The 103,618-nt window shown below is 65.9% G+C and carries 99 protein-coding genes and 1 pseudogene; 43 read left to right on the top strand and 57 right to left on the bottom strand.

The annotated features are described in order from the left end of the window. Window positions 1–534: 534 nt before the first annotated feature. Both QX126_RS29830 and QX126_RS29825 read right to left on the bottom strand, forming a co-directional pair. Complete coding sequence (locus QX126_RS29830) at window positions 535–765, bottom strand: hypothetical protein (RefSeq protein WP_315757037.1); 231 nt, start codon at window positions 763–765, stop codon at window positions 535–537. A gap of 176 nt (window positions 766–941) precedes the next feature. Further along, window positions 942–1,514 (bottom strand): TetR/AcrR family transcriptional regulator, encoded by a 573-nt coding sequence (locus tag QX126_RS29825; RefSeq protein WP_315785720.1) that lies wholly within the window; start codon window positions 1,512–1,514, stop codon window positions 942–944. A 133-nt stretch (window positions 1,515–1,647) separates the two neighbouring features. Between QX126_RS29825 and QX126_RS29820 the strand changes: the two genes are divergently transcribed. After that, a complete protein-coding gene (locus QX126_RS29820) occupies window positions 1,648–2,064 on the top strand; it encodes a 4-oxalocrotonate tautomerase (RefSeq protein WP_315785717.1) in 417 nt (138 codons plus the stop codon). A 76-nt stretch (window positions 2,065–2,140) separates the two neighbouring features. Here the strand turns inward: QX126_RS29820 and QX126_RS29815 are convergent, their stop codons facing one another. Then, window positions 2,141–3,193: a hypothetical protein gene (locus QX126_RS29815; protein WP_315785714.1), complete on the bottom strand. Its 1,053-nt coding sequence runs from the start codon at window positions 3,191–3,193 to the stop codon at window positions 2,141–2,143. A gap of 377 nt (window positions 3,194–3,570) precedes the next feature. Here QX126_RS29815 and QX126_RS29810 point away from each other — a divergent pair, with 377 nt between their 5' ends. After that, on the top strand, window positions 3,571–3,789 hold the full coding sequence (locus tag QX126_RS29810) for a hypothetical protein (RefSeq protein WP_315738343.1): 219 nt from the start codon (window positions 3,571–3,573) through the stop codon (window positions 3,787–3,789). Window positions 3,790–3,833: 44 nt separating this feature from the next. Here QX126_RS29810 and QX126_RS29805 read toward each other — a convergent pair whose 3' ends face one another. The 4 genes from QX126_RS29805 to petA form a co-directional block, all read right to left on the bottom strand. Beyond that, complete coding sequence (locus QX126_RS29805) at window positions 3,834–4,508, bottom strand: dienelactone hydrolase family protein (protein ID WP_315785711.1); 675 nt, start codon at window positions 4,506–4,508, stop codon at window positions 3,834–3,836. A 193-nt stretch (window positions 4,509–4,701) separates the two neighbouring features. Continuing rightward, entirely contained in the window at window positions 4,702–5,034 is a 333-nt protein-coding gene (locus QX126_RS29800; protein WP_315757032.1) for a YnfA family protein, read from the bottom strand. Window positions 5,035–5,162: 128 nt separating this feature from the next. Next, entirely contained in the window at window positions 5,163–7,235 is a 2,073-nt protein-coding gene (locus tag QX126_RS29795) for a cytochrome c1 (protein ID WP_315776147.1), read from the bottom strand. Between the two features lie 60 nt (window positions 7,236–7,295). Further along, the gene (petA, locus tag QX126_RS29790) at window positions 7,296–7,826 is read right to left on the bottom strand and encodes a ubiquinol-cytochrome c reductase iron-sulfur subunit (protein ID WP_315738712.1); all 531 of its coding nucleotides are present in this window, start codon (window positions 7,824–7,826) and stop codon (window positions 7,296–7,298) included. A 279-nt stretch (window positions 7,827–8,105) separates the two neighbouring features. Here petA and QX126_RS29785 point away from each other — a divergent pair, with 279 nt between their 5' ends. From QX126_RS29785 to QX126_RS29765, 5 genes are all read left to right on the top strand, one after another. Then, window positions 8,106–8,591: a tRNA (cytidine(34)-2'-O)-methyltransferase gene (locus QX126_RS29785; protein ID WP_315738345.1), complete on the top strand. Its 486-nt coding sequence runs from the start codon at window positions 8,106–8,108 to the stop codon at window positions 8,589–8,591. Then, window positions 8,588–9,217: a 7-carboxy-7-deazaguanine synthase gene (queE, locus tag QX126_RS29780; RefSeq protein WP_315738346.1), complete on the top strand. Its 630-nt coding sequence runs from the start codon at window positions 8,588–8,590 to the stop codon at window positions 9,215–9,217. The genes QX126_RS29785 and queE overlap by 4 nt, the downstream gene beginning before the upstream one ends. A 17-nt stretch (window positions 9,218–9,234) precedes the next feature. Next, window positions 9,235–9,603, top strand: a complete 369-nt coding sequence (locus QX126_RS29775; RefSeq protein ID WP_315738713.1) for a 6-carboxytetrahydropterin synthase — start codon at window positions 9,235–9,237, stop codon at window positions 9,601–9,603. A gap of 93 nt (window positions 9,604–9,696) precedes the next feature. After that, window positions 9,697–10,584 (top strand): oxygen-dependent coproporphyrinogen oxidase, encoded by an 888-nt coding sequence (gene hemF / locus QX126_RS29770; RefSeq protein WP_315738347.1) that lies wholly within the window; start codon window positions 9,697–9,699, stop codon window positions 10,582–10,584. 32 nt (window positions 10,585–10,616) lie between these two features. Next, on the top strand, window positions 10,617–11,342 hold the full coding sequence (locus QX126_RS29765) for an HAD family hydrolase (RefSeq protein ID WP_315738714.1): 726 nt from the start codon (window positions 10,617–10,619) through the stop codon (window positions 11,340–11,342). A gap of 60 nt (window positions 11,343–11,402) precedes the next feature. Here QX126_RS29765 and QX126_RS29760 read toward each other — a convergent pair whose 3' ends face one another. From QX126_RS29760 to QX126_RS29745, 4 genes are read right to left on the bottom strand one after another with little or no spacing between them, the layout of a single operon-like run. Continuing rightward, complete coding sequence (locus QX126_RS29760; RefSeq protein ID WP_315738348.1) at window positions 11,403–12,176, bottom strand: ABC transporter permease; 774 nt, start codon at window positions 12,174–12,176, stop codon at window positions 11,403–11,405. Then, complete coding sequence (locus QX126_RS29755) at window positions 12,160–12,990, bottom strand: ABC transporter ATP-binding protein (RefSeq protein WP_315785708.1); 831 nt, start codon at window positions 12,988–12,990, stop codon at window positions 12,160–12,162. Before QX126_RS29755 ends, QX126_RS29760 begins: the two co-directional genes overlap by 17 nt. A 14-nt stretch (window positions 12,991–13,004) precedes the next feature. Further along, window positions 13,005–14,003, bottom strand: a complete 999-nt coding sequence (locus tag QX126_RS29750) for an ABC transporter substrate-binding protein (protein ID WP_315785705.1) — start codon at window positions 14,001–14,003, stop codon at window positions 13,005–13,007. A 52-nt stretch (window positions 14,004–14,055) separates the two neighbouring features. Beyond that, window positions 14,056–15,135, bottom strand: coding sequence for a 4-oxalomesaconate tautomerase (locus QX126_RS29745; RefSeq protein ID WP_315785702.1), 1,080 nt, complete (start codon window positions 15,133–15,135; stop codon window positions 14,056–14,058). A 103-nt stretch (window positions 15,136–15,238) separates the two neighbouring features. Here QX126_RS29745 and QX126_RS29740 point away from each other — a divergent pair, with 103 nt between their 5' ends. After that, window positions 15,239–16,138 (top strand): LysR family transcriptional regulator, encoded by a 900-nt coding sequence (locus QX126_RS29740; protein WP_315738715.1) that lies wholly within the window; start codon window positions 15,239–15,241, stop codon window positions 16,136–16,138. Window positions 16,139–16,176: 38 nt separating this feature from the next. Here QX126_RS29740 and QX126_RS29735 read toward each other — a convergent pair whose 3' ends face one another. The 5 genes from QX126_RS29735 to QX126_RS29715 are packed head-to-tail and all read right to left on the bottom strand — an operon-like array spanning window position 16,177 to window position 19,727. Next, window positions 16,177–16,953 carry a TSUP family transporter gene (locus QX126_RS29735; protein WP_315776142.1) on the bottom strand — a complete coding sequence of 259 codons (777 nt, stop codon included), beginning with the start codon at window positions 16,951–16,953 and terminating at the stop codon, window positions 16,177–16,179. Next, window positions 16,950–18,200, bottom strand: a complete 1,251-nt coding sequence (locus tag QX126_RS29730; protein WP_315785701.1) for a CCA tRNA nucleotidyltransferase — start codon at window positions 18,198–18,200, stop codon at window positions 16,950–16,952. The genes QX126_RS29735 and QX126_RS29730 overlap by 4 nt, the downstream gene beginning before the upstream one ends. After that, window positions 18,197–18,460 (bottom strand): DUF6111 family protein, encoded by a 264-nt coding sequence (locus QX126_RS29725; protein ID WP_315776140.1) that lies wholly within the window; start codon window positions 18,458–18,460, stop codon window positions 18,197–18,199. Before QX126_RS29725 ends, QX126_RS29730 begins: the two co-directional genes overlap by 4 nt. Further along, the gene (locus QX126_RS29720; RefSeq protein WP_409997670.1) at window positions 18,457–19,116 is read right to left on the bottom strand and encodes a CoA pyrophosphatase; all 660 of its coding nucleotides are present in this window, start codon (window positions 19,114–19,116) and stop codon (window positions 18,457–18,459) included. Before QX126_RS29720 ends, QX126_RS29725 begins: the two co-directional genes overlap by 4 nt. 8 nt (window positions 19,117–19,124) lie before the next feature. Next, window positions 19,125–19,727 carry a DUF1285 domain-containing protein gene (locus tag QX126_RS29715; protein WP_315785698.1) on the bottom strand — a complete coding sequence of 201 codons (603 nt, stop codon included), beginning with the start codon at window positions 19,725–19,727 and terminating at the stop codon, window positions 19,125–19,127. Window positions 19,728–19,991: 264 nt separating this feature from the next. On the opposite strand from QX126_RS29715, the gene QX126_RS29710 reads away from it, so the two are divergent. From QX126_RS29710 to QX126_RS29685, 6 genes are all read left to right on the top strand, one after another. Beyond that, window positions 19,992–20,990 (top strand): MoxR family ATPase, encoded by a 999-nt coding sequence (locus QX126_RS29710; protein ID WP_315738357.1) that lies wholly within the window; start codon window positions 19,992–19,994, stop codon window positions 20,988–20,990. After that, a complete protein-coding gene (locus QX126_RS29705) occupies window positions 20,990–21,946 on the top strand; it encodes a DUF58 domain-containing protein (RefSeq protein WP_315776137.1) in 957 nt (318 codons plus the stop codon). The genes QX126_RS29710 and QX126_RS29705 overlap by 1 nt, the downstream gene beginning before the upstream one ends. Then, window positions 21,943–24,765 carry a DUF4159 domain-containing protein gene (locus tag QX126_RS29700; RefSeq protein WP_315776136.1) on the top strand — a complete coding sequence of 941 codons (2,823 nt, stop codon included), beginning with the start codon at window positions 21,943–21,945 and terminating at the stop codon, window positions 24,763–24,765. The genes QX126_RS29705 and QX126_RS29700 overlap by 4 nt, the downstream gene beginning before the upstream one ends. A gap of 142 nt (window positions 24,766–24,907) precedes the next feature. Continuing rightward, window positions 24,908–26,971, top strand: coding sequence for a hypothetical protein (locus QX126_RS29695; protein ID WP_315738360.1), 2,064 nt, complete (start codon window positions 24,908–24,910; stop codon window positions 26,969–26,971). A gap of 199 nt (window positions 26,972–27,170) precedes the next feature. Continuing rightward, on the top strand, window positions 27,171–27,542 hold the full coding sequence (locus QX126_RS29690) for a DUF2946 family protein (RefSeq protein WP_315738361.1): 372 nt from the start codon (window positions 27,171–27,173) through the stop codon (window positions 27,540–27,542). 162 nt (window positions 27,543–27,704) lie between these two features. Further along, the gene (locus tag QX126_RS29685; protein ID WP_315785732.1) at window positions 27,705–30,026 is read left to right on the top strand and encodes a TonB-dependent receptor; all 2,322 of its coding nucleotides are present in this window, start codon (window positions 27,705–27,707) and stop codon (window positions 30,024–30,026) included. A 134-nt stretch (window positions 30,027–30,160) separates the two neighbouring features. Here the strand turns inward: QX126_RS29685 and QX126_RS29680 are convergent, their stop codons facing one another. Further along, window positions 30,161–30,673: an N-acetyltransferase gene (locus QX126_RS29680; RefSeq protein WP_315757014.1), complete on the bottom strand. Its 513-nt coding sequence runs from the start codon at window positions 30,671–30,673 to the stop codon at window positions 30,161–30,163. Window positions 30,674–30,925: 252 nt separating this feature from the next. On the opposite strand from QX126_RS29680, the gene QX126_RS29675 reads away from it, so the two are divergent. From QX126_RS29675 to QX126_RS29660, 4 genes are all read left to right on the top strand, one after another. Then, entirely contained in the window at window positions 30,926–32,326 is a 1,401-nt protein-coding gene (locus QX126_RS29675) for an ethanolamine ammonia-lyase subunit EutB (protein WP_315785695.1), read from the top strand. After that, window positions 32,323–33,105 carry an ethanolamine ammonia-lyase subunit EutC gene (gene eutC / locus QX126_RS29670; RefSeq protein ID WP_315785693.1) on the top strand — a complete coding sequence of 261 codons (783 nt, stop codon included), beginning with the start codon at window positions 32,323–32,325 and terminating at the stop codon, window positions 33,103–33,105. The genes QX126_RS29675 and eutC overlap by 4 nt, the downstream gene beginning before the upstream one ends. Further along, on the top strand, window positions 33,098–34,504 hold the full coding sequence (gene eat / locus QX126_RS29665; protein WP_315773435.1) for an ethanolamine permease: 1,407 nt from the start codon (window positions 33,098–33,100) through the stop codon (window positions 34,502–34,504). Before eutC ends, eat begins: the two co-directional genes overlap by 8 nt. A 149-nt stretch (window positions 34,505–34,653) precedes the next feature. After that, entirely contained in the window at window positions 34,654–35,715 is a 1,062-nt protein-coding gene (locus tag QX126_RS29660; RefSeq protein WP_315785691.1) for an AraC family transcriptional regulator, read from the top strand. 16 nt (window positions 35,716–35,731) lie between these two features. Here the strand turns inward: QX126_RS29660 and QX126_RS29655 are convergent, their stop codons facing one another. From QX126_RS29655 to QX126_RS29645, 3 genes are all read right to left on the bottom strand, one after another. Then, window positions 35,732–36,904: a M20 aminoacylase family protein gene (locus QX126_RS29655; protein WP_315738366.1), complete on the bottom strand. Its 1,173-nt coding sequence runs from the start codon at window positions 36,902–36,904 to the stop codon at window positions 35,732–35,734. 78 nt (window positions 36,905–36,982) lie between these two features. Next, on the bottom strand, window positions 36,983–37,915 hold the full coding sequence (locus QX126_RS29650; RefSeq protein ID WP_315738367.1) for a glycosyltransferase family 2 protein: 933 nt from the start codon (window positions 37,913–37,915) through the stop codon (window positions 36,983–36,985). Window positions 37,916–37,963: 48 nt separating this feature from the next. Next, entirely contained in the window at window positions 37,964–38,485 is a 522-nt protein-coding gene (locus QX126_RS29645) for an NUDIX domain-containing protein (RefSeq protein ID WP_315785688.1), read from the bottom strand. A 127-nt stretch (window positions 38,486–38,612) separates the two neighbouring features. On the opposite strand from QX126_RS29645, the gene QX126_RS29640 reads away from it, so the two are divergent. Further along, on the top strand, window positions 38,613–39,497 hold the full coding sequence (locus QX126_RS29640) for a metallophosphoesterase (RefSeq protein ID WP_315785685.1): 885 nt from the start codon (window positions 38,613–38,615) through the stop codon (window positions 39,495–39,497). A 15-nt stretch (window positions 39,498–39,512) separates the two neighbouring features. Here the strand turns inward: QX126_RS29640 and QX126_RS29635 are convergent, their stop codons facing one another. Then, window positions 39,513–40,061, bottom strand: a complete 549-nt coding sequence (locus QX126_RS29635) for a hypothetical protein (protein WP_315785682.1) — start codon at window positions 40,059–40,061, stop codon at window positions 39,513–39,515. A gap of 238 nt (window positions 40,062–40,299) precedes the next feature. Further along, window positions 40,300–40,506 (bottom strand): hypothetical protein, encoded by a 207-nt coding sequence (locus tag QX126_RS29630; protein WP_315717315.1) that lies wholly within the window; start codon window positions 40,504–40,506, stop codon window positions 40,300–40,302. Between the two features lie 195 nt (window positions 40,507–40,701). On the opposite strand from QX126_RS29630, the gene QX126_RS29625 reads away from it, so the two are divergent. Then, window positions 40,702–42,147 (top strand): short-chain fatty acyl-CoA regulator family protein, encoded by a 1,446-nt coding sequence (locus QX126_RS29625; RefSeq protein ID WP_315785679.1) that lies wholly within the window; start codon window positions 40,702–40,704, stop codon window positions 42,145–42,147. 654 nt (window positions 42,148–42,801) lie between these two features. Here the strand turns inward: QX126_RS29625 and QX126_RS29620 are convergent. Together QX126_RS29620 and QX126_RS29615 are read right to left on the bottom strand one after the other, a co-directional pair. Then, on the bottom strand, window positions 42,802–43,059 hold the full coding sequence (locus QX126_RS29620) for a hypothetical protein (RefSeq protein WP_315785677.1): 258 nt from the start codon (window positions 43,057–43,059) through the stop codon (window positions 42,802–42,804). 85 nt (window positions 43,060–43,144) lie between these two features. After that, window positions 43,145–43,831, bottom strand: coding sequence for an L-2-amino-thiazoline-4-carboxylic acid hydrolase (locus QX126_RS29615; RefSeq protein WP_315785674.1), 687 nt, complete (start codon window positions 43,829–43,831; stop codon window positions 43,145–43,147). Between the two features lie 153 nt (window positions 43,832–43,984). On the opposite strand from QX126_RS29615, the gene QX126_RS29610 reads away from it, so the two are divergent. From QX126_RS29610 to mdoH, 3 genes are all read left to right on the top strand, one after another. Then, window positions 43,985–44,611 carry a LysR family transcriptional regulator gene (locus tag QX126_RS29610; protein WP_315785671.1) on the top strand — a complete coding sequence of 209 codons (627 nt, stop codon included), beginning with the start codon at window positions 43,985–43,987 and terminating at the stop codon, window positions 44,609–44,611. A 190-nt stretch (window positions 44,612–44,801) separates the two neighbouring features. Then, the gene (locus QX126_RS29605) at window positions 44,802–46,298 is read left to right on the top strand and encodes a glucan biosynthesis protein G (RefSeq protein ID WP_315785668.1); all 1,497 of its coding nucleotides are present in this window, start codon (window positions 44,802–44,804) and stop codon (window positions 46,296–46,298) included. Then, entirely contained in the window at window positions 46,286–48,415 is a 2,130-nt protein-coding gene (gene mdoH / locus QX126_RS29600; RefSeq protein WP_315785665.1) for a glucans biosynthesis glucosyltransferase MdoH, read from the top strand. Before QX126_RS29605 ends, mdoH begins: the two co-directional genes overlap by 13 nt. Window positions 48,416–48,433: 18 nt before the next feature. Here mdoH and QX126_RS29595 read toward each other — a convergent pair whose 3' ends face one another. Continuing rightward, the gene (locus QX126_RS29595) at window positions 48,434–49,732 is read right to left on the bottom strand and encodes a TadE/TadG family type IV pilus assembly protein (protein ID WP_315738376.1); all 1,299 of its coding nucleotides are present in this window, start codon (window positions 49,730–49,732) and stop codon (window positions 48,434–48,436) included. 347 nt (window positions 49,733–50,079) lie between these two features. Between QX126_RS29595 and QX126_RS29590 the strand changes: the two genes are divergently transcribed. The 3 genes from QX126_RS29590 (at window position 50,080) to QX126_RS29580 (ending at window position 52,311) form a co-directional block, all read left to right on the top strand. Next, complete coding sequence (locus QX126_RS29590) at window positions 50,080–50,475, top strand: hypothetical protein (protein ID WP_315785662.1); 396 nt, start codon at window positions 50,080–50,082, stop codon at window positions 50,473–50,475. 107 nt (window positions 50,476–50,582) lie between these two features. Further along, window positions 50,583–51,758 carry a zinc-dependent alcohol dehydrogenase gene (locus QX126_RS29585; protein ID WP_315785659.1) on the top strand — a complete coding sequence of 392 codons (1,176 nt, stop codon included), beginning with the start codon at window positions 50,583–50,585 and terminating at the stop codon, window positions 51,756–51,758. Window positions 51,759–51,771: 13 nt separating this feature from the next. Next, window positions 51,772–52,311, top strand: a complete 540-nt coding sequence (locus QX126_RS29580; protein WP_315785656.1) for a hypothetical protein — start codon at window positions 51,772–51,774, stop codon at window positions 52,309–52,311. Between the two features lie 26 nt (window positions 52,312–52,337). Here the strand turns inward: QX126_RS29580 and QX126_RS29575 are convergent, their stop codons facing one another. Continuing rightward, a complete protein-coding gene (locus tag QX126_RS29575) occupies window positions 52,338–53,126 on the bottom strand; it encodes a hypothetical protein (protein WP_315785653.1) in 789 nt (262 codons plus the stop codon). Between the two features lie 409 nt (window positions 53,127–53,535). Between QX126_RS29575 and pgm the strand changes: the two genes are divergently transcribed. The 4 genes from pgm (at window position 53,536) to QX126_RS29555 (ending at window position 58,830) form a co-directional block, all read left to right on the top strand. Next, complete coding sequence (pgm, locus tag QX126_RS29570) at window positions 53,536–55,176, top strand: phosphoglucomutase (alpha-D-glucose-1,6-bisphosphate-dependent) (protein ID WP_315785650.1); 1,641 nt, start codon at window positions 53,536–53,538, stop codon at window positions 55,174–55,176. Window positions 55,177–55,394: 218 nt separating this feature from the next. Beyond that, a complete protein-coding gene (locus tag QX126_RS29565; RefSeq protein WP_315776260.1) occupies window positions 55,395–56,630 on the top strand; it encodes a lytic murein transglycosylase in 1,236 nt (411 codons plus the stop codon). A gap of 439 nt (window positions 56,631–57,069) precedes the next feature. Continuing rightward, on the top strand, window positions 57,070–57,573 hold the full coding sequence (locus QX126_RS29560; protein ID WP_315785729.1) for a DUF1993 domain-containing protein: 504 nt from the start codon (window positions 57,070–57,072) through the stop codon (window positions 57,571–57,573). A gap of 159 nt (window positions 57,574–57,732) precedes the next feature. Then, the gene (locus QX126_RS29555) at window positions 57,733–58,830 is read left to right on the top strand and encodes an alkene reductase (protein WP_315785646.1); all 1,098 of its coding nucleotides are present in this window, start codon (window positions 57,733–57,735) and stop codon (window positions 58,828–58,830) included. A 177-nt stretch (window positions 58,831–59,007) separates the two neighbouring features. On the opposite strand, the gene QX126_RS29550 is transcribed toward QX126_RS29555, so the two are convergent. Beyond that, window positions 59,008–59,424 carry a hypothetical protein gene (locus QX126_RS29550; protein ID WP_409999132.1) on the bottom strand — a complete coding sequence of 139 codons (417 nt, stop codon included), beginning with the start codon at window positions 59,422–59,424 and terminating at the stop codon, window positions 59,008–59,010. On the opposite strand from QX126_RS29550, the gene QX126_RS29545 reads away from it, so the two are divergent. Further along, on the top strand, window positions 59,414–59,641 hold the full coding sequence (locus QX126_RS29545) for a hypothetical protein (protein WP_315785643.1): 228 nt from the start codon (window positions 59,414–59,416) through the stop codon (window positions 59,639–59,641). The two genes, QX126_RS29550 and QX126_RS29545, sit on opposite strands and share 11 nt — an antisense overlap. Before the next feature lie 274 nt (window positions 59,642–59,915). Here the strand turns inward: QX126_RS29545 and QX126_RS29540 are convergent, their stop codons facing one another. Further along, window positions 59,916–62,846 carry an autotransporter domain-containing protein gene (locus QX126_RS29540; protein WP_315785640.1) on the bottom strand — a complete coding sequence of 977 codons (2,931 nt, stop codon included), beginning with the start codon at window positions 62,844–62,846 and terminating at the stop codon, window positions 59,916–59,918. Window position 62,847: 1 nt separating this feature from the next. Between QX126_RS29540 and QX126_RS29535 the strand changes: the two genes are divergently transcribed. After that, window positions 62,848–63,000, top strand: coding sequence for a hypothetical protein (locus QX126_RS29535; RefSeq protein ID WP_315738385.1), 153 nt, complete (start codon window positions 62,848–62,850; stop codon window positions 62,998–63,000). A gap of 393 nt (window positions 63,001–63,393) precedes the next feature. Here the strand turns inward: QX126_RS29535 and QX126_RS29530 are convergent, their stop codons facing one another. Continuing rightward, window positions 63,394–65,769, bottom strand: a complete 2,376-nt coding sequence (locus tag QX126_RS29530; protein ID WP_315785637.1) for a TonB-dependent receptor — start codon at window positions 65,767–65,769, stop codon at window positions 63,394–63,396. Between the two features lie 312 nt (window positions 65,770–66,081). Between QX126_RS29530 and QX126_RS29525 the strand changes: the two genes are divergently transcribed. Further along, window positions 66,082–66,717 (top strand): response regulator transcription factor, encoded by a 636-nt coding sequence (locus QX126_RS29525; protein ID WP_315776117.1) that lies wholly within the window; start codon window positions 66,082–66,084, stop codon window positions 66,715–66,717. A gap of 127 nt (window positions 66,718–66,844) precedes the next feature. Here QX126_RS29525 and QX126_RS29520 read toward each other — a convergent pair whose 3' ends face one another. Further along, window positions 66,845–67,201 (bottom strand): EF-hand domain-containing protein, encoded by a 357-nt coding sequence (locus QX126_RS29520; RefSeq protein ID WP_315738719.1) that lies wholly within the window; start codon window positions 67,199–67,201, stop codon window positions 66,845–66,847. A gap of 987 nt (window positions 67,202–68,188) precedes the next feature. Between QX126_RS29520 and QX126_RS29515 the strand changes: the two genes are divergently transcribed. Then, complete coding sequence (locus tag QX126_RS29515) at window positions 68,189–69,031, top strand: hypothetical protein (RefSeq protein WP_315776116.1); 843 nt, start codon at window positions 68,189–68,191, stop codon at window positions 69,029–69,031. Window positions 69,032–69,080: 49 nt separating this feature from the next. Beyond that, complete coding sequence (locus QX126_RS29510; protein WP_315717331.1) at window positions 69,081–69,422, top strand: hypothetical protein; 342 nt, start codon at window positions 69,081–69,083, stop codon at window positions 69,420–69,422. A 43-nt stretch (window positions 69,423–69,465) separates the two neighbouring features. Here the strand turns inward: QX126_RS29510 and QX126_RS29505 are convergent, their stop codons facing one another. From QX126_RS29505 to QX126_RS29415, 19 genes are all read right to left on the bottom strand, one after another. Continuing rightward, window positions 69,466–70,407: a TonB family protein gene (locus QX126_RS29505; protein WP_315785634.1), complete on the bottom strand. Its 942-nt coding sequence runs from the start codon at window positions 70,405–70,407 to the stop codon at window positions 69,466–69,468. Beyond that, complete coding sequence (exbD, locus tag QX126_RS29500; RefSeq protein ID WP_315776114.1) at window positions 70,404–70,829, bottom strand: TonB system transport protein ExbD; 426 nt, start codon at window positions 70,827–70,829, stop codon at window positions 70,404–70,406. Before exbD ends, QX126_RS29505 begins: the two co-directional genes overlap by 4 nt. A 3-nt stretch (window positions 70,830–70,832) precedes the next feature. Continuing rightward, entirely contained in the window at window positions 70,833–71,609 is a 777-nt protein-coding gene (gene exbB / locus QX126_RS29495) for a tonB-system energizer ExbB (protein WP_315773416.1), read from the bottom strand. Between the two features lie 334 nt (window positions 71,610–71,943). Beyond that, entirely contained in the window at window positions 71,944–73,686 is a 1,743-nt protein-coding gene (locus tag QX126_RS29490) for an ABC transporter substrate-binding protein (protein WP_315785726.1), read from the bottom strand. A gap of 123 nt (window positions 73,687–73,809) precedes the next feature. Next, entirely contained in the window at window positions 73,810–74,139 is a 330-nt protein-coding gene (locus tag QX126_RS29485; protein WP_315785632.1) for a DUF2160 domain-containing protein, read from the bottom strand. Window positions 74,140–74,326: 187 nt separating this feature from the next. Next, window positions 74,327–75,133, bottom strand: a complete 807-nt coding sequence (locus QX126_RS29480) for a carbohydrate ABC transporter permease (RefSeq protein WP_315785631.1) — start codon at window positions 75,131–75,133, stop codon at window positions 74,327–74,329. Next, window positions 75,133–76,035 carry a sugar ABC transporter permease gene (locus tag QX126_RS29475; RefSeq protein ID WP_315785630.1) on the bottom strand — a complete coding sequence of 301 codons (903 nt, stop codon included), beginning with the start codon at window positions 76,033–76,035 and terminating at the stop codon, window positions 75,133–75,135. Before QX126_RS29475 ends, QX126_RS29480 begins: the two co-directional genes overlap by 1 nt. A 3-nt stretch (window positions 76,036–76,038) precedes the next feature. Continuing rightward, window positions 76,039–77,121: an ABC transporter ATP-binding protein gene (locus QX126_RS29470; protein ID WP_315785629.1), complete on the bottom strand. Its 1,083-nt coding sequence runs from the start codon at window positions 77,119–77,121 to the stop codon at window positions 76,039–76,041. A gap of 12 nt (window positions 77,122–77,133) precedes the next feature. Then, complete coding sequence (locus QX126_RS29465) at window positions 77,134–78,216, bottom strand: ABC transporter ATP-binding protein (protein ID WP_315738396.1); 1,083 nt, start codon at window positions 78,214–78,216, stop codon at window positions 77,134–77,136. Further along, entirely contained in the window at window positions 78,213–79,766 is a 1,554-nt protein-coding gene (gene glpD, locus QX126_RS29460) for a glycerol-3-phosphate dehydrogenase (RefSeq protein ID WP_315738397.1), read from the bottom strand. Before glpD ends, QX126_RS29465 begins: the two co-directional genes overlap by 4 nt. Before the next feature lie 154 nt (window positions 79,767–79,920). After that, the gene (locus tag QX126_RS29455) at window positions 79,921–80,754 is read right to left on the bottom strand and encodes a DeoR/GlpR family DNA-binding transcription regulator (RefSeq protein WP_315773407.1); all 834 of its coding nucleotides are present in this window, start codon (window positions 80,752–80,754) and stop codon (window positions 79,921–79,923) included. 158 nt (window positions 80,755–80,912) lie between these two features. Further along, complete coding sequence (locus QX126_RS29450; protein WP_315738399.1) at window positions 80,913–81,104, bottom strand: hypothetical protein; 192 nt, start codon at window positions 81,102–81,104, stop codon at window positions 80,913–80,915. 159 nt (window positions 81,105–81,263) lie between these two features. After that, the gene (locus tag QX126_RS29445) at window positions 81,264–81,506 is read right to left on the bottom strand and encodes a hypothetical protein (RefSeq protein ID WP_315738400.1); all 243 of its coding nucleotides are present in this window, start codon (window positions 81,504–81,506) and stop codon (window positions 81,264–81,266) included. Window positions 81,507–81,875: 369 nt separating this feature from the next. Continuing rightward, window positions 81,876–82,304, bottom strand: a complete 429-nt coding sequence (locus tag QX126_RS29440) for an acyl-CoA thioesterase (protein ID WP_315756980.1) — start codon at window positions 82,302–82,304, stop codon at window positions 81,876–81,878. A gap of 51 nt (window positions 82,305–82,355) precedes the next feature. Next, window positions 82,356–82,979: a flavin reductase family protein gene (locus tag QX126_RS29435; RefSeq protein WP_315776111.1), complete on the bottom strand. Its 624-nt coding sequence runs from the start codon at window positions 82,977–82,979 to the stop codon at window positions 82,356–82,358. A gap of 65 nt (window positions 82,980–83,044) precedes the next feature. Then, on the bottom strand, window positions 83,045–83,653 hold the full coding sequence (locus QX126_RS29430; RefSeq protein ID WP_315785723.1) for a TetR/AcrR family transcriptional regulator: 609 nt from the start codon (window positions 83,651–83,653) through the stop codon (window positions 83,045–83,047). A gap of 24 nt (window positions 83,654–83,677) precedes the next feature. Next, the gene (locus QX126_RS29425; RefSeq protein WP_315785627.1) at window positions 83,678–86,818 is read right to left on the bottom strand and encodes an efflux RND transporter permease subunit; all 3,141 of its coding nucleotides are present in this window, start codon (window positions 86,816–86,818) and stop codon (window positions 83,678–83,680) included. A 271-nt stretch (window positions 86,819–87,089) separates the two neighbouring features. After that, complete coding sequence (locus tag QX126_RS29420) at window positions 87,090–88,196, bottom strand: efflux RND transporter periplasmic adaptor subunit (RefSeq protein ID WP_315756977.1); 1,107 nt, start codon at window positions 88,194–88,196, stop codon at window positions 87,090–87,092. 227 nt (window positions 88,197–88,423) lie between these two features. Then, on the bottom strand, window positions 88,424–89,755 hold the full coding sequence (locus tag QX126_RS29415) for an MFS transporter (RefSeq protein ID WP_315738405.1): 1,332 nt from the start codon (window positions 89,753–89,755) through the stop codon (window positions 88,424–88,426). A gap of 35 nt (window positions 89,756–89,790) precedes the next feature. Between QX126_RS29415 and QX126_RS29410 the strand changes: the two genes are divergently transcribed. Then, window positions 89,791–89,979 carry a hypothetical protein gene (locus QX126_RS29410; RefSeq protein WP_315776109.1) on the top strand — a complete coding sequence of 63 codons (189 nt, stop codon included), beginning with the start codon at window positions 89,791–89,793 and terminating at the stop codon, window positions 89,977–89,979. 36 nt (window positions 89,980–90,015) lie between these two features. On the opposite strand, the gene QX126_RS29405 is transcribed toward QX126_RS29410, so the two are convergent. The 5 genes from QX126_RS29405 to QX126_RS29385 form a co-directional block, all read right to left on the bottom strand. After that, entirely contained in the window at window positions 90,016–90,978 is a 963-nt protein-coding gene (locus tag QX126_RS29405) for an alpha/beta hydrolase (protein WP_315785626.1), read from the bottom strand. Window positions 90,979–91,027: 49 nt separating this feature from the next. After that, window positions 91,028–91,585 carry a TetR/AcrR family transcriptional regulator gene (locus QX126_RS29400; RefSeq protein WP_315738407.1) on the bottom strand — a complete coding sequence of 186 codons (558 nt, stop codon included), beginning with the start codon at window positions 91,583–91,585 and terminating at the stop codon, window positions 91,028–91,030. A 126-nt stretch (window positions 91,586–91,711) separates the two neighbouring features. Further along, complete coding sequence (locus QX126_RS29395) at window positions 91,712–92,884, bottom strand: winged helix-turn-helix domain-containing protein (RefSeq protein WP_315785624.1); 1,173 nt, start codon at window positions 92,882–92,884, stop codon at window positions 91,712–91,714. Window positions 92,885–92,958: 74 nt separating this feature from the next. After that, a complete protein-coding gene (locus QX126_RS29390) occupies window positions 92,959–93,189 on the bottom strand; it encodes a hypothetical protein (protein WP_315785622.1) in 231 nt (76 codons plus the stop codon). Between the two features lie 136 nt (window positions 93,190–93,325). Continuing rightward, window positions 93,326–93,499, bottom strand: a complete 174-nt coding sequence (locus QX126_RS29385; protein WP_315785620.1) for a hypothetical protein — start codon at window positions 93,497–93,499, stop codon at window positions 93,326–93,328. Between the two features lie 75 nt (window positions 93,500–93,574). Here QX126_RS29385 and QX126_RS29380 point away from each other — a divergent pair, with 75 nt between their 5' ends. Continuing rightward, window positions 93,575–94,225, top strand: a complete 651-nt coding sequence (locus QX126_RS29380) for an OmpA family protein (protein WP_315738410.1) — start codon at window positions 93,575–93,577, stop codon at window positions 94,223–94,225. A gap of 68 nt (window positions 94,226–94,293) precedes the next feature. Here QX126_RS29380 and QX126_RS29375 read toward each other — a convergent pair whose 3' ends face one another. Beyond that, window positions 94,294–95,622, bottom strand: a complete 1,329-nt coding sequence (locus QX126_RS29375; protein ID WP_315785618.1) for a phospholipid carrier-dependent glycosyltransferase — start codon at window positions 95,620–95,622, stop codon at window positions 94,294–94,296. 139 nt (window positions 95,623–95,761) lie between these two features. Here QX126_RS29375 and QX126_RS29370 point away from each other — a divergent pair, with 139 nt between their 5' ends. The 5 genes and pseudogenes from QX126_RS29370 to QX126_RS29350 all read left to right on the top strand — a co-directional run. After that, entirely contained in the window at window positions 95,762–96,463 is a 702-nt protein-coding gene (locus QX126_RS29370) for a FecR domain-containing protein (protein ID WP_315785616.1), read from the top strand. 2 nt (window positions 96,464–96,465) lie between these two features. Next, window positions 96,466–97,626, top strand: a complete 1,161-nt coding sequence (locus tag QX126_RS29365) for a hypothetical protein (protein ID WP_315785614.1) — start codon at window positions 96,466–96,468, stop codon at window positions 97,624–97,626. A gap of 152 nt (window positions 97,627–97,778) precedes the next feature. Continuing rightward, window positions 97,779–99,212: an MATE family efflux transporter gene (locus QX126_RS29360; protein WP_315785612.1), complete on the top strand. Its 1,434-nt coding sequence runs from the start codon at window positions 97,779–97,781 to the stop codon at window positions 99,210–99,212. A 283-nt stretch (window positions 99,213–99,495) separates the two neighbouring features. Next, window positions 99,496–100,725 carry a Tad domain-containing protein gene (locus tag QX126_RS29355; RefSeq protein WP_315785610.1) on the top strand — a complete coding sequence of 410 codons (1,230 nt, stop codon included), beginning with the start codon at window positions 99,496–99,498 and terminating at the stop codon, window positions 100,723–100,725. 427 nt (window positions 100,726–101,152) lie between these two features. Beyond that, window positions 101,153–101,254: pseudogene (locus tag QX126_RS29350) on the top strand (GTP-binding protein); the annotation flags it as partial. 176 nt (window positions 101,255–101,430) lie between these two features. Here the strand turns inward: QX126_RS29350 and QX126_RS29345 are convergent. After that, window positions 101,431–101,949, bottom strand: coding sequence for a cupin domain-containing protein (locus QX126_RS29345; RefSeq protein ID WP_315717363.1), 519 nt, complete (start codon window positions 101,947–101,949; stop codon window positions 101,431–101,433). 149 nt (window positions 101,950–102,098) lie between these two features. Between QX126_RS29345 and QX126_RS29340 the strand changes: the two genes are divergently transcribed. Further along, on the top strand, window positions 102,099–102,314 hold the full coding sequence (locus QX126_RS29340) for a CsbD family protein (RefSeq protein WP_315738416.1): 216 nt from the start codon (window positions 102,099–102,101) through the stop codon (window positions 102,312–102,314). 360 nt (window positions 102,315–102,674) lie between these two features. On the opposite strand, the gene QX126_RS29335 is transcribed toward QX126_RS29340, so the two are convergent. Next, window positions 102,675–103,133 carry an FKBP-type peptidyl-prolyl cis-trans isomerase gene (locus QX126_RS29335; RefSeq protein ID WP_409998083.1) on the bottom strand — a complete coding sequence of 153 codons (459 nt, stop codon included), beginning with the start codon at window positions 103,131–103,133 and terminating at the stop codon, window positions 102,675–102,677. Window positions 103,134–103,618 lie beyond the last annotated feature (485 nt).

The following is a 103,618-nucleotide window of genomic DNA, read 5'->3' as shown; positions in this document are numbered from 1 at the left end:
CATGGATCGCGGCACGCCTCGGCGGCTGGAATTGCTACGGTAAACCACCAGGGCCAAAGACAATGCGAGACGGCTGGAATCGTCTCGCTGCAATGCTTGAAGGCTATCTACTTGCAACCCAAAGCATAAAACCGGGAATCCCGTAGCCTGGAGGGGGAGGGTCGTCTCACGGAGGGCGAAGCGAAACGTGAGGCGGGGTGGGGTGATCTCTCCGCATGGACGGTCACCGGTGGCACACCCCACCCCGCTCGCACGCTTCGCGTGCGAGCGCCCCTCCCCCTCCAGGGGAGGGTGGGCAGCGTACTCGCGTCAATCATCGCGCCTGCATCGGCGAGCCGACAGCGCAATCCGAGACAGGATGACGACTGAACATGGGTCTGCATTCTCGCGACACGATTGCCCGAGTCATGAAGCACACCTTCGTTGCGGCCAGCCTGCCGGAGCGCGGCGCGCAACGTGCCCACGGCGGACATGTTGAAGACGACATGAAGGAGCGAGCCGGCCATCGCGGATCCTCTTGGCGATTTGCGTCCACTAATCCGTGGTCGGCGGAGTCAAGGTGCTGCGCTCACCACCAATCACCGAGCGAGCCTGCTCAAGCGCACCAATAACACGATCGAGCTCCGCGGCCTCCATGAACACCTCGATATCGCCGTCCGTCCTCAACGACAGCAACAATCCAACGCTGCTGCCGACGACGCGAACCAGCACGCATGCGTCGTCGCCGGACGACTTGTCGACGAACGTGATCGGCTCGGTGCTCATGCGGGATCCAGGATCATCTGATGGGCCATGTTAGCAAATATCGAAACGTTGTTGGCTTCGACAGGCCGCCACGATGACGGTGCGCTTCCCTCCCCCTCGCGGGAGGCGAGCCCGGCGTCGTCGGGGCGGGAGGTCGATCCCAGCTTGCGCAGCCGAGTGCTCGCGCGGCAGTTGCTCTACAGAAGCGCCAGCGCGGCTTGCTTGAGGTGGGAGGCGATGGCATCGCGGGCTTCGCGTGAGCCGACGCTGCGCGCCATCGTCACCCCTCCCGAGAGGATCGCCATCAGCGACCAGGCCTTTTGCAGCCGAGCTTCATCGGTGCTCCCCTGCAACCCTTTTGCGATCTGCTGCGCGACCTTTTCGAGCGCGGCGCCATAGGCGGCCTTCGTTTCCTCGCTTGCGCGCGTCACGTCCGGCGTCAGGCTCTGCAGTCCGCAGCTTGAGTCCAGAATGCAATGGAGACGTTCGCCGAGGTAGAACGCGATGAACGCCTCGGCCCAGCGCACTCCCATCTGCTGCTGAAGACTCGCGATCCCCGTCCTGAGCTCGTCCAGCCCGGCCAACGCGGCGGCTTCGAACGCAGCATCCTTCGACTTGAAGTGACCGTAGAAGGCGCCGGACGTGACCCCGGCTTCCTTGGCGAGGCCGTCGACGCCGATCCCGCCATAGCCAAGCCGGCGAAAGCCGCGCCCCGCGGCCTCCAACAACTTCGTCTTTGCTTCCTGCTTGTGCTCGGCGTGGTACCGCATCTGGCGCCTTCCATAGCGATCGTTATTTCATGATTGACTCATAACGACCGTTATTCTATTGATGGATCACGGTCGTGATATAATGGACCGTCGTTCCCCGGACAACCGCCGCAGGGCGAGCATAGGAGAAGTCATGCCGATCAGTCTCACACTCACCGAAGGCGTCATCGCCGCCGACAAGGCGCCGATCGCCGTTGCGCGGATCACGGAATCGTTCCTGAAGCACCATGGTCTCGCGGGCAACAGGATCATGACGGCGAACGTCACCGCCCATCTGAACATCCTGCCGAAAGGCCAAACCTTCGCCGGCGGCAAGCCGGTCGATGGCGCCTGGATCGAGACCAAGACACCATCGTTCGCGCTCGCCAGCCACGAGGTCCAGACGGCGTTCTTCGGCGAAGCCACCGACATTCTGCATGACCTCTCCGGCGGAGCCCTTGCCAGGGACCGGATCTGGTCCAACGGCGTCCACGCCGTCGACGGCACCTGGAATCTGGACGGCAAGCCGATGACCAACGAAGCGCTTGCGGGGGCCATCACCGCGGCCTGACACCAAGGCAGTCGCCAAGCCTGCGCGGCCGCTCCGGCGTCTGTTGCGGTAGCGGCCGCGACTCATGCGGATCGTGTCACGTCCCCGGCTTCACCAGCCCGAGCTCAGCGAACTTCATCTCCGTCGCCACCACGGCATTCTCATACACCTCGCCGCGCTCGACGAAGTAGTTGAAATAGCCGGCCGGCGTTTCCGGCTGGATCTCGACCAGATCGACGGTCTTGTATTTGGGATCGGTGATCACGCCGCCCGCGATCAGATCGTTGATGCGCTTGAGCGCGTCGACCTCGGCCTTGTAGCCGACCGAGAACCACATCTCGGTGGTCCAGTCCTGCACCTCGAACCAGTTGGCGGGCGCCTGGCCCTGCCACCCCTGGGCGAGCGGGCGGACGGCGAAGATGCGGTCGAAGCCGTGCAGCTCGGAGATGATGCTGGCGCGGTGATAGGCGCCGTCCATCTGTCCCTGCGGCAGCTTGGTGAAGCCGTAGAGCGACAGCCACAGCGCAGCCTTGACCGCCTCTGGCGTGATCGGGCGGATGGCGCGCTCGGCCAGCACCTCGGAGGCGTAGCGCAGATCGCGCTTGGCCGCCGATTGCCGCGCCTTGACGGCATGGGCGTTGGGAACCGACTTCTCCGCCGGCAGCAGCGCCCGCGCCGCCTCGTTGCCATAGAGATAGCCCGTGCCCGCCTCGGGATCATAGGTGTTGAACACAACGCCGATCGGCGTGGCATTGAGCGTCTCCGCCGCGTGCGCGAAGTCAGCCTCGCTGCGCACCGGGACATATTGCTGCGCCGGCCACAGCCGGTCCGCGAGGGCGTTGAACGGGCCGTCGCGCCAATCCGGCCAGGAGACGAATCGCGCCAGCGCCTCGGCATAGGCGGGACGAAACACGCCGGGATAGCCGAACAGCACTGTGCGCAGCTGCGACGCCGGATCTCTGAGGCGGTCGGAGGACATCAGCTCGTTGCGCAGATCGAGACCCTGAAGCCACGCCGACAGCACCAGGATCTGGCCGGACGTCGCGGTGACGAGATCCGGCGTGACGCCCCAGGCGCGGGCGGTGTCGAGGAAGCCGGCGCCATGGGCGTTCAAGCCGCCCAGCCCAGCCAGCGCAAAGGCCACACGCACGGCTTTCTCCATCAGAAGAGAGAGACCGGAGAACGCTACCTCAGATTGTTTCGGCGACGCAACCGACGGCGAGACACGGCGAATTCGACCATCGAACGAAGCGACGCGCTGCGAACATGATCAATGCTCAGATCCCCACAAAATCCCGGTGATTCGCGGAAGCGTACGGCGGCAAGCGGCGAAAAGCTGCAGCCGGCGGCTGTGAGCCCCCTCCACAACCTCATGTTGCGCGCGTGCAGAATGCTTCACTTATCGACCAATGATTGTCGCAACCCCAAAAAAGTTACATAACTTGGCTGTGCGCGAGGGCAACACTGTTGTCTAGCTGCAATAGTGTGGCAATGATTGGTTAACCATATTGAATTACCTTGGTTAACATGGCCCGCGGCAAACAGCCTTCAGTGTCGCATGCGCTCCCGAAGCAGCCGACGCTGCTCGATTGCTTCCTCGAAGCGCAGGCGAAGCGGACGAAGCGTCGGCGACGCCCCGCCGACGCGGTGACCAGCGCCGATCCCTTGGATCCTGCAAACGACGCTTCGGCTCTCGATGAGGCCGAACAGCCGTCGGCCGAGACCAAGACCGCCCGCGCGGTTTGAGTCCGCGCGGCACGGTTGAGGACCGACACACCGGCCCTCTCGGCTCAGCCGAGGTGCTTGTGGAAGAACGCCGTGGCGCGGCCCCAGGCGAGCTCGGCGGCTCTGCGATCGTGCACGGTCATGCGCTGCTCGTTCACGAAGGCATGCTCGGCATCGTAGCGATAGAGCTCGAGCGACTTGCCGGCGGCCTTCATCGCCTTCTCGAAGCCGTCCACCAGCGCCGGCGTGCACCAATCATCCTTGTTGGCAAAGTGGGCCTGCAGCGGGATCCTGACGTCGGCCGGCTTCGCCGCCTGCTCCGGCGGAATGCCGTAGAACACGACGCCGGCGGCGAGCTCGTCTATCTTGGTCGCGCCGATAATCGTCACCGCGCCACCGAGGCAGAAGCCGGTGAGGCCGACCTTGGCGCCGTTGCGCGCCAGATATTGCGCGGCCCCGCGCACGGTCTGCGTGGTCGCGTCCATGAAGTCGAGCGAGTTCATCTCCCGGCCCGCCGCATCCGTGTCGTGATAGGGCACCACCGTGCCCTTGTAGAGATCGGGCGCCAACGCGTTGAAGCCGGCGAGCGCGAAACGATCGCACATCCCCTTGATCTGGTCCTGCAGGCCCCACCATTCCTGGATGACGACGACGCCCGGCGCATCGGCCTGCGCGGCCTTGGCGAGATAGCCCTTGGCCTCCTGGCCGTCGGGGCGCTTGAAGCTGATGAGTGTGCCCATGTGTTCCTCCGCATTTTCTGATTGGGATGCTCAGGAGCGCGGTTTACCGCAAATCCGTGTCCGGCGCGACGGGAGCAATCGGGTTCGCTTCAACGTGAGAGGATTCGTAGCCGGATGAGCGCAGCGACATCCGGGGTCCTCGCCGGCACTGTTGCGATCCAGGATGTCGCTGCGCTCATCCGGGCTGCGGGCGCTAAACCGGCATCGCGCGCGGCGCGAACAGGATCACGGCCATGCCGGCGAGGCAGATCAGGGCGCCGGCGGCGTCCCACGGATCGGGACGATGGCCCTCGACCAGCCAGCCCCATAGCAGCGCCGCAGTGATATAGATGCCGCCATAGGCGGCGTAGGCGCGGCCAGCGAGCGGGCTGTCGGCCACGGTGAGAAGTGTCGCGAAGCCGGCGAGCGCGGCCATGCCGGGCAACAGCCATAGCGACGACTGCCCGAGCCGCAGCCAAGCCCAGAACGCGAAGCAGCCGCCGATCTCCAGCACGGCGGCGCCGGCGAAGGCGAGAAGTGACGGCATAGGCGAACTCCGTTTTCCCGGCTGCGCTGCGGAAAAGGCCTCCCCTGGCCCGAGCCCAACTAACACAGGGACAACAAAAAAGCCCCCGGAGGGGCTTTTCGTTTTCATCAGAGGTTTCCGATCACCGCTCAATGCGCGGCGGCCCAGACCCGCTTCTTGGTGAAGTACATCAGCCCGGCGAAGATGATCAGGAAGATGAACACCTGGTAGCCGAGGCGCTTGCGCGCTTCCATGTGCGGCTCGGCGGTCCACATCAGGAAGGTCGCGACGTCGTGGGCATACTGCTTCACGGTGGCCGGCGAGCCGTCGTCGAACGTCACCTGGCCGTCGGACAGCGGCGGCGGCATCTTGATCGCATGCCCGGGGAAGTACTTGTTGTAGTACGATCCCTCCGGGATGGTGACGCCGTGCGGCGGGGTTTCTTCATAGCCCTGCAGCAGCGCGTTGATGTAGTTCGGGCCCTGCTCCTGGAACTGGGTGAAGAAGTCGATCAGGAACCAGGGGAAGCCGCGCTTGTATGAGCGCGCCTTGGCCATCAGCGACAGGTCCGGCGGGGCCGCACCGCCATTGGCGGCCCGTGCGGCCTGTTCGTTCGGGAACGGCGACGGGAAGTAGTCGGCCGGCCGGCCCGGACGCTCGAACATGTCGCCAGCGTCGTTGGGACCGTCCTTGATCTTGTACTCGGCCGCGAAGGCGGCGGCCTGCGCCGCCGAGTAGCCGGGGCCACCGGGCTCGGCGAGGTTGCGGAACGCCACGTATTGCAGCGAATGGCAGTTCGAGCAGACTTCCTTGTAGACCTTGAGGCCGCGCTGCACGGCGCCGCGATCGAAGGTACCGAACGGACCGGCGAACGACCAGCTCGCCGACGGCGGGTTCTCCTGGCCTTCGCTGGCACGGGCGTCGCCCATGCTGCCGGCGAGCAGCGACACCGCGGCGGCCAGCGCGATCACGGTCGAGACCATCGGCGCCGCCTTGCGGCCGGACTTGGCCAGCACGTCGTCAGCGATCGAGTTCGGCAGCGGGCGCGGCCGCTCGATGCGCGCGAGCAGCGGCAGCACGATCAGGAAGTAGGCGAAATACAGCACCGTCAGGATGCGGCCGAGCACGACATAGACGCCCTCCGGCGGCTGCGCGCCGAGATAGCCAAGGCCGATGCAGACGACGACGAAGATCCAGAAGAACTGCTTGCCGAGCGGACGGTACTTGTTGGAGCGGGTCTTGGCCGAGTCGAGCCAGGGCAGGAACACCAGCACGATGATCGCCGCGAACATCGCCACGACGCCGGCGAGCTTGTTCGGGATCGAGCGCAGGATGGCGTAGAACGGCAGGTAGTACCATTCGGGCACGATGTGCGCCGGCGTCACCGCCGGGTTGGCCGGGATGTAGTTGTCGGCCTCGCCGAGATAGTTCGGCATGTAGAAGATGAACCAGGAATAGAAGATCAGGAAGCAGGTGGCGCCGAAGAAGTCCTTGATGGTGGCGTAGGGCGTGAACGGCACCATGTCCTTCTCGGTCTTCGGCTCGACGCCGGCCGGGTTGTTCTGGCCGGCGACGTGCAGCGCCCAGACGTGCAGCACGACCACGCCGGCGATCAGGAACGGCAGCAGGTAGTGAAGCGCGAAGAAGCGGTTCAGGGTCGGGTTGCCGACCGAATAGCCGCCCCACAGCAGGGTCACGATGCTCTCGCCGAAATACGGCACGGCCGAGAACAAATTGGTGATGACGGTGGCGCCCCAGAAGCTCATCTGGCCCCACGGCAGCACGTAGCCCATGAAGCCCGTCGCCATCATCAAGAGATAGATGATGACCCCGAGGATCCAGAGCACCTCGCGCGGCGCCTTGTATGACCCGTAATAGAGACCGCGGAACATGTGGATGTAGACGGCGAGGAAGAACATCGACGCGCCGCAGGCATGCATGTTGCGCAGCAGCCAGCCGTAGTTCACGTCGCGCACGATCAGTTCGACCGACTTGAAGGCCAGGTCGGCATGCGGCGTGTAGTGCATCGCCAGGATGACGCCGGTGACGATCTGGACACCCAGCATCATCGAGAGGATGGCGCCGAACGTCCACCAATAGTTCAGGTTCCGCGGCGTCGGATAGGCAACGAAGGACGAGTGGACCAGGCCGATGATCGGAAGTCTTTGCTCGAGCCACTTCAAGGCGGGGTGGCTCGGCTGGTAGTCAGAAGGTCCACTCATGATGCGTTCCTGAAGAAATTATCTTGCACGATCGAGCGTGAGCTGAAGACGAACGTCCGCTCAGCCGATCTGGATCTTGGTGTCGGAAACGAACTGATAGGGCGGGACGGGAAGGTTGAGCGGCGCCGGCCCCTGGCGCACGCGGCCGGAAGCATCGTACTGGGAGCCGTGGCACGGGCAGAAGAAGCCGTCGTAGTTGCCTTCATGGGCGATCGGGATGCAGCCGAGATGGGTGCAGATGCCGATCACGACCAGCCACTGCTCGTGGCCGTCCTTGGTGCGGGACTGGTCGGTCGCCGGATCGATCAGGCTCGACACGGGAACCTTACGGACCTCCTCGACCTGCTTCTTGGTGCGGTGGGAGATGTAGATCGGCTTGCCGCGCCAGAACACCTTGATGTCCTGACCTTCGGCGACCGGAGAGAGGTCGACCTCGATCGGCGCGCCGGCCGCGATGGTCGAGGCATCGGGATTCATCTGGGAGATGAAGGGCCACAGGGCGGCCACACCACCGACCGCTGCGGTCGCGCCCGTGGCGACGAAAAGAAAATCCCGGCGTGTCGGATGATCCGCAGTAGACGCTGTCACGATTCCAACCCTTTCTTCGTTGCAGCCGGTGGAACCGCCCCGCTCGACGTCTTGGATCTCGGCGTTGGAGATCACGTGACCGGGAGATCCTGCCGGCGCCCGCGTCCCCCGCGGCGGCAGAAAACGGCTCGCTCCACCGCCCCTGGGGAACAAGCCGTCCAGAATCGTTCTATTGGCACCCTTGCGATACGAGCGCAAGCCCGCTATCGGCCCTGCAGCACGCCATGCACCAATTCCCGCGCAGGAAGCGGACTTTCCGCCTCAGTCTTAAGACCAATTCGCATGCAGATCGCGCTCTATCAACCCGACATTCCGCAGAACACCGGAACGATCCTGCGGCTGTGCGCCTGCCTCGGGCTCGCGGCCCACATCATCGAGCCGGCCGGCTTTCCGGTGTCGGACCGGCAGTTCCGCCGCGCCGGCATGGACTATCTGGACCAGTTGAATTGGCGGCGCCACGACTCATGGCACGCGTTCGAGGCCTGGCGGGCGGCGGCGGGCCATCGCCTGCTGCTGCTGACGACCAAGGCCGCGATCTGCTATCTCGACTTCAGCTACGGCGCGGACGACATCCTGCTGCTCGGGCGCGAGAGCGCCGGCGTGCCGGAGGCCGTGGCGGAGGTCGCCGATGCGCGGCTGCGGATTCCGCTGCAGCCCGGGCTGCGCTCGCTGAACGTGGCGATGGCGGCGGCGATGGCCGCCGGCGAGGCGCTGCGCCAAACCGGACAATTTGTCCAAATGCAATCTGCGCAAGGAGCCGAAGGGTGAGCTACGCGGTGAAGGAAATCTTCATGACCCTGCAGGGCGAAGGCGCCCAGGCGGGCCGCGCCGCGGTGTTCTGCCGCTTCGCCGGCTGCAACCTGTGGAGCGGACGCGAGGCCGACCGCGCAACCGCGACGTGCCGGTTCTGTGACACCGATTTCGTCGGCACCGACGGCACGCTCGGGGGCCGCTATGACAGCGCCGATCTCGCCGAGGCGATTGCCGGGCAATGGACAGGCGGTGCCGCCGACCGCTATACGATCCTCACCGGCGGCGAGCCGCTGCTGCAGGTCGATGCCGACCTGATCACGGCGCTCCACGCCCGCGGCTTCGCGGTCGGGATCGAGACCAACGGCACGCTCATTCCGCCCGACGGCATCGACTGGATCTGCGTCAGCCCGAAAGCGGGCACCGAGCTGAAGCTGCGGCAGGGCCATGAGCTGAAGCTGGTCTATCCGCAGGACGGCGCCGGGCCGGAGCGGTTCGAAGGCCTCGCCTTCGAGCGTTTCTCGCTGCAGCCGATGGACGGGCCCGACGCGGCCGCGAACACGGCGCGCGCGATTCAATACTGCCAGCATCATCCGCAATGGCGGCTCAGCCTGCAGACGCACAAGATGATCGGCATCAGATAGGGATTGTGACTGACACGATGTGGGAATTGACCAAGTCGTTCACCTTCGAGGCCGCGCATACGCTGCCGATTACGACGCTCGGCGAAGCCAGCCAGGAAATCCACGGCCATTCCTTCCGCGCCGAGGTGACGGTGCGCGGCGATGCGACCAATCCCGAGACCGGCATGGTGGTGGATTTCGGCGTGCTGACGCAGCGCTTGAGCGAGATCCAGGCCATGCTCGACCACAAGTTCCTGAACAAGATCGAGGCGATCGGGCTGCCGACGCTCGAGAACCTGTCGCGCTTCATCTATGAGCGCGTCCGCTCCATCGGCCATGTCACCAAGGTCAGCGTCCACCGCGACAGCTGCCGCGAGACCTGCACCTATTTTGGCCCGCAGGGCTGATCGCTTATGGTAGTAGCCAGGTGTAGCGACATGAGCGGTCCCACCCTCCCCTCCAGGGGAGGGTGAAAGAAACGCGCCCCGGGGAAAACTGCCATGACCACTGCCGCCATCGAGGATCGCAAGGCCCGCGCCCGCGCCTGGTTCGAGAGCCTGCGCGACCAGATCTGCGCGGCGTTCGAGCGGCTCGAGGACGAGGCGCCGGCCGCCCTCTATCCACGTCAGGCCAGCCGCTTCGTGCGCACGCCGTGGGAGCGCACCGATCATGCCGGCGGCCCGGGCGGCGGCGGCGTCATGAGCATGATGCACGGCCGGCTGTTCGAGAAAGTCGGCGTGCACTGCTCCACCGTGCATGGCGAGTTCGCGCCCGAATTCCGCAGCCAGATCCCGGGCGCCGCCGAGGATCCGCGGTTCTGGGCCTCGGGCATCTCGCTGATCGCGCATCTGTGGTCGCCGCACGTGCCGGCGGTGCACATGAACACCCGCTTCGTCGTGACCACGAAGGCCTGGTTCGGCGGCGGCGCCGACCTGACGCCGGTGCTCGACCGCCGCCGCACTCAGGAAGACCCGGATACGCTCGCCTTCCACGCCGCGATGAAGAGCGCCTGCGATGCGCATGCGGCGGTCGCGTCGTACGACAAGTACAAGCGCTGGTGCGACGAGTACTTCTATCTGCCCCATCGCAAGGAGCCGCGCGGCATCGGCGGCATCTTCTACGACCATCACGATTCCGGCGACTGGGAGGCCGATCTCGCCTTCACCCAGGATGTTGGCCGCGCCTTCCTGAAGGTCTATCCGGAGTTGGTCCGCCGTAATTTCGGCGCGCCTTGGACCGACGCGGACCGCGAGGAGCAGTTGATCCGGCGCGGCCGCTATGTCGAATTCAACCTGCTTTATGACCGTGGCACCACATTTGGGCTGAAAACCGGCGGCAATGTCGACTCGATCCTGTCCTCGATGCCGCCCGAAGTGAAATGGCCCTGAAACCTTCAGCCCCGCCGCCGCGTACCCAGGAGATGACCGCTCCCCTGCCCCGCGCCATGCTGATCGACATGGACGACACCATCCTGTCGGCCTATGGCCGGCCCGAGATCGCGTGGAACATCGTCGCCACCGAATTTGCCGACGAGCTGGCGCCGCATACCTCGCAGGAGGTGGCGGCCGCGATCCTCTCCTCGGCGCGCAGCTTCTGGTCGGTCGCCGGCGCCGAATGGCGGATGAAGCTGATCCAGGCCCGCCAGGAGGTGGTCAAGGGCGGCTTCGCGGCGTTGATCGCCGCAGGCCCGGCGCTGCCGATCGAGCTTGCGATCCGCATCGCCGACCGCTTCACCGCCTATCGCGACGAGCAGATGTTCATCTTTCCCGGCGCGCATGAGGCGATCGACGCATTCAAGGCGCGCGGCGTCCGGCTGGCGCTCGTGACCAACGGCGAGGCCGGCCAGCAGCGCGCCAAGATCGAGCGCTTCGCGCTGGCGCACCGCTTCGACCACATCCAGATCGAGGGCGAGCACGGCTTCGGCAAACCCGAGGAGCGCGCCTATTGGCACGCGATGGAGCGGCTCGGCGTCGGCCCCGAAGACACCTGGATGATCGGCGACAATCTCGAATGGGAGATCGTGGCGCCACAGCGGCTCGGCATCTATTCGATCTGGATCGACGTCCATGGCGACGGCCTGCCGGAAGGCACCGATGTCAAGCCCGACCGCATCATCCGCTCGCTGACCGAGCTCGTGCCGGCCTGAAGCCTGGTGATCGATGCCAGAGCGCCGGCCCGTCAGGACCGGCGCTCTGTCGTATCCGGATCAGGCCGGACGCTCGGCGACGTTGGGGCGCCATTTGATCAGGCGGCTCTCCACGAGGTCGAGCAGCGCGTCGATGCACAGCACGAAGATCGCCAGGATGAAGATGCCGGCGAACACGCCGACCGCATCGAAATTGCCTTCGGCCTGCGCGATCAGATGGCCGAGCCCGGCGGACGAGCCGAGATATTCGCCGATGATGGCGCCGACCACCGCAAAGCCGACCGAGGTGCGCAGCGACGACAGGATCCAGCTCGCAGCCGCCGGGAAGTAGACGTGACGCAGCAGCTCCGAGCGCCGGGCGCCGAGGATGCGGGCATTCGCCAGCACCACCGGGTTGACCTCGCGCACGCCCTGCAGCGCGTTGAAGAAGGTGACGAAGAACACCAGGGTCACCGCAAGCGCCACCTTCGACCACAGGCCAAGGCCGAGCCATAGCACGAAGATCGGCGCCAGCACCACGCGCGGCACGGCGTTGAGCGCCTTGATGAAGGGATCGAGGATGCGCGCCGCGGAATGGTTGAGGCCGAGCCAGACGCCGGCGGTGACGCCGAGTCCGGTGCCGATGATGTAGCCGAGGATCGTCTCGGTCAGCGTCGTCGAGACATGCGCGTAGAAGCTCTGCGCCGACAGCCAGGCAAACACCTGCTTGAGCACCGCCAGCGGCGCCGGGAAGAAGAACGGATCGATGACGCCATAGGTGACGCCGGCCTGCCAGCCGCCGACGATGACGATCAGCAACGCGAGCTGGATGAGGCGTTCAGTCATGGCGGGCATAGCTCTTCTCCACTTCCCCGCGCAGCGAGGCCCAGATGTTGCGATAGAGATCGGTGAAGCGCGGATCGAGCTTGATCTCGGCCACGTCGCGCGGCCGCTCCAGGTCGACCGGGAAACTGTCGATGACCCGCGAGGCCGGTCCCGAGGCCAGAACGACGACGCGATCCCCCAGCGCGATGGCCTCCTCGAGATCGTGGGTGATCATGACCACCGCGCGCTTCTCCTCCTGCCACAGCCGCAGCAGCTCGTTCTGCATCAGATGGCGGGTGTGGATGTCGAGCGCCGAGAACGGCTCGTCCATCAGGATGACCTTCGGCCCATGGATGAGCGCCTGAGCCATCTGCACGCGCTTGCGCTGGCCGCCGGAGAGCTGGTGCGGATAGCGGTGCTCGAAGCCCTTCAGCCCGACCTTGACGAGCCAGGCCATTGCGCGCTCATGGCGCTCACGGGCCGACACGCCGCGGAACAGCGGGCCGAGCTCGACATTCTCGATCGCGGTCTTCCACGGCAGCAAGGCATCCTGCTGGAACAGATAGCCGATGTTGCCCTGGACACCGCGCACCGGCTGGCCATCGATGGCGATGCTGCCGGCGCTCGGCTTCAAGAGGCCCGCGATCGCGTTGAGGATGGTGCTCTTGCCGCAGCCGGTCGGACCGGCAATGGCGAGAAACTCGCCATCGGCGACCGTGAGGTTCACGTCCCTGACGGCGGTGTAGTTGCCGAAGGACATGGTGACCTGATTGATCTCCACCATGTTCCTGGCGCTGCGGCACTGGACCATCGGGTCCAGGTCCTTGACGACGGCGAGTGCCATTGTTTCCCTCCCGATCAGTTCGAGACGCTCTGCGCCTTCACGGCGAAGGCGTTGGTGTAGGTCTTGGCGAGGTCGATCGACGTCGCATCCACCTTGTCGTTGAAGCTCTTGAGGACGAGCAGCGGCGTCTGCACGTCGGTCTCGTCGAACTGACCATCCCTGGAGAAGATCGCCTTGGCCTTCTCGACCGCTTTCGTATAGGTCTGCTTCTCGCCGGAGATGAAATCGTTCGGCAGCACCGCGACGATCTCCTCGGCGCTGTGCGTGGCGATCCAGCGCAGCGCCTTGACCATGGCGTTGGTGATCTTCTGGACCGTGCCCGGGTTCTTGGCGATGTACTGCTGTGTCGCGTAGAGCACGGAGGTCGGATAGATGCCGCCATAGACCTGCTTGGCGCCCTCGTCGCTTCGCGCATCGATCAGAATCTTGCCGATCCCCTTCTGCTCGACATAGGTCGCGGCCGGATCGTAGTTCACCAGCAGATCGATCTTGCCCTGCTCCAGCGCGGCCACGGCAGCGGCCCCTGATCCGACGCCGATCAGATACACGCTCTCGGCGGGAATCTTGTTCTGCTTGAGATAATAGCGGACGAAGAAGTCCGAGGATGAGCCGGGGGCGGTGATGCCGATCTTGGCGCCCTTGATGGTCTCCGGCCTGGCCGGGTCGAACGTCGCAGCCTTGCCACCGGCCAGCACCAGACCGGAATTGCGCGACAGCAGCACGAAGCCGACGACCGACTTGTTCTGCGACTGCATCTGGATGGTGTGGTCGTAGAAGCCGACGGCGACATCGGTCGATCCGGCGACCAGCGCCTGCAGCGTCTTGGAGCCGCCGGAGGCGAAATTCTCCACGGTGACGTCGAGCCCCTCCTTCTGGAACAGGCCAAGGCCCACCGCGACCGGAAACGGCAGGTTGTTCAGATTGTACGAGCCGACGCTGATGCGCACGGGCTCGGCGGCGGCCGAGCCGCAGATTGCGACAGCCGCAGTGACGGCGAGCATGAGACGACGCATGTGACTTCCTCCCTTGTTATCGATGTCGATTGAGTCCGGACGGCGCGTGCGCTCAGGCGGCGTGTACCATCCGTGTCGTGGGCTTTGCGAACACGCAGCCTTCGAACAGCCTGCGGGCGGTCCGCAAAATCCCAGCCACGATCCGGCCATCGCGCTCCTGCAGCTTGACGTCGATATGGCCCATCGGGTGCTCGATGCCGATGACCGCAGGCGCGACCTGCAGCCCAGCGAGGCGCGCGCTCACCGTGTCCGCCACGATCAGCGAGGTGGCGATGCCGACGGCGCCGGTGGTGGCAAGCGACGGGTGGCAATCGTGCGGCATGAAATAGCGGGCCGACACGTGGCCGCCATGCACCGCGGGGGCGAGCAGCACCGGCTTGGGAATGACACGGTCGCGGACGTCGCCGAGTCCCATGCGCCCGCCGGCCGCCACGCGCAGCCGCTCAAGCCGCTCCAGCAGCGCCGTGTTCGCACTCAACGCGGCGGCGCTCTCATAACCGGTCACTCCGAGATCCTCCGCACGCACGATCATCATCGGCATCGCGCAGTCGATCAGCGTGACGTCGACATCGTCGATCGTCTCATTGGCCTCGCCGGTCGGAAACATCTCGTCCATCCGGTTGGCCGCATCGAGAAAGGTCAGCGCAATCGGCGCCGCTCGCCCTGGGACACCGTCGATCGACGCGTCGCCGAGATACGACACTTTGCCGTTGGGGGTCGGCACCTCGGCCTCGATCAGCTGGCACGTATTGACGTTGTGGATGCGGACCAGCGTCGCCGGACCTTTCGCCGGCACCAGCCCCGCCTCGATGGCGAAAGGTCCGACCGCGGCAAGCATGTTGCCGCAATTGGGCGAGGTATCGACCAGTTGCTGATCGATCCGCACCTGCGCGAACAGATAATCCACGTCGGCGCCGGGCACGCTGGCCGGCCCGACGATGGCGACCTTGCTCGTGACCGGATTGCCGCCGCCGATGCCGTCGATCTGCAGCGGATGACCGGAGCCCATGACCGAGAGCAGAATCTCATCTCGCCGGACCGGATCGCTCGGCAGGTCCGACGCCAGGAAAAAGGGCCCCTTCGACGTTCCGCCTCGCATCAGGACGCACGGTATCGAGATCAGATCGTTCATGCCGGCCTCAGTTATGTCAATTTCGTATCAATCTACGTTACTGTTGCGTATACTGAGCTGAGATCGATCTTTGAAATGCAAAGAATTGCGGTATTGATGCATGATTAACATCAATTGTGAGATCCTAGACCTCCGGGCCTTCCTGAGCGTCTCGGATCTGGAGAGCTTTCATCGGGCCGCCGAGGCCCTGAACCTCTCGCAGCCGGCATTGAGCCGGCGCATCCAGAAGCTGGAGGGCGCGATCGGCGCGCCGCTCCTGGAGCGCACGACGCGTCACGTCGCGCTGACGGCGCTCGGCGCCGAGCTGGTGCCGCTCGTGCGGCGTATGATCGAGGAGTTCGACGGCTCGCTGTTTGCTGTGCGTGACAGCGGCCTCAATCGCGGAGGCCTCGTCACCATCGCCTGCCTGCCGACCGCGGCGTTCTACTTCCTGCCGTCGGTCATCCGCGAGTTCAACGATCAATATCCCAACATCCGCTTTCGCATTCTCGACCTGCCTGCCACCGATGGGCTGCAGGCCGTCGAGCGTGGCGAGGTCGAGTTCGGCATCAACCTGATGGGAGCATCGGACCCCGAGCTGATCTTCGACCGTCTGGTCGAGGATCCCTTCGTGCTCGCCGCGCGCAAGGATCACCCGCTCGCCGCGATGGCGACGGTCGGCTGGGGCGATCTCGAGCCCTACCCTCTGATCACCGTACACCGGTCCAGCGGCAACCGGACCCTGCTCGATGCCGCGCTCGCCAAATCAGCGATCAAGCTGCGCTGGTTCTACGAGGTGACGCATCTCTCCACGTCGCTTGGACTCGTCGAGGCCGGGCTTGGCATCTCGGTTCTTCCGAAGATGGCGACACCGCAGAGCGATCATCCCTTCCTCGTCACGCGCCCCATCCTCAATCCCGAGATCTCACGCACCATCGGCGTCGTGCGCCGCAGAACCGGCACGATGTCGCCTGCGGCGGAGCGTTTCCTGAAGATGCTGATCGGCCGCTGGGGGCGGACGTAGAGGCCGAGCAGCACAGCAGGTAGCCTGACGCCGAAGGGCTATCCCGCCGGCAACAGGTGCCGCAGCGCCGACGCGATCATCACGCCGCCGCCGGTGATCACGGCGGCGTCGAGGATGGCGGCGTGGATGTGCACCGGCATGCGGGCGACGAAGGCCTTGGCGAGGAACGCGCCCGGCACCGCGACCGCGCCGATCAGGAGCGCAAAGGCCAGCACCTGCGCCGTGACCACGCCGGCCAAACCAAACACCGAGATCTTGATGACGCCCGTCGCCACCGAGATCATCGCGTCGGTGGCGATGACCGCGGCGCCTTCCAGGCCCGCCGCCATCAGCAGCGACAGCAGGATCACGCCGGAGCCGGAGGTGCCGCCGACCAGCACGCCATAACCGACTGCTCCGGCGGCAAGCCCGCCATTGCCGATCCTGACCTCGCGCTTGCGCAGGATCCGCCGCAGCGGGACGCTCATGATCAGCATGGTGCCGATCACGAACGCCGCGCCGGCATTGGTCAGTCGCGTGTAGCCGTAGGCACCGAGCGCGGTCGTGAGCGCCGCCGCGGCGATGACGATGCCGGCCCGGGTGCGATCGGCATGCTGGAGGTAGGCGGCGACGCGGCTGAGGTTGGTGAGGATCGCCGAGATCGCGATGATCGGCACGACGGGTTCGGCGCCGACCATCGGCACCAGCACGAGCGGCATGAGAGCGCCGGTGCCGTAGCCGGCAAGACCACCGATGATCGAAGCGAATAGAGCGACGGAAGCGACGAGCAGGAGTTGCAGGAGCGAGATGTCGGCAAAGCCTGCCAGAAAATTCATGAACGTCCGTCGCGGTTGACACGCGCCGCCGCCTGATCGGCGATCGCGTTCAGCGATGCCTCGTCGAGCGGAAAGTCCGCAGCTAACCAGGCATCCTCTGCGAGGGTGAGCACATGACCGAGAAGCGGTCCCTCCGCAACCCCGCGCGCGATGAAATCGGCCGCCTTCAACGGCAATTTCGGCGGCGTGAAGCGCTGCGGCAACAGCGCACGCTCGCGCCAGCTCCGGTCGTCGCGATCGCGCGCCCGCGCCCAGCCGAGCATCAGGCGGTCGCGATAGACGGTCTCGCCGAGACGATACAGCAGACGCCGGACTCGCGCCTCGTCGGCGGATGCGAACCGCCACCAGCGATGGCCCATGCCGTCCAGCGCCTTGGTCTCGGCATTGGAGAGCTTCAGTCTGACGCCGAGACGGCGCGCATCCTCGGTCACGGCGACCGCGAGCGCCGCGAGACGGCGGACCGCGCTCGGCGAAAGCCCCAGTTCGCGCTCGATGCCGATCATCGCGGCGAACGGACCGAGATAGGCGACGCCGCCGAGGATCGCCGTCAGCAACCCGCCATCCGCCATCGCCGTGATCGCGCCGACCGCGCCGTCGGTGACGAGCAGTTTCAGCATCTCCATGCGCACTCGCTCGGCGGACAATGCGGCGAGGCCGGCGCGGCCGGCGATGCAGGCCAGATAGCCCTCGCGGTCGGGGACGCCGTGGCCGAATGCCGAATGGATGCGGAAGAAGCGCAGGATGCGCAGATAATCCTCGGCGATGCGCTGGGCGGGATCGCCGATGAAGCGCACGCGGCGTTGGGCGATGTCGGCGAGACCACCGACGTGATCATGCACCACGCCGTCCGGCCCGACGGACAGCGCATTGATGGTGAAGTCGCGCCGGTGCGCGTCGCCGACCCAGTCGCGGCCGAACTCGACCTTGGCCTTGCGGCCGAAGGTCTCGGTGTCCTCGCGCAGGGTCGTGACCTCGAATGGATGCCCCTCGAGCACGAGGGTCACGGTGCCATGGTCGATGCCGGTCGGCACGCTCTTGATCGACGCCGCCTTGGCGCGCCGGAGCACCTCCGCCGGCAGCGCCGTGGTCGCGATGTCGATGTCGCCGATGGCGATGCCGAGCAGCGCATTGCGCACGGCGCCGCCGACCACCCGCGCCTCCTCGCCGTCGCAATTGAGCAGCGCGAGCACGCGCGCGGCGGGACCGGACGAGAGCCAGGGCGCATGCAGCACCCGCGCGCCGATCATTTCTCGACCCCTGGAACGAGCCTGCCGTTCTCGACATGAGCGGGGATATAGGTCGAACGCGGCGGCGCGCCGGAGAACTCGGCGAGCAGGACCAGACTTGCAATCACCAACACCAGCGCCGCCACCGTCAATTTTGTGATCAGATGAAAGGGCCAGTTGACAGGCACCAACAGCCCCGATTTGGTCGCGAGCAAGAACAACACATAAACCGCAAAAGGAATGAGGAAAATTCCGATTTCCGTCAACACGCCACGGATCATGGCTGACAGACCCGCTCGTACAAAACCCGAAGGATACCCGCTGTAGCGCCCCATATGTAGCGCTCGGCGAACGGCATCGCGTAATACAAACGCTCCATGCCGCGAAACTCCTTGGAATGCAGCTGATGATTGGCGGGGTCCATCAGGAAGGCCAGCGGCACCTCGAAGGCGTCGTCGACCTCGCCCTCGTTGATCTTGAGCGTGAATCCGGGCCGCACCCGCGCCACCGTGGGCAGGATGCGGAAGCCGAAGGCGGTGCCGTAGACGTCGAGATAGCCGATCGGGTCGACGAAGCTGCGGTCGAGCCCGACCTCCTCTTCGGCCTCGCGCAGGGCGGCATCGAGCGGCGAGGCATCGGTGACGTCTATCTTGCCGCCGGGAAAGGCGATCTGCCCGGCATGGCTCGAGAGGTTCGGCGAGCGCTGGGTCAAAAGGACCGTCGGCTCGGGATGGTCGACCACCGGGATCAGCACCGCCGCGGGGCGGATGGGCTGCTCGCGGGAGATGATCTCGAGCATGCGGTCGGTGCCGGAATCTCCGCTGGCCGGAATGACATCCGGATCGAGCAGGGCCTGCGGAACGTCGAAGCGCAACCGCGCGCGGCCCCGCGCGAAGAAATCGGCTGAACTGAGCCCAGCGGTCCCGTTCCTCACCATGGGCTGGTTCAAAGCGCCGCCCTCACCTGTTCTGCATCGGCCATGGGGAAGAACGCGCCGCCCGACCCCACGCCGAACATGACACGCCCATCGATCATCCGCTCCTCACCCATGTCAACAAGCTCGTAGTACAGCGCCCGCGTCACCTTGGCCCAGAGATCGGCTCGCACATGCAGATAGGGCGTCAGGCCGCCGCTCTCGCCAGGCTCGAAGCGCAGCCGGTGCTCGGCATCGCACGCGACCCAGTCGTCGACATTGGTGCGGAAATGCAGCAGCGGCCCGCGCGCATCGCTCTCCGTCCGCATTTCTACGGCCGTGAAGGGGGCATCATCGACGCGGATGCCGACCTTCTCCACCGGCGTGACCAGGAAATAGCGATCACCCTCGCGCTTGAGGATCGTCGAGAACAGCCGGACCAGCGCAGGCCGCCCGATTGGCGTGCCCATGTAGTACCAGCTACCATCACCGGCGATTCGCATGTCGAGATCGCCGCAGAATGGCGGATTCCACAAATGCACCGGCGGCAGTCCCTTTGCGGATGTGCCAGCCTGCGTTGCCGCCGACGTCAGCCGATCGAGTCCGTTGTCGGTGGTCTGCCCTTGCTTCGCCATGGTTTGCCTTGAGTTTGCGTCCACCTTGGCACGATTGGTGCAAGATTCCATCGCCGTCGTCTGTGCAAAAGTTCCTGGCGGCCCTGCAGGTCATGTAAGGTCGCCATAACGTGATGCCGTCAATACCCCGTAATGCCGATAATATGGGGATAGTTTAACTCAACGAATACAGCGCCTTCGCATAGGTTGGCATCCGTGTCCCGGCAAACTGGAGCGGAACGTCCGTCCGAAAGTTCAAGATGCGGGGCAGAAGGAGCGATGGGAATGGCTGAGAGTGCCGAGAAGCTCGAGGATGCGATCGTCCGGTCGGCCGAACAGGTCTCCGGCCAGATCCGAGCGGCAAAGGATGCGATCTCCAGCGTCATCTTCGGCCAGGACCGCGTGGTGGAAAACACGCTGGTGACCATCCTGTCCGGTGGCCACGCGCTGCTGATCGGCGTCCCCGGCCTCGCCAAGACCAAGCTGGTCGAGACCTTGGGCGTGACGCTCGGCCTCGATGCCAAGCGCATCCAGTTCACGCCGGACCTGATGCCGTCGGACATTCTCGGCGCCGAGGTGCTCGACGAGAGCGCCGGCGGCAAGCGCTCGTTCCGCTTCATCGCCGGCCCGGTGTTCGCGCAACTGCTGATGGCGGATGAGATCAACCGCGCCAGCCCGCGCACGCAGTCGGCATTGCTGCAAGCCATGCAGGAGCAGCACATCACGGTTGCAGGCGCCCGTCATGACCTACCGAAGCCCTTCCATGTGCTCGCGACCCAGAATCCGCTGGAGCAGGAAGGAACCTATCCGCTTCCCGAAGCCCAGCTCGACCGCTTCCTGATGGAGATCGACGTCGACTATCCGGATCGCGACGCCGAGCGCCGCATCCTGTTCGAGACCACCGGTGCCGAAGAGAGCGGCGCCAAGGCCGCGATGACCGCAGACGCGCTGATCGCTGCGCAGCGGCTGGTGCGCCGGCTGCCGGTCGGCGATTCCGTGGTCGAGGCGATCCTGTCGCTGGTGCGGTCCGCCCGCCCCGGCCCGGAGGCCGGCGACGCCGGCAAGCTGATCGCCTGGGGCCCGGGTCCGCGCGCCAGTCAATCATTGATGCTCGCGGTGCGCGCCCGCGCCTTGCTCGACGGCCGCCTCGCTCCCTCGATCGACGACGTGCTCGATCTCGCCGAGCCCGTGCTCAAGCACCGCATGGCGCTCACCTTCCCGGCCCGCGCCGAGGGACGCACCATTCCGGACGTGATCCGGCAACTGAAGAGCCGGATTGGCTGATGGCCGCAGCGACAGGGCACGCCGACAAGGAGATTCTCGCAATCCGGCGTGCCGATGGCGAAAGCCGGACGTTGGCATCGTCGCTGCCGCGGCTGGTACTGGAAGCGCGCCAGATCGCCGCCAACGTGATCCATGGTCTGCATGGCCGTCGCCGCGCCGGCTCCGGCGAAAGCTTCTGGCAGTACCGCCGCTTCGTCTCCGGTGAGCCGTCGCAGCGCGTCGACTGGCGCCGCTCCGCGCGCGACGATCATCTCTACGTCCGTGAGCAGGAATGGGAGGCCGCGCACACCGTGTGGATCTGGCCGGACCGCTCGCCGTCGATGGCGTTCGCGTCGAAGGGCGCCCGCGACAGCAAGCTCGAGCGCGCCCTGATCGTGACCTTCGCCCTGGCCGAGTTGCTGGTGGCCGGCGGCGAACGCGTCGGCATTCCCGGCCTGATCAATCCGACCGGGAGCCGCAACGTGATCGACCGCATCGCGCAGGCGATGCTGCATGATGAGACGATCAGGCCGAGCCTGCCGCCCTCCTTCGTGCCGTCCGCGCTCGCCGAGATCGTCGTGCTGTCGGATTTCTGGTCACCGATCTCCGAGATCAGCACCATGCTCGCCGGCCTGTCCGCGTCGGGTGCGCACGGCACGATGGTCCAGGTGGTCGATCCCGCCGAGGAGACCTTCCCCTATTCCGGCCGCGTCGAGTTCGTCGAGCCGGAGGGCGGCGAGGTCATCACGGCCGGCCGCGCCGAGAGCTGGGCGCAGGACTACGTCGCCCGCGTGGCGCTGCACCGCGACCAGATCCGCGCCGAGACCGGCAAGCTCGACTGGCTGTTCACAACCCACACCACCAGCCGCTCGGCCGCCGAGCTGCTGCTGTTCCTGCATGCCGGTATGACCACGGCCAAAGGTAGCGCGCGCGGCGGCGTCAAAGTGGGCGCTGGCCCCGGAGGGCTCGGCGCATGATGGGCCTGCCGCTGTCGTTCGCCGAACCCTTGCTGCTGACCGGGCTCATCAGCCTGCCGGTGCTGTGGTGGCTGCTGCGGGTGATGCCGCCGCGGCCGCGCCGCATCGAGTTTCCGCCGACCCGGCTGTTGTTCGACATCACGCCCAAGGAAGAGACGCCGTCGCGCTCGCCCTGGTGGCTGACCCTGCTGCGGCTGATCGCGGCGGCGCTGGTGATCTTCGCCGCGGCCGGTCCGATCTGGAATCCGCGCACCGAGGCCGTCGGCAGCAAGGCGCCGCTTGTGCTTTTGCTCGACGACAGCTGGAGCGCGGCGGCGAGCTGGGACACGCGTATCAGGGCCGCCGACGAGATCATCGCCAATGCCGATGCCGACCGCCGCGGCGTCGCGCTGATGCCGCTGTCGGAGCCCGCACGCGACCTCACCTTGATGCCAGCCGGCGCGGCGCGCGTCGCGCTGCGCCAGATCGCGCCCAAGGCCTACACGACCGAGCGCGCCGATGCGCTGCCGCAGCTCGATCGCTTCCTGAAAGCGACGGGCGATGCCGAGATCATGTGGTTCTCCGACGGCGTCGATCCCGGCCGCGGCAGCGAGTTTGTCACCGGCCTTGCCAAGACCATCGGCGATCGCAGCCTGACGGTGTTCGAAGGCGGCACCCTGTCGCCGCTGGCGCTTGCGGGCGCCGAGAACGCCGCGGCCAAGATGACCGTGAAGGTGCTGCGCGCCGATCTCTCGGTTCCGGGCGGCATTGTGCGCGCGCTCGACGCCAAGGGCTCGCCGCTCGGCGAAGCGCAGTTCGGCTTCGCCGCCGGTGCGCACGACGCCGAGGCGAGCTTCGATCTTCCGGTCGAGCTGCGCAATGACATCACCCGGCTCGAGATCGCCGGCGAGCGCTCCGCAGGCGCCGTGCAACTGCTCGACAAGCGCTGGCGGCGGCGTGCGGTCGGCATCGTCTCCGGCGCCACCAGCGACACCGCGCAACCGCTGCTCGCGCCGACCTTCTATCTGACGCGCGCGCTGGCGCCGTTCGCCGATCTCCGCCTCGGTGATCGCGGCGCTCCGCAGCAGGTCATCACGCAGTTCCTCGACCAGAAGGTGCCGATGATCGTGATGGCCGACGTCGGCACGCTGTCGCCGGAGCTGCGCGACCGTCTCAACGGCTGGATCGAGAATGGCGGCGTGCTGGTGCGCTTCGCCGGCCCGCGCCTGGCGCAGGGCGACGACGATCTCGTGCCGGTCAAGCTGCGCCGCGGCGGCCGCACCCTGGGCGGCAGCCTGACCTGGGAGAAGCCGCAACACCTGGCCGCGTTCGCCGCCGACGGCCCGTTCGCCGGCATCACCGTCCCGAAGGACGTGACGGTCAATCGCCAGGTCCTCGCCGAGCCCGACGCCGTGCTGGCGACCAAGAGCTGGGCCTCGCTGGAGGACGGCACGCCGCTCGTCACCGGCGAGCATCGCGGCAAGGGCCTGATCGCGCTGTTCCACGTCAGCGCCGACATGCGCTGGTCCGATCTGCCGATGTCCGGCGCCATGGTGGAGATGCTCCGCCGCATCGTCGACATGTCCGGCTACACCTCGACGCCGGGCCCTGGTCCCGCGGGTGAGACCGCCAAGGCCACGCTGGCGCCGCTGCACATCCTCGACGGCTTCGGCGCCTTCGGACCGCCGCCTTCGACCGCCAAGCCGCTGCCGGCGGATTTCAACGACCGGGCTTCGCTGGATCATCCACCCGGATTCTATGGCCCAGCCGAGGGACCCACCGCAGTGAACACGCTCAGCCCCGCCGATCGCATTCTGCAGCTCGACACGTCGACGCTGCGCGCCAAGCGTGCCAGCTACACCACCGCCGAGCCGCGCGATCTCCGGGGCATCCTGCTGTCGACCGCACTGCTGCTGTTCCTGATCGACGCGGTCATCGTCGCCCTGCTCGGCGGCGTGCTGGCCTCGCTCGCGCGGTGGCGGCGTGCAGCGCCCGCGTCCATCGCGCTTGCGGTGCTTGCAACCGGCGCCCTGCTCGCGGTCGCGATGCCGACGGCCGCGCGCGCCGACGCCGCCAGCGACGATTTCGCCATGCGCGCGGTGTCGCAGACGCGGCTTGCCTATGTCGTGACCGGCAATGCCGACGTCGATTCCATCGTCAAGGCCGGCCTGACCGGACTGACCTTGTTCCTGGCGCAGCGCACGGCGCTCGAAGCCGGCGACCCCGTCGGCATCGATCCTGCGCATGACGAGCTCGCCTTCTTCCCGCTGATCTACTGGCCGATCGTGCCGGGCACGCCGAAGCCGCCGCAGGACGCGATCAACAAGATCGACGCCTACATGAAGCAGGGCGGCACGGTCATCTTCGACACCCGGGATGCGGTCGAGGCGCCGCCCGGCGACAACGGCGCGCAGCAGACCCCGGGCATGCAGTCGCTGCGCGAGATTCTGTCGTCGCTCGACGTCCCCGAGCTCGAGCCGGTGCCGCGCGAGCACGTGCTGACCAAGACGTTCTACCTGCTGCGCGACTTCCCCGGTCGCTTCACCGCAGGCCAGACCTGGGTCGAGGCGCTGCCGAAAGACGAGGACGAGGACAGCGCCTCGCGTCCGGCGCGCGGCGGCGACGGCGTCTCACCGATCATCATCACCTCCAACGACCTCGCCGGCGCCTGGGCCATCCGCCCCGACGGCCAGGCCATGCTGCCGATGGTTCCCGGCGAGCCGCGACAGCGCGAATTCGCCTTCCGCGCCGGCGTCAACATCGTGATGTACACGCTGACCGGCAACTACAAGGCCGACCAGGTGCACGCGCCGGCGCTGATCGAACGGCTTGGGCAGTGATGACAATAGCCACGCGCAGCCGCGCCAAAACCTCCGTCGTCACGCCCGGCCTTGAGCCGGGCATCCACGCCCCTGTTTTCCGAGGGAATGACGTGGATGGCCGGGACAAGCCCGGCCATGACGAAGCCAGCGAGTTTGCCTCATGAATTACGGCATCGCGTTCACGCCTCTGGTCCCGACAGTCGTGCTGTGGCTCGCGATCGGCGCGATCGTCGTCATCGCCGCGCTCCTGTTGCTCGGCCGCTCGCGCTCGGCCTGGATCCGCGTCACCGCGCTCGCCTTGATCGCGCTCGCGCTGGCCAATCCGCAGTTCACGCGCGAGGACCGCGAGCCGCTAAGCTCGGTCGCCGCCGTCGTGGTCGACAAGAGCCCGAGCCAGAATTTCGGTGACCGCAACAAGCAGACCCAAGCGGCCCAGGAGTCGCTGGTCGACAGCTTGAAGAAGATCAAGGGCCTCGAGGTCCGCGTGGTCGATGCCGGTCAGGCCGATGGCGAGACCGACGGCACGCATCTGTTCAGCGCGCTGACCTCGGCGCTGTCGGACGTCCCGGTCGATCGGGTCGCGGGCGCCTTCCTGATCACGGATGGACGCGTCCACGACATTCCCGGCAACGTTGCCGCGCTCGGCTTCCAGGCTCCGCTGCAGGCCCTGATCACGGGCCAGAAGGCCGAGCGCGACCGCCGCGTCGCGATCACCGCCGCCCCTCGCTTCGGCATCGTCGGCCAGCCGCAGACGATCAGCTTCCGGCTCGACGACCAGGGCGTCAGCGGCGCCAGCGCCAAGGTCGTGATCCGGCGCGACGGCGAGGTCATCAGCGAACGCACCTTGACCAGCGGCCAGGCCGCCAATGTCGACGTCGACATCAAGCACGAAGGCCAGAACATCGTCGAGATCGAGGCCTCGCCGCTCGACAACGAGCTGACCCTCGTCAACAACCGCGCCGTGGTCTCGATCGACGGCGTCCGCGACAAGCTGCGCGTGCTGCTGGTGTCGGGCGAGCCGCATTCCGGCGAGCGCACCTGGCGCAACCTGCTGAAGTCGGACGCCAGCATCGATCTCGTCCACTTCACCATCCTGCGGCCGCCGGAGAAGCAGGACGGCACCCCGATCAACGAATTGTCGCTGATCGCGTTTCCGACCCGCGAGCTGTTCCAGCAGAAGATCAACGAATTCCAGTTGATCATCTTCGACCGCTACGCCCGCCAGGGCGTGTTGCCGATCGCCTATTTCGACAACATCGCGCGCTACGTGCGCAATGGCGGCGCGGTGCTGGTCTCGGCCGGGCCGGACTACGCCTCCAACACCAGCATCTGGCGCACACCGCTCGATTCGGTGCTGCCCGCCGAGCCGGTCGGTGTCACCGAGAAGCCCTTCTATGCGCATCTATCTGACGCCGGCAAACGGCATCCGGTTACGCGCGGCCTCGAGGGCTCGGGCTCCGAGCCGCCGCGCTGGAGCCGCTTCTTCCGCACCGTCGAGACGCGTAATGCGGTCAGTCCGCCGGTCATGACCGGCGCCGATGGCAAGCCGCTCCTGCTGCTGTCGCGCTTCGGCGCCGGCCGCGTCGCTCTGCTGCTGTCCGACCACATCTGGCTGTGGGCACGCGGCTACGAAGGCGGCGGACCGCATCTCGATCTGCTCAGGCGGATGTCGCACTGGCTGATGCAGCAGCCTGATCTCGACGAGGAAGCGCTGCGGCTCCAGATTCAAGGCAAGGATCTCGCCGTCATCCGCCAGACCATGGGCGACACCGTCCCGCCGGTGACCGTGACCTCGCCGTCCGGCACCACGCGCGAGCTCACTCTGAGCCAGGGCGATCCCGGCGAATGGCGCGCGACCCTGCCCGCCAACGAGCTCGGCCTGTGGCAGGCGACCGACGGCACGCTGAAGGCGCTGATCAATGTCGGCCCGACCAATCCGAAGGAATTCTCCGAGGTCACCTCGACCACCGAAACCCTGAAGCCGCTGGCACAGGCGACCGGCGGCGACGCCCGCCGCATCGCCGACGGCTCCGGCATCGACCTGCCGCGTATCGTCCCCGTCAGGTCATCGACGCTGTTCAGCGGCGACGGCTGGATGGGCGTGCGGATGCGCGACGCCAGCGTGGTCAAGGGCGTCGGCGTGCTGCCGATGTTCGCCGGCGTGATCGGCCTGCTGCTGCTGCTCGGCGCGCTCGCCGCAACCTGGGTGCGCGAGGGACGCTGACACGAAGACACACGCGCACCACGGCGGCGCGCGACGTGGCGCGAAGGGCACAGCGAGCCGGTTTCCATCCGTTGCCGCGGCGCTCTGATTGACAGCTAAGAGGCGCCTCTGCGATGTTACATTGTAACAAAGGCTGAGCCTCTCAGCCGAACGGGGTGGCCTACTCACATGAGCCAGATCACATGAGCCAGAGCTGGCGATGAGCTGGTTTCGCGCGAACATCAAAGATGTCTCGCGGCTCGCGCTGTTGGCGCTGGTGCTGCAATTCGCGCTCGCGTTCGGCCATGTTCATTGGCTCTCCACGCAGAGCCTGGACGGCAGTCGTATCACGACCGCACAGGCCCATACCGGCTCCTCTCCCGCAAGCCAGGACCCCGACCAGCAGCCCTCCGCCGATGGCTGCGCCATCTGCGCCGTCATGGCGATGGCGCAATCGATCCTGCTATCACCGACGCCCGTTCTGACGCCTCCTGAAGCGGTGGCATTTCGTCTGCCCGATGCGATCACCGCCACTGTCGCGGCTGTTGTCGTCGACACCGCCTTCCAGCCGCGCGCTCCTCCCATCGCCTGATCTGAACCGCTCGAAACGCCGCCACGGTTGCGCTCACGCGCACGGCGGCCGCGTGCAGGAATGGGTCCGTCGCAAGCCGACGGCAGGCGCATCCCGCCAGCAACGAAAGACGTGGGACGCCTGATCAGGATCAGGAATTGAACGATGTTGTCGAGAGCCTTGATGTCGGGCTGCAGCGCCGCAGCCATGTTGTGCGTTTTGGGTGCGCCCGCGCGCGCTGACGATCCGAAGCCGGCGGCCGAGTTGCCCGAGGTCAACGTGACAGCGCCGAGCCCGATACGGGCACGGAAGCCGGTGGTGCCGCGGCCCAATCCTACCGCGCGCGTCGCGCGCGGGCCCCGTGCGCCGACGCCAGCGCGAGAAGCACAATCAGCGCCACCGCCGCCGCAACAGGGTGTGCTGCCTGTCGTCACCGACCAGTTCGCAACCGTCACCGTGGTGCCGAACGAGGAGCTTCGCCGCTCCGGCGCCGCCACGCTCGGCGACCTTCTCAATTCGAAACCCGGCATTACCGGATCGAGCTTCGCGCCGGGCGCCTCGAGCCGGCCGATCATCCGCGGCCTCGACGTCAACCGCGTCGGTATCGTCGAGAACGGCATCGGCGGCGGCGGTGCGTCCGATCTCGGCGAAGATCATTTCGTGCCGATCGATCCGCTCACCAGCGACCAGATCGAGGTCGTTCGCGGCCCCGCGGCGCTGCGCTACGGCTCCACCTCGATCGGCGGCGTCGTCAGCGCTACCAACAACCGCATTCCGCAAGCCCTGCCGACCTGTTCGACCGCGCCGTTTCAGACCTATGGCCTGCCGGCGAGCGCGCCGGCCGCGGGCAGCGCGCCTTGCGTCACCGCGGAAACGCGCACCTCGTTCAGCTCGGTCGACCGCGGCGTCGAGGGCGGCGTGCTGCTCGATGCCGGCGGCGGCAACTTCGCACTTCATGCCGATGCCTACGGCCGCAAGACCGGCGACTATTCGATTCCGGGCTACCCCTATCTGTTCGACCAGACCCGCCCGGTGAACGGCAGGCAGCCGAACTCCGCCGTGCAGAACGATGGCGCCTCGATCGGCGGCAGCTATTTCTTCACCGGCGGCTTCATCGGCGCGGCGATCCAGCAGACCGATGCGCTCTACCACATCCCCGGCATCGACGGCGCCGACAGCCGGACCCGGATCGACGCACACCAGACCAAGATCACCGCCAAGGGCGAGTATCGCCCGGACTCCGCGGCGATCGATGCGATCCGATTCTGGGCCGGCGCGACAGACTATCGGCACAATGAGCTCGGCCTTGCAGCCGTCACCGACCCGACCACCGATGGCGTGCGCCAGACCTTCACCAATCGCGAGCAGGAAGCGCGCGTCGAGATGCAGATGATGCCCGTCAATCTGCGCTTCGCCACGCTGACGACCGCCTATGGCGTGCAGGCCGGGCACCAGGAGCTGAATGCGCCGAGCCCCGACAACCCCGGCTCGGTGTTCAACGGCCTGTTCGGCCCCAACACCAACAATCGCGTCGCCGGCTATGTCTTCAATGAGTTCGCCTTCTCGCCCTCGACCAAGGCGCAGGTCGCCGGCCGGATCGAGCACGTCGCGCTGAACGGCTCCACACCGAACTTTCCGGTCGACTATCTGCCGGACGGCACGCCGCAAGCCAACATCGCCCGCAATCCGTCGTACACGCCGAAGAGCGCGAGCGTCGGCCTGTTGCAGAACCTGCCGGGCGATCTGGTGGCGAGCGTGACCGCGCAATATGTCGAGCGCGCGCCGAAGCCAGCCGAGCTGTTCTCGCGCGGCGGCCATGATGCGACCGCAACCTTCGACATCGGCAATCCGAACCTGACCATCGAGACGGCCAAAACCGTCGAGGCCGGGCTGCGCAAGGCGACCGGCCCGTTCCGCTTCGAGGCCACGGCCTACTACACGCAGTTCAGCAACTTCATTTATCGCCGGCTGACCGGCGTGATGTGCGACGACGATTTCGCGTCCTGCGGCACCACGGGCACCGCGCTGAACCAAGCGGTCTATTCGCAGCGCAACGCGCTGTTCCGCGGCTTCGAGTTCCAGAGCCAGTACGATGTCGCCCAGCTCGGCACCGGCATCTGGGGCATCGAGAACCAGTTCGACGTCGTCCGAGCCACCTTCCCGGGTGGCGTCAACGTGCCGCGGATCCCGCCGATGCGCGTCGGCGGCGGCCTGTTCTGGCGCGATGCCAACTGGCTGACCCGCATCAATCTGCTGCACGCTTTCGCGCAGAACGACATCGCGCCGATCGCGGAGACTCCGACGCCCGGCTACAACCTGCTCAAGGCAGAGGTCAGCTACCGGACCAAGCTCAACCCGAACATGTTCGGCGCGCGCGAGATGCTGGTCGGCCTCGTCGGCAACAATCTGCTCAACGAGAAGATCCGCAACTCGGTCTCCTACACCAAGGACGAGGTGCTGCTGCCCGGCATCGGCGTGCGGATCTTTGCCAATCTCAAGTTCTGATTGCGAGCTCAGAGGGGCGTGAAACGCGACAACCCCCTTCCTTCGTCATTTCGAGGAGCGAAGCGACGAAGCAATCCAGACTTCTCTTGGGGCTCTGGATTGCTTCGCTTCGCCGCTTCGCTCGCAATGACGACCTACCTAGCGTAGTCCCAGTCAGGACGGATCGCGCCCTCGACGTCCTCGAACGCGCCGTCGACGAGCTCGTTCACCAGCAGCCGGTTGTAGTCGACCGGGCCCGGCATGATCGCCCGGCCTTTCGGCACCGGCTTGAACCCGACACGGCTGTAGTAGGCGGCGTCGCCGACCAGCAGGATCAAGCGATGGCCCTGCGCCCGCGCGTCCGCGATCGAGCGCTCCATCAGCATGCGGCCGATGCCGTGCTTGCGGAACGGCGGCTCGACCGTCAGCGGCCCGAGCATCAGCGCCTTGGTGTCACCGACGCAGATCGGGAGCTGCCGCACCGAGCCGACCAGCAAAGTGCCGATATGGGCGGTGAACGACAGCGCGAGCAGATGATCGACGTGCTCGCGCAAGCGGTAGGCGCTCAGCACGAAGCGGCCGGGGCCGAAGGTGCGCTCATGCAGCCGCTCGATCGCCTGCGCGTCGCCCGGCTTTTCGGCGGAGATCGTAATGGACAGGTCACTCATGTGGGGTGGCGAGATAGCATTCTGGAGCGGCGCGGTCCATGGCGGGCCGTCCACGTGTTGACAGCATTCGCCCGCCGCCGGGGGGGGCACCGATGCCAATTTTCTGAGCATTCGCGTGGCGTGACCGAAGATTGTGCTAAGATGTCAAGTTTCCGGAGCCGCCCTCGCTTAACCTGCCTCAGGTCATGAGCGTTGTGGTCGCCGTCGCGGCCGCTGGGACCGCTCTGACGCAGCACGAGCGGCAGGTCGAAGATGACGGGTGCGTTCCGGTCGCGCCATCGCGGCGAAACTCATGTGTTCGATGATCTCAAGACGCTGTTGGCCTGCGCCTCGCCGCGCCGGTCCGGCGATGAGCTGGCTGGCCTCGCAGCCGACGGCGCCGCGCGGCGGGTGGCGGCGCGGATGGCGCTCGCCGACGTGCCGCTGCGGCGTTTCCTCGACGAGCCGCTGATTCCCTATGAGAGCGACGAGGTCACGCGCCTCATCCTCGACAGCCACGATGCCGCCGCATTCGCGCCCGTCGCGTCGCTGACCGTCGGCGAATTGCGCGAATGGCTGATGTCCTGGGAGGCGGACGCTGACCGGCTGGCCGCCCTCGCGCCGGGCCTGACGCCGGAGATGGTGGCCGCGGTCTCCAAGCTCTGCGGCAATGGCGATCTCGTCGCTGTCGCCGCCAAATGCCGGGTCGTGACCCGCTTCCGCTCCACGATCGGCTTGGAGGGGCGGCTGTCGTCGCGGCTGCAGCCGAACGATCCGACCGACGATCCCCGGGCGATCGCCGCAGGCACGCTCGATGGCCTGCTGTTCGGCATGGGCGATGCGGTGATCGGCATCAATCCCGCGACCGACAATGTCGAGGCCTGCATCCGCCTGCTCACGATGCTCGATGATCTCAGGCTCAAATTCGAGGTGCCGACGCAGTCCTGCGTGCTGAGCCACGTCACGACCTCGATCCAGGCGATCGAGAAAGGCGCGCCGCTCGATCTCGTCTTCCAGTCGATCGCCGGCACCGAGGCTGCCAATGCCGGCTTCGGCGTGACCCTGGCGCTGCTGGCCGAGGCGCAGGACGCGGCCTTGTCGCTGAAGCGCGGCACGATCGGCAACAACGTCATGTATTTCGAGACCGGCCAGGGCGCGGCGCTGTCGGCCGAGGCTCATCACGGCCTCGATCAGCAGACCGTCGAGGCCCGCGCCTACGCGGTGGCGCGCGCCTTCTCGCCGCTGCTGGTCAACACCGTGGTCGGCTTCATCGGTCCCGAATACCTCTACGACGCGAAGGAGATCATCCGCGCCGGGCTGGAGGATCATTTCTGCGCCAAGCTGCTCGGCGTGCCCATGGGCTGCGATGTCTGCTACACCAACCATGCCGAGGCCGATCAGGACGACATGGACGATCTGGCGCTGCTGCTTGCGGCGGCCAACGTCAACTTCCTGATCGCCGTGCCCGGCGCCGACGATATCATGCTGAACTATCAGAGCCTGTCGCATCACGACGTGATGCGGCTGCGGCATCTGCTCGGCCGCCGCCCGGCGCCGGAGTTCGAGGCCTGGCTGGCGCGGATGGGCCTGCTCGACCAAAGCGGCCGCATGCCGCCATTACCGGGCAGCGCGCCTTCCGTAGTCCGGCTGATCGGCCAGGGAGCGCGGGCATGAGGGACGATCCGTTCGACCTGCTGCGCGGGATGACGCGCGCCCGCGTCGCCCTCGGCCGCTCCGGCGACGGGCTTCCGACCGCAGCGAAGCTGGAATTCCAGATGGCGCATGCGCTCGCGCGCGATGCCGTATGGAGCAAGGTCAATTTCGACGGCATCGCCGACGCGCTCGCGCCGCGCGAGGTGATCAAGGTCGCGAGCGCAGCGACGGACCGCGCCAGCTATCTGCGCCGGCCCGACCTCGGGCGTCGCCTGGCCGCGGAGGATGCCGCCAGGCTAACATCCGGTCCGTACGATCTCGTCTTCATCATTGCCGACGGGCTGTCGGCGGATGCGGTCGAAAGCCATGCCGCCGCTGTCGTGATCGCCACCGCGGCGCGTCTGACAGGCCTGTCTATCGGCCCGGTCGTGCTGGCTTCGCAGGCGCGCGTGGCGCTGGGTGACGCTGTCGGCGCCGCGATGCGCGCCCGGCTGGTGGCGGTCCTGATCGGCGAGCGTCCGGGTCTGTCGGCGGCGGATTCCCTGGGTGTGTATCTGACACTGCACCCTGCCCCTGGCCTGCGCGACAGCGCGCGCAACTGCATCTCCAACATTCACCACCATGGGCTGTCGGCCGAGCGCGCCGCCGACAAGCTGGCCTGGCTGGTGCGCGAGGCGCTGCGGATCGGCGTCACCGGCATCGGCCTCAAGGAGGCGGCGCCGGACGCCGCGATCGAGACGACCACACCGTCATCACAAATCACCCATCACAAACAGACAGGAGCGACTGGACATGAGTGACGAGACCAAACCGACGCTTTCGAAGAGCCTGACCGGACTCCATCTCTGGGGCATCGCGGTCGGGCTCGTCATCTCCGGCGAATATTTCGGCTGGAGCTATGGTTGGGACAAGGCCGGCACGCTCGGCTTCCTCGTCACCACGATCTTCATCGCGGTGATGTATACGACCTTCATCTTCTCCTTCACCGAGCTCACCACCGCGATCCCGCATGCCGGCGGGCCCTTCGCCTATTCCTACCGTGCCTTCGGCCCGCTCGGCGGCTTCGTCGCCGGCTTTGCGACACTGATCGAATTCGTGTTCGCACCGCCTGCCATCGCGCTCGCCATCGGCGCCTATCTCAACGTCCAGTTTCCGGCGCTGTCGCCCAAAACCGCCGCGCTCGGCGCCTATGTGGTGTTCATGGCCCTCAACATCGCGGGCGTATCGATCGCAGCGACGTTCGAGCTGTTCGTCACGGTCCTGGCGATTGGCGAGCTCCTGGTGTTCATGGGCGTCGTGTCGCCCGGTTTTTCCTTCGCCAATTTCACCGCCAACGGCTGGGCCGGTGAGAATTCGTTCTCGCTGGCGAGCATCGGCGGCATCGTCGCAGCGATCCCCTTCGCGATCTGGTTCTTCCTGGCGATCGAAGGTGCCGCCATGGCCGCGGAGGAGACCAGGAATCCGACGAGGACCGTTCCTCGCGCCTACATTGCCGGCATCCTGACGCTCGTCGTGCTCGCCTTCGGCACCATGATCATGGCCGGCGGCGTCGGCGACTGGGCGAAGCTCGCCAACATCAATGATCCCTTGCCGCAGGCGATGAAGATCGTGGTCGGCGAGAACTCCGGCTGGCTGCACATGCTGGTGTGGATCGGCCTGTTCGGTCTGATCGCCTCGTTCCACGGCATCATCATGGGCTATTCGCGGCAGATCTTCGCGCTGTCGCGCGCCGGCTTCCTGCCGGCCAAGCTCGCCGCACTGCATCCGACCTGCCGCACGCCGCATTGGGCGATCCTGGCCGGCGGCGTGATCGGCATCGCCGCGATCTACTCCGACGAGCTCATCCAGTTCGCCGGACAGACGCTGACGGCGAACATCGTCACCATGAGCGTGTTCGGCGCGCTCGTGATGTACATCATGAGCATGGCCGCTCTCTTCCGCCTGCGCGCCACCGAGCCCAATCTTATCAGGCCGTTCAAGGCGCCGCTCTATCCGGTGCTCCCGGCCGTGGCGCTGGTGTGTGCGACGCTCTCGCTGCTCACGATGATTTGGTTCAACCTGCAGGTGTTCGCAGCCTTCGTGGTGCTGTTCGCCGCCGGTCTGCTGCTCTATCGTCTGACGGCCGGCAAGCGCGGCAACGCGGCGAATGACGATCTGCTCGACATCGCTTTGACCGAGGCCCGCGCCATGGCCGACTGATCCGCCAGGGCCCGCGAGATCCAGGAACGAGGCAAGCCCTCCGCGTCCCTGCGCGGAGGGCTTTATCGATAGCCCGCTTCGGCAGGCACGTGACTTGCATAACTACGAGGTGTCAACCGACGGCGTACGTCCTCAAAGGCGAGGATTTTATGGCACAGCCTCTTGCAGCCGAACGCGAGCATCCGCGCGACCGCAGCCGGAACATTTTGGCCGCTGCTGCGACCGGTGTCGCTGATTTCATCGCCCTGACGGGAGGCCGTCCGGAAGCGGTATTCGAACGGGTGGGCATCGATGCCGAATGCCTGGGCCAGACCCGCCGCGCGCTCGACCTCGCCGACTATGTCGCGATGATGGAAGACGCCGCGCAGGAGACCGGCAACGACAATTTCGGACTGTGGTTCGGCCAGCGCTACCAGCCGCAGATGCTCGGCCTGATCGGCGAGATCGCGCTGTCCGCGCCGACGCTCGGTTCGGCGATCGAGCACCTCGCGCTGTGGTTTCCCTGGCATCAGCAGGCCACCGAGACCCGCCTCGCCCGCAAGGACGGCTTTCTCCGCCTCGAATATCGCATCCTCGACGGCTCGATCGTCGATCGCCGGCAGGATGCCGAATTGACCATGGGCATGTTCGCGAACGTCTTCCGCGCGTGCCTGCCATCGGGCTGGGCGCCTGACATGGTGCTGTTCGAGCATGCCCGGCCGGCCGCCTGGCGCGATCATGAGGCAGCCTTCGATGCCGACGTCGGATGGTCGCAAGGCACCAATGCGCTGGTGTTTCGCGACCGCGGCCTGGACCGCGCCATGCCAGGGGCCGATCTGTCACGCCTGCAGCGGCTCACGACCGATCTTGCCAGTGTCGCCGGCTCGTGCGGCACGCCGGCGTTCCTCGATCTGGTCCGCGGCGAGATCAGGCGGCGGCTGTCAGCCGGCGCGCTGCATCTCGAGGAGGTCGCCGACGCGCTGTCGACCACGCCGTGGACGTTGCAGCGCCGGCTTGCCGAGTTCGGCGCCACCTTCTCCGACCTCGTCGAGGCGACCCGGCTCGACCTCGCCCGCCACTATCTGCGCCAAGCGCATCTGCCGCTCGGCGACGTCGCCTTCCTGCTCGGCTATTCCGAGGCGTCCGCGTTCTCCCGTGCCTTCGCGCGCTGGAGCGGCTGCAGCCCGCGGCAGTGGCGCCAACGGTCATTGCAAGCGACGGCTCGCAGCTAGCGCCACGCCGCCGGCATCAATCAGCCGGCATCGTCTTCTCGACCAGCCGCACCCAATAGGAGGCGCCATGGCCGAGAATGTTGTCGTTGAAGCGATAGGCCGGGTGGTGGCAATCCTTGCCGTCGCCCATGCCGAGGAAGACGAAGGCGCCGGGACGGGCCTGCAGCATGAAGGCGAAATCCTCGGCCCCCATCAGCGGCGGCGCATTGTCGACCACCCGCTCCGCGCCGACAACGTCGCGGGCGACATCAGCTGCGACGCCGGTCTCGCGCGCATGGTTCATCGTGATCGGGTAGAGCCGCGTGTATTTCGTCGTCGCCTCACCGCCATAGGTGCGGGCGATGCCGTCGGCGACCTCGGCAATTCGGCGCTCCACCAGGTCCTGCACCTCGGGATCGAGCGTGCGCACGGTCCCCTTCAATTCGACGGTCTCCGGAATGACGTTCATCGCCTTGCCGGCCTCGACGACGCAGATCGAGATCACCGCCGACTTGATCGGATCGACGTTGCGCGACACGATCGACTGCAGCGCCGTGATGATGTGCGCAGCGATCAGCACGCTGTCGACCGCCTTGTGAACCCCGGCGCCGGCATGACCGCCCTTGCCGCGGACGGTGATCTCGAGCTGGTCCGATGACGCCAGCATCGGGCCCGGCCGCAGCGCGAAGACGCCTTCGGGCACGCCCGGCGCATTGTGCAGACCGTAGACCTCCTGGATGCCCCAGCGGGTCATCAATCCATCGTCGACCATCGCCTTGCCGCCGGCGCCGCCCTCCTCGGCGGGCTGGAAGATCACGATCGCGGTGCCGTCGAAATTGCGCGTGTCGGCGAGATGCTTGGCGGCACCCAGCAGCATCGCGGTATGGCCGTCATGGCCGCAGGCATGCATCAGGCCCGGCGTCTTCGACGCATAGGGCACCCCCGAGGCTTCCTCGATCGGCAGCGCATCCATGTCGGCGCGCAGGCCGACGGTGCGACCTGAACTCGTCCGACGGCCGCGGATGACACCGACCACGCCGGTGCGCCCGATGCCCGTCACCACCTCGTCACAACCGAATTCGCGCAAGCGCTCGGCGACGATGCCGGCGGTGCGATGCACCTCGTACATCAATTCCGGATGTTCGTGGAAATCATGGCGCCAGGCGGCCATGTCGTCGGCGAGCGCGGCGATGCTGTTGAGGATGGGCATGGAGGCGGTGTTCTCGTTCAGGACGTTGGCGCCCGAACCATGACCGGAACGGTGGACGGACACAAGCTTTCGCCTGCATCACCCCTCGATCGGCGCGTGTGACAGATAGGCCAGCAGCTTCATCTCGCGGCGACCGCGGGTGACGGTGTCGAGCACGAGGCCCGACGAGGCCGACAGCAGCGCCATGATCATCAGGCCCATCGACAGCACGGCGGTCGGCAGCCGCGGCACCAACCCGGTCTCGATATAGGTGACGAAGATGGGAATCGCGAAGCCGATCGAGACCAGCGCGAGGAAGATGCCGATCGCGCTGAAAAAGCGCAGCGGCTTCTCCGAGCGGTACAGCTTCAGGATCGTGCCGAGGATGCGGAAGCCGTCGCGCCAGGTGTTGAGCTTGGAGACGGACCCTTCGGGCCGCGCGTAGTATGGCGTCGCGACCTCGGCCACCGGCAGCGCCAGCTCCAGCGCATGCACGGTGAGCTCGGTCTCGATCTCGAAGCCGTCGGAGAGGACGGGGAAGGATTTGACGAAACGGCGCGAGAATACGCGGTAGCCGGACAGGATGTCCTTGAAGGCCTGGCCGAACACCTCGGCGAGGAAGCTCGTCAGCATCCAGTTGCCGGTGCGATGACCCATGCGATAGGCGGCCTGCTCCTGGTCGACGCGCAGACCCACCACCATGTCGAGCCGCTCGCTGACGAGACGCGCGATCATGCCGGGCGCACTCGGCGCGTCATAGGTCGCGTCGCCATCGACCAGGACGTAGATGTCAGCATCGACATCGGCGAACATGCGCCGGACGACGTGGCCCTTGCCCTGCCGCCGCTCAGAGCGCACCTCGGCGCCGGCCGCGCGCGCGACCTCGATCGTGCGGTCCTTGGAATTGTTGTCGTAGACATAGACCGTGGCCGTCGGCAACGCCTGCTTGAAATCGCGGACCACGGTGGCGACCGCGGCCTCCTCATTGTAGCAGGGCACCAGCACGGCGATCCGCATCGAAGGTGATATCATCGACCCCTCTCCCACGGCCGGGAGACTGCCCTCATTCGGTGCAGAAATTCATAATGATCCGGCGGCAACGTGCTGTTCCGGCCGCCAGGTGGGAATGACCTTAACGCCGTCTAGCACCTCGCGCAGGCGGGAGAGCGTGCCGAGCGTCGTTCCCTCCGGCAGCGCATCAAATGCGAAGAATCCGGTCTCCACGATCTCGAGGTTCGGCTCCGGCGGCCGGTCCTGCGTGAACCTTTTGATAACGAAGACGACGACGTGGTCGCGCGACGAGACGTGGCTGTTGAGGAAGATGCCGTGCAGCTCCGGCTCGCCTTCGAGCGCGATCCGGCCCTCCTCGAACAGCTCCCGCGTCAGCGCCTCAATGAACGTCTCGCCGACCTCGACGCCGCCGCCCGGCAGGTGCCAACCCGAGACATAGCCATGCCGGACCAGGAACACGCGGTTCTCGGCATCCAGCACCACGCCGCGGACGCCGAGCGTCATGCCGCGGGCGAAGCGCCAATAGAGATGGAAGCCGCGCCGGAGCACGGGCTCGAACCGGATCCGCAGCCGGCTCAGATGTGTCGTCATCGCTGTCGTCGTCCTGGTTGTTCTTGCGCTCGCTGGCAGGGCTTGTCATGAGAGCCGGGCACCACGAGGGATAGCACGAGATGACATCTGGGCGCGCTTGCATCCGCCATCGGCACCGAGGGGCATAATGGCCGCCTTCACGCTCGCCCATCTGTCCGACCCGCATCTCGCGCCACAGCACAAGCCGCGCCTGTCGGAGCTCGCCGGCAAGCGCGCGCTCGGCTATCTCAACTGGACGCGCAATCGCTACAAATACCATCGCCGCGATATCCTCGATCTGCTCATCTCCGATCTGCACGCGCAGATGCCGGACCAGATCGCCGTCACCGGCGATCTGGTCAATTTCGCCCTGGAATCCGAATTCCCCATCGCCCAGGCCTGGCTGCGGACGGTGGGGCCGCCGGACAGGGTCACCGCGATCCCGGGCAATCACGACGCCTATGTGCGCTCGACCCGGCTGCGCTTCGCCGAGAGCTTTGCCGACTATTTCGGCGGCGATGCCGCGGGACCGGCAACGTTTCCGTCGCTGCGCCGGCGCGGGCCGCTGGCGCTGATCAGCCTGTCCTCGGCCGTGCCCTCGGCGCCGTTCATGGCGACGGGACGGATCGGCAGCGCGCAACTCGCCGCGCTTGAGCTGCTGCTCGAATCGCTGGCGCACGAGCAGCTGTTCCGCGTGCTGCTGGTGCATCATCCGCTGCGCTCGGCCCACCGGATGAAGCGGCTGACCGACGCCAAGAAGCTGATCGCGCTGCTCGCGCGCCATGGCGTCGAGCTGATCCTGCACGGCCATGACCACGTGCATTCGACCATCTGGATCGACGGCCCGGAGCGCAAGATCCCGGTCGTCGGCGTGCCCTCGGCCTCCTCGATCGCGCATGGCCACTATCCAGCCGCGGCCTACAACATGTTTGCCATCAGCAGCGACGGCAATCACTGGCGCTGCGACATGACCGTGCGCGCGGTCAACGAGGCGCTGCGCGTGCGCGAAATCCGCGAGGTCCGCCTGCTTTGAGTCGCGGCCAAGTCCTCAGATCTGCTGCAGGCTCGCATAGAACGCGACCCCGAACAGCGACAGCGCGCCAAGCACGAAGCCGAGCACGAACGGCCAGAACCCGCCGCGCCGCCGCGCCGCCTCGCTGGTCTCCTTCGCCTGAGCCCGGGCGACGCTGAAGGCACGCTCGCGCTCGACCATGCGGCGGGCGACGTAGTCGGTGACGGCTTTCACGATCGCACCGATGTCGTGCGACTCGACGAGCACGATGCGGCCGTTGCGGGTGTCCTGCACGAAGCGATACTGCCGCTTGTCACGCCCCATCACGACATGGGCGACGACGTCGATCCACAGCCGCGGCGTCTCGCCCTGGCTGATGCCACGGTCGAACAGATCGAGCTGGCTCGGGATCTCCGCGAACAGGGGGTCGAGCGCGTCGTTGAGGATCTCCAGCCGAGCCACCTCGGCGTCGCGCAGGTCGACCACCACGCCCGTTCGGTCCGCGGCCTCGATCCGGGCCTGGCGCAGCGCTTCGCGCAGGCGCACGGGGCGGGAGTCTGTGCTGCTATCGGCGGCCTCGGACATCGCTCACGCTTTCACGGTTCGGCCCTGGTTTCGCCAGGTTCCCACCGTGTAAACCTAGCAGTAACCCAGTATTCTGCAATCCCCTTTCATCTTCAATGGGTTATAAGCACGCCGTCGTAACCACGAAAAGGACGTGGGCGGCCCCCCGCCGATGTGATCCGGCTGAGACCGCCCCGTCCTTGGGCTCTTCCTCGAGCTTATTGAAATACCCGGCAATGCATTCCTTTGCGCGGCCGCGTCAGGCGGCCGGAGCGCGCTGCGGTTCCTCGACGATCGAGAACCGCACGCCAGCCTTGTGGCGGTTCTCCTCGGACACCTCGCGCCAGCAATCCTCGGCTTCCTTGCGCGACTTGAACGGACCCTTCACCTGGGCCGAGCCTTCCACCAGCTTGTGGAAATTCATCGAGCCGAACTCGCCGCCGATCACCCAGAAATTGCTGCTCATGAGACTCTCCTTCAACCGTCACAATTTTGACAGTGCATTGCGAATTGCGTGACAGGAGATAAACGCGAGTCCGGCTGTTTCGTATAGAGCCCTTGTTTTCGAATGGTGATGTGATGTAACATCATCACTTGTCATAAATGTCATTTTGTAAATTTTGTCACAAAGGCGGGCCGGCCGGCCCGAAGGGGGATCGCGATGCCCGGCGAATCCGGAAAGAAGCTGTTCGTCGGCCCGCGCTTCAGGCGCATCCGCCAGCAATTGGGGCTGTCGCAGACCCAGCTCGCCGAGGGCCTCGGGATCTCGCCGAGCTATGTCAACCTGATCGAGCGCAACCAGCGCCCGGTCTCTGCCCAGATCCTGCTGCGGCTGGCCGAGACCTACGACCTCGACCTGCGCGACCTCGCCAGCGCCGACGAGGACCGCTTCTTCGCCGAGCTCAACGAGATCTTCTCCGATCCGCTGTTCCGCCAGATCGAGCTGCCCAAGCAGGAGCTGCGCGATCTCGCCGAGCTCTGCCCCGGCGTCACCCACGCGCTGCAGCGGCTGTACGCGGCCTACACCGAGGCGCGCCGCGGCGAGACCCTGGTGGCGGCGCAGATGGCCGACCGCAACGAGGGCGCCCGTTTCGAGGCCAACCCGATCGAGCGCGTGCGGGACCTGATCGAAGCCAACCGCAACTATTTCGCCGAGCTCGAGCAGCAGGCCGAAAGCCTGCGCGACGCGCTCGACGTGCCGGCCGAGGCGCTCTATGCGGCGCTCGCGGCGCGGCTGCGCGAAAAACATTCGGTGCAGACCCGCGTCATGCCGGTCGACGTGATGCGCGAGACCCTGCGCCGCTACGATCGCCACCGCCGCCAGTTGCTGATCTCCGAGCTGGTCGACGGTCCCGGCCGCACCTTCCAGCTCGCCGTGCAGCTCGGCATGGCCGAATGCCTGCCGCAGTTCGAGCTCATCATCGGCCGCGCCGGTGCGCTCGACGACACCGCGCGGCGGCTGTATCGCATGACGCTGGCGAGCTACTTCGCCGCCGCCGTGATGATGCCCTACGCCCCGTTTCTCGCCGCGGCCGAAGCGCTCAACTACGACATCAACGTGCTGGCGCAGCGCTTCAACACCGGCTTCGAGCAGGTCTGCCACCGCCTCACCACCCTGTCGCGCCCGAACGCCCGCGGCATCCCGTTCTTCATGCTGCGCGTCGACAATGCCGGCAACGTCTCCAAGCGCTTCTCGTCGGGCACCTTCCCGTTCTCCAAGTTCGGCGGCACCTGCCCGCTGTGGAACGTGCATTCGACCTTCGACACGCCCGACCGCCTTCTGAAGCAGATCATCGAGCTGCCGGACGGCTCGCGCTATTTCTCGATCGCCCAGATGGTGCGCCGCCCGGTGGCGCCGCATCCGCTGCCGCAGCCGCGCTTCGCCATCGGCCTCGGCTGCGAGATCCGCCACGCATCGCGCCTGGTCTATGCCGCCGGCATCGATCTGGAGAAAACAGAGGGCACTCCGATCGGCGTCAACTGCCGGCTCTGCGAACGCGAAAACTGCGCCCAGCGCGCCGAGCCGCCGATCACGCGGACGCTGATCCTGGATGAGACGACGCGGCGCGTCAGCTCGTTCGCGTTCAGCAATGCGAGGGAGCTTTGAGACCACGGTTCTCTCCTCCGTCATTCCGGGGCGCGCATAGCGCAAACCAGGAATCCATCCGACGACACCACCTGCGGCCCGATGGTTTCCGGGCTCGCGCTTCGCGCGCCCCGGAATGACACTGGGTTTTTAGCCCCATCTATCCACATCATTGCGAGCGAAGCGAAGCAATCCAGAGTCGCATACCGAGGCCTGGATTGGATCGCTTCGCTTGCAACGACGTCGAGATATGAAAGTCGCGATAACGCTCGAAGACGCATGCGTCCACCCTCTCGCAGCGCATCTGCGCCCGAGCTTTGCTATGAGTTGGCCCCCTTGAATACAGAGGGCGCAGGGAAGACCGGGAGCGCGCCGCCCCCATGGCCCCCGTGCGTGAAGAAATGCACGGGGCAGGAACCACAGGTTCGGCTGGGACATCCCGGCCCTCCCTGCACAATGGCTTTACGGCTTACTCCGTGCTCTCCCCAGGGACCGGCTGTCTTGCCCCTGTCGCAAGCGCCATCGTCGGCGCGAACTTGATCTCAGCACCGGGAGATCAGGACCACACGGCTTGACCGTGCGCATCGGACTGTTCGTCGGCGCGATCGCTCGCGCTGCAGCCCGACACGCCCACCGCATCCCGCCCCCACGTTCGTGACGATCGCGATACGTCCCTCAGATCGGAACGGGATGCGCCATACAATCATTTTTTCTGAAAAAAAGAAAGACCTTTTTCCGCATCCACGGCGATTTTTTCCAACCGCCCGCGACACCGCGCTTGGCGTAGCTGACGACGCAGTGTTCGCGATGCGCCGCAGGGTGGGCAAGGCAGCCGACCGCAGGGCGGATACGTCCCCCCTCCGTCACGAGCGCGCAGACACAATGGTGGGCGCGGCGCGCAGCGAGCAGCGCCAGATGCAGAAAGCGCCGCATGCGCGCCTTTGCCCACCCTACGAACTGCAATCGCTAAGAGAGCTTTCGTTTGGAAGAACCTCGCGTTGCCAAAGAATGATCCGACCTAATCCGAGGCCTGCCGCGAGAAGCGGAAGTTGCAGTGGCTTGCGCCACCGGCCAGCGTCTGCGTCCGATCGAGCCGGACGCCGCGCGTCGCATAGGCGTCGACGTCCAGCCCGCAGATGTTCGGCAGGATGTCCTTGTCACCATGACGAGCGGCGAATTTGCAGAAGCCGCAAGCCTTGTAGTCGATGCCGAATTCGAAGGTGTCACTCGGGCCGGGCTCGACGACATCGTAGACGAAGTCGTCAGGAAATTCGCGCCGATGGCTTTCCGATGTACTCAACGCCGCCTGTTGACGCAAGAAGCTCCGGTTCTCGGGCGACATGAATCGGCGGCCCGCTTCGAGACGCTGCGCTTCAGGCTCCGTGAGCAGCTGCGCCTTGTGGACCTCTCGTTCGATGTCGCCGATCACGTCGGATGGCAAGCCGTGTCGCCGGAGCACACGGCTCATGGCCATGAAGCCGATGAGCTGCATGAAGAACGCGGTCATGCGGCTTGCGGCGCCTCCGACATATGGAAGCTGGTTGAGCACGACGTCGAACTCCTTCATGACGTCGGCCCTGATTGCATCGATGTCAGACAGCTCAGCCCGCTGGCTCAGGAAGGGACCGGCAAGGTCGAGGCGCTGGCGCATGGCGTCCTGCATGCCGCCGATGTGCGTCTGGTAGAAGAGATGGATATCGGACATCGAACCTCCTTCGTTGCCGGACCTGTCCGGCCAGCACGTTGAGCAAGCAACCCTACCCGCGACCATCCGCGCGCCTCAAAGCAGAGTTTCTGCGGCTCAGCGAAAGAAAATCTATTGCAGGCCTACGGACCTGCCGTGCCAGAGTGCCTGACGATGACCTACAGCCTCCCTCCCCTGAACGCGCTCCGAGCCTTCGAAGCTGCGGCGCGACATCTCAGCTTCAAGCTGGCTGCGCATGAGCTGCATGTGACGCCCGCCGCTATCGGGCAGCACGTGAAGGCCCTCGAACTGCGCCTCGGGGTGCGTCTGTTCGAGCGGCTGCACAAGCAACTCGTCCTGACGGCGGAGGGAAAGTCCTATCTGGTCGGGATCTCCGACGGCTTTCGCCGCATCGCAGATGCGACCTTGCAGCTCAAACCCCGATGCGCGGTGCTGCTGCAACTGGGCGTCCACGACGGCTTCGATTTGCGTCGCCTCGCGCTGGAGCATTTCCGCGGCATACATCCCGACATCGGATTGCGGGTCGTGCAGCCGGCCGGCTTGCATGAGTTGGTCGAAGGGAAGGTCGACGTGTTGATCGGCCGTGGCCTTAGCAACCATCCCGGCTATCGCTGCGACAGGATCGAAGGGAGCAGCGGCTTGGGAGACTGGCTCATCGCACCTGAAGGGACGGCGGAGTGTCCGGAAGTGACGGGCTTGCGCGTATGGTTGCGTTCCAGATCGGCTGACGCCTTGCCGATCGACCGTCGACCAGGTCGGATCGGACTCGTCCGACGTTGAAGCCTCCCCCCTCGCCTTTGCCAATATAGAGCCGTGCGAGCAACGACCGGTCAGCGGCGTCATGATCGTCGTTCATGTGCCGTTCGGACACGACGATCGATTGTTCGGGCTGAAGGGTCGCGCTTCCCGATGGAACCCGACGCCTTCAGAAATGTTGCTCCGCAGTTCCATGCAGCAAAGCGAGAATAAGTTGAATCGTCGTCAGTTCATTCAATCTGCGGCTGCGATCCCGGTCGCCGCATCGCTGGCGCGGAGTGCGTCGGCAGCGGCGCAGCCGTTCAGTGCAGCCACTGTCCGCGACCTCGCGCGCAATCTCGCGGCCAAGCCCTACGCTGCGCCGGACGACAAGCTGCCGGACGCGCTGGCCAAGCTCGACTACGACGCCTATCGCTCGATCCGCTTCCTGCCGAACCATGCGCTGTGGCGCGGCGATAACCTGCCGTTCCAGGCGCAGTTCTTCCACCGCGGCTCCATCTACAAGGACCGGGTCGACATCTACGAGATTGCCGACGGGCAGGCCAAGCCCGTGGCCTATCGTCCGGAGGACTTTGCATTCGGTCAGCAGGTCGCGGCGTTCCCGGCCGCCGATCTCGGCTTTGCCGGCTTCCGCATCCACGCGCCGATGAACCGGCCGGACTACTACGACGAGGTCTGTGTGTTTCTTGGCGCGAGCTATTTTCGCGCGGTCGCCAAGGGCGAGATCTACGGGCTCTCCGCGCGGGGGCTGTCGATCGACACCGGCGAGGCCAAGGGCGAGGAATTTCCGGTGTTCAAGGCGTTCTGGCTGGAGAAGCCGACGGGCGGCGCCACCGCGATGGTGGTGCACGCGCTGCTCGACAGCAAGAGCGCCACCGGCTCCTACCGGTTCACCATCCGTCCCGGCGAGACGACCGTGTTCGACGTCGAGGCCTCGCTGTATCCGCGCGTCGAGATCGCTCACGCCGGGCTCGCGCCGATGACCAGCATGTTCTTCTTCGGACCCAACGACCGCAACGACGTCGACGACTTCCGCCCCGCCGTGCACGATTCCGACGGACTGGCGATGTTCAACGGCAAGGGCGAGCAGTTGTGGCGCCCCCTGAGCAATCCGCGAGACCTGCAGGTCAGCGTGTTCAACGATCTCAACCCGCGCGGCTTCGGCTTGATGCAGCGGGAGCGAAAATACGTCGCCTACCAGGATCTGGAATCGCATTTCGAACGGCGGCCGAGCCTGTGGATCGAGCCGATCGGTGACTGGGGTGAAGGCGCGGTGGTGCTGTTCGAGATTCCGACCAAGCAGGAGATCCACGACAACATCGCCGCATTCTGGCGACCGAAGGCGCCGCTCGCCGCCAAGGGCGAGCACAACATGACCTACCGCCTGCATTGGGGCCAGGATGCGCCGAAGCCGCATGCGCTCGCGCGCGTCACTCGCACCGGCGTCGGCGTTCACGGCGAAGGACGGCTGTTCGTGCTCGAGCTCGAGGGAGACGCCTTGAAGGAACTCGATCCGGGCCAGGTCAAAGGCGTGGTCAGCGCCGACAAAGCGGAGGTGACCAACATCGTCACGCAGCCCAACCCCGAGACGGGCGGATGGCGGCTGAGCTTCCAATGTGCCGTGAATGGCGCACCAGTCGAGCTGCGCGCCGAGCTGACCGCCAATGACAAGCTCGTCTCCGAGAGCTGGATCTATCGATGGACGCCGTAACCTCAAGGCAGATGCGCGCGCCTCATCGCGCGGCGATCAACGGCTTCCTTCCCGCAGAAGCGCCGCTCGCGATGGAGCCGTCGCCGCTGCATCACGTTCCGGCGGCGCAACAGGCGATCACGAGCGGGCCACGCATCGCGTTGCGGCGCGCGCTGATCTTCGCCGGCACGGCCGCGTTGACGTTGGCCGGCTGCTACAAGATGTACGAAGTGATCGAGGTCGGCGGGGTGACCGTGCTGGAAGGCATGGTGCTGGTGCTGTTCTCGATCCTGCTTGCGTGGATCGCCTTCGCCTTCGTGTGCGCGCTGGCCGGCTTCTATGCCTTGCTGGGGCGGCGGCGCGATACGATCGCGATCGACATCGACGGCCCTCTGCCCGATCTCGCAAGCCGCACGGCGATGCTGCTGCCGACCTACAACGAGGATCCGCATGCGGTGATGGTGCGGCTGCGGGCCATGATCGAATCCGTCGCCGAGACCGGTCAGGCCGAGCACTTCGACTGGTTTCTGCTGAGCGACACCACTGATCCCGACATCTGGATCGGCGAGGAGGCCGCGTTTCTGGCGCTGCGCGAGGCCTGCGGCACCGATCGCGTGTTCTACCGGCACCGCGCCGACAATGTCGCCCGCAAGGCGGGCAACATCGCCGAATGGGTGCGGCGCTTCGGCGCGGCTCATGATCACATGATCATCCTCGACGCCGACAGCCTGATGAGCGGCCCGACCGTGGTGCGGCTGGCGCATGCGATGGAGCACGCCCCGGAAGCGGCGCTGATCCAGACCCTGCCCGTGATCGTCAACGGCACCAGTCTCTTCGCTCGCCTTCAGCAGTTCGCCGGCCGACTCTACGGGCCGGTCATCGCGGCCGGCAACGCCTGGTGGTACGGCGCCGAAGGCAACTATTGGGGCCACAACGCCATCATTCGCGTCGCGGCGTTCGCGCAGGACGCGGCCCTGCCGGAGTTGCGCGGCCGCAAGCCGTTCGGCGGGCATATTCTCAGCCACGACTTCATAGAAGCCGCGCTGATGCGCCGCGCCGGCTGGGGCATCTACATGACGGTCGACCTCGACGGCAGCTTCGAGGAAGTCCCGCCATCGCTGATCGACCATGCCGCGCGCGACCGCCGCTGGTGCCAGGGCAATCTGCAGCATCTGGCGGTGCTGCCGGCGCGCGGCCTGCATTGGGTATCGCGGCTGCACCTGCTGATCGGCATCGGCGCCTACATCACCGCGCCGCTGTGGTTCGCCTTCCTCGTGCTCGGCATCCTGATTTCGCTGCAGGCCAATTTCGTCCGGCCGGAATACTTCCCGAAGGGCTTTGCGCTGTTTCCGACCTGGCCGGCCCAGGACCCGGTGCTCGCCGCCCAGGTCTTCGCGGCGACGCTCGGCCTGCTGATGCTGCCGAAGCTGCTCGCCTGCCTCGTCACGTTGTTCACGCCGACGCGCCGCCGAGGCTTTGGCGGCGGGTTGCGCCTCTGTGTCGCCGTGCTGGCGGAAACGCTGCTCGCGGCCCTGATCGCGCCTTCGATGATGATCTTCCAGTCGGTCGCCGTGATCGAGATCCTGATGGGGCGTGATGCCGGCTGGCAGGTACAGCGCCGCAGCGACGGCGGCGTGAGCCGGCAGGAGATCTATCGAAAGTTCGCGCTGCCCACCCTGTGCGGCCTCGCAATGGCTGCCAGCGCCTATGCGGTGTCGCTGCCTCTGCTCGCCTGGATGTCGCCGGTCATTGCCGGCCTCGTGCTGTCTATTCCGATCGGACTTCTGACGGGCGGCCGCAGCACCGGCACCGCCCTGTTCGTGACGCCCGAGGACCGGACGCCACCGCGCGTGCTGATCCGGGCGCGGGAGCTTGCCGATGAACCCGAGCCCCGCCGCGAGGCCGCGCTGGTCGCGCTGCAGCGGAATGCCGAGCTGCGGCGACAGCATGTCGATGCCCTGCCCGCGCCACAGCGGCGCGAGCCGGGCGACATCGACGTCGACCTCGCCACCGCCAAGGCGCGGATCGCAGGGGCCGGCTCGTTCACGCAGGCGATCCGCTTCCTGTCGCGCCGTGAGATCCTGGCCGTCCTCAGGGATGGCGCGACGCTGGAGCAGCTCGTCGCACTTCCCGCATGAGCGCCTGGACGACCTGCCCTATTTGGTCAGATGCGCCGATGCGATCGCCTGCTGGAACAGCGCGGTAAGCGCTGCGCCGATGCTGCCACTCGAATCGACCTCGTAGTAGTAACCTGGGCTGGCGCACGATTTCATGATGCCGCTGATCGAATCCCGCCATGGCGCGATATAGGTCGTGTACCAGCTGTTGTTGGTGATCGCGAGATAGGTGGTGTAGAGCACGGCGATCTTGATGCCACGAGCCTTCAACGCATCACAGGTCGTCGTGTTCAGCGGTTCCTGGCAGCGGCCGCCCGAGAGAACTGTCTTGCTGCAGGTGGTCGGATAGGAATAGTCGGCGACGCCGTCGGAGACGAAGAACAGCCATTTCTGCGGCTTGGTCGACGAGCCATCGCCCTGGGTCGGGATGACGCCGTTCATCGCGGACATCGCACCGTCGAAATCGCTGCACATGTCGTTGTTGTAGCCGCTGTAGGGGATCGTCATCAGGTCGAGCGAACCGACCGACGATTTCACCGAGGACATGCTCGAGGACAGGCTGGCGATGGTCGTGAGGCCGAGCGAGCCGCAGTCGCTGCCCAGGCTGTAGACCGCCATGCGGTACTGGTTGCTGACGACCTGGCTGGCGGTCGCCGTGTCCGTGAGCGACTGCGTCGCGCTCCGGACGACGTCGATGCGCATCGTCACGCCCTTCTTCTTGGCGATGGAATAATAGCTGTTGGTCTGCAGCGTCTTCTTCGAGCTCGACGTATAGGTGTCGTGGCAGGCGAAGGCGCACTTGTCGGACGTCGCATTCTGCAGCGTCGTCATGTCGGCCGTGGTTGCGCCGAGGCCCTGCGATGGCGAGTTGTCGAGCAGGACGTAAAAGTCCATATAGGTCGGGAACGAGGCCGAAGCCGACGACGAGGCCGAGACCGTCATGGTCGGGTAGCCGAACATGTGCATGAAGGCCGTCTTGACCACCACGGTGGCGCTGCCGGTCACGGTCCGCGCGGTGACGCTGTCGCTGATATCGATGTTCAGCGAGTCCGCCGCCAGATTGTGCGCCGCCATCTGGCCGTTGAACATGTTGGTCGCCGCCGTCTTGGCATCCGACGCGGCGCCGCGCATGGCGGTGTAGCCGGTCGCAGCCAGCATCGCGGCGTCGATCGAAGCCGACAGCTTCGCCTTGGCGCGCACGGCCATCGAATAGTCGATCGCCGAGCCGACGAAGGCGAGGATCGGGAGCAAAGCAAGCGCGAAGATGATCGCGATGTTGCCGCTCTGGTCGCGACGGAAACGCGACAATAGCCTGAGGTATCTATTTCCGGCCAACACGGCCACACTCCAACGAACACGGTGATGTTGCCGGGAATGTTGCGGATCAAGCGTTGCATTGGAATTGATGGAATTGCCGAGAATTGGTTACGTTGCGTTTCCGATTGTCGTAAGCGGCCTTCCGGCGGTGTCGATGCACCACTCAGAGTGACATGACTGCCATGCGGACAGTGTTTTTGGCGGGCCCAACACGGAATGCCGGGCGGGTCTCATCCGCCCGCCGCCCCCTGATCTGCGCGGTACCCCTCCTCTGGTACCCCGATTGCAAAGCGGCGGCGCCGATTGCATAGTCCGCGCGGTTTGCAGCGCCGGGGCGCGCTGATTCTCTGGGGGAGTTGGGGACGACGATGGCGGATGCCGATCTTGATGCCGTGATCCGGCAACTGGCCAAGCAGCAGAACAAGGCCATTCTGGCGGCGGCGAAGAAGCGCAAGGACCGCTTCAACGGCATGGCCGTCAAGGCCAAGGACAAGGACGCCAAGGAGCGCTTCAAGCTGCTCGCTCGCGAGGCGGTCGAGCAGGCCAATGCCGCCGCCCGACGGCTCCTGATCTCCGCCGACAACGTCGCCGACAGCTACGCCCGCGCGATGCGCCAGGCCGCCGCCGCGGAGCTGCCCAGGAAGGCGGAGTCCAAGCCTCCGGAGAAAAAGGCCGACGCCGCGGCAGCCAAGCCGCAAGCTAGCAAGGCGGCCAGGAAGGCTCCTGCGAGGGCCACGGCGAAGAAGGCCGCCAAGTCCGCCTGAGCCGGGCTCCGAGCGGACGCCTCGCCACCTCCGAAAATTGCGCCCTCCATAGCAACCATCGCCGCGCCCTTCGACTTGCCTCCGCAACATTCTGCCCGGAGGACTGTATGAAGGCGCTGGTTTGGCATGGCAAAGAGGACATTCGCTGCGACACGGTGAGCGATCCCGAGATCGAGCATAACAGGGATGCCATCATCAAGGTGACGAGCTGCGCGATCTGCGGCTCCGACCTGCATCTGTTCCACAACTACATCCCGGCGATGATGCCCGGCGACATCATGGGCCACGAGACCATGGGCGAGGTCGTCGAGGTCGGCTCCGGCGTCAACGGCAAGCTCAAGAAGGGCGACCGCATCGTCGTGCCCTTCACCATCATCTGCGGCGAATGCGAGCAGTGCCGGCGCGGCAATTTCTCGGTCTGTGAGACCACCAACCGCAACAAGCATCTTGCCGAGAAGGTGTTCGGACACACCACCGCAGGCCTGTTCGGCTACACGCATCTCACCGGCGGCTATCCGGGCGGCCAGGCCGAGTATCTGCGCGTGCCGTTCGCCGACGCCACGCATATCAAGGTTCCGGACAGCATGACGGACGAGCAGGCGCTGTTTCTCAGCGACATCTTCCCGACCGGATGGCAGGCGGCCGCGCAATGCGACATCGAGCCGGACGATACGGTCGCTGTGTGGGGTTGCGGCCCGGTGGGACAGATGGCGATCCGCAGCGCCATCCTGCTCGGCGCCGCCAAGGTGATTGCGATCGACCGCATTCCGGAGCGGCTGGCGATGGCCGAGGCCAGCGGCGCCATCCCCATCAATTTCGACAAGGAGAGCGTGGTCGGACGGCTGAACGAGCTGACCGACAACAAGGGCCCGGAGAAGTGCATCGATTGCGTCGGCTTCGAGAGCCATGTCACCCTGGCGCAGCCCAATAGCGTAATCGATCGCGCCAAGCAGATGTTCATGCTCGAGAACGACCGGCCGCACGTGCTGCGCGAGATCATCTATGTCTGCCGTCCCGGCGGCATCGTCTCGATCCCCGGAGTCTATAGCGGACTGTCCGACATGGTGCCGATGGGCGCGCTGATGAACAAGGGCCTGACGATCCGCACCGGCCAGACCCACGTCAACCGCTGGACCGACGACCTCGTGCAGCGCATCGAGGATGGCCAGATCGACCCGTCCTTCGTCATCACCCACACCGTGCCGCTCGCACAGGGACCTGAGATGTACCGCGCCTTCCGCGACAAGCAGGACAGCTGCGTCAAGGTCGTGCTGAAGCCATAAGGGATCCCATCGCATGTTTCATGTCTCGAATCTCGTGAGGTCGAAAGGCGACCCCAGGATCATCTCGACCGGCCCGAGCTCGCTGACGCCGGCCGATCGTCTGGCCTGCGGGCTCGGCTGGTTCAGCATTGCGCTCGGCACGCTGGAGCTGCTGGCGCCGCACCGCGTCACCCATGCGCTCGGCATGGAGGGCCGCGAGGGACTGGTGCGCGCCTATGGCGTGCGCGAGCTGTTCGCCGGCGTGCTCACGCTCTCGGTGGAGAAGCGGGCCGGCCTGCTGAGCCGCGTCGCCGGCGATGGGCTCGACATGATGACGCTGGTCGGTGAGCTCAGGCCGAGCAATCCGCGCGTGGCCAGCGTGCTGGCGGCGCTGGTCATGGTCGGAGGCATCACGGCGCTGGACTACATGTGCGCCCAGGACGTCAAGAGCCAGCACGATCCGCGACGCGGCCGCAAGCGCCTCTACAGCGACCGCAGCGGCTTTCCCAGGGGCATCGCCGCCGCAAAAGGCGCGGCGTTGCCGCGGCCGGCGCGCAGCACCGCCGCGACCTAGCCGGTCTGTGGAACAACGTCCTGAAGCTACGGCTTCAGGACGACAGAGAACCGGCGAAAGCCCGCGATCTTCGGAAACGCCTCCGCGGCCTCCGGCGAGACCAGGGCCACCACGGCTGCGCTCACCTCGCCATTGTTCAGCCGGGTGATCGCGGTGGCCTGTCCTTCCAGCAGCAGCACCTCCGTCGCACCGGCCGCATTCATGGCCGCGGTGATCTTCGCGTTGGACTTGGCATAGCGCTCGTCGATCGCGATCACCTTGCCGCTGAGATCGCCCACTCCGCGCACGGTGGGACGCGCCAGCAGCACCGCGACGAGATGACTGTCGGCGGGCCCCTCTGGGACACGCAGCGCGGTCATCCGCTCGGCCAGTTCGGCCGCCACCGTCACCGCAGCCACCATGACGTCGTTTTGGACCTTGGCCGGATTCGGCGTGTCCGTCGTGGCGGAGGGGGTCTTGATCACCGGCGCGGGCGCGCCGTCAGCCGGCGCGACCGGATCGGGCCGCGGCGTTTGCGCCGGCGCCGCGAGCGGCTTTTCGATCGGTTTATCAATCGCCTTTTCAATCGGCTTTTCAATCGTCTTGGCGGTGACGATTTGCGGCTTGACCCGGCGCTTTGCAGCGTGGGCGTGCTTGCGCTGCAGGGCCGCGCGGCGCGCGACCGCGGCTGCAGGCTTACGGATCGTCTTGGCAGGCTCCAATGATTGCGGCGGCTCGTCGGCGACGGGACCGTCCACGCAGGGCCTTCCGCTCAGATCGACGCAAGGCGAGGCCACCTGCGGCGTCACCTGGTGGCTGCAGCCGGCCAGGGCCAAGGTTGAAACGACGGCCAACGCGCCGAGACAAAGCGCTCTCACTTTTCCGCTCCTGACGACTCTCCTGCGCACGGGACGCGCCTCTGCTTTGGCCTGCTATTTCAAGGGCCATCCGTTAAACTCAGGCTTAAGCGCCGGTCCCGGCACGCGGACTCAGTGAGGCGTGGTTAATGTCGCGCGCACAAGGCGGCGGCATTGGCCGGCCTCGACCGCGAGAACCCGGCATTCCCTCAGCGGATATCAAATAGGCTTCACGCCGCCGCGGGGGGCGTGCACAAATTCCGTTGATCGGATCACCGCGCGCCGCCATGTTGCGGCAGGTTCGTCGCGACGCCCCGCGTTCCCTGCGCCCGCCGCGGCGGAACGAAGCGCCGCCGCAGATGTTTCTCGAACTTGCGAAGGATGCTCCATGGCCAAGACAGACCCCGCAGCCGGCAAGCCGATCGCCAATGCCGCGCTCGCCAACATTCCGCGGCTGATCACGGCCTATTATGCGCTGAAGCCCGACCCGCACCAGCCGACCCAGCGCGTCGCGTTCGGCACGTCGGGCCATCGCGGCTCGTCGTTGAAGACCGGCTTCAACGAGAACCACATTCTCGCCACCAGCCAGGCGCTCTGCGACTACCGGCGCCAGCAGGGCCTCGACGGCCCCCTCTTCGTCGGCATCGACACCCACGCGCTGGCGGAGCCGGCGCTCGCCAGCGCGCTCGAAGTGTTCGGCGCCAATGGCGTCGAGGTGATGGTCGACAAGGACGGCGGCTACACGCCGACACCGGTGATCTCGCACGCCATCATCTCCTACAACAAGGGCCGCACGGCGCATCTCGCCGACGGCATCGTCATCACGCCGTCGCACAATCCGCCGGAGGATGGCGGCTACAAATACAATCCGCCGCATGGCGGTCCCGCCGACACCGACGCGACCGCCGAGATCGAGCGGCAGGCCAACGTCTATCTCGCCAACGACCTCGATGGCGTGTCGCGCATCAGCTACAGTCATGCCAAGCAGCGCGCCTCGGTGCACGCTTACGACTACATCACGCCCTACGTCGCCGATCTCGCCAACACCGTCGATCTCGACGCCGTCAAGGCGGCCGGCATCAAGATCGGCATCGATCCGCTCGGCGGCGCGGCGATCGCCTATTGGGCGCCGATCATCGAGCGCTACGGCCTCAATGCCACCATCGTGAACGAGCTCGTCGATCCGACCTTCCGCTTCATGACGGCCGACTGGGACGGCAAGATCCGCATGGACTGCTCATCGCCCTACGCGATGGCGAGCCTGATCGGCATGCGCGAGCGCTTCGATGTCGCGTTTGCCAACGACACCGACGCCGACCGCCATGGCATCGTCACGCGTTCGGGCGGGCTGATGAATCCCAACCACTATCTGGCGACGGCCATCTCCTATCTGTTCGCGCACCGGCCCGATTGGCGCGCCGATGCCGCGATCGGCAAGACCATCGTATCGAGCTCGATGATCGACCGCGTCGCGCGCAAGCTCGGCCGCAAGCTGGTCGAGACGCCGGTCGGCTTCAAATGGTTCGTCGAGGGCCTCGGCTCCGGCAGCTTCGGCTTCGCCGGCGAGGAGAGCGCGGGCGCGTCGTTCCTGAAGCGCGACGGCACGGTGTGGACCACCGACAAGGACGGCCTGATCCTCGGACTGCTCGCGGCCGAGATCATGGCCAAGCGCGGCCGCGACCCGAGCGAGCTCTACAAGGAGCTGACGGCAGAGCTCGGCGCGCCGGTCTATGAGCGCATCGACGTACCGGCGAGCCCGTCGGCAAAGGCGGCGCTGAAGGCCCTGACGCCGGAAATGCTGAACCTGAAGGAGCTCGCCGGCGATCCCGTCCGCATGGTGCATACGAAGGCTCCGGGCAACGGCCAGTCGTTCGGCGGCATCAAGGTCGAGACCGACTACGGCTGGTTCGCGGCGCGCCCCTCCGGCACCGAGGACGTCAACAAGCTCTATGCCGAGAGCTTTCGCGACGCCGAGCATCTCAAGCGGATCCAGAGCGAGGCCCAGGCGGCGCTGGCGAAGGTGGGGTGAAAGGGCGAGTAGCGAATAGGGTTCTTGCCGTTCCCCATTCGCCATTCGCTATTCGCCCCTGCCCCCTTCCCTCCCGCCCCCCGCATCGGATATCGATGGCTGGACAACGACCTGACAGCCATCGGTGAGACCGGATGCGAAGCTCTTCGACTGCCTTGCGCGTCATCTTCAGCGCGCTCGCAACCTCGTTCATGCTGGTTGTCAGCGCCGCGGCGCAAATGGCGCCGGAAGCGGCCGCGCCGCGTCCGAGGCCGGCGCCTTCCTTGCGCGCCGCAGCCTGCCATAGCGGCCAGAGCTTCGACCGGTTTCTCGCCGAGCTGAAGCAGCGTGCCATTGCCGACGGCGTGTCGCAGAGCGCGATCGCGGCTGCCTCGCCATACCTCACCTACAACCAGAGCATCGTCAACCGCGACCGCGGCCAGCGGGTGTTCGGCCAGCTGTTCACCGAGTTCGCCGGCCGCATGGCCGCAAGCTACCGGATGCAGAACGGCCAGCAGCACATCCGGATGCATGCGGCGGCGTTCGCGCGCGCCGAGAAGGAGTATGGCGTGCCCCCGGCGGTCATCGCCGCATTCTGGGGCCTGGAGAGCGATTTCGGCGCCAACATGGGCAACCTGCCGGTGCTGCCCTCGCTGGTGTCGCTGGCCTACGACTGCCGCCGCAGCGAGCGCTTCCAGAACGAGACCATCGCCGCGTTGAAGGTCATCGACCGGGGCGACCTCGCGCCGTCCGAGATGATCGGCTCCTGGGCCGGCGAGCTCGGCCAGACTCAGTTCCTGCCGACCCACTACGTCACCTATGCCGTCGATTATGACGGCGACGGCCGTCGCGATCTGCTGCGCAGCGCGCCCGACGTGATCGGCTCGACGGCGAACTATATCGCGACCGGGCTGAAATGGCGCCGCGGCGAACCCTGGCTGGAGGAGATCCGCGTGCCCCAGACCTTCCCCTGGGAGCAGGCCGATCTCACCGTCAAGGCGCCGCGCAGCAAATGGGCCGGCCTCGGCGTGACCTATGCCGACGGCCGGTCGCTGCCGAACGATCCGCTCGAAGCCTCCGTGCTGCTGCCGATGGGCCGCAACGGCCCGGCGTTCCTGGCCTACGCCAATTTCGCGGCCTATACCGAATGGAACAACTCGCTGATCTATTCGACCACCGCGGCCTATCTCGCCACCCGCATCGCCGGCGCGGCGCCGATGCGCAAAGCCAGCGGCCCGGTCGCGCAACTGCCGTTCAACGAGATCAAGGAGCTGCAGCAGCTCCTGGTGAAGGCCGGTTTCGACGTCGGCAAGGTCGACGGCGTGCTCGGCCAGCAGAGCCGTATCGCGGTCAAGACCATGCAGCTGAGGCTGGGACTGCCGGCCGATTCCTGGCCAACGGCGGAACTGCTCGTAGGCATGCGCGGCACACCGCGGGCGCAGGCGGCGCCGGCTTCAGCGACAGCGACACGGTAGGGTGAGCCGACATCATCGCGCGACGCTCCTCGTCTCTTAATTGCTGATGACTTATTGTCCGACTTCATGCGACCCTGTCGTCCGCTCTTGGCTATTCCAATTTATCACCTTGGAATTGGACCGCCAGACGATCGCTCAGGACAAAAGCGCGAGCAGACGGACAATTGAAGCCCAATTTGGCTTGTAGCGCCGATCTTCATCCTGACCATGTTCGGCCACCCAGGCTCGTCGTTCTCCACGACCTCGATCCGGCATTTCGTCCACGGCTTGGCGAAATCCTCTAGGGGACGCGTCCACAATCGCCGTGACCTCAGCGTGAACGACTGGAATGCACGGCGACCGCAAAAACCAGAAAGATGCAGTTGCATTCTCTTGGACGCCGCCCCATCTCCGAGGGCGCGCGCTTTCGTCGCGACGTCTCCTGCCAAAAGAGAGCATCATGTCCTTTTACGATTCGACCGTGCCGGCCTACCTCCAGATCCTCGGCAGCCTGTCCGGCCTGCTCAGCAAGGCCGAGGCCCATTGCGAAGCCAAAAAGATCGCCCCCGAGGTGCTGCTCGGCGCGCGCCTGTATCCAGACATGCTGCCGCTCTCCAAACAGATCCAGCTCGCCTGCGACTTCGCCGCCAAAGGCTGCGCCCGGCTTTCCCACAGCGAGGTCCCGAGCACACCCGACACCGAGACGACGTTCGCCGAGCTTCGCCAGCGGCTTGCCAGAACCATCGATTACCTGAAGACGTTCCAGCCTGCGAAGTTCGAAGGGGCCGATAGCCGCGACGTGACCTTTCCAAGCGGGCCCAACACCACGCTGACCCTGAAGGGGCAGGACTTCGTTAACCGCGTCTCGTTTCCGAACTTCTATTTCCACGCCGCGATCGCGCACGGCATCCTCCGCCACAACGGCGTCGAAATCGGCAAGCGGGACTTCCTCGGAGTTGCCTGACCCCCTTTTGTTTTCTGCAGCAGGCTACCCAACGAACGGCTTGTTGCGGCGGCCCCGATCGCGCAGCTCGTTTGCGTCGGACGGATACCTCCTGGCATTGCGCTGTTCGCGGCAATGCACAATTGACCACAACCCCCTCCTCTCTCCTGGAAAGACCCGATGAGTGCATCCAAATTGTTCGAGCCGCATAAGCTCGGTCCGATCACCCTGGCCAATCGCGTCGTGATGGCGCCGCTGACCCGCAACCGCGCCGTGGACGGCCTCGCGCCGGGCCCGCTGACGGCCGAATATTACAGCCAGCGCGCCTCCGCCGGCCTGCTGATCTCCGAGGCCAGCCAGGTCTCGCAGCAGGGCCAAGGCTACCAGGACACGCCCGGCATCTATTCCAAGGAGCAGATCGCCGGCTGGCGCAAGGTGACCGACGCGGTGCACGCAAAGGGCGGCCGCATCTTCGTCCAGCTCTGGCACGTCGGCCGCATCTCCCATGTCTCGCTGCAACCGAACGGCGGCGCCCCGGTCGCGCCCTCGGCGATTCCTGCCAAGACCAAGACCTTCGTCGGCGGCACCTTCACCGACGTCTCGACGCCGCGCGCGCTCGAGCTCAGTGAGATTCCCGGCATCGTCGCGGCGTTCAAGCAGGCCGCGCTCAATGCGATCGAGGCCGGCTTCGACGGCGTCGAGATCCACGGCGCCAACGGCTATCTGCTCGACCAGTTCGCCAAGGACGGCGCCAACAAGCGCACCGACGCCTATGGCGGGTCGATCGAGAACCGCGCAAAGCTGATGCTCGAGGTCGCCAAGGCCGTCTCGGAGGCGATCGGCGCCGACAAGACCGGCATCCGGCTGTCGCCGGTGACGCCCGCGAACGACATCTCCGATTCCAATCCGCAGGCGCTGTTCGACCACATCGTCGACCAGCTCGCTGCGCTGAAGCTCGTCTACATCCACGTCATCGAGGGTGCGACCGGCGGTCCGCGCGACGTCGCGCCGTTCGACTACGCGTTGCTGCGCAAGCGCTTCAAGGGCACCTATATCGCCAACAACGGCTACGACCTCGCGCTCGCCAACAAGCAGCTCGACGCCGGCGCCGCCGACCTGATCGCCTTCGGCCGGCCCTTCATCGCCAACCCGGATCTTGTCGAGCGCCTCAAGGCCAACGCCCCGCTCAACGAGCTCGACCGCGCCACGCTCTATGGTGGCGGCGAGAAGGGCTACACCGACTATCCAACGCTGAAAGCGGCGCAAGCGGCGGAGTAGTCGCCATCACGTAGGATGGGCAAAGCAGCCGCCCGCAGGGCGGCCGCGTGCCCACCATGCCTCCGCGAGAGCGGAGGGAGTGGTGGGCACGGCGCACGAGAGGCCGCGCCTGTCGCGGCGACACCTCGCTTCGCGCCTTTGCCCACCCTGCGCTTCTGCGGTCCGGCACATCCCCACCTATATCATGCTGCCCGGCAGGAAGCACCGCACATCGATGCGCAGGCCCGTATTCAGCTCGCGATAATACACGGGCCATACCATCGTCCGGCCGGCGCGATTGGGCTCGGTCACCACGGCCTCTTCCGGAACGACCCACCATTGGCCTTCAATGCGAACACGGTAGCGGCCATCCTTCGTGTCCCAATCCGTGTCCGAGAGCGCGGTGCCATCCGCATTCGAGCAGCACGGCCCCTTGCCCGAACGCAAACTCTCGAACCAGCCCTTGAGCGGAGAATTGGCGTAACGCCCATCGAGATCGCGCGCCGCCGCATCGCCAAGCAGCAGAGAATGCGCCCCCAGACTGCCGGCGAGAAGCACGACAGAGATTGTCGCTCGTACCCAAGGAGGCACGTGGGGCCGGTGAATGGCATCCATCGATGACGTGATGATCGATACAAGGCTTGAAGATCTACGGCTCACGTGCACCACCTCGCTGCTCGATACGATGCGCAATAGCTGGTCGGGTTCTGTGGCGGAATTTCGTAGTTGGCAGAGGCCGGCAGCAACTAATCGCGATGCTTCGCAAATTCCAGAAGCGCGCAGCGATCTCGTTCACGAGGTCAGCGGGATAATTGCCCAAAATCCATCGTGAGCAGACTCATCGACGATTCATACCGGCTGCGTAGGGTGGGCAAAGCAGCCGCCCGCAGGGCGGTCGCGTGCCCACCGTGCATCCGCGCAAGCGGAAGGAATGGTGGGCACGGCGCGCGGTGGAGTTGAGCTCGTGGCATGCAGTGTCGCACGCGCGCCTTTGCCTACCCTACGACAGCGGAGACACCTCACGCTTTTGGTCAAGCAACAACAAGGCCGGGATTGCTCCCGGCCTTTGACGTCGTGCTTCGCAGGTCCTGCCCGAGGCAGCCGCTTCAGAACTCCGCGCGCACCTTCAGCAGCGCCGACTGCTCGAGATACTGGCTGCCGACCACGGCGTTGTAGCCCAGCGAGATCGACTGACGCTCACCGAACGCCACCAGCTTGAGTGCTGCGCCGAGCTCGGCGAGGTTACGCTCGGGCGACGGTCCGGCGGCGAAGAAGGTCGCGCCACCACCGGCGAAGGCCGCCGTGACGTTCTGCGCGGTATTGCCGAACTCGTGCCGCCACGCCGCCAGCGTCTCCAGGCCGAAGCCGTAGGTCGATGTCACCAGCAGCGGAACGGTCGAACGGAAGCCGAGGTTCGAACGCACCGAGTTGGTGGTCTGCCTGGCGATCGCGAGCGCGGCACCTGCGGTGCTGGTCTCGGTGTAGGCCTGCTGATCGAGATGGCCGTAGGTCACGCCGGCGAACGGCGTCAGCACGGCCTCGCCGAGCTTCACCGGGACACCGAACTCGCCACGCACCAGCGTAAGCCAGCCCTTGTGGCTGCCCGAGACGGTGTCGGTAAAGCCCGCGAAGTTGACGCGGCGCGTGGTGGTGTAGTCGACCAGCGCGATGCCTGCGGAGCCGTTGACGTACCAGGACGGCTGAACATAGGCGGCGTACACCGTGCCCTGATAGTGCTGCATGCCGACCGCATCGCCGGCGGCGGTCCGATCGTCGATGCTGCTGGTGGCGTAGCCAAACGCAGCACCGACGCGGAACGCATTGTCGATCCGCTGATCGATGCCGGCGACGAGGCCCCCGGTGTTGCCGCTGTAGCCGGCAACACCCGCCACGTCACGCTGCGACGCATTGGTGCCGATCAGGCTGCCCCAGACGGTGCGCTCCGGCTCGGGCGCGATGGCCGACGCCAGCGGCGCCTTCACCGTCGGACGAGCCTTGGTCGGATGGAAGGCCATCAGCATCGAGGCGAGCGGATCGGCGTCGTCGGCGAACGCCGAGGCGACACGCGAATTGGGCGACGCGGCCGCCGCCGTCAGCCGGTTGTCGATCTGGTTCTGGAACAGCGATGCGGTGCTGAGCGGCACCTGGACCTGGGCGCCGTTGACGAGCGGACGCAACTGATCGCCGGCGCCGCGCACCTCCCGGTCGGTGCTGAGGCTCTGCACCGCGCCGCCCAGCGTCTGCAGCTGCGCATTGCTGCCGTTGTAGCCAAGCAGGCCGTTGAGCGCGGCAAGGCTGCTGGGCGAGACGCCGGCGATGGTCGCGGGCGACCGCACGGACGCGTTCAGCAGCAGAGCCCCCGTCGAGGTATCGGCAGTGAAGCCGACCAGCGCGCTGGAGAAATCGACGTCGAGCGGCGTCGCCGACACCGCCGTCGCGACACGATAGAAGTCGCCATTGCGCACGATGCCCTGAAGCGTCGGCGCAACCGTCCCCGCGCCGGCGAAGGTCACCGCGCCGGTGATGTTGCCGATCTTCGTCGACGGCGCTGCGGCGGTGCCGCCCGACCCGAAGATCGTCGTGCGCAACACCGCGCCATCGACGAGCTGCACGCCGGCCCCGCCGCTCATGGTGAGCTGCGACTTCATCAGGTCGAGCACGCCGAAATTGACGATGCTGGCGAGGCTGGTCACGCCGTCGAGCGTCAGCGAATTGCTGCCGAGGCCGCTCTGCGCGACGACGTTGCCGCTGAAGCCGGTGCCCTTCAGCAGGATGGTATTGGTCGCACCATCCTGGTCGTTGATAATGATGTCGCCGCCGAGCGCGCCGGTGTTGACCAGATTGAAGGTGCGCGCGCCGAAAAACGTCGCCGCCCGGGTGGTGCTGGCGGCGCAGAGCGGATCGGTCGTGTTCGCGCCCGCCGTCGGACAGGCATTGCCGTTGACGTCCGTGCCCGAGCCGGAGCTGCTATAGGTGCCCGCGACGGTGCCTGCGGTCGCCTTCGCAAACGAGCCGCGCGAGGCGCTCTGGTCGACCGAAATCGATCCCAAGATCGTGCCGCTGTTGGCGATGTCGTGCTCGCCCGAGCCCAGATAGAGGTTGCCCTGGATCAGGCCGGCATTGCTGATGACGCTGTCGCGCGGGCCCGAGTTCGAGCCGCTGCCGGTCAGCGGGAGGGTCGATCCCGCCGCAAGCCCCGCGGCCGTGGTCAGCGGATTGGTGTCGAGCGCCAGGATATCGCCTTTGATCACGCCGCCGGCAGTGTTGGTCAGCGTCAGCGCCTTGGTTTCGGTCACCGTCACATTGCCGCCGGCGTCGAACTTGTAGAGCGGCGAATCCGGATTGCTGCCGGGGATCGTATCGAACTCGGCGCCGGCGAAGGCGCCGATGGCCCAGTGCCCATCATAGAAGCGGCTCGCCGCCGTCCAGCTGGTGTTGGCGATGGTGCCGGAGTTGGTGATCGTGGTGTCGGCCCGGCCGTAATAGGCGGCGGCATAGTTGCCGGTCGCCGAGATCGTGCCGCCGGCGCGGTTGTTCACCACGAAGCTGTTGGTGTTGTCGTCGGAATACAGCGCCGAGATGATGGCGAGGTTGGTGCCGTTGTAGCGGCCCGTCGCGGTCGCACCGACCGAAACGCTCAGCTTGGTGGGATCGAACGCGCCGAAGAAATTCTGGGTGGCGGCGAGCGTCCCGGTGTTGTTGACGGTGAACCTGTTGACCTGGCTGTCGGCGACGATGACGTGAAGCCGGCCAGCGCTGAGCTGGCTGGTGGTGAGGCTGAGCCAGCCGGCGTTGTTGATGACGACGTTGTTGACGGCCGGATCCTCGGCATTGGAAAAATTGGCCGCGATCATGCCGCGATCGGCCAGACCGGCCTGGGTGTTGGTGGTGAGATTGCGAACGGCCGTCGAATCCAGCGTGACAATCGTCGTCGGCGGATTGGGATTGTAGCCGGTCACCGGAAAGGCCGGGTTCGCCGGCGTATAGGAATTGCTGCCGCTCGAGGGCGTCGCCGTCGCCGCAGCGGCGTCGTACACGGTGATTGCCGTGCTGATGGTCCCGCTGCAGGCGACGGTGACGCCTGGCGTCGTACATTCGGCCCTTGCCTCGCCGGCAACCATCCACGTCGACAACAACACGAAACTTGCGGCAGCCGCCTCGCTGCGCTTTCTGTTCTTTGACTTCACCTGACGCCCCACGGTACGCAATACACGGCTTCTTGTTGATGACCGATTGTATCGAAACGTGGGCAGGAGCCAGCAAGGCGAAAGTTTCTAGGAGCGCCCGGGACATTGTCAAACTAACAACTGAATTAGTCCCATAACTCCCGGACTAATTATCATCATCCGCTTCATTTGAAACACCACTCTTCCGCCAGATCTGAAATTTTAACGACAAGGACGGCGGACCGCTCCACCGTGGAGGACAGCGCAGAGATGAACTCGCGCTCCCGGTTCCGACACCTACTGGCTCCGATCAACAAATGAAAAGGCCGGGATTTCTCCCGGCCTTCTTGCCACGGTGGGGGGCTGCCGTGGCACGGCGCGGATGCGCCTATGGTGGCTGGTCGTCCGCTCCTGAGGCTCAGAACTTCGCCCGGATGCCGGCATAGGCCGCGAGCGGCATTCCCGGAACCATGCTGCGCGGATCGTTCAGCGCGAACGCCGTTCCGCCGCCGGCGGTGTTGAAGCCGGCCGGATCGAACACGGTTCCTGCCGAATAATAGCGCTGATTGAACAGGTTCTGGATCAGGCCGAACACCTCGACGTTCTTGGTCACCTGATAAGATGTGTTGACGTTCACGACCCAGTAGGCCGGGACCTTCGGGTAGACGTTGGTCTCGTCGTGCAGCAGGTACTGGCTGCCGACATAGTTGACGCTCGCCCCGACCTTCCAGGCATCGGTCACGGCATATTCCGCTCCGAGCTTCAGGCGATGCGCCGGAATGCCGGGAATGTGGTTGCCGGAGACGACGCCGACCGGCACCCGGAGGAACGGATCGTTGACGTCGAAGGCGCTGCGGAAGGTGGCGTCGATGAAGGTGTAGTTGGCGTAGGCGGTCCACCGGTTCCAGGCCAGGTCGACCTTGGCCTCGACACCCTGGCGCAGGGTGGTGCCGGCGTTCTTGAAATAGCCGCGCACCGGGTTGAGCGGATCGACCACCTGCAGGATGTCGTCGGAATTCTCGGTGCGGAACAGGCTGAGGCCCCAGCGCAGCCGCCAGCCGTCATCGACCGCCACCGATTTGATCGGCGCCTTGCGGTAGGCCGGCAGGTCGGCAGCGTAGGCCGAGCGGCCGCCGGAGATCTCGCCGCGCAGGCCGCCTTCGACCGTGCGCGACACCACCTGCTTGAGCGGCGGATCGGCGATCAGGAAGTTGTCGATCAGGCAGGGATTGGCCGGATCGGAGCAGCCTAGCTCGAGCGGCGTCGGCGCGCGGTTGGCTTCGGAGTAGCCGGCATAAGCGGTCATATCAGGCGTGATCTTGTAGGTCAGGCCGACCACCGGGTTGAAACGCTGAAAGTTGTTGTTGCTGTTCAGGAGCGGCGCGAAGCCGGTCTGGTCGCGCAGGTTGATCTGCGCCCAGTTGAAGCGGCCGCCAGCCGTCAGCGCCAGCTGCGAGGTGATGTCGAAGGTGTTGGTCGCGTAGACGCCGAGATAGGTGTTCTTGGCATTCAGGTTGACCGGAGCAAGGCCGGCGTTGGGCTGGTCGATATAGACGCCGAGGCCGGTGACGAACAGGTTGTTGTCGAGGGTGCCGAGCTCGGAGGTCGCCTGGAAGTTGGTGTTGCCGTGATCGACGCTGGCGCCGACGACGAAATGGTTGTCATGACCGAATAGCTGCGTGGTCGAGGTCGCCTGCAGCGAGCCACCATAGCTGTCGGTCTTGACCGTGTTGCGGTCGATCTGGCCGAGCGCCGCATCGGCGGCCAGCGTGTTGGCGGTTGGGCCGTTGCGGTTGATGTCCCACGGGGTCCCGGCGGCGTCCTCAAGGACGAACACGCCGCCGCCGTCCTGCACTTCGGTGCCATTGCCGTCGACGCGCGCCGACTTGTAGTTACGGTAGTAGCCGTTGGCCTGGATCGACAGCGTGTCGGTCGGTGTCCACTTCGCGCTCGCCTGCACCATCTGCATCTGCAGATGCAGCGACTGCGGCCAAGTATAGACGCTGGACCAGCGCTGGTTCAACATCTCGATCGGCGTCGCGGCCACCGAGCCGAGCTTGTTGTCGGCGCCGGTGAAGGACAGGTGGAATTCGGTATTGTCGCCGCGCGCGCCGAAATCGGTATACATGCGCCGGATCTGCGAGGCCGACGAGTAGTCGCGCCAGCCGCGGTCATAGGCGCCCTCCGCCGCGATATAGGCCGAATAGGTGCCGTTGTTCCAGCCGTATTGCGCGCCCGACTGGACCCGGCCGAACGATCCGCCGAACAGCTGGGCTTCTCCGCCCTGGTAGGTGAAGCCGTTCTTCATCTCGATCGACATGGCCCCGCCGGTGGCGTTGAGGCCGAACAGCGGATTGTTCGGCATCAGCGTCATGCGCGCAATCGCCATTTCCGGGATCAGGTCCCAGTTCACGACGTCACCGAAGGCCTCGTTGATCCGGGTGCCGTTCTGGTAGACGGCGATGCCCTGCGGCGTCCCGAGCACGGGTGAGGCGGTCTGACCGCGATAATTCAAGTCGCGCTGGAACGCGTTCCCGGTCTGGTCGCTGAGGGAGACCCCGGGCACCGATTGCAGGATGCTGTCGAGCAGCGTCGGCGCGCGGCTGTGGTCGAGCTCCCGCGCCCCGATGGTTTCGACATTGGAAGGAATCTTGTCCTTCGCGATCTCGCTGCCCTGAACGGGCGAGACGCCGACCACCTCGATGGTCTGCAGGGTTTGCTGCGCGAACGCAGCCGTAGGCAGCAACGCACACGTCGCGAGAAGCGCGCTCTTCAGCGCCGACAGTCTGGTCAAGACGTCCCCCAGTTTCTTGTCGACCGGTTCCGGCAACAGCCCACGCCCCTGAGCCTTTACCCGCACCAGAAACGGCCGATTTACCTGTTTACGAACGTTAACATTCGTAAACAGCCCTCCAGTTCGTCGCAACGGGCAATATTCTTCGGTACCTAGGGACAATCTTCCCGGATCCGGAAAGTGGCGATCAATTCGCCGAGCTATCTCCCAGCCTCGGCCGCACTGTTGCACCCGATCCTGGTTTGCAAGGGAACTCACATGGTAGAGGAAGCATCGGCGCCGTCGGCGCCATAAGGGCAAGACCTTCATCGGATGTATCGCGTTCTGCTCGTCGATGACCACCCGGTCGTGATCACGGCCTGTCGCTGGCTGCTGAATGAAGCCGGGATCCGCTCGCTGTCCGAGGCACACGATGCCGACAGCGGGTACCAAGCCTACATCCGCGACCGGCCGGACGTCGCGATCGTCGATCTGCGTCTACAGGGACGGGAACTCGGCGGAATCAGTCTGATCGAACGCATGCGGTCGCACGATCCCCGCGCCCGAATCCTGGTCTTCAGCATGCACGCCGATCCGCGTATCGTCCGCTCCGCGATCGACGCCGGCGCCAACGGCTATTTGCTCAAGGACGCCCCGCCGCACGAGCTGCCAAAGGCATTGGAACAGGTTCGAACCGGCGGCACCTATCTCGACCCGCAGCTCGCCACCCGCATCGCCCTGCTCCGCGCCGATCCGGACGGCATGGCGACCGCGGCATTGACCCCGCGCGAGCGCCAGGCACTTGCGCTGCTGGCTCAGGCGAAATCCTATCAGGCGATCGCCGACCATCTCGGCATCAGCTACAAGACCGTCATCAACCTGACCTACCGGCTGCGACAGAAGCTCGGGGCGCGCAGCCTGCCCGACCTGGTTCGTCTCGCAGTGGAAATGTCCCGCCCAAGCATGTGAGGGCCAATCGCCCTCCCTGCCGGCCCGCCACGAGCATCCGCCTGAAAGACGAGGGCCTGCGACGGTCTCCCATCACAGGCCCTCGAGCTCATGTCTGTGTCGCGTCGGTCCAGTGCGGACCAATGTCTCACTTCAGCAGCTTGGCCACCGACTTCAGCTCCTTGGAATCGAGCGTGCCGTCATGGTCAGGATCGGCCGCCTTGAAGCGGCCTTCCACCAGCGCGAGATACTCGTCCTTGGTCAGCGTGCCGTCATTGTCGGGATCAGCGGCCTTGAGATCCTTGGCCGAAACGCGGCCGCGCAGCTCCTTGGCGTCGAGCGTGCCGTCGTGGTCGCGATCGAGACGATCGAACAGCGCGCCGGCGGCCGTGCGGACCTCGTTCATGTCGGCGGTGCCGTCCTTGTCGGGGTCGATCGAGGTCAGCAGCTTGGAAGGGGCCGGTGCACTGACAGCGATCGTCGACGTGCCGACGATTGCTGTCATGCCGACGGCAGCGGCCGTCATCATCAGTTTCCAATTCATCGAATTGATCCTTTGTCTCCGCCGTCCGGGGGGCGGCGATGAAGGGCACGAAAACAACGTATGCGAGCGTCGGCGGTTCACCGGCAACGCGCCACACATCGCTTTGACCTATGGGAGGCCTTGTCATTTCGCAAGTGCAAGAACGCGACGCCCGGGAAATTCCCGCAAGAGCGTCGGGACTAGAACCTCGGTCCGTGCAGGAAATATCTCCCCGGACGGTCGCGACGCGGACCGCTATCGTGGTCGAAGACACCTCCTCCTGCCTCGGCCCGGGCATTGGCGACGTGGCGTCCGCGCTTGGCGACATGCCTTGCGGTTCTGGCACCGCTCCCCGATGACGCCTGTCGGACTTGCCCAACCTGACCTCTCTTGCCGGCCTGGGTTTGATTCCACCACGCTTCCAACTGGTCCCGCAGCGACTCCTCCGCGAAGGCGCGTCCATCCGGCAGCAGCGTGGACAGAAGGAGTGTGAGCACCAGTCCGAGCCGCATCGGCTGAGCGGACAAGCGGCGACGATGACCGGGTGTGTGAAGCACGGGCGTGTCCATTCTCTGGCTGATCCGGCGATCAGCAATGCATGCTCTGGCTGATCCGGCGATCAGCAATGCATGCTGCAGCACATGTTTTCCTCGCTCTATGACTTCAATGTGTTTGCAACACGCCACATTCATCGCCGCCCTGAGATTCACTCGCGAAATGGCCGCCATATTGTCCCGGTCAAAATGTCCCGTTCGACTTGCCAAAACATCCCTATTCCTCATCGAAACAGGAAGGGCCGGAGCAATTGCGGCATTCAACGACTGATCGTTTCCCGATCGCGTCATCTTTCAGCCGACAGGCCCGCATGTTTTCGCCCCGCCGACTCGTTAGCTCATCAGTTGAAGGGAGCGCGGGGACATGCAGCCGAACGGCATCGCCAGGAGTGCGAGTAGACGATCGCGATTGTACATAGCTGCCGGTGCTCTCGTTCTCGCGCCGTTCGGTGCAGCGGCCGAGGAGATCCAGGGCAATGACCCCGCCTCGCCCGGACATTTCCAGGTCGAACAGCGCTTCGGCTATCTGACAACCTTCAATCCGCAACAGAACGGCGGACGCCGCGTGCCGCAGCGTGCGGTCACCGGCGAGACCGAGATCGGCTACTCGCCGACCGAATGGTACGAGATCGCGTTGACCTCGCCTTACGCCTTTGCCCGCACCAATGTGCCGATGGCGCTTGGCAACGTGATGGACAATGGCGTGCCCGGCTATTCATTTCAGTCCGGCGGCGTCACCATTCGCCAGACCTTCATCCAGGGCGACCGGCTTGAGCGCACCGTCTTCCTCGGCCTGGTGTCACGCACCATCCTGGCGCCGCAGGGCGGCCTGACGCCGGACCTGTGGGTCGCCAACAAGGCCGGAGCCGGCCAGCCCGGCGCGCCGCGCTTCGTGCAGGAGGCCACGCCGCGGGTGGCGCAGATGTTCACGCCGATCATCGGCGTCAACCTGCCCAACGACTATCAGCTCATCTTCAACGCCAACATGACCTTCGGCATCGACGGCGCCGGCTCGGCCTTCGAGCCCTCGGTGCGCTTCGTCAAGCGCCTCAGCGATCGCTGGACCATCGGTATCGAGCACTTCTCCAATCTCGGACCGTTCGGCTACATCCTGCCCTGGAATCAGCAGATGCAGACGCTCTACGCAGTCGCCGACACCCGCTTCAAGGGCTTCGAGCTCAGCTTCGGCGTCGGCTACGGCCTGACCAACGCCTCGCGCGGCCTTGCCGTCAAGACCAGCATAGGCAAGGATTTCTGACCCCCCGCGCCTTCATCCCATGACCAATCATAAGAAAAGGACACTCGTCATGCGTCGCCTCGTCACCGCCTGCGCGCTTCTCATGCTGGCCGGCTCCGCCGCGTCCGCCGAGGACGGCCCGCGCTTCCTCAATCGCACCGGCCAGACCATCGTGAAAATGTACCTGGCGGCCGCCGGCACCAAAACCTGGGGCGCCGACCAGTGCAAGAACGACGACGAGGGCGAGGTCGACCACAATGAGCGCATGACGCTGGTCGGCGTGAAGTCCGGCCGCTACGACATCAAGCTGTCCGAAAAGGGCGGCCGCACCTGCGTCGCCAAGAACATCGAACTCAAGGAAGGCGCGCAGTTCGTCGTGCGCGATACGGATCTGACCGAGTGCAGCAAATAAGCGGCACGCGGCGGCACCGATATCGCCCTGGATGGCGCCGCGTTCAGCGCGGCCTCAGATGGAGGGGGACCGTGCGCGAGACCTGCGCCTGAGCCATCGCCGGCGGAAAGCGCGGGAACGGCGCGGCGCGTTCGATGATGCCCATCGCCGCGCGGTCCAGCGCCGGCGAGCCCGAGCTTCCAGCGAGCCGTCGCGACAGCAGCCGTCCGTTGCGATCGATCACGACGTTCAGCATGACGGTGCCGCTCGCGCCATTGCCGTCGGAGGGATAGGCTGCGGCGCGGCGGATCTGCGCCACCACCTCGGCGTTCCAACTGGCCTGGCCCTCGCGCGCCCCGACGCTGTCCTCGCCGGGATTGGGCGCCGACGCGACACGTGAAGGCCGGGCCGCCGGCGCCGCAGCCGGCTTCGGCGGTGCCGGCTTCCTCTCGGCCCTCTCCTTCTTCTCCACCGGCTTGCGCTCGACACGCTCGGGCACGGGAACGGGCTTCGGCTCCGGCGGTATCGCCTCGATCGGTTTCGGTGGCGGCGGCGGCGGCGGCAAAACGACATCGTCTGCACGCGGCGGCTCGGGCGCGAGCGCGACCTTTGGCGCGGGCTCCGGCGAGGGAATGACATCCGGCACCGGCTCCGGCTGCGCCATGACCTGCGGCTCCGGCTCGGAGGGAGCCGGCGGGACAGGCTCAGCGACGGCCTCGCGCGCGACCGGGTCGTCCTTCACCGGCTCGTCCTTCGGCGGCTCCACCGGCGGCGGCTCGGACGCCGGCGCATCCTGCGCCGTCGGCGCCGGCTCGCTCACCACCGCCGGGGTGAACACGACGTCGAAGGCCGGCGCCTGGGCACGTCCCTGCGGCGCGGGACGCAGCAGCAGATAGCCGACGGCGAGCCCGACATGCAGCCCGCCCACCACCAGCGCGACGATGGTCCACAGCGTCCGCTCCCGCCGCTGCTCGTATTCGAACGGATCGAGCGTGAGGACGCTCACTGCGCGCCCCGGTCTTCCAGGGCGACGAGCGCGACCTTGGTGTAGCCGGCGCGGCGCAACGTGTTCATCAGCGCCATCACCTCGCCATAGGGCAGCGTCTGATCGGCGCGCAGCAGCACGCGCTGCTCGTGATCGGACTTGGTGGCGGCATCGAGCGAGGCGGCGATGTCGGGCTGCGCCACGCTCTGGTCGCCAACGGCGAGCGAGCGGTCGGCCTTGAAGGTGACGAAGACCGGCGTCTCCGCGCGCGGCTGCGGCTCGGCCGAGATCGCCGGCAGGTTGACCGGGACGTCGACAGTGGCGAGCGGCGCGGCGACCATGAAGATGATCAAGAGCACCAGCATGACGTCGATGAACGGCGTCACGTTGATGTCGTGCGTCTCCTCGAATTCGTCGGGGCGTCGGGCAAGCTTGACGGCCATGGCTCACTCCGCCGGATTGGCGATCGACAGCATCGGCGCCTCGACGGCGCGGATGGCGCTGCGCCGCGTTTCGGCGGGCCCCGCGTGCTGCCGGTCGAGATCACGGCTGAGCAGGCGCATGACCGCCACCGATGCATCGGCGATGACGGCGCGATAGCCGCCGGTGGCGCGCGCGAACAGGTTGTAGATCACGACCGCGGGAATCGCGGCGGCGAGGCCGAAGGCGGTCGCGAGCAGCGCTTCCGCAATGCCCGGCGCCACCACCGCGAGGTTGGTCGTATGGGCATGCGAGATGCCGATGAAGCTGTTCATGATGCCCCAGACGGTGCCGAACAGGCCGACGAACGGCCCGACCGCGCCGACCGTGGCGAGAATGCCGATGCCGCGGCCGATGCGCGCCACCGCCGCCGCCTCGATCCGCTCGAACTGCCAGGAGACACGCTCCTTGATGCCATCGGCGGGGAGGCCACGCGACTTGTCGATTTCGTCATCGGCGACGGCCAGCAGCCGGCCGACCACACCGTCGTCGGCGGAAATGCGTCCCGTCGCATCCGACAGCGCGCGCGCGGCCATCGCGATGCCGAGCGCGCTGCGCGAGGTACGCAGTGCCGCGCGGAGTTGGATCGTCTTCACCACCAGAACGGTCCAGGTTGCGACTGAAGCCAGCGCCAGCCCGATCATCACCGCCTTCACGACGATGTCGGCCTGCATGAACATGGTCCAGGGCGACAACGCCTCCGGCAGCGTGCTCGCGATATTGGCGATGTGCGCCTGATCCATGGCCGTACTCCCTCGGTGGCCCCGTGGTTGGTGATCACGATCCCGGCGTGGATCGCATGGGGCCATGCCGGATCGTGTCGAGGCCTTGTTGTTTCGTGTCGTTGGGGCAAAGTCACGGCGAAGATCGCGACAATCCCGATCGTCAAAGAGTGCCGCCTGTCCCCACCGGCTTCAAGGCATTTGCTGCGTGGAAGTTGTCCTATGCGACCCGGGAATAATTCCCGAATGGAACGGGAAGCCCCTCACCTCTGGGCCAAAAGAAAAGGCCGGGATTGCTCCCGGCCTTCGTGATGGGATTGCCGGTCGAGCCGGACGACGACTTCAGAGCGTGGGCTCACTTCGCCTCTGCGCGCTTCGGCGGGGTCGCCGGCCACGACTTGATCAGGGTGTCGTAGTCGATCGTCTCGCCCTTCGGCTTCTCGTTCGCGAGCTTGCGCTGCGGAGCGATGTTGCCGTCCTTGGCCGACTTGTTGAACCAGAACTCGGCCGATTCCTTCTTGTTCAGCTTCGGACCGCATTCGCCCTGGACCTTGGATTTCTCGAGACGCTCGAGGACGGAGTCCTGGGCGGCTGCGAGCGCATCCATCGCGGCCTGCGGCGTCTTCGCACCGGACGACGCATCGCCGATGTTCTGCCACCACAGTTGCGCCAGCTTCGGATAGTCGGGCACGTTGTTGCCGGTCGGGGTCCACTGCACGCGCGCGGGCGAGCGGTAGAACTCGACGAGGCCGCCGAGCTTCGGCGCACGCTCGGTGAACGACTTGTCCCAGATGTCGGATTCACGGATGAAGGTGAGACCGACATGGCTCTTCTTCAAGCTGACCGTCTTGGAGACGATGAACTGCAGGTACAGCCAGGCGGCCTTGCGGCGATCCGGCGGGGTCGACTTCAGCAGCGTGAGCGAGCCCGCGTCCTGATAGCCGAGCTTCATGCCTTCCTTCCAGTAGGCGCCGTGCGGCGACGGAGCCATGCGCCACTTCGGCGTGCCGTCAGCGTTCACGACTGGCAGACCCGGCTTCACCATGTCGGCGGTGAAGGCGGTATACCAGAAGATCTGCTGGGCGACGTTGCCCTGCGCGGGCACCGGGCCAGCCTCGGAGAAGGTCATGCCCTGCGCCTGCGGCGGCGCGTACTTCTTCATCCAGTCGAGATATTTGGTGATCGAGTAGACCGCCGCCGGGCCGTTGGTGTCGCCGCCGCGCTCGATCGACGAGCCGACCGGACGGCAGCCTTCCATGCGGATGCCCCATTCGTCGACCGGCAGGCCGTTCGGGATGCCCTTGTCGCCGTTGCCGGCCATCGACAACCAGGCGTCGGTGAAGCGCCAGCCGAGCGAGGGATCCTTCTTGCCATAGTCCATGTGGCCATAGACCTTGACGCCGTTGATCTCCTTGATGTCGTTGGTGAAGAACTCGGCGATGTCCTCGTAGGCCGACCAGTTCACGGGCACGCCGAGGTCGTAGCCATATTTGGCCTTGAACTTGGCCTTGTAGTCCGGGTTGGTGAACCAGTCGTAGCGGAACCAATACAGGTTGGCGAACTGCTGGTCGGGCAGCTGATAGAGCTTGCCGTCCGGCGCGGTCGTGAACGACTTGCCGATGAAGTCGTTGACGTCGAGCATCGGATCGGTGACGTCCTTGCCCTCGCCCTTCATGTAGTCCGACAGCGCGATCGTCTGGCCGTAGCGGAAGTGGGTGCCGATCAGGTCGGAGTCGTTGATCCAGCCGTCATAGACGTTCTTGCCGGACTGCATCTGGGTCTGCAGCTTCTCGACGACGTCGCCTTCCTGGATCAGGTCGTGCTTCAGCTTGATGCCGGTGATCTCGCTGAAGGCCTTGGCCAGAGTCTTGGCCTCGTACTCGTGGGTGGTGATGGTCTCGGAGACGACGTTGATCTCCATGCCCTTGAAGGGCTCGGCGGCCTTGGCGAACCACTCGAGCTCCTTCTTCTGCTCTTCCTTCGACAGGGTCGAAGGCTGGAATTCGCTGTCGATCCACTTCTGGATCGTGGCGTCGTCCGCACGTGCCGGCACGGACAGCGTCATAGTGGCGGCGAACAGCGCGGCAGCGCTGGTCATCGCGAGATAGCTCGCCTTGGTCAGGTGATGCTTCCTAGGTTTCAAGTGTCGCATGCTTTCCTCCTTGAGCGACAGACGTATCCAGGTCCGGGTTGCCCCCGGATCTGCCCCTTTTCACCTGCGTCAGACGGTGCGGAAGATCGCAACGGCTGATGCAAGCGAAATTGCGGTCGCGAGCCACAGGCTCGAAACCTCAAACCCTTCCTCGCCGATCGGCAAGGTCGCAATCGTGTCGGTGCCGATCAGACCGATCCATGCAAGATGAATGACGGCAGCCGAGATCAGCGAGATGAACAGCCGGTCGCCGCGTGTGGTCGGAATGCGCAGCACGCCGACGCGCTCGGCCTCGGGATAGCGCGCGGCGAGTAGCGTCATGACGCCAAGGGTGCAGGCCAGCGCGGCGAAGAAGATCGCCGTCGGCGCAGTCCAGGCCATCCATGCGATGCTGTCCATGGCTATCAGCTCCAGGCGATAATGGACCCCCTCCCCCGCTTGCGGGGGAGGGTTGGGGTGGGGGCGCCGCGAGTCCGACTGCCCAAGAGGAGAGATGCCCCTACCCGCATCGCATCTGACGATGCGATGCGACCTCCGCCGCAAGCGGGGGAGGTGGAGCGGAGGCCGTCGCGGATCGTCTGCATCATCACACCCGCCCCAGCGCGAAGCCGCGCGCGATGTAGTTGCGGACGAACCAGATGACGAGCGCGCCCGGGATGATGGTCAGCACGCCGGCAGCCGCGAGCAGGCCCCAATCCATGCCGGACGCCGACACGGTCCGGGTCATCACCGCCGAGATCGGCTTGGCATAGACCGAGGTCAGCGTGCGCGCGAGCAGCAGCTCGACCCAGGAGAACATGAAGCAGAAGAAGGCGGCGACGCCGATGCCGCTGGCGATCAGCGGCACCAGGATCTTCACGAAGAAGCGCGGGAACGAATAACCGTCGAGGAACGCGGTCTCGTCGATCTCACGCGGCACCGAGGACACGAAGCCCTCGAGGATCCAGACCGCGAGCGGAACGTTGAAGATGCAATGCGCGAGCGCGACCGCCCAGGGCGTATCGAACAGGCCGATCGCGGAATAGAGGTTGAAGAACGGCAGCGCGTAGACGGCGGCCGGCGCCATGCGGTTGGACAGCAGCCAGAAGAACAAATGCTTGTCGCCGAGAAAGCGGTAGCGCGAGAACGCGTAGGCCGCCGGCAGCGCCACCAGGATCGAGATCACCGTGTTGAGGATCACGTATTTCAGCGAATTGATGTAGCCGGAATACCAGCTCTCGTCGGTGAAGATCCGCATGTAATTCGCGACCGTCGGCTGATGCGGCCACAACGTCATCGTGGTGACGATCTCGGTGTTGGTCTTGAAGCTCATGTTGACGAGCCAGTAGATCGGCAACAGCAGAAACACCAGGAACAGCGAAATGATGACCCGACGGCCCGGAATCGTATTCATCACGCGCCCCCTTCCGTCGGCCGGCGCTCGGCGCCGGCATTGGTCATGATGGTGTAGAACACCCAGCAGACGATCAGGATGATCAGATTGTAGACCAGCGACAGCGCCGCCGCCTTGCCGAGGTCGAACTGGCCGAGCGCGATCTTGACGAGCTCGATCGAGATGAAGGTGGTGGAGTTGCCCGGTCCGCCGCCGGTGACCACGAACGGCTCGGTATAGATCATGAAGCTGTCCATGAAGCGCAGCAGCACGGCAATCAGCAGCACGCGGTGCATCTTGGGCAGCTGGATCGCGGTGAACACCGCCCAGCGCGAGGCGCCGTCGATCTGCGCAGCCTGATAATAGGCGTCGGGGATCGACTTCAGGCCGGCATAGCACAGCAGCGCCACCAGGCTGGTCCAGTGCCACACGTCCATGACGATGACGGTGGCCCAGGCATCGAGATCGTTGGACACGTAATTGTAGTCGATGCCTACGCTCGTCAACGCATAGCCAAGCAGGCCGATGTCGGGCCGGCCGAAAATCTGCCAGATGGTGCCGACCACGTTCCACGGAATCAAGAGCGGCAGCGCCAGCACGACGAGGCAGAAGGCCACGGTCCATCCGCCCCGCGGCATCGACAGCGCCACGACGATGCCGAGCGGCACCTCGATGGCCAGGATCGCGAGCGAGAAGATCAGGTTGCGCCCGAGCGAGGCGAGGAAGCGGCCGCCGAGATCGGTCGAGGGATCGAGCAGCTCCTTGAACCAGCCGACACCGTTCCAGAAGAACTGGTTGTTGCCGAACGTGTCCTGCATCGAATAGTTCACCACCGTCATCAGCGGCAGCACGGCGGAGAACGCCACCAGCAGGAACACCGGCAGCACCAGGAACCAGGCCTTGTTGTTGATGGTCTTGTCCATCACTCAGGCTCCCTCGACGAGACGGCTGTCGGCATAGACGTGGACATAGGCTGGATCGAACTTCAGCCCGATCGCCGAGCCCTGCGGCGAGAAGCCGGCCGGCAGTCGCGCGGCGAACTTGACGTCGCCGACACGGACGCGCGCGAAGCGGATGCGGCCAAGATCGTCGACGCGCTCGATATTGGCATCGAGCAGGCCGGGCCCGGGCTGAGCGACATCGACGAATTCCGGACGGACGCCGATCTCGATCTTGGCTCCGGCCGGCAGCGCGTCGTAGCTGCGCGCCAGCGTCAGGGTGTGACCGTCGATGCGGGCCTCGCGGCCCTTCACCTCGGCCGAGAGGATGTTCATGCCAGGCGAGCCGATGAAGTAGCCGACGAAGGTATGCGCCGGCTTGTCGAACAGCTCAGCGGGCGTGCCACTCTGCACGACGCGGCCGTCATGCATGACGACGACGGTGTCGGCGAAGGTCAGCGCCTCGGTCTGGTCGTGGGTGACGTAGATCATCGTCAGGTCGAGTTCGCGATGCAGCGCCTTCAGCTTTGAGCGTAGTTGCCATTTCAACTCTGGATCGATCACGGTCAGCGGCTCGTCGAACAAGACGGCGGCGACGTCGGAGCGCACCAGGCCGCGGCCGAGCGAGATCTTCTGCTTGGCGTCGGCCGTGAGCCGCGTCGCCTTGCGGTTGAGGTCCGGCGTGAGGTCGAGCAGCCGCGCGATCTCGGCGACGCGCTTGTCGATCGCGGCTTTCGGCACGCCGCGGTTCTTGAGGGGAAAAGCGAGATTTTCGCCGACCGTCATCGTGTCGTAGATGACCGGAAACTGGAACACCTGCGCGATATTGCGTTCGCGGGTCGAGGCTTTGGTGATGTCGGTGCCGTCGAACAGGATCTTGCCGTGCGAGGGCGTCAGGATGCCGGAGATCAGGTTGAGCAGCGTGGTCTTGCCGCAGCCGGACGGGCCGAGCAGCGCATAGGCGCCGCCCTGGCGCCAGGTCATCGTCACCGGCTTCAGCGCGTAGCTCTCGATATCGCCGCTGTTGCCGTTGTAGGCGTGGGCGAGATCGACGAGGTCAATGCGGGCCATGCGGCATCTCCCTCAGATCGCCGGCGCGGCGACCAGGCGGTCGCCGGCGTCGAACACGAACACATTGGACGGATCGAGCACCGCGTCGAGGATCTCGCCGGGCTCGTATTCATGGACGCCGTGCAGCACGGAGACCCAGTTCATGCCGTCGCGCGTCAGATGCACGAAGCTCTCCGATCCCGTGATCTCGGTGACCGAGACGGTCGCAGGAAAGGCATGGCGGCCGTGGCTGCCGTCGCCTTTGCCAAGCCCGAGTTGATGCGGGCGGAAGCCGACGCGGTAGGCGCCATCGGGCAGATCAGCATAGAGGCCGACCGCCGGCGCCTTGACCCCGCCGGCATACTCCACGCTCTCGCCGCGCTTCTGGATCTCGACCGTGTTCATCGGCGGATCCGAGAATACCTGGCCGACACGTAAGGTGTCGGGTCGGCGATACACGGCCGCGGTATCGCCGGCCTGTAGCGCCTGCCCTTCCCACATGCAGATGGTGCGGCCACCGAGCAGCAGCGCCTCCGACGGCTCGGTGGTGGCGTAGACGAAGATCGCGCCCGAGGCCTCGAAGATGCGCGGCAGCTCGGTCCGCAGTTCCTCGCGCAGCTTGTAGTCGAGATTGGCGAGCGGCTCGTCCAGCAGCACGAGGTCCGCCCCCTTCACCAGTGCGCGCGCAATCGCCGTGCGCTGCTGCTGGCCGCCGGAGAGCTGCAGCGGCGTGCGCTTCAGATAGGGCTCGAGCCGCAGCAGCCGGGCGGCTTCCGCCACGCGCTTCTCGATCTCCTGGCGCGACTTGCCTTGCACGCGCAGCGGCGAGGCGATGTTCTCATAGACCGAGAGCGAGGGATAGTTGATGAACTGCTGATAGACCATCGCGACCGAGCGCTGCCGCACGTCGGCGCCGGTGACGTCCTTGCCGTCGACCAGCACCCGCCCCGTGGTCGGCCGGTCGAGGCCGGCGAGCAGTCGCATGATCGAGGTCTTGCCGGACAGCGTTGGCCCGAGCAGCACGCTCAGCGTGCCGCGCTGCAACGTCAGCGAGACGTCGCGAATGGTGGTCACGCCGTCGACGATTCGGGAGACGTGATCGAGCGTGACGCTCATGCGCGCCCTCCCGCCTCACGCGCCGGCACGGCGGAGCGCTCGCGATTGGCTGTGATCCACGCATCGAGCGCGGCGATCTCAGCCGCCGACATCCGCAACCCCAGCTTCGATCGACGCCACACGATGTCCTCGGCCGTCAACGCCCACTCGTTCGTCATCAGGTACCTGACTTCACGCTCCGTCAAGGTGCCACCGAAATCCTGGCCGAGATCGGCCAAAGATGTCGCACCGGCGAGCATGGCCGCAGCCCGCGTGCCATAGGCATGGGCGATCCGCTTCGCATGTGCATCCGACAGGAACGGATAGGTCTTGCGGAGATCCGCAATCAACGGCGCAACGGCCGAAACCTTCATGTCGCCGCCGGGCAGCGGCGCCTTGCCGGTCCACCCCTCCTCCGCCTTGCCACCTTTCACATAGGGGGCGAGACGCTCCAGCGCCTCTTCCGACAGGCGCCGGTAGGTGGTGATCTTGCCGCCATAGATCGACAGCAGCGGCAAGCCGCCGGGCGTATCGAGCTCGAACACGTAGTCGCGGGTCGCCGCCTTGGCCTCGCTGGCGCCATCGTCATAGAGCGGACGCACGCCGGAATAGCTCCAGACCACGTCGGCCGGCGTCACCGGCTTGGCGAGATATTCGCCGAGCGCGGCGCAGAGATAGGCGATCTCCTCGTCGGTCGCCTTCACCTTGGCCGGATCGCCCTGATAGTCGCGATCGGTGGTGCCGATCAGCGTGAAATCCTGCTGATAGGGAATGGCGAAGATGATGCGGCCGTCGGCGTTCTGGAAGATGTAGGCGCGGTCGTGGTCATAGAGCTTGCGCACCACGATGTGCGACCCCTGCACCAGCCGCACTTTCGCTTTCGCATTGACGCCGGCGCCGGTCGCCAGCACCTGCTCGACCCAGGGACCGGCGGCATTGACCAGCGCGCGCGCCTTGATGGTCTCGCGCTCGCCGGTCTGCGTGTTCTCGGTGGTGACCAGCCAATGGCTGCCATCCTGCCGGATTTCGATCGCGCGCGTGCGGGTGCGGATGACGGCGCCGCGATCGACGGCATCGCGCGCGGTCAGCACGACCAGACGCGCATCGTCGACGAAGCAGTCGGAATATTCGAAGCCCTTGCTGTAGCGCCCGGGGATCAAGGGGCGGCCGACCTCGTCGCTGCGCAGGTTCACCGACCGCGTCGGCGGCAGCAGCTTGCGGCCGCCGAGATGATCATAAAGGAACAGGCCGAGGCGCAGCAGCCAGGCCGGGCGCAGGCCGGAATGATGCGGTAGCACGAAACGCAACGGGCGGATGATGTGGGGCGCGATCTGCCACAGGATTTCGCGCTCGATCAGCGCCTCGCGGACCAGCCGGAACTCGTAATATTCGAGATAGCGCAGGCCGCCATGCACGAGCTTGGTGGACCAGGACGAGGTTCCGCTCGCCAGATCGTTCATTTCACAAAGGAAAACGGAATTTCCGCGTCCGGCCGCATCGCGCGCGATGCCGCAACCGTTCACGCCGCCTCCGATAATGGCGAGGTCGTAGATCCGCTCCAACAGACGCATCCCCCGGGCAATCGCCTTGACTGTGGCGATTTCACTTTCGGTTTCGAGTTAAACACAAACGAAAGTGAAAGCAAATCGAAATTCGCATGTTGGGCCGCGATTGGGCAAAACCTGCCCAAACCGGGATCAAGGAGCCTGCGAGAGTGGCGGAACGTCAGGCGCGGCGGAGCACGGCGGACCCCGCCGTTTCGGTTGCCTCCGCGGCGTCGTCGGCGTCGGCGGCGGGCATCGCCGAGACCACCTCGATGCCGCGGCTATGGCAGAGGCTGGCCAGTCCGTCCGGCAGCGGCCGGTCGGTGACGAAGGTCTGGATCTGGCTGAGATGGGCGATGCGCACCGGCGCGCTGCGATGAAGCTTGGTGGAATCGGCGACCAGCATCACGCTGCGGGCATTGGCGATGATGGCCTGGGCGACCTGCACCTCGCGATAGTCGAAGTCGAGCAGCGCGCCCTCCTCGTCGATCGCGGATGCGCCGATGATCGCGTAGTCGACCTTGAACTGGCCGATCAGCTGCGTCGCCGTCGATCCGATCACGCCGCCATCCGAGCGCCGCACCGTGCCGCCGGCCACGATCACCTCGATGCGCGGATGCGGATAGAGCAGCATCGCGACGTTGAGATTGTTGGTGATGACGAGCAGGTCCTGGTGCGACGACAGCGCGCTCGCCACCTCCTCCGTCGTGGTGCCGATGTTGATGAAGAGCGAGGAGCCGTTCGGAATCCGCGCGGCGGCGACCGCGCCGATCGCCTTCTTCTCGTCGGCAGCGACGAAGCGCCGCGCCTCGTAGGCGAGATTCTCGACGCCGGAGGCGATGATGGCGCCGCCATGGATGCGCGTCAGCGCGCGCTGCTCGCACAGATCATTGAGGTCCTTGCGGATGGTCTGGGCCGAGACTTCGAAGCGGCGCGCGAGATCCTCCACCATGACGCGGCCGGAGGCGCGGGCGATGTTAAGGATGTCGGTCTGGCGTTGGGAAAGGACGGCCATGGCAAGCTTTCAGGACAAGCTGCATCATGGTGATGCTGATCGAGTCAAGCGTCAATCGGCGAAGCATTGGGCGCATCGCAGCAATCGCCGGCTCGGAGCACGTCCGGCGCGGCACGGTCCGGCTGACGCGCGCCGGCGGCCGCGTGCGCCAAGCTCGCTCAGGCGGCTGCGCTCAGCTCGCCGGTCACGAGCCGAAGCGCGGCGCGTTCGGCTTCGCGGGCATTGCGAAACACCTGGCCCTCGAGGGCATTGAAACGGTGGGACGCCGCGAAGAAGCGGAAGCCGCCACGATCGCGGACGACGATCCCCGCCGCCTGGGAGCTGACCTCGATGATATAGGTGTCGGACATTGCGAAATCCCGTCGTTCATTCCGGGCGTATAACAGGGCTCTATGACGAACGTTCCGGTCCTGGAGCCCCCGGCTATCCGATCTGCATGCCAACAGGAAATTGTGTGGATGTTATGTTGGCTGCGCTGCACGCGCCTTCGCCGTCACGACACGGCCGAATCAGCGTGGATCATTCGGGACGAGCGTCGGCCTGCGCAGCGACGCATCGGCCCCGCCGATGCGGTCGTGATGCTGACCGAGCAACTGATAGATGGTGCGCAGATCCTTCAACACCTCGACTTGATCTTCACGAAACGCACTGAGCTGATTCTCGTAGACGCAAATCCTGCGCTCGGCGTGGAGAAGCCGCTGCTGCAGCTTCTTCAGGACCTGCAAGATCAGTTTCTCGTCGACGTCCGACATGGACTTCCTCCCACCCTGTTCGCGCACCGCGCCCCGCCATTTCCCTGTGCCGGCATTTTTTTCCGGCTGGCCCTTTTGGCCTTGTTGATCGGAAGCGGACTACCAACCTCGATGCCCGTCCGATGCGCCACTCGAAGCGCGCAATGAGGCAGAGACGCGGCATCGCGCCTCCAAGCAACCAGAACTTGCAAATATCGTAAACACGCCTGCCCTGTGGACAAGGCCTACATCGCGCGAGATTGATCGGCACAGACGCCGCAAACGCGAGCTCGAATGAGCGCGCGCCGCCGGATCACGGTTCCTATGCCGAGCAAGTGGCATATGCCGGGCATTAACTGATGTTATTTTGGCGGCAGACCAAGATTGCGATCAGGCCGTGGTCGCCCCGTCGCGCCGGATCGGCTGCGGCCGGCCGTCGTCGTCGATCGAGACGTAGGTGAAGTTGCCGTCGGTGACGAGGATCGGCTGCTCCTCCTTCCGGCGCAGCACCCAGGCTTCGAGACGCACCGTCATCGAGGTGCGGCCGACGCGGACGAGATGCGCATAGACCGAAACGAGATCGCCGACATAGACCGCCTTGCGAAAGTTCATCGCCTCGATCGCGACCGTCACCGTGCGCGACTTCGCGACCTTGGCGGCGTACACGCCGCCGCCGACATCCATCTGGCTGAGCAGCCAGCCGCCGAAGATGTCGCCATTGGCATTGGTATCGGCCGGCATCGCCAGGGTGCGGATGCAGAGATCGCCGCGGGGCTCGGTCGGCGCGGACAGCGCGGCATGGACGGTCGCTTCGGTCACGTCGGATGGTCTCCAATTGCGGGAGCGTTCAAGAGGCGTCGAGCAAGGCCGTCAGTCGGGCCTCGCCATTTCGAACATCGCCTCCTGCATGATCTCGAAATAGTCGCCGCGACGGCCGGCGCGGACGATCGGATGCGCCAGCGCAGTCTGATAGACACCGTCCTTGATCAGCGTCTTGTCGATATGCACGCCGACCACCTCGCCGAGCGTCAGCCAGGCCTGCGCCTTGGCACCGTCGGCGCCCTGCAGCTGGATGATCTGCGTCACCTTGCACTCGAACGCGACAGGGCTTTCGCCGACGCGCGGCACATTGACGAACTTGCACGGCACCGGCGTCACGCCCGCAAGCTTGAACTCGTCGACCTCGCGCGCGACATGCGCGGCGGTCGCATTCATCTGCGTGGCCAGGCCGCGCGTCACCAGGTTCCAGACGAACTCGCCGGTGTCCTGGATGTTGGCGACCGAGTCCTTCCACTGCGTCGAGGAGAATCCGATGATCGGCGGGGTGTAGTTGAAGGCGTTGAAAAAGCTGTACGGCGCAAGGTTGACGTGACCGTCCGGATCGCGCGACGAGATCCAGCCGATCGGACGGGGGGCGACGATGGCATTGAAGGGATCGTGGCGGAGGCCGTGGCCGTTCTTCGGTTCGTAGAAATGCAGATCCCGTTCGGTCACGCCGTCGTCCCTTCCGTCATTGCGGGGAGCGCAAGCGACGAAGCTTCGCTCGAATGACGGCGAACTTAGCTTGCAGCGCCCCTGGAACCAAGCCCTGCCAGCACGAAATCGATCATCTCGTCGACCGTCGGGCCCGGCTTGGTCGCGCATTGCGCGATCATCTGCGGATGGAAGAAGCGCATCATCGCGGTCGTCGCACATTTTGCCGCCAGCGGCAGGTCGGTGACGGCGAATTCGCCGGAGGCCGCGCCCTGCCCGATCACGCGGCCGATGATCTCGGTGATCAGCAGCATGTGCGCCTCGCAGACGTCCCAGCTCTCCTCCATGGCCACCGCGACCATCTCGTGCAGCTTGTTGTCGCCGACATAGCGCTCGGTGTTCATGCGATGAATGGTGCCGAGCAGCTCGCCCAGCCGCGGCGCCGCAGGCCCCGCCCGCTCCGCGATCGCGATGGCAGCCGCCTCGACCTGCGCCATCAGCGTGCGGGCGACCCCCCGGTGGATCGCCTTCTTGGAATCGAAGAACCGGTAGACATTCGCCGGGCTCATGCGGAGCTCCTTGGCGATGTCGGCGACGGTCGTCTTCTGGTAGCCGATCTGTCGAAACAGACGCTCAGCAACGACGAGAATGCGTTCGTGCGTATCGGATTCGATATGGTCGGAAACCAGGGTCATCATGCCTGCGATCTTGTTGGTCCTTCATTCGGCGGCCTCGGCCAAAGGAAGCGCGGGCCTCGGCACGTCAACGTGCTGCGTTGCAGAATGATCCGCGTCCTTCGCTCCGCGCTCGTCCAGGCTCTTGCGGAACCATAGGGCATACAATCCTGGCAAGTACAGCAGCGTGAGAAAGGTTGCAACGAACAACCCGCCCATGATGGTGATCGCCATCGGGCCCCAGAACGCCGAGCGCGACAGCGGGATCATGGCGAGGATCGCGGCCAGCGCGGTGAGCACCACGGGCCGGGCGCGGCGCACCGTGGCCTCGATGATCGCGTCCTTGCGGGTCAGACCATGGGCGACGTCGGTCTCGATCTGATCGACCAGGATCACCGCGTTGCGCATGATCATGCCGGCAAGCGCAATCAGGCCAAGCAGCGCCACGAAGCCGAACGGCGCGTTGGCGACATTGAGCCCGAGTGAGGCACCGACAATGCCGAGCGGCGCGGTCAGGAACACCAGGATCAGCCGCGAGAAGCTCTGCAGCTGGATCATCAGCAGGGTCAGCATCACGATGACCATCAGCGGAAACAGCACGAAGATCGAGGCATTGCCCTTGGCGGATTCCTCGAACGCGCCGCCGGCCTCGATCCGGTAGGCGGGCTCGAGGTGGTTGCGGATATCCTGTAGCTTCGGCGAGATCTGGTTGGTGACATCGGGCGCCTGGACCCCGTCCGCCACGTCGGCGCGCACGGTGATCGCCATGTCGCGGTTGCGCCGCCACAGGATCGGCTCCTCGTGGGAATACTCGATCCTGGCGATCTGCTGCAGCGGCACCGCGACGCCGTTCTTCGAGGTGATGGTGAGGTCGCCGACATGGGCGAGATCCAGCCGCTCGGACGGCGCCGCACGCGCGACGACGCCGACCTTCTCGATGCCGTCGCGGATGGTCGTGACCTGCACGCCGGAGATCAGCATCGCCAACGACTGCGACACGTCCTGCGGGGTCAGGCCAAGTGCGCGGGCACGATCCTGGTCGACGACCAGCTTGAGGTAGGGCGACTGCTCGTTCCAGTCGAGCTGCGGATCCCTGACGTTCGGGTTCTGGCGCATGACGTCGCGCACCTGGTAGGCGATCTCGCGCACCTTGGCCGCATCGGGGCCGATGATGCGGAACTGGACGGGGAAGCCGACCGGCGGACCGAAATTGAAGCGATCGACCCGGACGCGCGCTTCGTTCAGCTCGCCATTCGCAGCCGCGGTCTCGATCTTGGCCTTGATGCGCTCGCGCGCGGCGACGTCCTTGGCGACGATCACGATCTCGGCGAAGGCTTCGTTCGGCAGTTGCGGGTTAAGACCGAGCCAGAAGCGCGGCGAGCCCTGCCCAACATAGGCGGTGTAGGTCTCGATGTCCTTGTCGTCCTTCAAGAGCGCTTCGGCCTTGCGTGCCGCCTTCTCGGTGACGCTGAAGGCGGTGCCCTCCGGCAGCCGCAGCTGCAAGAACAGCTCGGGCCGCTCCGACAGCGGAAAGAACTGCTGCTGGACATGGCCGAAGGCCACGATCGATGCCGCGAAGACGCCGACCGTCGCGGCAACGGTGGTGATTCGATGCGTGACGCACCAGCGCACGATGGCGCGCAGGCCGCGATACATGCGCGTGTCGTAGACCGCGTGCTCGTCATGGCCGTGATGGGCCTTCATGTCGGGCAGCAGCTTGACACCGATATAGGGCGTGAAGATCACGGCGACAAACCAGGACGCGACCAGCGCGATGGCGACGATCCAGAAGATGCTGCCGGCATATTCGCCGACGGCCGAATTGGCGAAGCCGATCGGCAGGAAGCCGGCGGCCGTGACCAGGGTTCCGGTCAGCATCGGGAACGCGGTGGATTCCCAGGCAAAGGACGCGGCGCGCATCCGGTCCCAGCCCTGCTCCATCTTCACCACCATCATCTCGACCGCGATGATGGCATCGTCCACCAGGAGGCCGAGCGCGATGATGAGGGCTCCGAGCGAGATGCGATGCAGGTTGAGCCCCATGATGTTCATGACGATGAAGACGAGCCCGAGCACCAGCGGCACCGACAATGCCACGACGATGCCGGTGCGCCAGCCGAGCGCCAGGAACGACACGAACAGCACGATCACCAGCGCTTCGACGAACGAGTGCACGAACTCGCTGACGGCGTGCTCGACCACCTTGGGCTGGTCGGCGATCTGCTCGATCTCGATGCCCTGCGGCACCGCCTTCATGAAATCCGCGGCGGCGGCGTGCACCTCCTTGCCGAGCTCCAGGATGTTGGCCTCCTTGGCGGTGACGACGCCGATGCCGAGCGCGGGCTTGCCCTCCTGCCGCACCTTGAAGCTCGGCGGATCGACGAAGCCATGGCTGACGGTGGCGATATCGCCGAGCCGGAACACGCGTCCGTTGCTTTCGACCGGCGTCTCCGCGACCGCCTTGGCGCCGTCGAGCGCGCCGGTGACACGCAGCGGCACGCGCTGCGACGAAGTTTCGACCGTGCCGGCCGGGGTCACATTGTTCTGCTTGGCAAGCGAATCGAACAGCGCCTGCGGCGTGATGCCGAGGGTGGCGAGCTTGGCATGGCTGAACTCGACATAGATGCGCTCGTCCTGGGTGCCGTAGAGATTGACCTTGGTGACGCCGGCGACCTTCAGCAGGCGCTGGCGCAGGCCTTCGGCGGTCTTCTTCAGCTGCGCATAGTCGGCGCCGTCGCCGGTCATCATGAACAGGATGGAATCGACGTCGGAGAACTCGTCATTGACGAACGGACCGATGATGCCCGACGGCAGCGACGACTGCACGTCGTCGAGCTTCTTGCGGATCAGATAGAACAGGTGCGGCACCTGGGCCGGCGGGGTCGAATCGCGGAAGGTCACCTGCATCGCGGTGAAGGCCGGCTTCGAATAGGTCTGCACCTTCTCGAAGTAAGGCAGCTCCTGCAGCTTCTTCTCGATGGGGTCGGCGACCTGGCTCTGCATCTCAGTCGCCGTGGCGCCGGGCCACATCACCGAGACGTTGACGACCTTGACGGTGAAGAACGGATCTTCGGCGCGGCCGAGCTTCTGATAGGAGAAGAAGCCGGCGACGCCGAGCGCGACGATCAGGAACAGCACCAGCGGCGGATGATTGACCGCCCAGGCCGACAGGTTGAACCGCTTCATGGGTGCTCTCCGAGATTCGATATCACTGGTCCGAGCCGTTGCTGTTAGTCACCGTCATTGCGAAAGAAGCGACCTGTCCGCCATAGCCCAAAGGGCGACGGCGGAAGCAATCCAGAATCCGCCTGCAGAAAAAACAGTCTGGATTGCGCCGTCGCTTCACTCCTCGCGATGACGACCGTTACGTCCGTCATTCCGGGGCGATGCGAAGCATCGAACCCGGAATCTCGAGGTTCCGGGTTCGCACTACGTGCGCCCCGGAACGACGGCAGAGCTAGAACGTCAGCGCCGACACGACGCGCACCCTCTGGCTGGGATCGATCTTCTGCACGCCGAGCGCCACGACCTTGTCGCCTTCGTCGACGCCTGACGTGACGAGCACGTCCTTGCTGTCATAGGCCTTCACCTTCACCGGCTTCAGCGCCACCTCGCCCTTGTCGTTGACGACGTAGAGCGACGGATCGCGGCCATCGCTGAACAGCGCCGACAGCGGCAGCCGCGCGACGCGCGTGGTGGCGGGATCGGCGAGCGTCAACGTCGCAGTCATGCCGAGCGAGACGGCGTCGCCGGCGTCCGGCAGCGAGAACTTGGCGAGATAGGTGCGCGTCGCGGAATCGGCGGTGGGCGCGATCTCGCGCAGCTTCGCCGCATATTGCTTGTTTGCCTCCGACCACAATGTGACGTAGGCGCTGCCGGTCTTGGCGCGTTCGAGCAGGGTCTCCGGGATCGCGACCACGGCCTCCTTCTCGGCAAAGCGCGCGACACGGATCGCGGCCTGGCCGGCGGCAACGACCACGCCTGGTTCGATCATGCTCGCGGTGACGACGCCGCGCGCGTCGGCAACCAGCGTCGCATAGGACAGCGAGTTGCGTGTCAGTTCGACCGAGCGCTCGGCGCGATTGAGCCGCGCCCTCGCCTCGTCGGCGGACGCCCTGGCCTGGTCCATCTGGGCATCCGTGGTCCAGCCCTTGGCGCGCAGCTCCTTGGCGCGGGTCTCGGCAGCGGAGGCCTGCGCCAGCACGCCGGTGGCGGCGCGGAATTCGGCTTCGGCCTGCTCGGCCTGCAGCTTCAGGTCGACCTCGTCGAGCGTGGCGAGCGGCTGGCCGACCTCCACGGTCTGGCCGACCTCGACCAGGCGCTTGGCGACCTTGCCGGCGACGCGGAAGCCGATATCGGCCTCGATGCGCGGCCGGATGGTGCCGACGAAGCTGCGCTCGGGCGTCTCGGCCTCGTAATGGACGGGCGCGACCAGGACCGGCCGGACCGGCTCGGCCTTCTGGGCGACGGTTTCATTGCACCCGGCCAGGGCGACGGCCATCGTGGCCAGCGCAAGGCCGGTCAACAGCTTGGAATAGCTCGCGAAAATCAGGCGGATCAACATGGGGCACCCTCGCTGCTCTTACGAGTAAGTGTCGAATGTCGAATGATGATTGTCAATATTCGTCAGCAATCATGACTTCGTGATCATCTGGACATGTTGCCGCAGGTGCTCAGTGGAGCGGCAGGCCGGCTCGGAACTCCGCCGTGCACTCACCCGCCACCGATTCCGGGGCCGTCCGCCGTCGCGGTCGAGCCCCGGCCCCGCAATCAGGGCATGCACCGTGCGCTTCACTCCGCGGGCGCCTGCCCGGCGAATTCGACCTTGCTCTCATGGCCGCCGAAGAACGCGAGCAGCCCGGCGATCAGCGGCAGCACCGACAGCGCGAGCAGGCCGTGGGTGGTGGAGCCGGTCGTGTCCTTGATCCAGCCGACCAGATAGGGGCCGCCGAAGCCGGCGAGATTGCCGATCGAGTTGATCAGCGCGATGGCGCCGGCCGCGGCCGTACCCGACAGCCATGCCGTCGGCAGCGTCCAGAACACGCCGAAGACACAGAACACGCCGATCGCCGCGACCGTGAGCGCAACCATGGTGAGCGTGGGATCGCCGATCATGCTCGATGCGGCCAGCGCCACCGCGATCAGGATCAGCGGCGCGCCGACATGCATCACGCGCTCGCGTGTCGCATCGGAATGCCGCGCCCACAGGATCATCGCGACGGTGCCGAACGCATAGGGGATCGCGGTGACGAAGCCTGTCTGCACATTGGTCAGTCCGAATGCCTTGACGATCTGCGGCAGCCAGAACTGCATGCCGTAGAGCGCGCCGACGAAGCCGAAATAGATCAGGCTGAGCACGATCACCTTCGGCGACGACAGCGCCTCGCCGAGCGTCATGTGGCCGGCGGCCTGCTTCGCCGCCGTCTCGGCCTCGAGCTTCGCCGCGAGCCAGGCCTTCTGCTCCGCGGACAGCCAGGTCGCATGCTCCGGCCGGTCGGTCAGGTAGAACCAGGTGACGACGCCGAGGATGACGGAGGGGATGCCCTCGATGATGAACAGCCACTGCCAGCCCTGCAATCCCATCAGGCCGTGCATGCCGAGCAGCAGGCCGGAGACCGGCGCGCCGATCACGGTCGAAATCGGCACGGCAACCGCGAAGGCGGCGAGGAAGCGCGCGCGATACTGGGCGGGGTACCAATAAGTGAGATAGAGGATGATGCCGGGAAAGAATCCGGCCTCGGCGACGCCGAGCAGGAAACGCAGCGTGTAGAAGCTCCACGGGCCCGAGACCAGCGCCATGAGCGCCGAGATGATGCCCCAAGTCACCATGATGCGCGCGATCCAGCGGCTGGCGCCGAACTTCTCCAGCGCCAGATTGCTCGGCACCTCGAAGATGAAATAGCCGATGAAGAAGATGCCCGCACCCCAGGCGAACACCAGCGGTGAGAATTTCAGCTCCGCATTCATGGTCAGCGCGGCGAAGCCGAGATTGACCCGGTCGAGATAGGAGAAGAAATAGGCCAGCACCAGAAACGGAATCAGGCGCCAGGAGATGGCGCGGATGGTCGCGGACTCGATATCGGAGCGGCCAAGCGCGGCCGGACTGGTGGCGGACGGACTCATCGATCTCCTCCCCGGAGCTTTCTGGACATTGATAGTTGAAGGCGGTGTTGAGCATCGGTCGTGGCAAGTCAATCGGAAAACCTGACATCCCACAGCCCGTCGGCGCATCGCGGGGGCGCGGCGCGCGCATGACGCCCTCCTCGCCCGAGATGCTCATCCGCGTCGTCGGCATCCTGCTCGGCATCTGGATCGACCGGATCGCGACGCGGCCTGCTTGGGCATAGGCCTGCCAACGGCAAGCCGCGATATCAACCGAAAGCTCAGATCGGCCCCGCGCCGGCGCGGCTGAAGAAGGCGTTGAGCTCCTCGGCCAGAACGGCAGGCTGCTCTTCCGGAATGTAGTGGCCGCACGAGGAGATGGTGATGCCCTCGACGTGATCGGCGACCTCCCTGAGCGGCGCGGCCATGTCCACGATCGATCCCTGGTCGGCACCGACGGCGAGCACCGGCGGCTTCAGCTTGCCCCTTTGTTTCAGCTCGCGGTTCTGACGCGCGGACAGTGCGGCGGCACGATAATAGGCGAGTCCGGCGCGCAAGCCGCCGGCCTTGGTCAGCACGCGGGCGTATTCGTCGAGATCGCGTTCGGAGAACGCTTCGGGATTGGCCCCTTTGCGGCGCAGGAACCAAGCGAGATAGTCGCGTTCGCGGCCGTGGATCAGCATCTCCGGGAGATCCGCGACGGCGTGGAACGCGAAGTGCCAAGTGCGCCACGCGCGGTCTGGCGCGAAGGGCAGCGCCTCTGGCAGCGTGACGCCGGGAATTCCCGCATCGAGCAGGGCCAGGCTGCGCACCTCGGCTTCGAACAGCGCCGCATAGGGATAAGCCACCCACGCACCGATATCGTGGGCCACCAGATGATAGCTGGTGACGCCGAGTTGCTGCAGCAGCCGATGCACCGCCGTGGCCAGGGTCTGAGTGTCGTAGCCTTCGGCTGGCCGGTCCGAATCGCCCTGCCCGGGGAGATCCGGCGCAATGACCCGATAGCGCGACGCGAGCAGCGGCATGAGCTTGCGCCAGGCAAACCAGCTTTCGGGAAAGCCGGCGAGCAGCACCACGACCTCGCCGGCCGGCGGGCCACCGCTGACATAGTGCAGCCGAAGGCCATCGACGGTCTCGAAGCGGTGGGTAAAGCCCGGCAACGACGCATCGGCGCGACCGAACGGCTCGGCCGCGACCAGCCGCGACGGACTTTTGGCAGAGATGGCACTCATCAACTCAGTCATGGATCATCCTCCTAATTATAGAACAATCGTTTCCTATTTAGACACGACATCACGCGAACAAGGCGGCAGCCTGGTCTGCCACGGCCATCATCTCGCTCCTCGTGCGCCCTGTCTTGCCGACCACCCGAAATCCCTGGATCACGCAGAACAAGGCTCGGGCCACGACTTCCGCGTCGAGATCCGGCCGGATCGATCCATCCGCCTGGCCCAGCCTGATCAGGTCGCGCAACAGAGTCTCGACCCGCCGTAACGCTCCGCGGACCTTGGCCGCGGCTTCCGCATCCAAGGTGGCGAGCTCGGCCGCGCTGGTCACGACGAGGCAGCCGCGCCGGCCTTCGCTGTCGCTGGCGGATTCCGCGTAGAACTGCAGCAAGGCCTCCAGCTTGTCGCGGCCGCTGGGCTGCGCATCGATGCGCTCGCGCACCTGCTGGTCGCGGCGCGCGATGTAATGATCCAGCGTCGCCAGGAAGATCGCGCGCTTGTCCGCGAAGGCCTTGTAGAGGCTGCCGGTGGCGAGCTTCATGGCCGCGCGCAGTTCTGCCAAGGACGCCGCGTGATAACCGCGCTCGCTGAAGACCACCAGAGCCCTGTTCAGGGCGGTGTCCATATCGAACTCGCGCGGCCGACCGGGCCCGCGGCGCTCGGATGAATCCTGTTGCGACCTCGTCATTCCTCCTTTTAGGAAACATTCGTTTCCAAATCAAGAGCGCTGAGCGGATCTCCGACGACCAGGTCAGTCTCCAAGCTGAAAGCGCTGGAACCGGTGCAGCTCGTCCTCGATGGTCCGCTTCAGCGCCTTGCGCCGGTCGCCGCGCGCCGCCTTGCCCTCGCCGACCCAGCTCCATTTCTGCATCAGGAGCTTGCCGTTCTGGCGGTCGGTCTTGAGATCGAGCGCGGCGACGATCTCGTCGCCGACTAGGACCGGCAGCGCGAAATAGCCGAACAGGCGCTTGTCCTTCGGGACATAGGCCTCGAAGCGATGATCATAGTCGAAGATCGCCTGCGTCCGCTTGCGCTGGATGATGAGCGGATCGAACGGCGACAGGATGTGCACGCGCTCGGAGCTGATGTCGATCGGCTCCTCCAGCGCGGCCGGCGTCGCCCAGTGCTCCTGCCTGCCGGCGCCCTCCAGCGTCACCGGCACGAGCTCGCCGCGCCGGACCCTGGCATCGATGACCCGGCGCACCGCGGCCTTGCTTGGCGCATTGAGATGGCAGAGCGAATCGAGGCTCACGACGCCTTGGGCGCGCAAGCCGCGGTCGAGCAGATAGGCTGCGATCTCGCGATCGTTGGCGCCCTTCGGCAGCCGTTGCCAGCCGAAATGCCGGGTGGTGAGGTCGTAGGTCTTGAGCATGCCGTCGCGGCCCGACACCGTCAGCACGCCCTCGTAGAAGCCGAGCTGCAGCGCGCGCTTCGACGGCTTGCGGCTGGCCCAGGCGTGGTCCTTCTCGCGCAGCACGTCGTCGTCGATGTCGCGGATCGTCAGCGCGCCGCCTTGGCGGATCAGCCGCATGACCTTGCGCGTATCCTCGGGCTTCACGGTCTGCAGCCAGCGATGGCCCTCGCGGCGGTAGCGGCGCATCGCCGGAACGAAGTAGCGGAAGTCGTGCAGCGGGATGTAGGACAGCGCGTGGGTCCAATATTCGAAGACGGTCTTGTCGGTGCTCTGCGCCTGCCTGAGATCGGCGCGGCGATAGGCGGGAATGCGGCTGAACAGGATGTGGTGATGGCAGCGCTCGATCACGTTGATGGTGTCGATCTGCACATAGCCGAGATGAGCAATGGCGGCGGCGACCGCCTCGGGGCCCGCGCCGAACGGCGCCTCGGCATCGAGCCGCTGCGCGCGCAGCCAGATGCGGCGCGCCTGCGGCTTGGAGAGCGGGATGGGCGTGGGGACAGCGGGCATGCCGCGCAATGGTGCGAGATTCGCCCCCGCTCCCGCAACGGCAAATCAGGCCGGCGAGATCCCCTTGCGGAACCTCACGGCTTGGCCTTGTCCGGAATGCTGCCGGTGGCGATCTCGGCCTTGCAGCTGGCGCGGCCGGGATCGGGCGCACGGCACTTGTAGATGCTGCCCGTCAGGCGGTCGACCAGCCAGGCCGTATCCTCGGCCGGACTTTCCAGGCCGACATAGCGGTTGCCGACCGCGGTGATCAGCGTCGACAGCAGGATCGATGCCGCAATGATGCCAGCCCCGATCAGCGTCGACATGGAACCGGCTGATCCCGTCTGATCCTGACTGCTCGCCCGATGGGACTGATAGTCGCGCCTGTGCGATGGGTTGAACACGGCTCTGCTTTTCTGTCTGCGTTTCTTAGACTACGAATCCAGTCGCCGTTCGCGTTCCTCAGGTTTGCGATTTTTTCCCGGCGAACGCTATCCGGTAGAACCGCATCTGGCCGATTTGTTGTTCGCTGACCGGCCACCTGCCGATCGCTTTGCGGCAGCGCGCGGCGCGTCCCGCGGACCACTCGCTTCGCCCCTCAAGGGCCGCCCCGTCCGGCAACGTGACGTCGATCACATTTGGCGCTTTGAACCCGTTCTATCGTTCACGCATCCAATGGCCATAGGGCATGACGACACGAGGATAACGACGATGACCCCATATTTTGGACGCTTTGCAGTTCAGGCGGCGGCGTTCTCCGCCATGCTGGCGATCGGCGCAGGCACCGCCCTCGCCGGCGAGGCCGTGTCGGCCGACAAGATCCTCAACGCGCTGAAGCCGAAGGCCGTGACGCGCGGCATTTCGGTCGGACCGCAGGCGACCCCGCAGGCCGACGCGGCAGCGCAGGCGAAGCAGGCGGCCTTCATCGACAGCATGCGCAACCGCAAGACCCGCTCGCTGTCGCTCGGCGAGCGCGAGCAGATCGCCGAGATCGCGGCGACCAAGCCCAAGATCGATCTCGAGATCCAGTTCGACTACAACTCGGCCGAAATCAGCAAGGCCTCGATGCCGGCCGTGCAGGAACTCGGCAAGGCGCTGTCCGATCCGAACCTGAAGGGCTCGACCTTCGTGGTTGCCGGCCACACCGATGGCATCGGCAGCGACGGCTTCAACCAGGATCTCTCCGAGCGCCGTGCCGACACCATCAAGCGCTATCTGGTCGAGAAGTTCGCCCTCGCCGGCCAGGACCTCGTCACGGTCGGCTATGGCAAGACCAAGCTCAAGGACGCGGCCAACCCGGCCGATCCGCTCAACCGGCGGGTCCAGGTCGTCAACATGGACACCAAGACCGCGGCGAAGTGAGCGCTCCGCCGCGCATCGCCCCGCCTGCCCACGGTCCCTGGCAGGCGGGGCGCCTTTTTGTCCGCACTTCAGATCCAGCTCTGGAACAGCATCAGCCGGGTGAAGGTCTGCATCGTCGTGCCGATGAAGGCGGCGCTGACCGGCAGCATCGCGACGAAGCCCAGCACCACGACGGCGACATAGCTCAACAGCACCCAGCGCGGCCAGCGGGTCAGCACATGCACGAGCGCGAGGCTCGCCAGCGTCGCCGACGGCAGGTAGTAGTAGATGAAGCTCAGCGCGCGCGGCAGCAGCGCCCAGGGCAGATAGCAGCCGAGATAGAACGCCAGGATCAGGAACGCCGCCGCGCTGCGCGTCGCGATGAAATCCCGGACGCAGATGCCGAGCGCGGCAAGTGCCGGCCACAGCACCAGCGGATTGCCGAGCAGCACCACCGCGGCGATGTCGGTGTCGCTGGTCTTGTCGAACAGGAACCAGACCGGACGGACCAGCAACGGCCAGGTCGGCCACGCGCTCATATAGGTATGGCCAGCAATCGCCGTGGTGACGCTGTCGGCGAAGATGCGCCGCTGCGCTTCGAAGATGCCGATGACGGACAGGCCGTGCAGCGGGACGAAGGTCGCGAGATAGCAGACAGTGGGCATCGCGACGAGGCACAGCACGATCTGCAGCCAGCTCAGTTGCGGCCATTGCTCGGGCCGATACCAGTCGGTCGGCTCGCCATCTCCGAACGAGGTCTGCCAGTGCTGCAACAGCTTGATGAGACCGATGATGAGAAGCGCCGTCAGCAGCGGAAACAGCCCGCTCCATTTGCAGGCGATCGCAAGGCCGAACAACGCGCCCGCCAGCGCGAACACGACCTGCGGCCGGCGCTGCCTGAACGAAAACAGAAAGGCCGCGATCGCGAGCAGGCTGAAGGCGAGCGCGCCGATGTCGAGCATCGCGATGCGCGCCTGCACGAACAGCATCTGGTTGAAGGCCGCGAGCAGCGCCGCTGCGATGGCAGGCCATTGCGCCGCGAACAGCGCCAGGCCGCACAGATAGATCGCGGCAACTGCGAGCCCGCCGAGCACGGTACCGGGATAGCGCCATGCGAAGGCGTTGTCGCCGAACGTCCTGATCGACAGTGCAATCAGCTCCTTGGCGAGCGGCGGATGCATCGGGTTGAGCTGCGGCGTCGCCGGCGCCAGTCCCAGCATCTGCCGCGCCGCCGGGACGTAATGCACCTCGTCGAAGACGAATTTCGGCGGCGAGGCGAGCCCGATCATCAGCACGACGTGCGCGATCGCGAAGATCAGCAATGCCGTCATCACACAGCGGCGGACCGACAGAGCGCCATCCTGCGCAACCTCGCCGTCCTCGTCGTCGTCATCCCGGCGAGCAGCAGATACCTTCATGGGCCTCCGCGTTGAACTGATCTCACGGTGGCGGCAACTAACCACCGAACGGTCATCGAGGCAAACTTGTGCCCATTTTACAACAACCCCGCGCGCCGTCTTCGGCTAGATTGAGCAGGAAACAATCTTCGGTGTGGATATGAGTCTGCGTCGCCGAACCTGTGTCGCTGCGATCTCGGCGGCCGCCCTGCTGGGCGTCGCGGGCGGCGCAAGCGCCGACAGCCGCATCGGCGAAGCCGTGCTGGTGCAGAAGGACGTGCTGCGCGTGGCAGGCGCCTCGAGCAGCCCGATCAGCATCGGCGACGGCGTCGTGCGCAACGAGACCGTGCGCACCGGCAATGACAGTGCCGCGCGGCTCGTCATGATCGACAGCACCAATCTCTCGCTCGGCGCCAACGCCACCCTGACGCTCGACCGCACCGTCTTCAACGACGAGACCAGCTATCGCGACATCGCGATCCGGCTCGGCACCGGCGCGTTCCGCTTCGTCACCGGCCATTCCGAGAAAACCGCCTACAAGATCAACACGCCGCTGGCGACCATCGGCGTGCGCGGCACCATCCTCGACATCCGCTCGCAGCGCGGCCAGACCATGGTCGTGCTGCAGGAAGGCGCCTCGCGGGTCTGCACCCTCACCTTCCAATGCCTCGAGCTGACGCAGCCGGGCGACACCGCGATCATCACCGCGACCGGCCAGGGCCGAAGCGCGATCAAAAAGACCGGCAATCCGTCGTGGAGCTTTGCCGCCACCTGCGCGTCGACATCGGGCCTTTGCACGGTCACCGATCTCGCCAGTAATGCGCCGCCGCAGGACTTCACCGGCATCCTGTGCGGGCGGTGACGATGAGAACGCGCCGCGATCAGCTTGCTCTCCTGATGACCGCCATCGCCGCCGGGCTGCCCGCGCTCGCCCTGCAGGCCGCGCCGGCCGCCGCGCAGAGCAGTTGCGGGGCGGACAATTTCGCGGCGGCGCTGTGCCCGACCCCGTCGCCGTCGCCGACCTCCTCGCCCACCGCAACGCCCACGCCGTCGGCCACGCCGACATCGACCTCCAGCCCGACGCCGACGCCCTCGCCCTCGATCTCGCCGACCCCGTCGCCGACGCCCACCGGCGCGGGAAACAGCGCGAACGCGATCAACGGCCTCGCCGACCAGCGCTTCAACCAGATGATCACCAACCGCGTGCTCGGCCTGGTGCTGCTCGGCGTCAACGAGCAGGTCAACTGCAACGACTGCGTCAGCGCGTTCGGCTCGGCCGGCTCGTTCTCGGCCGGCATCCATGGCCGCAAGCAGCTCACCAACAATCTGGCGCTGCTTGCCGGCCTCGCCTACACGCACTACGACGAGGACGGCTACCACGTGACCTCGGCGCCGATCGGCGCCTTCGCGCTGCGCTACGACTTCACCGATTGGGGCTCGTCGCGGCCGTTCTTCGACATCGGCACGATCCTGACGCCGTATGAGCGCGTGCGCTACGGCCGGAGCTATGCGACGAGCCTCGGTAACGTCACGGTGGACGGCACCACCACGGCGTCGAACTACGCGGTCTATGGCCGCGCCGGCTGGATCAGCCGGTTGTCGCCGCGCGACGAGCTCGCGGCGTCGGTCGAGCTATGGCAATTGTGGCAGCACGTCGCCCGCTATCGCGATCCCGCGCTCGCCTTCAACCCGTTCGATGCGACGATCGCCGGCGGCACCGACCGCACCAGCCTGGTCAAGGTCGGCGGCCAATGGACCCACCTGTTCGGCTCCAGCATCGAAGCCAACATCAATGGCGGGTATGTCCAGTCGTTCGCGACCAGCTCCGGCATCGTCGCCGCCGTCACCGGCAGCGGCACGGTGACGCCGACCATGGGCAACCAGGGCTGGTTCGAATATGGCGGACGGCTGGGCTTCCGCCTGCCGCAGGGCTGGATCGCCGATCTGTTCGTCAACGGCACGCTCGGCCCGCAGCCGGTCGGCAACACCATCCACGGCGGCATGGGCCTGCGCGTCCATTATTAGCGGCTGGCCCGGCGCCGAGCGGATCACCCTCGCTCCGTCAAAATTTCATGATCGGCCTGCGCTCGGGTCGCCTTGACCCGCGCCCGCCGGCGGACCTATTGAATGATAATCATCATTTAAACGCGATGGTTCGCCAGGCGCGCGGAGATCCGATGGACGTTTCCACCCAGGCGACCACCGAAGCCCGGCCCGGTGTTGCGGCGGCGCCGTTCGAGCCGGCCCCGGATCCGCCGCGCGCCAAGGCCGCGTCGGTCCGCACGGCATTGCTCTCCGGCCCGGTGCTGCCGGCGCTGTTCCGGTTGGCGCTGCCGACCATGACCGTGCTGGTGGCGCAAACCGCGGTCAACGTCGCCGAAGCGTATTACGTCGGCTTCCTCGGCACCGATGCGCTGGCCGGCGTCGCACTGGTGTTCCCGATCTTCATGCTGATGACGATGATGTCCAATGGCGGCATCGGCAGCGGCGTCTCCTCGGCGGTGGCGCGCGCGGTCGGCGCCGGGCACAACGCCGATGCCGATGCCATCGCCTTCCATGCCATCGTGCTGGCGGTGATCGCCGGCGGCCTGTTCACGCTTGCGACCGCCCTGTTCGGCCCGGCGCTGTACCATGCGCTCGGCGGGCGAGCCGGCGCTCTGGAGGCGGCGCTGCGCTACTCCAACTATCTGTTCGCCGGCGCCGTCCCGGTGTGGATCGTCAATCTGCAGGCGGCGGCGCTGCGCGGCGCCGGCAATGTGCGGGTGCCGGCGCTGGTCACCCTGGTCGGCGCGCTGGTCATGATTCCCGCCTCGCCGCTGCTGATCTTCGGCATCGGCCCGCTGCCGGGGCTCGGGATCGCCGGCGCGGGCATCGCCTTCGGCCTGTATTACTGCGGCGCCATGCTGGTGCTGGTGCGCTACATGACCTCTGGCCGCTCCAGCCTGCATGTGCGCGTTGCGCGGCTACAGGGCCGGCTGTTCGCCGACATCCTGAAAGTCGGGCTGCCGACCGCGCTCAACGCGGTCATGGTCAATCTCACCGTCATCCTGGTGACCGCGCTCGCCGGGCGCTTCGGGACCTCCGAGCTCGCCGCCTACGGCATCGCCTCGCGGCTCGACTACATCATGATCCCGATCCTGTTCGGGCTGTGCACGGCCACCCTGACGATGGTCGGCATCAATGTCGGCGCCGGCCAGCGCGGCCGTGCGCGCCGCATCGCCTGGATCAGTGCCCTGGCGGGCGCAGCCCTGGTCGGGATCATCGGCCTGATCGTGGCGCTGCACCCGCCGCTCTGGCTCGGCCTGTTCAGCCGCGACGCCGGGGTTCTGCGCGAGGGCGCGACCTATCTGCGCACCGTGGCGCCGGCCTACGCCGCGCTCGGCTTCGGGTTCGTGCTGGCTTTTGCCGGCCAAGGCGCGGGGCACGTGCTGTGGCCGTTCGTCGGCTCCGCCCTGCGCGTGCTGATCGCGGCGGGCGGCGGCTACATCGCAATCATCATGCTCGGCGGCGGCATGGCCTCGCTCGCCGCGATGGTCACGCTGTCGCTCGTCGGCTACGCATTGGTGTGCAGCCTCGTTCTCTCGCCCCGGATCTGGCGCTCACCTCGTTAGCGCGACGTCCACCGACGGGCGCAATCCAACCGCCTGCAACTCACGACAGTCACCGCCAAATACAAGCAATTCACGCGGCTACTACCAGTGAGTGGTGCGAACGGGCACCTCTCGCTGATCCGGCAAACAGACTGATAACCTTCGGTTCCCACGACCCCGTCCACGGGTTCCTTTATGGAACCGGATTCAACATGCGGTAATCTCTGACCGCCACTTCCTTGCAGCAGGGGCTCGCATCCGCCGGCGTCGAGCCTCGGACAGCCATCAGCAGGAAGCGTTGCACATGACCGCATCGATTTCGTCGAAGACTCTTCGCGATCTGGCATGGAGATTTGGCCGCGCGAAGGATGGCCAGATCAGCATGATCTTCGCCATCACCATCATCCCCATCCTGGTGTCGGTCGGCGCCGCCGTCGATTTCGCCAAGTCCAGCGACACCAAGGCGCAGTTGCAGAAGTCGGTCGACGCCGCGGTCCTCGCCGGCGTGACCCAGGCCAGCGCGCAGCAGGTCTCGACCGCGAGCGCGGTGTTCTCGGGCAGCTTCAAAGGCCGGTTCGGCACCGGCACAACGGCGACCTTCACGCCCAATAGCGACGGCTCGCTGTCGGGCACCGCGACGACCTCGGTGAAGACCTCGTTCCTCAACGTGATGGGCACGACATCGCTCGGCGTGACGGCGTCCGCAACGGCCAAGGCCGGCGCGCAGACTACGTCGCCCGTGTGCATCCTGCTGGTCAGCACCATCAACGCGCAATCATTGCTGGTGAATTCCGGGGCCCAGCTCAATGCGCCGAGCTGCGAGATCCACGTGCTGTCGACGCAGAGCCCGGCCGCGATGTTCAACGCCACGCTCAACGTCAAGCGCATCTGCATCAAGGGCACCAATATCACCAAGAACGGCGGCGCCACTCCGCCGGCCGAGACCGGCTGCGCGGCGATCTCCGACCCATTTGCCGGCAAGCTGCCCGCCGTCACGGTGGGCGCGTGCACCACCAACAACAAAGTCTATGATCCCGGCTCGGTCACGCTCAGCCCCGGCGTCTATTGCGGCGCGACCAATTTCAACGGCTCCGGCACGCTGACGCTCAATCCGGGCCTCTACGTCATCAAGGGCGGCGCGATGACCTTCAACTCGGGATGGACGGTCACCGGCAGCGGCGTCACCTTCTATCTCGTCGACCAGAACGCGACGCTCACCTTCAACGGCAACGTCAATGCGACGCTGTCGGCGCCGACCAGCGGCACCTACGCCAATATCCTGATGTACGAGCCGAGCGGCCTGTCGACGACGAACCTGCCGATCAACGGCACCAGCAGCTCGTCCTACACCGGCCTGATGTATCTGCCGAGCCGCAACGTCACCATCAACTCGGTCTCGACCATGAGCAGCAACAGCGTCACGATGGTGTTCAACACGCTGATCCTGAACCAGACCAACTGGGCGATCGCGCCCGGCGCGTTGTCGATGTCGGCGGCGAGTGGTCCGGCCGGCACGGCGTTCCTGTCGAGGTAGTTGCCATAGCTGAGCCAATTCTCGTGAGTGCTGTTTCAGCGGCTTGTCGCCGGGACTGACGACCCGGCGAAAAGATATCAGCTCCTCTCTTAGGAGATGAAACGGAGCTGCATCCCGCCACCGATACTGCTTCCCCCTCCCCGTTCTTCACGGCAGAGGGAACGCGGTGTCGCTGGCGGCTGCAGCGTCGTTTCAGCACTGCAGGGACTTCACCAGCTCACCAGAGCCGCTCGCGCCCTGCGTCTCGGCCGCCGCCTCTGCCGACTCCACAAGCCGCCGCCGGCCCGCCCACTCACCTTCGTCGCCACTCCCTCCCCTTGACACCCTCTCCCGTTTCAGATGATGTTACGTTATAACATTGCATAAAGAGGCCGCATGCCCGCTCGCCGGCACCGACCCCTCCCCCTGAAGAGGCTGTTCGATCTCGATGCGCAAACTCCCCGCCACGGTCTTGTCCGGCTTCCTCGGGACTGGGAAGACCACTTTGCTCAACCCCATCCTGAACAACCGCCAGCGACTGAAGGTGGCGCCGCGCCAACGAGGCGGCCTGACCAGCCCGCATCCGAACCGAAAGTCCTCCGGTGCAACGAACCGCGAGACACACGCGCGACAGTCGCCCCTGCTTCGCGTGTGAGAGGGAAGGCGTTATAGCCGCTCCCTGCCCGGCGGAGCCGTCGCGAGACGGCTCCGCCATTTCCTTGATGGCTACGACTTCGACTCGGCGGGATCGCGGTGCACCGGGTCGATCCACAGCACCGTCTCGGGCTTCTCGACCGGCTCGATGTCGATGTTGATCGCGACCGCCTCGCCGTCGCTGCGCACCAGCACGCATTCCAGTACTTCGTCCGGGCTCGCATTGATCTCCTGGTGCGGCACGTAGGGCGGCACGAAGATGAAATCGCCGGGACCGGCCTCCGCGGTGAACTGCAGCCGATCGCCCCAGCGCATCCGCGCCTTGCCCTTCACGACGTAGATCACGCTCTCGAGATGACCGTGATGATGCGCCCCGGTCTTGGCGTCAGGCCTGATCGTGACCGTGCCCGCCCACAATTTCTGCGCTCCGACGCGCGCGAAGTTGATCGCCGCCTTACGGTCCATGCCCGGCGTCGACGGCACGTTGGAATCGAGCTGATTGCCCGGAATGACGCGGACGCCGTCGTGCTTCCAGCGCTCGTCGCCGTGATCGTGGGAATGGCCGTGCGCGTGATCGTGAGAGCCTGACATGATTTCTTCTCGGGATTTCATCTGTTCGAGGGAACCAAGCCATTGTTAGCCGAAATGCCGCAGCGAAGCTATTCGCAGTTCCCCACGAACCTTTCTGCATCGCGTGCGTTGGATCGGTGGAGTTCACACAAACAGCGGAGGACGAAGTCATGGGTGCCACCACCGACAAGATCAAGGGCGTCGCCAACGAGACCATCGGCAAGGCCAAGCAGGGCATCGGCGAAGCCACCGGCTCCGAGCGCCTGCAGGGCGAGGGTGCCGTGCAGGAAATCAAGGGCAAGGGCCAGCAGGCGCTGGGCGATGCCAAGAAGGCGACCAAGGACGCGGTGAACACCGCCGCCGGCGCCGCCAACAAGAATCTCTGAGCAGGATCGGCGCGGTCGCGGAGATCGCGCGAAGACGCTATCAACTACAAGACCGGCCCCTCACGGGGCCGGTCTTTGCATCGTCGTTAGTTGACGAGAGATGGCAACTATCAGCCAGATCATTACAGCGCTCCAGCCGGCGCCCATGAATGCGCCCTCTCCCCTTGTGGGAGAGGGCATGTAGGACAGCGCCACAAGCTCGGTCGGGTGAGGGGTCTCTCTCCATGAGCGTCGCTCGCCGAGAGAAACCCCTCACCCCATTGTGTTCGCGGTTGGGCCCGTGATGCCCTCTCCCACAAGGGGAGAGGGCGCTGTATCGCGCAGCACGCTTGGTTGCCCTCCCGGCATCATTCGCGCGCCTTACTTCACGCCGAGCAGTTCGACGTCGAACATCAGCGTCGCGTTCGGCGGAATCACGCCGCCGGCGCCGCGGGCGCCGTAGCCCAGTTCGGGCGGAATGATCAGGGTACGCTTGCCGCCGACCTTCATGGTGGCAACGCCCTCGTCCCAGCCGGCGATCACGCGCTTCATGCCGATCGGGAATTCGAACGGCTCGTTGCGATCCACCGACGAGTCGAATTTCTTGCCCTTCTGGCCGTTCTCATAGAGCCAGCCCGTATAATGCATCACGCAGGTCTGACCGCGCGTCGGCGTGGCGCCGGTGCCTTCCTTGGTGTCGATGATCTGCAGTCCGGAGGGAGTGGTCATGGTCTTTCCTGTGGGTTTGGCGGAACTGGTCTGTGCCGAGACCGCGCGGGAGCCCAGCAAGACACCGGCCGCGGCCGATGCCGCCGCCATCAGCGCAACTCTTCTGTTCATCGGACGCCGCATGCTCCAGACCGCCTCTGCTCGTTCACGGGAGCCGCGGTTTAGCTCATGCGGGAGCGGCTGACCAGCCCGGCATCGACTTCCGAAAAAAATAATTCACTTGCGTATAATCGGAATTCATGATTATCTCCCCCGCATCCCGCCTCACCGCAGAGGGGCGTAGCGCGCGATCGTCACGACACGCGAGGTGGGATGCGATGGCCGCGTTGTTGCCGCAGCGTGTCTTCGGACGCGCCGACGAACGGCAGCTTGCGGACGTGAAGTCGCAGCGTCCTGATACCCCGATGCTGGTATCACGCGCAGTGCGCGCAAGCGCATTGTCGCAATGGTGGCCAACAAGCCCGGCGCACCAGGGAGACTGCGTATAAGCGTGAAGACCGTCGCGCAGGGAATGCCGGTGGTGGATTCAATTGGTCGTCGCAACACTCGATGAGGAGGTTGCGATGGGCATTCGAAAGAAACGGTCAACGCGGGGC

The sequence above is a fragment of the Bradyrhizobium sp. SZCCHNPS1003 genome (assembly GCF_032381555.1).
GTDB lineage: Bacteria > Pseudomonadota > Alphaproteobacteria > Rhizobiales > Xanthobacteraceae > Bradyrhizobium.
This window is presented reverse-complemented; position numbering and strand designations above follow the sequence as displayed.

Coding starts and splice junctions, on each gene's coding strand:
- QX126_RS29685 (WP_315785732.1), top strand. CDS start 27,705: ATGTCGGGCTGCAGCGCCGCAGCCATGTTGTGCGTTTTGGGTGCGCCC.
- QX126_RS29655 (WP_315738366.1), bottom strand. CDS start 36,904: ATGCCCATCCTCAACAGCATCGCCGCGCTCGCCGACGACATGGCCGCC.
- QX126_RS29745 (WP_315785702.1), bottom strand. CDS start 15,135: ATGAACGATCTGATCTCGATACCGTGCGTCCTGATGCGAGGCGGAACG.
- QX126_RS29455 (WP_315773407.1), bottom strand. CDS start 80,754: ATGGCCGTCCTTTCCCAACGCCAGACCGACATCCTTAACATCGCCCGC.
- QX126_RS29545 (WP_315785643.1), top strand. CDS start 59,414: ATGGCATCCATCGATGACGTGATGATCGATACAAGGCTTGAAGATCTA.
- QX126_RS29710 (WP_315738357.1), top strand. CDS start 19,992: ATGGCTGAGAGTGCCGAGAAGCTCGAGGATGCGATCGTCCGGTCGGCC.
- QX126_RS29415 (WP_315738405.1), bottom strand. CDS start 89,755: ATGAGTCCGTCCGCCACCAGTCCGGCCGCGCTTGGCCGCTCCGATATC.
- QX126_RS29775 (WP_315738713.1), top strand. CDS start 9,235: ATGTGGGAATTGACCAAGTCGTTCACCTTCGAGGCCGCGCATACGCTG.
- QX126_RS29625 (WP_315785679.1), top strand. CDS start 40,702: ATGCCCGGCGAATCCGGAAAGAAGCTGTTCGTCGGCCCGCGCTTCAGG.
- QX126_RS29355 (WP_315785610.1), top strand. CDS start 99,496: ATGACCGCATCGATTTCGTCGAAGACTCTTCGCGATCTGGCATGGAGA.
- QX126_RS29795 (WP_315776147.1), bottom strand. CDS start 7,235: ATGAGTGGACCTTCTGACTACCAGCCGAGCCACCCCGCCTTGAAGTGG.
- QX126_RS29475 (WP_315785630.1), bottom strand. CDS start 76,035: ATGGACAAGACCATCAACAACAAGGCCTGGTTCCTGGTGCTGCCGGTG.
- QX126_RS29660 (WP_315785691.1), top strand. CDS start 34,654: ATGGCACAGCCTCTTGCAGCCGAACGCGAGCATCCGCGCGACCGCAGC.
- QX126_RS29380 (WP_315738410.1), top strand. CDS start 93,575: ATGACCCCATATTTTGGACGCTTTGCAGTTCAGGCGGCGGCGTTCTCC.
- QX126_RS29370 (WP_315785616.1), top strand. CDS start 95,762: ATGAGTCTGCGTCGCCGAACCTGTGTCGCTGCGATCTCGGCGGCCGCC.
- QX126_RS29615 (WP_315785674.1), bottom strand. CDS start 43,831: ATGTCCGATATCCATCTCTTCTACCAGACGCACATCGGCGGCATGCAG.
- QX126_RS29590 (WP_315785662.1), top strand. CDS start 50,080: ATGGCGGATGCCGATCTTGATGCCGTGATCCGGCAACTGGCCAAGCAG.
- QX126_RS29340 (WP_315738416.1), top strand. CDS start 102,099: ATGGGTGCCACCACCGACAAGATCAAGGGCGTCGCCAACGAGACCATC.
- QX126_RS29705 (WP_315776137.1), top strand. CDS start 20,990: ATGGCCGCAGCGACAGGGCACGCCGACAAGGAGATTCTCGCAATCCGG.
- QX126_RS29830 (WP_315757037.1), bottom strand. CDS start 765: ATGAGCACCGAGCCGATCACGTTCGTCGACAAGTCGTCCGGCGACGAC.
- QX126_RS29405 (WP_315785626.1), bottom strand. CDS start 90,978: ATGACTGAGTTGATGAGTGCCATCTCTGCCAAAAGTCCGTCGCGGCTG.
- exbB (WP_315773416.1), bottom strand. CDS start 71,609: ATGGATCAGGCGCACATCGCCAATATCGCGAGCACGCTGCCGGAGGCG.
- QX126_RS29715 (WP_315785698.1), bottom strand. CDS start 19,727: ATGGCGAAGCAAGGGCAGACCACCGACAACGGACTCGATCGGCTGACG.
- mdoH (WP_315785665.1), top strand. CDS start 46,286: ATGGACGCCGTAACCTCAAGGCAGATGCGCGCGCCTCATCGCGCGGCG.
- QX126_RS29360 (WP_315785612.1), top strand. CDS start 97,779: ATGGACGTTTCCACCCAGGCGACCACCGAAGCCCGGCCCGGTGTTGCG.
- QX126_RS29730 (WP_315785701.1), bottom strand. CDS start 18,200: ATGATCGGCGCGCGGGTGCTGCATGCGCCCTGGCTCTCGTCCGGTCCC.
- QX126_RS29335 (WP_409998083.1), bottom strand. CDS start 103,133: ATGAACAGAAGAGTTGCGCTGATGGCGGCGGCATCGGCCGCGGCCGGT.
- QX126_RS29640 (WP_315785685.1), top strand. CDS start 38,613: ATGGCCGCCTTCACGCTCGCCCATCTGTCCGACCCGCATCTCGCGCCA.
- QX126_RS29785 (WP_315738345.1), top strand. CDS start 8,106: ATGCAGATCGCGCTCTATCAACCCGACATTCCGCAGAACACCGGAACG.
- QX126_RS29765 (WP_315738714.1), top strand. CDS start 10,617: ATGACCGCTCCCCTGCCCCGCGCCATGCTGATCGACATGGACGACACC.
- QX126_RS29555 (WP_315785646.1), top strand. CDS start 57,733: ATGAGTGCATCCAAATTGTTCGAGCCGCATAAGCTCGGTCCGATCACC.
- QX126_RS29825 (WP_315785720.1), bottom strand. CDS start 1,514: ATGCGGTACCACGCCGAGCACAAGCAGGAAGCAAAGACGAAGTTGTTG.
- QX126_RS29635 (WP_315785682.1), bottom strand. CDS start 40,061: ATGTCCGAGGCCGCCGATAGCAGCACAGACTCCCGCCCCGTGCGCCTG.
- QX126_RS29820 (WP_315785717.1), top strand. CDS start 1,648: ATGCCGATCAGTCTCACACTCACCGAAGGCGTCATCGCCGCCGACAAG.
- QX126_RS29520 (WP_315738719.1), bottom strand. CDS start 67,201: ATGACAGCAATCGTCGGCACGTCGACGATCGCTGTCAGTGCACCGGCC.
- QX126_RS29800 (WP_315757032.1), bottom strand. CDS start 5,034: ATGCCGTCACTTCTCGCCTTCGCCGGCGCCGCCGTGCTGGAGATCGGC.
- QX126_RS29580 (WP_315785656.1), top strand. CDS start 51,772: ATGTTTCATGTCTCGAATCTCGTGAGGTCGAAAGGCGACCCCAGGATC.
- QX126_RS29650 (WP_315738367.1), bottom strand. CDS start 37,915: ATGATATCACCTTCGATGCGGATCGCCGTGCTGGTGCCCTGCTACAAT.
- QX126_RS29400 (WP_315738407.1), bottom strand. CDS start 91,585: ATGGACACCGCCCTGAACAGGGCTCTGGTGGTCTTCAGCGAGCGCGGT.
- QX126_RS29560 (WP_315785729.1), top strand. CDS start 57,070: ATGTCCTTTTACGATTCGACCGTGCCGGCCTACCTCCAGATCCTCGGC.
- QX126_RS29365 (WP_315785614.1), top strand. CDS start 96,466: ATGAGAACGCGCCGCGATCAGCTTGCTCTCCTGATGACCGCCATCGCC.
- QX126_RS29620 (WP_315785677.1), bottom strand. CDS start 43,059: ATGCGGCGCTTTCTGCATCTGGCGCTGCTCGCTGCGCGCCGCGCCCAC.
- glpD (WP_315738397.1), bottom strand. CDS start 79,766: ATGCGTCTGTTGGAGCGGATCTACGACCTCGCCATTATCGGAGGCGGC.
- QX126_RS29645 (WP_315785688.1), bottom strand. CDS start 38,485: ATGACGACACATCTGAGCCGGCTGCGGATCCGGTTCGAGCCCGTGCTC.
- QX126_RS29470 (WP_315785629.1), bottom strand. CDS start 77,121: ATGGCCCGCATTGACCTCGTCGATCTCGCCCACGCCTACAACGGCAAC.
- pgm (WP_315785650.1), top strand. CDS start 53,536: ATGGCCAAGACAGACCCCGCAGCCGGCAAGCCGATCGCCAATGCCGCG.
- QX126_RS29420 (WP_315756977.1), bottom strand. CDS start 88,196: ATGTTGATCCGCCTGATTTTCGCGAGCTATTCCAAGCTGTTGACCGGC.
- QX126_RS29680 (WP_315757014.1), bottom strand. CDS start 30,673: ATGAGTGACCTGTCCATTACGATCTCCGCCGAAAAGCCGGGCGACGCG.
- QX126_RS29755 (WP_315785708.1), bottom strand. CDS start 12,990: ATGGCACTCGCCGTCGTCAAGGACCTGGACCCGATGGTCCAGTGCCGC.
- QX126_RS29525 (WP_315776117.1), top strand. CDS start 66,082: ATGTATCGCGTTCTGCTCGTCGATGACCACCCGGTCGTGATCACGGCC.
- QX126_RS29445 (WP_315738400.1), bottom strand. CDS start 81,506: ATGTCGGACGTCGACGAGAAACTGATCTTGCAGGTCCTGAAGAAGCTG.
- QX126_RS29490 (WP_315785726.1), bottom strand. CDS start 73,686: ATGACCAGCGCTGCCGCGCTGTTCGCCGCCACTATGACGCTGTCCGTG.
- QX126_RS29690 (WP_315738361.1), top strand. CDS start 27,171: ATGAGCTGGTTTCGCGCGAACATCAAAGATGTCTCGCGGCTCGCGCTG.
- QX126_RS29805 (WP_315785711.1), bottom strand. CDS start 4,508: ATGGGCACACTCATCAGCTTCAAGCGCCCCGACGGCCAGGAGGCCAAG.
- QX126_RS29760 (WP_315738348.1), bottom strand. CDS start 12,176: ATGCCCGCCATGACTGAACGCCTCATCCAGCTCGCGTTGCTGATCGTC.
- hemF (WP_315738347.1), top strand. CDS start 9,697: ATGACCACTGCCGCCATCGAGGATCGCAAGGCCCGCGCCCGCGCCTGG.
- QX126_RS29510 (WP_315717331.1), top strand. CDS start 69,081: ATGCGTCGCCTCGTCACCGCCTGCGCGCTTCTCATGCTGGCCGGCTCC.
- QX126_RS29450 (WP_315738399.1), bottom strand. CDS start 81,104: ATGTCCGACACCTATATCATCGAGGTCAGCTCCCAGGCGGCGGGGATC.
- QX126_RS29465 (WP_315738396.1), bottom strand. CDS start 78,216: ATGAGCGTCACGCTCGATCACGTCTCCCGAATCGTCGACGGCGTGACC.
- QX126_RS29485 (WP_315785632.1), bottom strand. CDS start 74,139: ATGGACAGCATCGCATGGATGGCCTGGACTGCGCCGACGGCGATCTTC.
- QX126_RS29810 (WP_315738343.1), top strand. CDS start 3,571: ATGGCCCGCGGCAAACAGCCTTCAGTGTCGCATGCGCTCCCGAAGCAG.
- QX126_RS29750 (WP_315785705.1), bottom strand. CDS start 14,003: ATGCGTCGTCTCATGCTCGCCGTCACTGCGGCTGTCGCAATCTGCGGC.
- QX126_RS29345 (WP_315717363.1), bottom strand. CDS start 101,949: ATGTCAGGCTCTCACGATCACGCGCACGGCCATTCCCACGATCACGGC.
- QX126_RS29700 (WP_315776136.1), top strand. CDS start 21,943: ATGATGGGCCTGCCGCTGTCGTTCGCCGAACCCTTGCTGCTGACCGGG.
- QX126_RS29585 (WP_315785659.1), top strand. CDS start 50,583: ATGAAGGCGCTGGTTTGGCATGGCAAAGAGGACATTCGCTGCGACACG.
- QX126_RS29725 (WP_315776140.1), bottom strand. CDS start 18,460: ATGATCCGTGGCGTGTTGACGGAAATCGGAATTTTCCTCATTCCTTTT.
- QX126_RS29720 (WP_409997670.1), bottom strand. CDS start 19,116: ATGGTGAGGAACGGGACCGCTGGGCTCAGTTCAGCCGATTTCTTCGCG.
- QX126_RS29390 (WP_315785622.1), bottom strand. CDS start 93,189: ATGTCGACGCTGATCGGGGCTGGCATCATTGCGGCATCGATCCTGCTG.
- QX126_RS29630 (WP_315717315.1), bottom strand. CDS start 40,506: ATGAGCAGCAATTTCTGGGTGATCGGCGGCGAGTTCGGCTCGATGAAT.
- QX126_RS29480 (WP_315785631.1), bottom strand. CDS start 75,133: ATGAATACGATTCCGGGCCGTCGGGTCATCATTTCGCTGTTCCTGGTG.
- QX126_RS29395 (WP_315785624.1), bottom strand. CDS start 92,884: ATGCCCGCTGTCCCCACGCCCATCCCGCTCTCCAAGCCGCAGGCGCGC.
- QX126_RS29565 (WP_315776260.1), top strand. CDS start 55,395: ATGGCGCCGGAAGCGGCCGCGCCGCGTCCGAGGCCGGCGCCTTCCTTG.
- QX126_RS29610 (WP_315785671.1), top strand. CDS start 43,985: ATGACCTACAGCCTCCCTCCCCTGAACGCGCTCCGAGCCTTCGAAGCT.
- QX126_RS29675 (WP_315785695.1), top strand. CDS start 30,926: ATGACGGGTGCGTTCCGGTCGCGCCATCGCGGCGAAACTCATGTGTTC.
- QX126_RS29695 (WP_315738360.1), top strand. CDS start 24,908: ATGAATTACGGCATCGCGTTCACGCCTCTGGTCCCGACAGTCGTGCTG.
- QX126_RS29550 (WP_409999132.1), bottom strand. CDS start 59,424: ATGGATGCCATTCACCGGCCCCACGTGCCTCCTTGGGTACGAGCGACA.
- QX126_RS29735 (WP_315776142.1), bottom strand. CDS start 16,953: ATGAATTTTCTGGCAGGCTTTGCCGACATCTCGCTCCTGCAACTCCTG.
- eat (WP_315773435.1), top strand. CDS start 33,098: ATGAGTGACGAGACCAAACCGACGCTTTCGAAGAGCCTGACCGGACTC.
- eutC (WP_315785693.1), top strand. CDS start 32,323: ATGAGGGACGATCCGTTCGACCTGCTGCGCGGGATGACGCGCGCCCGC.
- exbD (WP_315776114.1), bottom strand. CDS start 70,829: ATGGCCGTCAAGCTTGCCCGACGCCCCGACGAATTCGAGGAGACGCAC.
- QX126_RS29425 (WP_315785627.1), bottom strand. CDS start 86,818: ATGAAGCGGTTCAACCTGTCGGCCTGGGCGGTCAATCATCCGCCGCTG.
- QX126_RS29375 (WP_315785618.1), bottom strand. CDS start 95,622: ATGAAGGTATCTGCTGCTCGCCGGGATGACGACGACGAGGACGGCGAG.
- QX126_RS29430 (WP_315785723.1), bottom strand. CDS start 83,653: ATGACCCTGGTTTCCGACCATATCGAATCCGATACGCACGAACGCATT.